The sequence below is a fragment of the Anaerostipes sp. PC18 genome, from assembly GCF_039789045.1.
Classification (GTDB): Bacteria; Bacillota; Clostridia; order Lachnospirales; family Lachnospiraceae; genus Anaerostipes; species Anaerostipes hominis.
In genome coordinates this window covers 1547800-1663142 of record NZ_CP121164.1, presented here as the reverse complement: position 1 = coordinate 1663142, position 115343 = coordinate 1547800, and the positions used below count along the sequence as shown (strand labels likewise).

Sequence of the window (115343 nt, the reverse complement as noted above, 5' to 3'; positions counted from 1 at the left end):
TTGACTTTTTTTGCCGCCGTCACAGCCATCCGAAACAGCGTGTCCAGAACAGGGTCCGGCTTACAGCATTCTCTGGCACGGTTAAGGGCCTCTCTGACCTGGGACACAATCTGGTCTTCCCCAAGGATCTGAGAGTGGAGCCCGCTGGCCAGTTCCATCAGATAAAAGACGGCCTCGGTCCCGGCCCTTCTGACGAACAGTTCTCTCCCCGAATCCTTTAAAAGAGACAGCTGTGAAAAAAGGTAATCCAGAGGGTCAGGTGTCAGATTATAAAACCAAAGTTCTGTCCGGTTGCAGGTCGACAGAACGATACAGGACGCATTTGGGTCCGTTTCCTTCACAGACTTCATGAATCGGGTGGCTCCCGAATCTGTAAATGCAAACGGCTCCCTCTCCTCCACCGATGCCGTATGATAATCTATTCCTATCATCGAAAGTTCCATAACTAGCTCCTTTTTATATCTGAAAGAATTTTAGCACGTTTTACAGAAAAAGCGCAACTAAAAACAAAGCTTATCCGGCATTTCTCTGCCAAACACCCGGATAAGCTCAGAAAAGTATACCCGCAGGGCACACCGTATTTAATACCCTTCGGGTGGACGTGCTTCGCACGATAAGGTATATGGAATGTTATTTATGCTTTGCATTCTTTTTACAGTTTGCCGCAGCCAGACCGCATACCAGAGCCGTGAGCATGACTCCTGCCCAAGCTGCAAATTCCAAAGGCTCCCCAGCTTTAGCCGCATTTTGGGTGACCCGCTTCGATTGCGCTGAACTGCCGGTCTTCGGTTTCGGCATAGTGAGGTCAGAAATCACCTGGTCTGTCAATCCTGTGAGATTATCCACAGAGCTGCCCCCATTGACTTTAAATACAATGGATGCCTCGGCTCCCTGAGCACCTCCGTATTCTGAGCCTCTGGATATGATGGAAAATGCCGCCGTTGATTGTCAGATTGCCGTTCTGAGGATGATAAACTGCGGCTCCGCCGGTATTGAAAGCTTTTACGGTGCCTGATTATGATCTCCATTTCCAATCCTCAGGCCATATCCCATCATGCCGGCGTTTGGATTCAATATAAGCTTCATATTCTCCAGGTGCAGTTTGACTCTTTGTCTTGCAAACATCGGTATGCTTAACTTGTCTGATTCGCTGCTGTCATTGGTGATCGTTCCGTTTTTCTGCTTGACTTCAGTCGTTTCCCCATATTTATTTATCACAAAAGACTGCTCTTTTATGGAGCCAATACTGTATCCGTTCAAGTCCAATGTCATGGATTTATCAATCGAGAATTGTTCATTGGACGAACATGCCATTCGCCTCTTCCATAATATATCCTTTGAGCTTTCTCCATCGGCCTGAAAGATGACACCATTATCATCTACCTGATAAAATAAATTTCTTCTTTCTTGCATCAACACTTGATACAAACTAAGCATTTGAATACAAAATGAGTAAGTCCACAACAGCATAATAGGCTCGTGCATTCTTCATGCGTATTTCAAAACGGTTTTTAATCTCTGTGTCCAAGTCAACCCGTTTTATCACACCGCCAGCCGTCATACAATCGAGCATGAAGTCATACCATGAGCGTTCCTGTGCCCCCTTGTTAGATAACGGGAGCTACATAAAGCTCGCCACAGGCTCGCTCACAGACGAAGTGAACCAGCCACTTGCAAGCATGGCGGAAAAATCCTGAGATTTCCCCGCCACCGTGTCTGGATCACTCCGTCAATGTGAGTTGTGTAGCCGTTACAATCTTATTTCAAGATCTTTTTCGGTTCTCCAATATTTTCTTTTTCTTCAATACGATTAGAATTGCGATTAATAGTCCGCTTATTGCGAACAATGATATATATAACACTATATTTGTTCTGTCACCCGTTTTTGGACTGTCTGGCGTATCAGGTTTATCAGGTGTGGATGGCTTCTCTGATGTCACTTCCTTGTGGTTGATAAACTTGATTCCCACATTACCATTCTCTGGAACTGTTCCTTTGTCAGCAGTAGAAGTAGTCACATAGCCGTCCTGGTTGGCTTCTGTTTCTTCTACTGTATATCCGATACCAGCAGGAAGTCTCACAGCTGTTGCTCTCTGCCCGTGTTTCAATGTGAATGTAGCCACGCCGTCCGCGAAGTCCATATCTCCAAATTTTCCGCTGATTGTCTTATCATCAAGCGTAACCGTGAAATGGAACTCCTTGTCTTTATCGCCGTGTGTTCCCGAAACTTGTTTTGTTACTGTCAAGCCACCTGTTTCTGTTTTTGCATTGACATATTTAATGGTATTAGATGGCTTTTTTTGATCCATCTCGGTCACATTCTCATCCACTATAATAGTTCCGGTAACCTTTCCAGAAGCTTCGTCTTTATTTATCTTTCCACTTCCTGTAGTAACAATCTCTTTGACCCCATAATATGTGTTTTTGGCTTCTGTAATGGTATAGGTTGCCCCTTTTGGTAAATTATAAATCAAAACCTTTTCACCAGCTTTAATTGATAACACGCCTTTACCATCTTGCAAATCAATATCTGATTGTTCAACCCAGTTTGGACTCTCAACATCAGTCGGGCTTTTAAACCATGATAAAGAGTTCAAAGGCGTCCCATCTGCTTTTGTGAAATATACGTTGAAATTGAAATCCTTATCTGTTGATTGCGTATCAACAGATAATTGCTTTTCTAATTCTAACATTCCAGGGTCTGTGGCATTAATAAAACGAACATAATTGTTTTTATCAAATTCATCCCCATAATCAACACCCAATGTTAATTTTTGACCTAATCCATCCTTAATTGTTCCTGTCATAAAGGTTGTTGAATCTTTTGGAGTCAATGGAATAACTGTAACATTACTTGGATTCAAGTTATCAGGGTATCCTGTACTAGATGAATCTACTCTTCCTAATTCTCTTACATTATATCCATAGCCTTTCTCCAAATCCTTATCAGTATCTTTTGGCAAATGAGAAATCAGCACTTTCTCTCCATCCTTTAAAAAAAATTTTGTTCCACTGACAATTGAAGCATTAGAAGTACTAATTTCTTTTCCATTTGCATCATATCTCTTATATGGATATTGATTAACCATAGAATTTCCGTTAGGTGTCGTTAAATCCAACTGAAATGCATATACACCTTTATCTTCTTTTGAATTGCTCTTAACATTTTTCTCAATTTGAATTGCCTGATTAAAAGTAATTGGATTTGTTGCTAACTCTTCAAATGGAACTGTAAATCTCATATAGCATGAAGATCCAGATGCTCCTCTTTCTGTGTAATATACAGATAAACGATATGTTTTCTTATTATCTTTATATGGAATACCTGTGGCAATTGTCTCTCCATCACTATTTTTTATATCTTCTGCTCCATCAATAAATTCCCATAAATCTACGTACATACCTAATGACGAGTGAACTCCACCCATGTCTGCCACTTGTACACTGTTAGTATGATCAACTGTAACTGTCCCATCCTCAGAAACAGTTGTTTCTGACAAGAACACTAATAAATCATCATCTCCATAAAAGAAGTAATTCAACGGTCCACAATATCCAGGTTGTAACACAAAATCAAAATATGTTGTCATACCAAAGTAAGAATTATGATCATTATTTTGATCATCACTTGTTGGAAGGGCTCCAGATACTTTAGCTCCAGAACCATCAATTCCTACAAAATTTCTAAGATCTTTGGAATTTAAATTTCCAAATTTAAGATCGTGTCCATCAGTTCCATATGATGAAGCATAATCCATCGGCCAAAATTCATTTGAATAAAGAGATGATTTATTTTTGGAAATTTTATCCAACTTACTGCTAACTTGTTTCCCTTTATTGTTCTTAACTCCAGATAAAGTATATGTACCTCCAAGACGAGAAAACTGTAAGCTATAGTTTTCTTTGGAATTTTCTGTCCCATATCCACTATATTTTAAATATTCCGTTTTCCCTTGTATTCCATTTGGATTATCTATACCATCTGAATTCAAAGTATCTTTAGCTGTTGAAAAGATTGGAGGTGCATTTACCCCCTCACTCCACTTAATACTTCCATTTTCATTGACGCCTTGACCCAAACTAAATGTTGCCCCTCGAAGACTCGGACCATAGAATGTAGTACCCCATTTACTGGTTCCAGCACGATTTCCTGCATTAGTCATATTTAATGATGCCGCTACACCGTTAGAATCATTCCAAGTATTCTTTCCTAATCCAGTCCCAGCATTATCGTTTCCAAAAGCAAATTTTTGCTCTGCTCCAGCAGGAAGATTATTTCGGTTATTTATACCTTGTTTTGCTGTGTTTGCATAAAATGTTACATTTTTCAATTCATCTTTGCTTTGATAAGAAGTTGGAAGTTTACCATCTACATTAAATTTACTGTTTGAAACTAATTGATCTAAAGTTTGTGCTTCTATTGCCTTATCAACCTTTTTGCTTATATTATCTACCTCTTGACCATCTCTTGCTGAATTAGCTGCAGCTTCTGTAGTATAAATCCATCCATCCGTTATATCATAATCGAAAAAATTCACTGCATCATAATTATAATTTTCTTCTGTAGTTGGTTCAAAAACTAGACGAATGACCGTATCTTCAGTAATTAAAATCGTATAACCGTCTTTTGAATCTCCAATATATTTCACACCATCAGCATTTGTAGTTTTTGTGGAATTAAATGCTGGATTGTCCTTATAGTTAGTGAAAGTAAACTTAGAAGGATCATGATGGATTCCATCATCCATTACAGGTGCATCTAAGACATAAAAATCCTCTTTATTAGTACTATCTTTATCCTTACCTTCTTTCAAAAGCCAAACCTGTTCTAATGTATAATTCTTATTATAATGATTTTCACTTTTATCATTATAAAGCTTATTCATGAATCGCATTTGTGATTTTTCAAAGAAATATGTTTCCTCATCAGCAAACAATTTTCGTAATTCATTTTCTGTTTTTACTGTTCCATCATCATTTAAGTTTAGTTGCGAATGTGGACTTTGTTCATATAATTCATCCACGCCATGGTTCTCTCCATAACTATTTTGTTTCTTAAAATTACGTGGTAAATTATTTTCCCGTGAAGCATCTGTTCGCCATACAATCATCGTATCTGTCTTAGATGCTTGCGCATTTACTAAATCCATTCCTGTCTTATCTCCAGAATTTGGAATATCTAAAACCATCGCTGGGTAATTTAAATAATGTTGAATAGTATATTTTGGATTATATTCACTATCTGTTATATTCCCATTCGTATTTCCTTCTGCTTTAATTTGCAAAGACATACAATTTAATATTAAAATTACTACAAAAACCACACACACAAATTTTGACATTATGTAACGAAAATTCTTCTTGACACTCTCTTTATACATATTTCTTCCCTCTTTTCACTCATTTTTCTACAGAACGCAAAAAAGACACAGATCACCATATAATTAGTGTATCTGTGCTTTTGGTATGTCTATATAGGTTGTACGCAAAAAAAACAGACTTTACCTGTCTGTCTGTCTGTCTGTCTGTCTGTCTGTCTGTCTGTCTGTCTGTCTGTCTGTCTGTCTGTCTGTCATAGTATACCAGTTTCTAAGCATGTCTGTCAACCCCTTTTTATACAAAATTAAAAAGTATTTTTCTTTTCCTAATACAAGTTAATTTTACACTATTTTTAAGCACCTGTCTATAATATTTCAGCATTCATCAAACATAGCAATAGAAGTCGTTATACAATGTTCTTTCATTTGTTGTACTATTGTCGTAAATCCTTCAATATTTCCTCTTGCTCATTCATTTAAATGCAGTATTTATAAGGCTTTTCTTTGTTCCCGTAGTGTTTTTCAGTTCAAAGAAGTCACGGAGTCTCTTTCCTGAGAGGTAAAAAAGGAAAATGCAGCAAAGCAGAATGATTTTTCTGTTTTGCTGCATTATACCATATTCGGCTGAATCAGGCCTTTTCTCTCAATTTTCTTTTATTCTTGGTCACCGCTTTTCAGCGCACGCATAGAGTTGAGGATTGCAATCACCGATACTCCCACATCCGCAAAGACTGCTTCCCACATATTTGCCATTCCGGCTGCGCCTAGAGCCAATACAAGAGCCTTTACACCTAAGGCAAACACAATATTCTGTTTCACTATCCGCAGTGTTTTTCTTGAAATATGAACGATGGAGGCAATCTTTCTGACATCGTCGTCCATCAATACCACATCGGCAGCTTCTATGGCCGCATCAGATCCCATGCTTCCCATGGCAATCCCAATATCTGCTCTTGTAAGCACCGGTGCATCATTAATACCGTCTCCGGCAAAAGCAAGCTTTTCTTTCTCTCTCTGATTTTTCAGAAGCTTTTCCACCTGGGATACTTTGTCGCCCGGCAGGAGTTCTGCGTATACTTCATCAATTCCTAATTGTACGGCAACAGATTCAGCTGCCTCTTTCCTGTCTCCGGTGAGCATAACACATTTTTTAACGCCTACCTGCTTCATGCTTTTGATTGCCTCTTTTGCCCCGTCTTTTACCGTATCAGAAATGACGATAGCGCCTGCAAACACACCCTCAGAGGCCACGTAGACGACAGTCCCGGTACTGTTGCAGGAAACATAGTCAATGTGCTGCTGTCTCATTAACTTGCCGTTTCCGATCAGAACTTCTTTCCCATCGATCAGGACACGGATTCCGTGTCCTGCGATTTCTTCAGCCTCGGACACACGGTTCATATCCGCTGTTTTTCCATATGCTTCTTTAATAGAACCGGCAATCGGGTGATTCGAATACCCTTCACCCAATGCCGCAAGCTCAAGAAGTTCCTCTTCTCTGCGTCCCTGCGGCAGGATCTCAGTCACTTTAAATTCACCTTTTGTCAGAGTTCCAGTCTTGTCAAATACTATGGTTGTCATCTCAGATACAGCTTCCAGATAATTGCTTCCCTTGACCAGTACACCGATCCTTGAGGCAGCACCAATCCCTCCGAAAAATCCCATAGGCACTGAAATTACCAGCGCACATGGACAGGAGATTACAAGGAAAATGCAGGCTCTCTGAACCCATTCACCCCAGCCTCCTCCTAAGATCAGCGGAGGGAATACCGCAAGAATCACGGCACCGATTGTTACCACAGGAGTATAATATTTTGCAAATTTAGTAATGAAATTCTCTACATTTGCCTTCTTGCTGCCTGCATTTTCCACCAGTTCCAGAATCCTTGCAACAGTGGAGTCTTCAAATTCTTTCGTCACTTCTACTTTCAGCGTACCGCTTCCGTTGACGCATCCGCTGATCACTTCATCACCTGCAGCTGCCTTTCTCGGAACGGACTCGCCGGTCAGTGCGGCTGTATCGACCAAGGATTCCCCCTCGATTACCACGCCGTCCAAAGGAATTCTTTCCCCCGGTTTTACAACAATGAAACTTCCTATTTCAACTTCATCAGGATCAACCTGTGTGAGCGCTCCATCAACCTCGATATTCGCATATTCGGGGCAGATATCCATCAGCTCTGAGATAGACTGGCGGGATTTTCCCACCGCATAACTCTGGAACAGTTCCCCCACCTGATAAAACAGCATAACGGCCACAGCTTCGGAATACTCTTTCACTCCAAAGGCTCCGAACGTAGCGATCATCATGAGGAAATTTTCATCAAATATCTGTCCATTTCTGATATTTCTGGCTGCTTTGTAAATAATGTCATAGCCGATCACCAGATACGGGATCAGATAAATCACGAACAAAGTCCATGAACCTTCCAAACTTTGGAGGTTGCCCGTATGTTCCGCGATCATCAGCCCTGCAAGTAGGAAAAATGCTGCAATGATCCGGATCAGCATCTTTTTATGTTTTTTTGTCATAAACATAGTCTCCTTATATTGAAAAACAAAACCCGGAGTGCGGGATAGGCTCCGTTCCATCCGGGTTTTATCAACTAGATGAGTATCCTGCAGTCAGGCTCAACCTTGGCACAGGTACTGACAACCTTCTGCATGATTTCATCAAACTTTTCATCTTCTGCGCTGATCGTCATTTTCTGAGTCATAAAACTTACACTGGCGTCATTTACTCCCGGTATTTTTTTGATTGCCTCTTCCATCTTTGCCGCACAGTGTGCACAGTCTAAATCCTGTAACTTAAATTTTTTCTTCATGATATCCTCCCATTTTAATTATGATTATTCTTCAATATGATCTCTTCCCTGAGCGATGATCGTTCTTACGTGACCGTCTGCCAGTGAATAAAAAACTGATTTTCCTTCTCTTCTCGATTTTACCAGCCTTGCCTGCTTCAGTATCTTCAGCTGATGTGAAATTGCAGACTGAGTCATATCAAGAGCCTCCGCCAGGTCACACACACATACTTCCGCTTCAAACAGAACAAACAAAATCCTGATCCTTGTAAAATCTCCAAACACCTTAAAAAGGTCTGCCAGATCCTGCAGTTCACTTTCCTCGGGCATCTTTTCATTTACTGCTTTCAGAAGGTCATCATGGACCTGATAGGTATCACAGCAGTCTATATCATGTACTGTCAACTTCTCACCCTCCTTTTATTATTATATTCATTCATATGAACAATCATTCATATGTTATGTGTTTATCATATATCTCTTTTACCAGAATGTCAATCATAAATTATAAAATATTACCTTCTTATTCGGCACCAAAAGATGGAATTTTCACCTGATCCTTTGAATATTTATGAAACAAGGTTTATAATAAAAAAATTAAAGCATGAAAGGAGGATAAAATATGAAAATCTATACAGAGGTACAGTTTCAGAGTCACAATGTGCTCGTCGCAGATGTGGAAAAGACAGTGAAGGAGGACATTAAATCAAAAGGTGTGAAATTAAATTCCCTGTCATCATTGGAAATCTATTATCAGCCGGAAAATTTGTCTGTATTTTATGTGGCCAAAGCAAAAGACGGCACTTCTATCTCTAATAACGAACCGCTGAGCATTGAATAACTCAGATATTATAGCTACATAATCATGTTTTAAACCGGGACTGCTGTGCGGAAAAAGTACAGCAGTTCTTTTTGTTTCAAAAAAAGAGCCAGTCCTTGAAGTATCTGGCTCATAGTCTAAATCATCATATGACAATACTGATTGATGTACAGAAAGAATCTTCCTGCAGTTTTTATTCTTCCGGCTCATTAAATACTTTTCGAAGATACTCTTCTTTCTCCTTGGGCAGTTTACCTCCATTTAGAGTTTTTATCAGTGCTACTTTAGAACCCCCGTACCAAAAATCAATCATTTTCTGTACCTGTTCTCTTTTGTATTTTTTTTCGTCGACCAAAGGTTTGAGATAAGAAAATCTTCCTCTTCTCTCAATTTTAACGAATCCTTTTCCTTCGATGCTTGTTAAAAACGTACGGACCGTTGATCTTTTTGCATCCCAGTCAAACATTTCTTTCAGTTTATCCTGAAGATCCTGGATGGAAATCTCCTGATTCTCGGCCCACACACATTTCATAATCAGTTTTTCCCGGTTTGTCAAATCTCTGTCTATCATCGGCGCCTCTCCTTATTATTCATTTAATCAATTAACTTTATTTTGTAAATTATATCATATTATTTCCTGGTTTTCAAGTTTTAAATGCAGATACTTCAAAAAAAATGCCAAAAAAAGAGAAAACACAGTTTTTTTCTGCGTTTTTCTTTTTTTGGCATTTGACCAGTTTTTTGCTTATTCCTCAAAAGTTCTGATTGTCCATGTGATTTCACCTCGGTAATTAATCAAAAAAAAGACTTATGAAAACACAATCAGCACTCCGTAGAATTAATCTTTGACTTCATTATTTAGAAGGAATTTTCTTTTTTTATTTCCAGTATATTCATTCCCTTTTTGTCGATTGTGCATATTATATGATTGTAACTATAATCAATAACTGAAAGGAAGTAATTATGAGCCAAAATATAAATAGCAAACCTTGTACCCCAAAACAGCATAACCATGAAGTGTTAGGCAGCACCAAAATTGCAGGATGCTGTGATTACGCGCATAATCACAGATTTGCTACGGTATCAAGCAATGCCATTCCATGCGATGGAAGCCATGTTCATGAAATCAAATTTACCACGGATTCCTGTGATGGACATCATCACGAATTCTGCGGAACATCCGGTCCGGCCATTGATGTAGGCTGCGGCCGCCATGTGCATTTTGTTGCAGGATGCACCTCTACTGACGCAGGGCACAAACATGAATTTGTCGTTGCCACTCTAATAGAAGACCCTGTTTGTGAATAACTTTTTCCCCGGCGTAACAGCCGGGGATTCTTAAGATCTTTTTCTCTTTTCATCAAAAATTAATGTATCATATATTTCTTGTGCTGTATTGCAGTTTAAAATCATTTTCAGCCGATTTTGTTCCTTTCCCACAGCCACGATTTCTTTTATCAGATCCAGATACTCCTTCTCGCCTGTGCATGCAAAACAAAAGATAAGATTCACCTTAGCTTTATCCTTTTGAAATGATATTCCGTCCTTACAGACCAGCAGACTTAATCCATCCTTTATAACACCGGAATCTTTTCCTGCATGAGCCAATGCAACCCCCCGGCTTACCACAATATAGTCTCCGTACTCTTCTACCTTTTGTATTGCTTCTTCCGCATACCTTTGTTCTATATACCCAAATTGCTCAAGCGGTTCAGCCGAACGTTTGATTGCCTCCTTCCAATGACAGGAAGCCGTTTTGATGGCAATGAAGTCTTTTTTCAAAAGTTCTGCCATAGCATTTTCTTTTTTTAGAGGTTTTTTCATCTCCATAAGGATTGCTTCAATCTTATCGTAAGTTTCCGCTGATAATTTATCATCATCCATTAAATCCTGAAGATCCCCCAGTAATTTTTTCTTTTTCTTTTCTATTGGCAGATTAATTTGTTTCTGGCTTTGAAACACTTCCTTTTGGATCAGATTCAAATCTCTCATAGTCAAAAAAGGATTGACTGTAATTACCTTATACTCGTCTGCTTCAATATGTACCGTCGATAAGATAAAATCAATCTTCCTCTCCATCTGTTCCAGCTCACCGATGACTTCACCTGCCGCAAGCACTCCTACAATTTCAAAATCAAAATAGTTCTTGATTTGTGCTTCCAGATATTTTCCGGTAGCCATACTTCCCGGACATACGATCACAATGGAAAGTTTCGGGATATAATATCTCCGGTTTCGGATGACAGCAACACAAATATGAATAACGATTGATTTTTTCATGTTGCTGCTCAGCTTATAAGATAAAAAGGATTCTAAAATATAAGAATATTTCTCTACTAATGTCTCCAGCAGTTCATAGTTCATAGGCAGGTCATAATTTTTAGGAATTTCAACTTCATAGTTTCCCCAATCCTTCATGCTTTTAATATGCATCAAAAGTGAATCAATCAGCTTGTCATCATTGGTCAATTCTAAACGCAGCTCCTGATCAATTTTTGATACAAAGAACATGATGACCTTATAAAGCTCAACTTCGTCTACTGTCTTTACAAACGAGTATAAATTATTTTTCTCAATATAGTCTCTGAAGCAGTCGATCATTTTTTCTGTAACCGGAACGTCTAACATATATCCTGCATAGAGCATCATATGATCAATATTTGTTAATTTCATCCTTTCTGTAACCACTTTGTCTGCTTCGTCATGATCCCGTTCCCGAAAGTTAAAGGCTGTAAATAAATATAAGACAATATCATAAAAGATGTCTTCAATAAAAACCAGATTGTTTATTTTCATATAATCCTGCATATAGGAAAATAATTCAGAGAACGTATATTTAATTTTCATTTTCTTAAGCATCATTCTCTGAAAAAATCCATCATTTTTAATGTTGACCGCAATTTTTTTGTATAGTGAGACAAGCAGCTCCAAAGATGCCTCATAGCTGCATGATAATTTAATTCCTTTTCCACTGTCCAGGATGAGTTCTGCATCGCTGTTTCTTAAAATCTGTTTCATTGCGTCAACATCGCTCATAATTGTTATACGGCTTACAAAAAGTTCCTCTGCAAACCGGTGCATCGTTGTATAATGGGGATTTGCGATTAATTCAAGCATAATATAAATCTGCCGCTCTTCCGGTGACAGCTTATACATGTACATATCCATCTGATATAAATGCTCTTCAATTTTTTCTCTGTCGAACAGTCCTCCGATCTTCAGATTTCCGTCCTCTGTTATGAAAATTTCTCCCATTGAGATTGTCTTAAGAAAATCATTGATCTCATTGATATCATTCTTCAATGTTCTCCTGGAGATATCATACCGGGACATAAACTGCTTTGCCGATACATCGTCTTCTTTGGACTTCAAAATTCCCTGCATAATCTCAGTGCTTCGTCGTTTCATCACATATCACTTTCCTAATTTAAAAGAAAAGAAAGAGACATTATAGATCATGTCTTTCTATAATGTCATTTTCCTTTTTAAGTTTATCCTAATTTTGTCTCCAGAAATTTCGTAATATCTTCCAGCTTCATGGTGCTGCATTTTTCCAGGCTGCCTTCATCCAGTACAAACTGCATTAATTTCTGGAGAAACTCTAAATGATCATCTGCTCCTTTGATTGCCAGATTAAACACTAATCTCGTATCAATATACTCTTCGCTGTCATCCATCCGGTAAAACCGGACCGGTTTATCTAATCTCAAAAAGCAGATACAGTTTTCCTTAATCCCCTCCGCCTTACTGTGCGGGATAGCCACCGGTATGCCGGCCGGCAGACCTGTCGGATACTCTTTCTCTCTTTCAATGCAGGAATCTGTAAATGATCTGCTGACACTTCCATTCTCCATCATACATTTTCCACAAAGCCATATCGCTTCTTCCCAGTCTTTTGCACTTCCTTCTGTCGCCAAGTATATATTTTTTGAACTCACTGCGGTCACTCCTTTGTTTTTTCCGTCTCTACATTCCAAATAATTTACTGATAAAGCAGATGATCACAGTACCCAGGTTATAGCCAAATGAACCGTCTGCTACAAGCCCCTGTATCTTCAGTCCTGTCACAGAGAGCATCTTTGTGCACTCCGGCACAAACATATTGACAAAGAATGTGATCAAAAACATAGATGTAATTGAACATATCAGACTTCTGAGCAGATTTCCTTTGCTGGCCAGCACACACATAACTGTTGTGTAGCATACGATTCCCAGTAAGCCAATAGGGAAGTACACCATGTTCGGAATAATAAATGCAAATAAAATCGTAATCGGAATACAGATAGCGGTACATGTAATGCATGCCGGATCACCCAGCCCTAAAGCCACATCCATGCCGATAAATAATTCTGCATCTTCACCCATATGCTTTTTCATATATGCACTCGCCGCATTTCCGATCGGTGTAAGTCCCTCCATCATAATTGATACCATTCTTGGGATCAAGATCAGAACGCTCGCAATCCCCATACCGATTCCAAAGACTGTTGTCGGCGCCTGTCTTGTAAGCAGTCCCAAAAAGATGCCTACGATCAATCCTACAAAAGCAGGATCACCGAAGAACCCTAATTTTTCTTCCAGCTTCTTCATATCAATATCAATATCTTTGATCCCGGGTATATGGTCGACCAGCTTATTAACAGCCCATGACAGCGGATACATAAATGTAGTAAAGGACAGCGTCGAACAGGTAGTTCCGTCAAGTCCAAAAAAATCCTGCCAATGATGTGCGATTGCCTGGCCTGCATATAGTGCAGCTATGGAAAGGCCCACCGTGATGGCAAGTCCCAGGAGTGCATTTCCCCATAATGCGTATGCCAATGCTCCGGGGATCAGGAAATGAATATAATTCCATATATCTACATTCAGCACTTTGGTCAGTCCGGCTCTAAGCAGAATAAAGTTTGCGATTACAATGAGCGGCACTGCGATCGGTGCAAACGGCACTGTCCACGACGCACCTCCCACCGCTGCAAATCCAATATCCGCAGCAGTAAAACCGCTTCCCATTTTTTGATAATATTCCGTGATTGGCTGAATTGTTGTCGTCAGCAGCCCTACTGTTAAACTTAATCCCTGAAACCCGATTCCTACCATTAATCCGGCTTTTAACGATGCCCCAAATTTCATTCGGAACACAAGTCCTAAAATACAGATCATGATCGGCAGCAATGCCACAGCGCCCATATTTAACAGAGCCTGCACCGCTTTTAATAAAATGTCCATACCTTCTTCCTCCTATCTCTTCTAAAATATGATCATCAGTTTTCATTCTGCAGTCTGTGACATGTATCTATGATTTCGTCTCTGATCTTATCCTCATTGATCCCTGAGATCAGCCCAAACACTTTGATAAGCGGTTTATCTAATTTCTGCCGGTAGTTTGTTGTCACCATGACAATATCTACATCTGCCTGTTTAGCCGGAATTTCTGTCATCGTACTTTTAATGATCTTTGCGGGAATCCCTGCATCCCTGCAGATTTTCTTTACAGCTTCCTGTGCTACGGTGGAAGTTGCCACTCCGCTTCCGCATGCTACTAATATTTTTAATTCTTTTGCCATAACATTCGTCTCCTATTCTTCTTCGTTTGGAAGCAATACAACTTTGATCGCTTCTCCTGTTTTTGTTAACTCAATACCTTTTTGTATCTCACTTAAAGGCAGTACATGCGTTATAAATTTTTCCGTAGGAAATGCATCAGAGATTGCCAGCTCATAGGATTTCTGTACCTGCATGCTGTTAGCTCCGTAATGTCCGTAAATCCACAGACTGTTATAGTGGATATAGTTTGAATCGATCTCTGTCACCGCACCTTTGGCCACTCCGCCGAAAAATACGATGATCCCTCCTTTTTTTGCCATAAAAACTGCCTGAGACTGGGCAGCCGTTGACGGATTTGCTGAAATCACTTTTTCCGCTCCTCTGCCGCCGGTCAATCTTTTCACAGCTTCAACCGGATCTTCTTTTGTACTGTTTACTGTATAGTCTACACCGAACTGTTTTGCCGTTTCTAAACGTTTATCATTAATCTCCACCATGATTACCTTTCCGGCCCCGCGGATCTTTGCTAATTGTGAATGAAAACAGCCGATTGGACCGGCCCCAATGATCACCACCGTGTCTCCAAGTGTGACATTTATATTCTCCTGGCATGCATAGACAGATGATAATGGTTCTCCCAGCGATGCGCTCTTATAGTCAACACCGTCCGGGATTGGATATACGGCATCCGCATTAAGCTGCTCCGGCGGCACCGGCAGATAATCTGCAAATCCTCCCTGACGGTTCGCGTAATCTCCTGCATTTTCACAATTTTCGCTGTGGCCGCTCCTGCACGCTTCACATTTCAGACAATGTTCCACAGGATAAACATAGAGACGGTCTCCCACTGCATATGTATCAGCCTCCGGCGAAACTTCTGCGACTTCACCGACAACCTCGTGTCCATAAATGTGAGGATAATCTCCTTTTCTTGAATCTGTTGTTAAATTTCTAATATCTGAACCACACAGCCCAATAGCTTTTACCTTTAATAAAAGCCCGCCTGCCGGACACTCCGGCCTTTGAACCTCCTCTACTCTGATATCATTTGGTCCGTACATCACTGCTGCTTTCATCCTTACATCTCCCTTCTGTTTTTTAATCTGTTTCTTCTGCTCCCGGGATGATGTTCAAATAGGGATTCTAATTTATCATCCGGAATATCTGTGATGGTTCCGACTTCGCCTGCAATTTTCGCAATTTTTAATACTTCTTCTGCAGCCTCAATTATTTTTACAGCGTCTTCCAGCGTATTGCCTACCGCTACACATCCATGATTTCCCAACAGGACCAGATCATGTTCTTTCATTGCCTCGTCAATCCCGTCTGCAATATGTACAGTGCCCGCCTCTCCATACGGCAGACAGGGAATTTCTTCAAACACCAGAGAAAATGTGGTGGAACACTTTAACCTGATGGTTTTGTTGCAGTACGCATATGCTGTTAAGTAAGGAGCATGGATATGTGCAACTGCGCTGCAGTCAGGTCTGGCTTTTAATGCGGCCTCATGGAGCAGATATTCACTGGAGCGGCTGACGCTTCCTCCGATCTGTTCTCCGTCCTTTACAACTGCCACCATATCTTCATCAAGGAAGGCTTTTCTTGTCCCTGAAGGTGTAATATATAATTCTCCGGTTTCACGGTCCAGAATTGAAATATTTCCTTCAAGTGTATTGACCAGCCCTTTGGAATCTAATAATTTTGCATATAAAACTATCTCTTTTTTTATACTGTTCACCTTGTTCACCATTTTAATCTCCTTATGAAATGGATCTCTTTTTACGTTTACGGTAACTGTTGTCCTGCAGGTATGAATTTAGTATATCGTTCACACTTTACCCCAGCAAGACAAAAGCCTTACCTCACGGATGACAGTATTTTTTACTATCTGGTAAAAAACAGGGCCGTGGTTTTGTTCAAAATCTAACCAGCTTTGCAAGTCTGTGTGTATCCTGGCGGAGCGCTTTTTATTTCATAGGGAAGGTCGTAGAACATTCCTATGAAATAAAAAAAGAGCCGCAATCACTGCGGCCCCCACTTAAACTTACTTTATTATCTGATCATAGAAATCATAAAACTTCAGTATCCTCAAGTATGTAACACGGTCCCTGATATACGGCGCAATTCTGGCCGTTTTTTCTTTCATAGACGGATCAAAGCCCAACTCTTCAAGACTTTTAACTCCGCCGACTTTTCGGAGCATATCCTCAATCTCCTCTGCTTCTGGGATCTCTTCGATGATTTTAATGATCTCTTTCGTCTTTTCACTCAATAGATCGGGATGTATACTGTCCAAAAGGTTCGGATCATTAGTTTTTTTGATGCTCTCACACAGTTCTCTGTCTCTAAATGTTACCTCGATCAGACCAGTCTCTACATCTACATGATCTTTGATACAAAATTCACCTTTTTTCAAATATGATGCTGCCTTATGATAAATACCGCCGGCCAGAATAAGCCCGACTCCGACTTTTTCTCCATGATACGCGCTAATTTCCTCATTGATCACTGCCATTTCCCAGAAATGAGCCATATGATGTTCTGCGCCGGAGGCCGGACGGGAATTTCCTGTCATCTGCATAGCCAATCCTGACAGCAGCAGTCCGTACATTAGTTCTTCATATGCTGCAATTTCGCCGTTTTTCAGCCCTTCCAATGAATTCTTTAAATTATCAAGTGCTTCATACTCCATGCTGCAAATCCTGTCACAGATGTATTCCCCATTCAAAAGATGTGTAATCTTCCAGTCTGCCAGCGCCGTATATTTTCCAAGCAGATCTCCTGCGCCAGAGGCTGTCAGACGCATCGGTGCCTGAGCGATCACTTGGCTGTCAGCAATCACAAGGATCGGAGAAACAGCGATCATGCTTTTTTTAAATCCATACCAGGACATGGCGGCTACGGTAGAGACATATCCGTCTACGCTGGCTGCCGTGGGCACGGAGATAAATGGTATCTTTTTTTCATAGGCGTGATACCTTGTCAGATCGTGAATCGTTCCGGAGCCGACTGCGACCAGACAGTCGGTCTCCTTCATCTGTTCCAATGCTTCCCGTACCTTATTGACACCGACTTCATTTGCATGGAGATTTTCAGATTCCAATTTGATGATCTGAATTCCTTTGATAAGTGCCTCAACCTCTTTTCCTGCCGCCTCATATGTATTCTCGTCACAGACCATTGCAAAACTATGATACCCTATATAAGGATCTTTCTGAAGTATCTCCGGTATCCTCTGCAGTGCACCTTCCTCCAGGATGATCTCATTTACGGTCAGCTTATGATTCCTTCCGCAGCTGCATTTTCCAGAAAATTTTGTCATATCTATATTCATAGTATTCCGCTCCTCTCTTAAAAAAGATATCTTGTTCTGCCTTTATGATATCTTTTCAAAGATACTACTTCAAGACCAGTTTGCTTCCGTCCATCCTGCATAAACTTTACCAGGCAGGAAAGATACGAACAATGACAGTCTCAGCTATCTTTCATTATGAAGCAGCTTGTGTTCCTTTCCTTTCAGAATACCGTCATAAACAGTTGCCACGATCGGATTCTGGCTGGAAAGCTTGATCTGGGCCAATTTATCAATCTTATAAAGCCCTTCTACTCTGGCTTTCTTTGTCCTCGGTCCGATCGGCACAGGCTGGCCGCCGCCGGTAATGCAGCCTCTCTTGCAAGCCATGACTTCCACAAAGTCGTAGTATATTTCTCCCGCCTCTATTTTATCCAGTACCTCGGAGGCACATTTGAGGCCGTTTACCACTGCGATCTTTACGTCCCTGTCTCCCAGCTTGACGGAAGCTTCCTTAATCCCGTCCACGCCCCGGACACCGGTAAAGCTGATGGCCTCCAGATCTTCTGCCCGGTCGCTGTTCATCAGGCGGCGCAGGACGGCCTCTGTCACTCCTCCGGTCACGCCGAAGATTGCTCCGGCTCCGGAGGAGATTCCAAACGGCATATCCAAAGCCTCCGGCTCTACCTGAGAAAGGTCAATCCCTGACTCCTGAATCATGCGGGATGCCTCGGTCGTTGTCAGAACATAATCTACATTTTGTTCCCCTTCATTGAAATGTTCCGGCCTCGTGATCTCTGCTTTTTTTGCGGTACACGGCATGATGGATACGACCACTGTTTTCCTTGAGTCGCCTGCCTCATCCATTCGTGCCTCTTCTTTGATCAGCGCTCCGAACATTTCCTGAGGAGAACGGCACGTTGAAATTTTTTTCCTGAACTGTGGATACCTGTTCTCACAGAACTTCACCCATGCTGGACAGCAGGAGGTGAATAACGGAAGGTTATCTCCGGATTCAAGCCGTTCTACCAGTTCCTTGGATTCTTCCATGACCGTTAAGTCTGCGCCGAAGTTTGTATCATAGACTTCATCGAATCCGATCCTTCTAAGGGCGGCCACAAGACGCCCCAGTACATTTTCTCCTTTCGGGATTCCGAACTTGTCTCCCACGGCTACGCGCACGGCAGGAGCAATCTGGACAACGACCCGTATTTTCGGATCAGACAGCGCCTCCCAAACTCTTTCAATGTCCTGCTTGATCGTAATGGCTCCGGTAGGACAGACTGCACGGCACTGTCCGCATCCCACACAGTCCGTTTGTGCCAGGTCTTTGTTAAAAGCCGTTGTCACCTGCATTTTTGATCCGCGGAATGCGAAGTCCAGGATTCCCATGCCCTGAATTTCATCGCAGGTCCTCACGCAGTCTCCGCATAGGATACATTTGTTAGGGTCCCGGATGATACATTCGGAAGACAGATCCTTCGGTAGCTGCTTTTTATTGTTCTCAAAGCGCACCTCCTTGATTCCCAGCCGTCTGGATAATTTCTGCAGGACACAGACACCGTTTTTCGTACAGGTAGTACAGTCTCTGCAGTGGGAGGCCAGCAAAAGTTCAATAATCATTTTTCTGTGATGCTTAAGCCTCGGTGTATTTGTATAGATCACCATTTTGTCTCTTGGTGTCTCAGAGCAGGATGCAAAGATCCTACCCCGGTCATCTTCCACCACACACATCCGGCATGCGCCGTATGTGGAAAGTTCGGAATGATAGCAGAATGTAGGAAGATCGATCCCGGATTTGCGGATGACAGACAAAACATTTTTTTCATCTGTGAACTCTACTCTTCTGTTATTGATTGTCATATAACTCATGTTCTTCTCCTCCTACCCTTCAATATGGATCGCACCAAACGCACAGGCACTCTCACATGCACCGCACTTAATGCATTTATTATTGTCAATTACATACGGTTCTTTGATCCGTCCGCTGATGGCGTCTGCCGGACAGTTCCTTGCACACTTGGAACATCCTTTGCAGCGTTCCGGGCTGATGATAAATCTTCTCAGGGCACTGCAGTTATGAGAAGCACACTTCTTGTCGACCACATGTTCCACATACTCATCGCGGAACAGCTTAAGGGTACTCATGACAGGGAGGGCAGCACTTTTTCCCAATCCGCAGAGTGCCGTCTCTGTGATCGTCGTGGCTAGCTCCTCCAGAAGGTCCAGATCTTCAGGCTTTCCTTTTCCCTCCACGATCCGCTCAAGAATCTCCAGCATCCGCTTGGTTCCTTCTCTGCACGGGACACATTTTCCGCAGCTTTCATTCTGGGTAAAATTCATGAAGAACCGTGCCACTTCCACCATACAGGTGCTGTCATCCATAACAACAAGGCCTCCGGACCCGATCATGGCACCCATCTTTTTCAGGGAGTCAAAGTCCAGATTCACATCCAGGTGCGGTGTGATGAGGCATCCGCCGGACGGTCCTCCGATCTGTACCGCCTTGAATTCTCCGTCTCCCTTGATTCCTCCTCCGATATCATAGATCACTTCCCGGAGCGTCGTTCCCATAGGCACCTCGATCAGGCCTGTGTGATTGACACTGCCTGTCAGGGCAAACGCCTTGGTTCCGGGGCTTTTCTCAGGGCCGATCCCTTTAAACCACTGGGCGCCTTCTGTGATGATCATCGGAACATTAGCGAACGTCTCTACATTGTTCAGCACCGTCGGTTTTCCAAACAGGCCCTGTTCTACGGTTCTCGGCGGTTTTACCCGGGGCATCCCCCGGCTGCCCTCGATGGATGCCGTCAGTGCGCTTCCCTCTCCGCACACGAAAGCGCCTGCTCCTTTATTGATATGTAAATGGAAAGAAAAATCAGTTCCCAGAATATGTTCTCCCAGAAGTCCGCATTCTTCCGCCTGTTCTATTGCCCGTTTCAGACGGCTGATTGCCAGGGGGTATTCCGCCCGCACATAAATATATCCTTCCCGGGCGCCTACCGCATAGGCGGCGATCATGATTCCTTCGATCATCTTGTGGGGATCTCCCTCCATGATGCTTCGGTCCATAAATGCACCCGGGTCCCCCTCGTCTCCGTTACATACGACATAGCGGATTTTCTCTTTCTGTCCGGCTACCTGGGACCACTTATACCCTGTTGGGAAACCTCCGCCTCCCCGGCCTCTCAGATTCGACTCTGATATTTCGCTGACCACCTCTTCCGGCTTCATGTCAAACAGTGCTTTTTCCAGAGCCTCGTATCCGCCGATGGATAAATACTCCTCTATATGTTCTGCGTCAATATGCCCGCAGTTTTTTAATACGTTTCTCGTCTGTTTTTTATAAAAGGGAATCTCTTCCTGCCTCTGATATTCAATTCCATCCCTCTTGAATAACAGATGCCTGATCGGTTCTCCCTTTTCAATCGTCCTGTGAAAAATCTCCTCACAGTCTTCAAGCTTCACCTTTGTATATAGGATTCCCTGAGGCTCGATCCTCATCAGAGGCCCCATCTCGCAGAAGCCATGGCATCCGCTTTTTTTCACTCCGATCTCACCGTCTCCGTGTGCAATCTCCGGTCCGAAATGGACTTCTACGTCAGGATGTTCCCCCACTAACTCACACATCCTGTCATAGATGGCGCCTGACCCGCCGGAAAGACAGCCTGTACCTGCACAGATCAGGACCCGGCATTTGCTTTTGTTCATCTGCTCCCTGGAAGTTTGACGGATCTGTTCAAGAACTTCTCTGTTTTCAATTTTTTTCATCATTTAAGCTCCTCTCAGTTCACGGATCAGTTCAGCAGCAGCATCCGGGGTCATCGCCGGATAGACTTTGTCATTGACGGTGAGGACTGGTGCAAGCCCGCAGGCACCAAGACAGGAAACGGTCTCCAGCGTGAACATCATATCATCAGTGGTCGCTTTCTCCTCTGAGAGCCCCAACTCACTGTAAAGACGTTCCAAAATGGAGACTGATTTGCGGACATGACAGGCTGTCCCGTTGCAGACTTTAATGATATATTTTCCTTTTGGTTCAAAAGAAAAGTTTTCATAAAAGGTCGCAACACTGTACGCCTTGGCTTCGTCAATGGACAGCTTTGATGCCACATAACTTAAAAGCTCCGGCGGAAGATAGCGATATTCTGCCTGAATATCCTGGATGATCGGGATCAAAGCAGCCTGCGTAAGCCCGTGAGATGCTATGATCTCATCTGTTTTGTCATAGTAGGCCTGGTTTAACATGAAATACCTCCTTCACATTGTGCATTTTGGTTAAAATTTTATCAATCACCGTTAATTATATGTCAATTTTGACTGATTATCAATAAAATAAGTATAAAACTTTTCACCAAACCGCAGAAAGTCCCACAGTGATAAAAGACAGCAGTCTTTTTCACTGTGGGACTTTCTTTCATTATTTTTTACATCGCCAGTTTAAATATTTCTACAATATCTTCTGTACTTAAGCGGCGCACCCAGCCGATGCTTCCGTCCTCATGGACAACGCGTACACGTTTCGCCATGCGCTCCATCACTTCTTCATCTAAATCCTCAACTCCGGGAACATCCCTTAATTTTGTCGGAACACCGAGGCTTAAGAAGAACATTTGTCCATGTTGTCTTTATACACATATTTCATCCATGCAGGAGTGATCACCGCAAGTCCTGCTCCGTGAGTTACGCTCTGATATTCGCCGGATAATTCATGCTCGATGAAATGGGATGCCCAGTCTCCGGTTCTTCCCATACCGGTCAGACCATTGTGCGAAAGAGTCGATGCCACCATGATGCTGGCTCTTGCCTCATAGTTCTCAGGATCTTTCATGAGAATCCGTCCGCAGTCCATACATGTGTGGAAAATAGCCTCACATAAATAGTCCGTCAGTATGTCATTTTCCTTTTCAGGAGTAAAATATCTCTCAAATGAGTGAGACATGATGTCAATGATGCCGCATGCCGTCTGAAATGGAGGCAGGGTCATCATAAGTTCCGGATTTTCAATGGCAAATCTGGCACGGTTGATGTCATTGTCACAGAACCGTTTTAAATTTTCGTCTGCTTTTGTGATAACACAACTGTTAGACGCCTCACTTCCTGTTGCGGCAATAGTAAGAATGACACCTAAAGGAGTACTCTTCGTTGGCACATCGTGAGGTACCCCGGATTCTTGTCAAAGCACGCTCTATATGAACATAAAGGCTTTCTTTTAATTCTTTGTCCCGGATCAGCTGAAGTCCCATGCGGTCTTCCACATATTCAATGAATGTATGGATTTTGGAATCCAGAATACTGTTTTTAACTGTATAGACTCTCGATGCATCCCCTTCTCTCCTCAGCCATTGATAGAGAGTGGCTTCATCTGCATGATTCAGAAGAATATTGATCATCAGCGCATTCTTTGCGATTTCACCAACCGTCACATAACCCTTGCTGTTCAGAATCACTTCTATTATTTCTTTAATCCGATTCGACATCTGCATAGTTCTTACCTCAAAAACATTTTAACACATACTATTCAAAGATCACATCTATATCATGATCAAAACAAAAAGTATCAAATTCTTCCGGCAGGGGACGGTCGGTGATCAATACGTCGATCTCCGCCAGATCAAATACTTTTATATAATATTTACAATTTATTTTTGTATGGTCTGCTAATAAAATGGTTTTTTTTGCCTGCTGATGATATACCCTGGTGATCTCCGCATCCTCTAAATATAAGTTTGTCAGCCCCTGTGAAACATCCAGGCCGCCCATCGACATAAAGCAGATGTCTGCATAGCGGGATCTCACATAATTACAGGCATCTGCACCGTAGACTGCATCATTGAAAATATCATATCTTCCGCATACAACCTCTACATTTATGTTTGATGATTTTGCCAATTCCTTTGCTGTGGCAAAGCCATGTGTCATGACATTCAGCTTTTTATCCCGCTTGATATATTGAGCCAGATAAAAACAGGAACTGCTGGCATCCATAAAAACAGAGTCCCCGTTTTGTACAAACTGTGACGCAAGCCTCGCGATATATTTTTTCTCCTGTATATTTTCATCGTGGCGGAATGCCTGTGGGTATTGTGTCTGCTGCCTGCTTACATAAGAGGCGCCGCCCCGGTTTCGCTTCAGCAGCCCCTTCTTATCCAGCAACGTCAAGTCTCTGCGGATCGTCGGCTCACTGACATACAAAAGTTTTGTCAGTTCTTTGACTGAAATATAATTTCGCTCTTTTACTAACTGGATAATTTTCCTTTCACGGTCTTCAAAACTCATAAGATTCCTCCTTATTACTGTCAATTATACAAAAAATCATGATTGTATTCAATCACAGAATGGGCGATTTTAGTTTCAAAACTCAATATTTCGATCAAATATTGATAATTTCCGAAAATAATATAGAATAACATCATAACTTTGAAAAAATGAACAGAAAGGAATCTGATACATGAAAATCGACGGCATTATTTTTGATATTGACGGAACACTGTGGGACGTGAGAGATGAGATTGCTTTGGCACTCACCAGAGAGGTCCACAATCAGGGCCATCCCGAAATAAACTTTACACCTGAGAATCTGACTCCCGTATTCGGAACTCCTCCAAATGAAGTGGCCGATCTGTTTATGCCCCACCTGCCGCCACAAGAGCGGTACAAACTCATGGAGGACTGCGGAAACCGTCAGATACAGCTTATTGAATCCTTACACACCGACCGGACTTATCCCGGAGTAAAAGCTACGATTAAAAAACTTGCACAGCAGTATCCTCTGTTTATTGTGAGCAACTGCCCCAGCGGTTATGTCCGTGCGTTTATGAGAAGAAACAAGCTGTCCCCCTGGATCACGGACTATGAAGAACAGGGTCACACCGGATTGCCGAAAGATAAGAACATAAAGCTTGTCATGGAGCGCAGCCGGCTGAAATCTCCTGTATATATAGGGGATACAAAAGGAGATGCCGAAAGCGCAAAAAAAGCCGGAACAGCTTTTGTATGGGCATCCTATGGTTTTGGTCATGTGGATAACCCCGAATATTCTATTGACGATTTCACAGAATTGCATAGATTACTGGATATATGAAATTTCTTAATTTTTTAAAATTAGGGGTTGCAAACAATTTTTAATGAACTTATGCTTATTAATAAGGATATCCTTTATCACATAAACCAATGGATGAAAGGAGAAATTATGACAACCCAGCAAGACATGAAAGAACTTGAAGCGATCATCAGCAAATACTATGGCAATACAGCAGGCATCGTCGTACTAAAGGACGGTGAAATCCAGTATGAGCAGTACTTTAACGGCTGTACCGCCGAAAGCTGCGTTCATATATATTCTGTTACAAAGAGCATTGTCTCTATTTTAATCGGAATCGCTATGGACAAAGGTTTTATCACAGACATTGACCAGAAGGTTTTGGATTTTTTCCCTGACTACGTCCCAAAACAGAGAGAAAAAACCATACAGAATATAACACTGAAACATTTGCTGACTATGACAGCACCGTACAAATACAAATTTGCCCCCTACATCAAATACTTCACCAGCGATGACATGGTAAAGTTTACGCTTGATTTACTGGGAGGCAGAGGGAAACCAGGCCAATTCAGATATGCTCCCCTGATAGGACCGGATCTTTTGACAGGTATTTTAAAACAAGCTGCCGGCCAGTCTGTATTTGATTTTGCCCGGGAAAATTTATTCATACCGCTTAAAATTACCGCAGAACGCAGCATCGTATTTCATTCCAAGGAAGAACAGCTGGCATTTAACAAAGCCACGGATATCAGCGGCTGGGTCTCTGACCCGTCCGGTACAAACACAGGAGGCTGGGGCCTTACCCTCTCGGCTGCGGATATGGCAAAACTGGGTCAGTTATATCTAAATGGCGGACTGTGGAACGGGAAACCTATTGTTTCAACAGAATGGATCAGCGAGAGCACGAAAGAGCACAGCCGCTGGATTAAGGAGAACCTTGCTTACGGGTATTTATGGTGGCTCCACGAAGATGGCTTTGCGGCAATGGGAGACGGTGGAAATGTAATCTACGTCAACAGAAAGAAAAACCTGACCGTAGCCATCGCTTCCCTATTTAAACCCAGAGCGAAGGATCGAATAGACTTTATTCAGAACTATATAGAACCGAAATTTCAGTAAAACTTATTTCTAAACATTCAAAAACAGCCTACCCATGGAATTTTTGTTGAATTTCCATGAGCAGGCTTCCCGTCATAAATTATTCCCGATACCCTGAGATCAGATCCGCAAATCTCTTGGCCGTCAGATGCGGCCTTGTGATAGCACTTCCGACAACCACTGCATGTGCCCCCAGATACAGGCATTTCACTGCTTCTTCCGGAGTATTGATATGCCCTTCCATCATCATATACACATCGTCGCCAAGATCCCGGCACATTTTTGCGAATGCCCTCATATCCTGGGTTTCAAAATGTTTTGTAGCCTCTGTATATCCAAACAGGGTAGGTGCCACGATATCCACACCCAATTCGGCCGCCCTTTTCGCCTCTTCATAATTAGAGACATCGGCAAAAATCATAGCCTCAGGTATTTCCCTTTTTACATCCGCTACAAGTTCCCATGCACGGCGGCCTTCTTTTGTGATCCGGTCCGTACAGTCCATGGCAATGATCTCTGCCCCGGCTTCCCAGACCTGCTTTGCGGCCTCCAGTGTCGGTGTGATAAAAACTTCTTCGTCTCCTCTTCTGATCTTATACAAACCGATCAGCGGCAGATCCACTGCCTTTTTAATAGCCCGGATCTGCTCCGGAGAATTGGCCCGGATTCCGACTGCCCCGGCCCATTGTGCGGCCTCTGCCATCTTGACTACCATATCGTCTGTATAAATCGGATCTTCAGGCACTACCTGGCAGGATACGATCAGACCTTTCATAGAATCCAGTATTTTTCTTTTTTCTGCATCTGTTGTATTCATGATTCCATCTCCTTTTATGTCTATATTGCCTTGTACGTTTTTTACTATCTTTTATCATAACATAAAATATGCAATCTGACACCTGATCTATCCAGTGCGGCAGAATTCTTTCGTGGCCTTCATCTTTTCTTCTGGCTTTTTCCTTTTCATCAGTCAAATCCACGTATCCTTTCTGCCACCGGCGTCTTTCCCCGAATGATCCGATATGCAGCCAGAGGAATCCCAATGCATACTGCCGCGGATGACGAAACGGCGGCCAAAACCGGAACAACCGGGATTTGAAATGGAATGTTCATGTAATTCATCGTCTGATAGTACTGATAAGTAATAAAAAGGCCAGCCGTTGCCGTCAATGACAGAGAAGCTGCCGCAAACAGCAGCCCCTCCCTGACCAGAAGCTTTTTCACCTGTTTTTCGGTCATTCCCACACTTTCCATGACAGCCAGAGATACCTGCCGGTTCTGGATATTTCCAAACACCGTATTAATATAATTCATCAGTCCGATCAGTGCAAGGAGAAGGGCAATTCCCACACCGACTCCGGTCATATTTCCCTGGGCCTTTTGAATATCTTTCATGCTGTCGATCTTGGATTCATAAGACACATCTTTGGCAAAGGTACTTTGACTCAGGTTTTTTCTGATCCTGTCTTCTGTTTCATCGTCATATTCCTTTGTATACCGGATATTCAGTTTTGAAATATACGGATTCATGACGTACTTCTTCATAAATGATTCACTGACGATGACTGCCGGTCCCTTTCCCGAAGTTCTGCCGTAATAACTGTCATCGGTCATGCCGGCAATTCTCGGCTGGAACTTTTTGTTTTTATTTTCTGACAGATAGAATTTTACCCTTGCTTTTTTATCAATCTCACCGGAAAGCTCCATGCCCGGCCCATAAATGATGCAGATCTTTCCGCTTTCAAAAAGTTTCTGATCTACCGGGTGTATGAGACTCTTATTTAAGTACTCAAATTCCTTTTTATCAATCCCCTGCATGACAGAATAATATTTCTCCGGGTGCTTTTTATAATCGTTGATATCGTCTTTATAAGGCGTATACATCCACCTTTCATAAAACTCTCTCATCCACACATCTGAAAATTCCGGCTCCCATGGGACGATGATCTTTGCGCAGAGCAGCGGGTGTACTTCCCGGATATCTTTGCTCTTTTTCAATTCTTTTACCAAAGAAGGTTTAAGAATTGGTTTCCATTTTTCATCTTCCTCTTTCATCAGAGAATCATTGCTGACTACTAAATCCGTATCCATATAGTTTGACATGATCGTTCTGGCTCCGTGACTTTGAATGATCGTGATCAGACACAAAAACATAGACAGACTGGCAGCAAGGGAGAGCACTGAAATTCCTGTTTTTTTCTTATCCTTAAAAAACTGATCTGCAGCTATTCTCCATAAAAGACTGCCGTTTCTGGTTTTATGCGCCTTCTTTTTTGCAGATGTAAGACGATAATTCAGCGCTTCCACAGGTGTAACGGAAGCTGCCGTCTTTATTGGCTTTCTGCTTCCGAAATAGACGGTCAGTCCCGCAATAGAAATAGTAATAAAAAAGACTGCCGGATGAAATGTGACAGGGATTGCGCTTTCCCTGATGCCGAGAGTTCGCACAATCTTCGGGATCACCAGAAAGGATGTAAAAAAACCGAACAGGATTCCTCCGCCCACCCCGGCTGTTCCTATAAGCATCATCTGTGTTTTCATAAATCGGCGGATCTGCCTTGAGGACATTCCCACGGTCTGCATCAGCCCATAGTAACGGATATTCCCCGAAACGGACAGATACAAAATATTATAGATCAGCAGATAGGCACTCAGGCAGGTGACCAGGACCAGACCTGCCATTCCCGCAAAGATACCTGCGGACTTCTCTGTTTCTCCTGTAAATTGAAAATTCTGCCGCTTATTCAGACGAATACTCTCCTGAAACTTCGTCCTCTGATCTTCTGTCAGTATTTTATTTTTAAATTTTACATGCAGCACACCCATATTATTCAGCTGATATCCGGTCTTTTTATAAAATGCTTCTGATACATAGAACAGCTGCTGCTCGCCGTATCCTTCCCATATTCCGGAAATAAGAAAGTTTTTCGTGTGAGTACCGTTCTGGTCTGTATAAGTCAGATCAAAGGTATCTCCAACATCCAGATTTTCTTTCCCGCAGTCCTTCAGGGCTGCTTTCGTGACCATCAGTTCATTTTCCTTTTTCGGATAATAGCCTCTTACCCGCTTTCTGGCAGGCTTCATCATGACACCCCAATAAGTCTCATCACACCAGATCATTCCAGTATGTAGTGTATCATCTGCGTCTGTTTTCACTGCGGCTCCTGCATATCCTCCTGCTCCTGCCACTCTGACGTCCTGATTACCTTTGCACCGGTTAAGCTGCTGCTCTGAATAGCCGCCCTGTAGCACTGCATCAAAATCTGCACCGTGTAAATGAATATTCTGCAACTGCTGCATTTTAAAATAAGTGCTTCCGACCGTAAACACACTGAACAGCATAAAAGAAGACAGCATGACGGCGATGATCATCACGGCAAACTTAGGCTTGTTTCCTTTCAGCGAAGACATGGCCATCTTTGTAATAATCTTCCGGTTATTATTCTCCAACATACGCATCACTTCCTCTCACGATCCGTCCGTCCTCGATGTGAACGATCCGGTCAGAAAGCTGTGCAATATCCTGATCATGGGTAATCAGCACAACGGTCTGTTTAAATCGGCCCGCTACTGCCTTTAAAAGCCCCAGCACATCATGGCTGGAAGCAGTATCCAGATTCCCCGTGGGTTCATCAGCCAGAATAATCGAAGGTTTTGATGCAATAGCTCTGGCAATGGCCGCCCTCTGCTGCTGTCCTCCGGACAAGGTGCTGGGCAGCGCCTCTTTTTTCTCCTGCAGTTTCAGAAGATTCAGGATCTCGTCAATGAATTCTCTGTCCACACAATCTCCATCCAGTTCAATAGGCAGGGTCACATTTTCATACAGGTTTAAATCCGGGACAAGATTATAATTCTGAAATATGAATCCGATTTTTCTTCTGCGGAAAACCGCAAGCTGTTCTCTGTTCATTTCCGCAAGATTCTTTCCGTCTACATACGTCTCACCTTCCGTAGGCACATCCAGCCCTCCGATCATATGAAGGAGTGTACTCTTCCCGCTTCCCGATTTACCGATGATAGAAACAAATTCCTGGTCTTTCACCCTGAAGTCTACCCCGTCCAGTGCTTTCACAACGTTCGTCCCCAGCTGATAATATTTTTTTAATGCCCGTGTCTCTACTATGTATGATTCCATAGATTTATCTCCTTTCTTTTAATACTGCAATCATAACTCATAAAAATCACAAACCTTTCACAGGCATAAAATTTCACAGTACTGTGACTTTCCTTCTGTCACCCGTTGGGCAGGTAAATCTGAAAATCAGATCCTTTTCTAATCTCAGAACAGACCTGGATATAGCCGTCCTGCAGTGCTATGATCTTTCTCGCCAGATAAAGTCCCACACCGATCCCCTCCTGATCATATACTTCCGGTTCCCGGTAAAACCTTGTGAAGATCTCTGCCTGACGCTCCAGGGCGATCCCTTTTCCTGAATCTCTGATACTGATCTTCGTAAATATCTCCTGGACAGACACCAAGATCCCGACACTTCCTCCCCTGCCGGTATACTTTACCGCATTGTCAAGAAGGTTAAAAACAGCCTCCTCAGTCCACTTTGTATCATGATTTACCACTATATCCTCATCGCAGTCCACAGACAGGCGTATCTGCTTTTTCTCGGCTTTCGGCACGATTGCCGCTACCGCTCTGAGAAGGGTCCCGCACAAGGGTAATTTCATACAGCAGACTTCTATAACTCCTGTTTCCAGACGGGACATTTTCACCATGCTCTGCAGAAGAAAATCCAGCTTTTCGGTCTGAATCCTTACCTTTTGAAGAAATTCCCCTGCCTCTGCCGTGCCCAGTCCTTCATCCAGTAAAACCTCCTCATAGAGCTTGATATTTGCAATAGGGGTTTTCGTCTGATGGGAAATATCTGAGATCAGGCTTTTGATTTTTTTCTTCTCTTCCAGATTTTCCGCGCTTTCCCGCTTCCAGATGCGCTCCAGCTTCTGAAGCTTTTCGTATACTTTATCCCACAAAGTATCTCCTTCTTCATTTAATCTTTCCAGTTCCCTGCCGCAGGTCATATCGTTCAGACATCGGAGCAGGCGGTCGGTAAATGAGGAAATATCCCGTTTTAACTTCCACATTTTTATTCCCATAGAAACCGATACGAAAAAAAGGCAGCATGCCGCTGCTGTCATGATTCCAGCCATTGATATCCCATCCCATAAATATTAGAAATATATTGATGCTCTCCGTCCTCGATCTTTTTTCTCAGACGATTTACATTCACTGCCAGAGTATGCTTATCCACGAAGCATCCTCCATTGTCCCAAATGCGCTCAAGTAATACAGCATAGGTCAGAAGCTGTCCTTTGTTCAGGACAAACTGGCGAAGCAGCCGGAATTCCGTAGGGGTAACTGTACATTCTTTTCCGCCTGCCTCTACCTTTGCCCTCTCAAAATCAATCTTTAAAAATCCATCGTCAAAGAAATTCTGTCTGCCGGCCTTTTCTCTTTTTAAAACCACGCGGATTTTTTCTTTTAAGATCTTGATAGAAAACGGCTTCGTAATGTAATCCTCCGCCCCGGAACCATAGCCCTCCAGGGCATCCTCCTCCAGATCTCTCGCTGTCAGGAACAAAACCGGGACTTCACTCTGTCCTTTCATCCATCTGCAAAGAGAAAATCCCTCTCCGTCCGGCAGATTGACATCCAATAAAATCAGTCCCATTTTTTCTTTTCGATATACGGCTTTTGCCTCACGAACCGAATACGCTGAATATATGTCATACCCCTCTTTTTTCAGCGTATAGCAGATCGTCCGGTTCAGTTCCCGGTCGTCTTCCACGATCAATATCTTCTGCATTTTGCACCTTCTTCCCGTATTTTCATCTGTGTTCAGCTTCTATTTTATCATACAATTAAGCCAAAAGGCCTTCAATCCGGTGATTATCACGATATTGTGATCTTAAAAAAATAACAAAGGAACTGCTGTACATAACCGATTTCTCCGTCATGCCACAGCAGTCCCCTACTTTGATTTTACTGAATTTATTCTTTATTATAGAAATAACAGCTTTTACTTCAGCGTTTTTAATGCCTCTGCTACAAAGGCGTGATCTTCACTTTGAGCCATTCCGGATACGGTCACGGTTCCGATCATGCCTGTCCCGGAAACGAAGACCGGAATGCTTCCCCCTGCCTGAGCGTAATCGCCTTTTTCCAGACCATACCGATTCCACAGGTCATCCTGTTTGAGGTCCATAGACAGTTTCATCTCGTAAGAACTTTTTTCAAAATCATAAACCGTGTTTTCTTTTCTGCGGACCCAGTCTTCGTTGTTCTTGGACGTGCCCTCCAGTGCCGCATAAAAAATCTGCTTTCTGTTCTTTGTAATGGATATTACAATAGGTTTGTTCTCTCTCAAAGCTTTCTGGTACATCTCAATACCCAGTGCACAGGCTTCTTCGTTTGTGAACGATTTCAGGACAAGCTCTTTCTGCTCCTCGTTAATCTGATCAATTAATGTTTTAATATCTTCCATAACTTCCTCCCTATTGGTCTGCCGGGAACACGATTCCCATCTGTTTTCTCGCTTCATCCATGACCTTCAACTCCAATATAGAGTATTGATTATGTATCTCAGCACTTTCTTTTGCTTCTGCCAGCCGAATGAATTCTTCTATCTCATAATACATGTTGTTGGTCTTTTTGTCTATTTTGATCTCTTCTCTTTCTCCGCTGCGGTACACAATCTCGATTGTTGTCGTATCCGGAATTTCCTTTATGATCATGGAGGCCTCTTCCCCCTGGATCTGGCTTGGAAGTGCGGAATTTGTAATCTTAGAGTACATAAGCTCCGCCTGCATTTCATCATACATGGCCACAATCGTACCGGAGGCGTCAACTCCATTGGAAAGTTTCAGGCAGTGAGCCGAGATCTCATTGGGGAGTCCGAACAGTTTCACCATCGGATGCACACAGTAGACGCCGATATCCATCAAAGCACCGTTGGAAAGCTCAGGCTTGAAGGCATTCTCTATGATCCCCTTTTTAAAATTGTCATACCTCCTGGAATACTGACAGTACTGGAATGTTGCTCTGCGGATTTTTCCGAGCTTTGGCAGGTTTTCCCGAATCGCCGCAAAGCCGGGATCAAATACGGAACGCATGCCCTCCATAACGATGACCTGATGTTCTTTTGCAGCCTTGATCATATGCTCTAATTCGCCGGAATTGGAAGCAATGGTCTTTTCACACAGGACATGCTTGCCGGCTTTCAGCATCTTTATACTCTGTCCTGCATGGAGTGCATTAGGAGATGCCACATAAACTGCATCAATGTTTTCTGCAGCCGCCAGAGCATCAAGAGAATCATAGCAATCTTCGATCCCATATTTTCCTGCATACTCTTTTGCCTTTTCCATGCTCCTTGAGTACACTGCCTGGACCTTAAAGCCCTCACATTGGCTCCCCGCATCCATGAAATTGTCTGTTATAAAATTTGTTCCGATTACTGCAAATCTGACCATATGATCTCATCCTTCCGTGTGGCTATTATTTTATATTGTTTACTATTATTTTATTGTGTTGAATCTTTTTTGTCAACCTGCCGCCTTTTGTTTTCACTTTGAATAGAACAACTATAGGCAGAAAGGCTTATCTGGAAGCATCTCACAAAGGTTTCTGAAAATATCATGGATTTTTTTGCAGCCTGAATACCGTTATATCCCATGTTATCAATCCGGTTAATTTAAGGAGCTGCGTAGGATGCTCCGCTCTTTGCTGCAAGGAACGCCTGCATCGGTGTATAAACTGCGGTTGCTGTCAGTTTAATTCCCTCTTTCTTTAATTCCTGCATTGCGAGTTCTTTGAGTACATCATAAGGACTTCTTTTGCTTTTAGCCAGAATGGATGGATTCGTAGTCACGCCATCCATCGGATAATATTCGTAAATTTTTGTTCGATATTCGCATCATCAATCATTAATTTCATGGTAATTCTTCCTTTCAATTACAGTGTCTGCTCTGTTCTTTCAATAATATCATCCTGTGTCTTTTTAGAAAGTACATTAAAGAATGCACTGTATCCGGCCACACGGACAATCAGATCTTTATGGTCTTCCGGATGTTCTTGCGCATCAAGCAAAGTTTCTTTTGACACAATATTATACTGTACATGATATCCGTGCAGTCTGTTGAAAAATGTGCGGATAAGCATTTCCAGCTTCTGCTTGTTTTCCTCAGTAGAAAGCATTTGAGGCGTCATCTTTTGATTTAATAAAACACCTCCGGTAATCTTTTCAGTAGGAAGTTTAGAGACAGTCTTAAACACTGCTGTAGGACCATTCTTATCCGCATTATGTGCAGGGCTGCAGCCTTCGGCCAAAGGTTCAAATGCATTTCTTCCATCCGGTGTTGCTTTGGTTCCCATACCCTGGCCCACATTGGCACTGATGGAAGACGTACCGCCATAACGAATTCCCCCGATCGGCCCTCGCTGGTAACGGGTATTTGGATATTTCTTGATTTCATCTAAATAAGAATCATATGCTTCAATGACCAGCTGATCTACATAGTCATTATCATTGCCGTACTTCGGTACATCATTGACCAGCATCTCCTGGATCTTCTGATTCTCCGGAGACTGAAAATCATCAAGGATTGCATTCCAAAGCTGTTCTTTTGTGATCTTCTTTTCTTCGTAAACAAGCTGCTTAATGGCAGCCAGAGAATCTGCCATATTGGCAATTCCAACCTGAAGACCGGAAATAAAATCATAAACAGCTCCGCCTTCTTTGATGGTCTTTCCTCTTCCGATACAGTCATCTGTAAGCGCAGAGCAAAGAATATCCGGGACATCTCTTTCTGAAGCTTTATCAATGACATTCTCTACGATAACACTATAACGTGTCATTTCTCTCACCGTTTTGTCCCATGCTGCCAGCAGATCCTCGTAGGAGTCCATATCCTTAAAATAGCCATAGCCTTTTGTAAATCTCTTTCCACTTGTCAGATCCACGCCATTGTTCATAGCGCAAAGCAAAACTCTCGGGAAATTAATATAAGACATTCCAGTACAGCGGTATCCCCACTTGCCGGGAACTGCGGTCTCTACACATCCAATGGCGCTGTAGTTATAAGCGTCCTCTTCTTTGACACCCCAGTTGATAAAAGAAGGTATAATAATCTCGTCATTGTTAAGTGCCGGCATTCCGAATCCCAGTTTCATAACTTCGATGCATTCGTCAAAGAACTGCTCGTTGATATTTTGATGATATCGTACCGTCAAATTGGGCTGGGTAAGCCTTGTCTGTGCAACAGACTTAAGTACTGCAAAACTTAATTCATTCACTGCATCTTTCTTATCCGGTGTCTGTCCGCCGATCGTAACATTCTGATACATAGGGGAACCGGCTGAACTTAAGGTATGCGCCTGGGATCTTATTTTGTTGATGGTCAGTGTCTTGATCCACAGGCAGGTAAGGAGTTCTTCCGCCTCTTCCTCTGCCATCGTTCCGTCCTGAATATCTTTCCTATAATACGGATACATATACTGGTCAAACCTTCCGTAACTTAAGGAATGTCCGTTTGACTCGATCTGCAGGATCAGCTGGATAAACCAGACAGACTGTACGGCCTCTTTGAAAGAGGATGCCGGCTCATATGGAACTCTGGAACAAATTCTGCACATCTCTTCCAACTCAGCTTTTCTCTTCGGATCCTTCTCTTTATCAGCTAATTCTTTTGCCAGCCTGCTGTAACGCAGTGCAAAATGATGAACCGCCTCAATCACAATCAAGACAGACTTGTAAAATTCATTTTTATCAACACTCTCCGGATCAGTGAAGTCAAGAGCATCTTTGAGAGCCTTTGTTCTTTCTTCATATCCTTTCAATCCCTCAGACAGAAGTCTGCCATAATTAACTGCCAGATGGGCATCTCCTGCATTTAGTTTTCCTTCCATACCGAAAACACCGGTCTCCATAAAAACACTGACTTCATCAGGAAGAAGCGCCTCACCTCTTGCACGGAGATTATTATTCTCCCAGAATGGAGCAATCTCACGGAGCTGTTGTTTTGTCTCCTCTGTTATATAGAAAACATCTCCATCTCTCTTTTCAAAGAGATCCAATTCGTTCAGGACGAATTCCATCGTATATTCCGGAAAAATCGGAGCATTTGTATTCTTGGTCGCCTGATTGCCGGCAATCAGAGATTTGTCTTCAATGTAAATCGTCATACCTTCCAAAATCTTCTTCAACATAAGTGCTCTTACCATAACACGCGGCTGATTCTGATTCTCTTTATAAGCCTGAGTCGCCAGTAATGCCCTCTCAGCATCAATGTAAGGTTTTTCATCCAAGACTTCTTCACGGAAAGTTCTCATTCTGTCTGTTAATGATCCAAAATGCGCTTTGTTTTCCATAAGCTTCTCCTTTTAATTTCACTCGTAATTATTATTTGTTTTATTTGTAATTTAACTCTAACTCTTTTCCGGCAAAAAGTCAAGATGATTTTAGTATAAAATCCTTTTACATTTCATTTGAAATTTTTCATTTTCAATTTGAAACAAATATGATATGATCTTATCAGTAAAGGAGATTATCATGAAAAAAGCAGATTATACAAAAACCGGTGTTATCTTTAATATTCAAAAGTTCAGCGTCAATGACGGCCCCGGCATCCGTACGGTTGTGTTTTTTAAAGGATGTCCCATGCGCTGCCGCTGGTGCTCTAACCCTGAAAGCCAGCTGGCTAAAATGCAGGTATTATGGGATCAAAAAAAATGCGCCAGATGTCATCACTGTATGGATATATGCCCTGCTCAGGCAATTTCTTTGAAGCATGATCATATCCATATAAATGCAGCCAAGTGTACCGGATGCAGGCAGTGTGTACTTGAGTGTCCGGGGAAAGCTTTAGAATTGGAAGGAGATATAAAAACCGTACAGGATGTCATGGATGTGGTCATGCAGGATAAAGTTTTTTATGAAGAAAGCAGCGGCGGTATTACACTGTCCGGAGGTGAATTTCTTTCTCAGCCCGACTTTGCCGAAGAATTGCTGCTTGCTTCTAAAGAAAAGGGACTGCATACCTGCTGCGAGACAACAGGATTTGCTGATCCGGAGATCTTTAACCGTGTTATAGAAAATCTTGATTATATACTGTTCGATATGAAACACTGGAATTCCGCAAAACATATAGAGGGTACCGGTGTTGGCAACGATCTTCCTGTTTCCAATATGAAGCGCGCCATTAAAATGGAAAAAGAAGTGCTGCCCAGAATACCTGTCATCCCAGGATTTAATAATTCCCCGGAAGATGCCGCCGGATTAGCAAACGCCTTGCAGGAAGCAGGGGCCAAAAAATGTCAGCTCCTTCCTTTCCACCAATTTGGCGAAAACAAATACAGCTTATTGGATCAGACATATGATTACCAGAATGTACCGTCTATTCACAGGGAAGATTTACAGGATTATCTTCAGATATTTATTAATTGCGGCATTGATGCGTTTTTTTAAACATAAATTTCTTTCATTCGTAACTCTACTCTATTGAAATATAATTTTTTGTGGTATACTAAAAAGCAATATAAAATATCATACCTTATCGTGCGAAGCACGTCCACCCGAAGGGTATAAAACACGGGATGCCCTTTGGGTATACCTTATCGTGCGAAGCACGTCCACCCGAAGGGTATGAAACACGGGATGCCCTTTGGGTATAAATTTTCAGTATACGATACGAACGGAGTCATCATATGAAAAACAGAACAAATAAGATATTGGAACTGCTTACCCAGAAGAACAAAATCGAAGTATCACTTCTTTCCGAAAAACTTGGTGTTTCACAGGTTACTGTCAGAAAAGACTTAGATGAACTGGAACGCAAAGGAATCATAAAACGTGAACACGGATTTGCGCTCTTATGCAGCACAGATGATATTAATGGGAGAATCGCCTATCATTATGAGGCGAAACGGAAAATCGCAAAAAAGGCTGCTGAACTTGTCTGCGATGGCGATACGGTTATGATCGAAAGCGGAAGCTGCTGTGCTCTTTTAGCTGATGAACTGGCTTCGTCCAAAAGAGATCTGACAATTATTACTAACAGTGCTTTTATCGCAGAGCATATCCGTGGGAAATCAAATTTTCAGATTATTCTTCTGGGCGGCACCTATCAGCAGGATTCCCAAGTCATGGTAGGTCCGATGATCCGTCCCTGCGTAGAAAACTTTCTTGTAGATCTGTTTTTTATCGGAACAGACGGATATGCCCCCAATGTGGGCTTTACAAATCGGGATCAGATGCGTGCACAAGCTGTGCGGGATATGGCCGCACAGGCAGGAGAAGTTATCGTGTTAACAGAAAGTGATAAGTTTTCCAAACACGGAATCGTTCCCCTAAATCTAAAGGAACAGGTCAAAACAGTTATTACCGATGATCAAATTTCTGAAGCTTCCAAGTCAGAACTGGAAAGCAAAGGAATCAAAGTCAGGATCTCATGAGTTTTTTATCACTATTTCCGTCACGCTTTGAAATGCGTTCCTCCAATAGTGATAAAAAACTATCGTTGTATCATTTCTTTGGTTATAGAGATACATAGTAGTAAAAACCCAAATAAACAGAATGAAAAATATCCTTGTCTTTTGATATTTTCCATTCTGTTTTTCTTACTTATTAAATTTATTCATCATCTTTTCTTGAACGGCTGTAGATCATCTTCTTCGTCACAATGAAGATCACCAAAGCAGCAAGCACGATAACACCGCCTACAAGGAACACATTTGCATATGTGGAGGCAGCGCCGGCCTCAACCCCTGTAATACTTCCGCCTGACATAGCGCCTTTTGACATGAGCTGTCCGAAAACCGCCACACCGACAGACCCTGTGATCGCCTGGACAAGATCGTTGATCCCCAGCACACGTCCTGACTCTTCCGGTGATACCGTAAGTGTCGCGGTATCTACGATCGGTGAGTAGAAGAAAGATGTTCCGAAATAATAGATACACGGTGCTGCCGCCAGAGCTGCAACCTTACCGTATGGAATCGCAAATGCAATGGCGATCAGACCGAGTCCCATAGCAGAGAGAGCCATGATGATTCCCGCGGAACGTCCGATCTTTTTGATGACCGGTCCGCACACGAATCCAAGCACTGCTGCAAGGAGGATGGACCAGACGAGCAGGTTGGAAACCTGAGCAGAATCAATGCCGAATACTTCAAGTCCGATGGCATTCACACCGGCATTCAGTGTATAGCTGAAAAAGTAACCTACGAAGATGACAACCATCGTCGCCACAAATGCCGGATTTTTCAAAAAGGCAGGAGTGATGATCGGGTCTTCGGCTTTATTGATGTACACAATGAACGCTACCAGAGTCACAACTGTTGCGGCAGTCCAGAGCATATTCATATCTGTAAAGAACATTGTGACGGCCCCTGCGAAAGCTCCGATCAGAGTAAAGCCCCAGCCGTCGATCTTAGCGCCTTTTGCGTGTTCATCCGGAAGGTTCTTTGAAAGTGCCGGAAGAAATACTATGGAGATCATCGGAATCGCAAACATCCATCTCCAGTCTATTTTTGTCACATATCCGGCCGCAACTACACCAAGGGCCGCTGAGAATCTGAATACCGCTACAAAAATACCATAGTAGACGACGCGTTCTTTCTGAGAAATATATTTGGACACAAGGACTAAGAACACAGAGCCTGCCACCTGTCCTCCTATGGACTGTAGCATACGCGCGGCTACAACCGCCCAGATACTCACAGGTCCTAATAAAAATCCAATGGCAGAGCCGGCGGCAAACACAATCGTCCCTAAAAGTGTCATTTTTTTCAGAGACACAAAGTCACCCAGAGATCCATAGATTACACAGACGATACCGAGTGCGATTCCCGGAAGAGATGTAATGAGAGATGCCAGTTCCGGTGTTCCCAGCTGCTGTCCGATATTTACAAAGATCATTCCGAATGCCTGCTGTTCAAGAATGCCGAAAATAAAGATGATCAGCACCAGCGGAATCGCTCGTTTTGCCATTCGGTTCATTTTTTCAAATTCCGGGGTTCCTTCTGCCGGTACCGGAATACCTGTTGTTTTCAAATTCGTATTAGACATTTTTCATACCATACCTTTCAACTGTCTTTTTCATATTGTTTCTTAACATTTGATATTTGCAGCCCGCTCCACATAGCGTCTGCGGAAACACTCCACATCGACGTCAACGCACACAGCCGCATTTTTTGTCTCACTCAATGTACCGTCATAGTCCACGACAGTAGCGCCGATCGTAAGTGGACTGGAGATCTCTACATCAACAAACGCTTCTTTTGTCTCAAAAAGCTCCGGCTCCATGAGATACATGGCTGCGGAAGGATCGTACATCTTGACTCCCTCTTCCACATGTCCGCCGTCATAGGAACGAAACAGAGAGCTGATCATGGTTCCTGCCTCCCCGCTCTTTTCAAGCTCCTCGAGATCTTCCGCGGTCAGCCTTGCTTTTCTTCCGATATCCAGGCCTACCATTGTGATCGGAATCCCGGAGCGGAATACGATCTTTGCCGCCTCCGGATCAATGGTCACATTAAACTCTCCATAGATTCCAATGTTTCCTCTCTCGGTGGAACCTCCCATCATAATAATTTCCTCAATTTTTTCTTTCACTTCCGGAAATGTCTGAATCAGCAGCGCAATGTTTGTCAGCGGCCCAAGAGTAAGGATTGTCACCTTCTCCCCGGCTTCTTTCAGTATGCGGTATTCACTCAGAACTGCATTCTCTTCTAATAAAAGTTCTTTCTTAGGTTCAGGGAATTCAAATCCGCCCATTCCTGATTGTCCATGGGCATTCGTTGCAAAACGGTTATCCCTCAAAAGCGGAGCCGCCGCACCTTTTGCCACTGGAACATCTTTTTTAAGGAATGTAAGAAGTTTTAAAGCATTATTTGTCGTATGCTCGATGCCGACATTTCCTGATACACTGGCGATGAGTCTTACATCCACAGACGGCTCGGACAGCATGACAGCAATCGCTGCCGCATCATCAATCCCGGGGTCTGTGTCAATGATTACTATTCTCGGTTTCATGGTTTCCTCCTAATATGTTTATTCTTCCGCAAACCTCTCTGCCTCATCCCTTTTTGGGATCGACGGAGCCGCACCTTTTACAGCCACTGCCATTGCAGACGCTTTTGCGGCCATATCAAGTGATTCTTTCACTGATTTCCCCTGTAATATGCAGGACATGAAATAACCCGTAAATGTATCTCCTGCCGCTGTGGTATCTACTGCCTTCACTTTATAGGCTTTCTGCACTGCCGTCCCCTCGGTTCCGGCATACACAGAGCCTTTCTCTCCCAGTGTCAGAATGATCTCCGCGTGCGGGAATTGTTTTCTCAGCCGCTTCAATAATATTTCTTTGCCGGCATCCCGTGCAGCCCGGACAAGGACCCTCGCCTCTACTTCATTCAGTATAAAACAGTCGATATGGTCCAAGTTTATCTCGAATATTTTTTCATTCATCGGAGATGGGTTCAGGACGATCTGCATTCCTCTTTCTCTCGCTTTTTCTACAATATATGGAATCTCACTGATCTCATTTTGGAGGACCAGACAGTCGCCTTCATCAAAATTTTTCAGTACCTGATCCGCCGTCTCTCTTGTCACCGCCTGATTTGCACCGCCGTACAATATGATGCAGTTATCTCCATTTTTGTCCTTCTGAATGACCGCATTTCCTGTCCGGACATCCTCGCTTACCTTTAAATATCTGGTATCAACACCGGCGTCGCAGAGGAGTTCTCCCAAGAATTTTCCGTCCGTGCCGATCACTCCGGCATGGTAAACGTCTCCTCCGGCTCTTGAAAGAGCAATGGACTGATTCAGTCCTTTTCCTCCAGGAAAAACTTCCAGTGATTCTGAAGAAAGAGTCTCTCCCTTCTCTGCAAAATGGTTCACACTATATACATAATCAATATTCAAAGAACCAAAATTAAGTATTTTCATAATTCCCTCACTCACTCGTTGTTCTTCGGGATTTCAATGCCGTCTCATAAATTTTTCGGCAGTCATCCCGGTTCAGTCTTTTTATGCCTCCAATGCTGTCATCTTCCCCGTGGAAAGCAATCCGGTCAAGCATCTGTTCCACCCCGTCTGTCGGAACCTGAAACTCCTCAAACGACACCGGCATTCCCATTGTGCGGAAAAATTCTTCTGTTTTTAAGATTCCTTCGTATGCGGCCTCCAGCGTATTCTTCCTATTCCATTTCACACCGAATACTTCCCCGGCGTAGCGGGCAAACCGTTCCGGTGCTTCTCTATATACATATCTCATCCAGGAACCCATGATAATAGAAAGTGTGGCTCCATGGGGAGTGTCATACAGAGCACTCAGTTCATTTCCGATCTCGTGGACTGCCCAATCCTGTACCCGTCCGACCCCCACCGTATCATTATGTGCGATCGTACTGATCCACATGATCTCTGCCCGGTAAGAGTAATTGTCCGGCTCCGCAAGAACCTTCGGTCCAATCTCGGCCAATGTTTTGAGAATTCCTTCTGCCATTCTGTCAATCACTCCGACCTCTCCATCCGGCGTAAAATATCTCTCGCACACGTGGGAGAACATATCCGTCACCCCGCATGCAGTCAGAAATTTCGGGAGTGAATAAGTTAGCTCCGGATTCATAAATGCAATGGCCGGACGAATGACCGGATGACTTGCCAGAAGTTTCATGCCAAGCTCCGTATTGTTGATGACACTTACTTCGCTGGATTCACTTCCCGCCGCTGGATAGGTGAGGATCACACCTGTCGGAAGAGATTTCCCGGGAACTTCGGCTCCCGTAAAAAAATCCCACACATCTGTGTCCGCCACGGCTCCAAGCCCGATTGCTTTCGCAGAATCGATGACACTGCCTCCGCCGACGGCAAGGATCATATCCACCTTCTCTTTCCTGGCGAGATGAATACCTTCTCTTACAAGAGACAGTCTGGGATTCGGCACCACACCGCCCAGTTCCAGGATTCGAATCCCGTGAAGCCGCAGCTGTTCTTTGACACTGCCGAGGAGTCCGCTGTCACTTAATCTTTTCCTGCTGCCGTAATGAATCAGGACTTTTCTGATCCCCATCTGTTTTAATTCTTTTCCTATCCGGTTATGTGCATCTCTTCCAAATACAAACCGGGTTCCAATCCCTATGCTGAAATCCTGAAGCATGGTTAAACTCCTTTCCTCAAAATGTTTAGAATCTCAGAAACATTGTGTGCACAGTGTTCGGGAGTGTATGCACAAAGTTTTTTTGTATCTCCGTCTCCATATGTGACTCCGATACAATGAATTTTATTTTCATGTGCAGCCTTTATATCACTCCAAGTATCCCCGACATAGACGTATTGACTTTTCTTCATGCCTGAACACTTCATCACATATGAAATCATCTCACTTTTAGACTTCTCCCTTCCCGGAAAGGAATTCGGGGAAATCCAGCCGTCAAACAGCTTTTCCCAGTTCTTTTTTAACAGGATCCGTTCCAATGCTTCTTTGGGTTTCATGGTAACAATATAATGTAGAATTCCTTTTTCTCTGGTCTTCAGAAGAAGTTCTCTGATACCGGGATAGAATTCTGTATGTTGATATCCATTAAACATACGGTAGTGCACCCGCACCAGGGATTCAAACTCTTCATATTTTTCGCTTTCCGGAGGAGGGACGATCTGATCAAAAACCTCCTTTACAGATTTCCCCAGATTGCTGTCTTCACTGCTAAAAGTCTCCGGCAGCTCCCCTCCGCATTTTTTAGCAGCATATTGCAGAGAATTCCACACATCTTTGCCCGTATAAGCTAAGGTGCCGTCAAAGTCCCACAAGATCGTTTTGTACATCATCACTTATAATTCTTAAGCGTCTTATACAGCAGATCCATGAAGCCCGGAAAATCCAGTTCCAGGGCTGCTTCCGCATTCGGCGCTTCTCCTCTGAAATCCATCTGAGGTTCTCTGCACAGATCTACAGCCGGTTCCACACCTCTTAGATGCCGGTAATCACATACAGTCATTCCTCTCGTCAGTTCGCCCTTTAGCTCGATATCAATATGCATGTCCGCCGCCTTGATAAGAGACGGATCGATCAGCCATGCCACTGCACAGGCATCGTGCATATTGGCCCCTGAAAGAGATGCGCTCTTTATTGTGGTATCAATAAAAAATTCTGTCAGATCTGCCGCAAAGTGTGCCGCCTTCGTTCCTATCTCCCGGAACTTTTTCACATGTTCGGCGGTCAGGCAGCATTGTCTGGTCAGATTGATTCCGGACATTTTCACATGCATTCCTGAGTTAAACACCCGGTATGCCGATTCCGGATCTACATAGATGTTGAATTCTGCTGCCGGAGTCCAGTTTCCATAGGTCACAGAGCCTCCCATAATGCTCAGTTCTTTGACCCGTTCAACGATCTTTGGTTCCCGGTTGATGGCTGCCGCAATATTTGTCAGAGGACCTGTGGCAATCAGTGTCACATCATCTGTGTTCATCACTGTCTCCACAATAAAATCAACTGCATGCTTATCCTGCGCTTTTACGGACGGCTCCGGAAGCACAGGGCCGTCAAGTCCTGTCTCACCGTGAAACTGCGGCGCGGTCACCAGGGGTACGGTTGTAGGGCAGGAATGTCCCGCGAAGACAGGGATATCTGTTCTCTCCAGTACTTCCAGCACCTTCAGTGCATTTTTTGTCACGTTTTCCAAGGTGCAGTTTCCGCCGATCGTAGTGATGCCAAGCACATCTAAATTCTGCACTGCAAGCATCATGGCAAAGGCATCGTCATGTCCCGGGTCACAATCTAAAATCACTTTTTTCATATTTTTTCTCCTTTATCCTTTGATCTATACTCATCCAGAAATCGCTGCAGCTGTTCTTGATCCGGGGAAGTTCTCGCACCCTTCTTTGCTACGGCATAACCGGATACTGCATTCCCTGTGATCAGGCATTCCTTCAGGGATTTCCCCTCCAGCACCGCACTGATAAATCCGGCATTGTAGACATCACCTGCACCGACCGTATCCTCTACCTTTACCGGAAAAGCAGGCGCCGCCGTCTTTTCTTTCTCAGTAAATCCGTAGGAGCCTTCTGCGCCGTTCCTCACGATCACGGTCCGGCTCCTGTTTACAAACGACTCAGCATTGGCTCTCCAGTCCATCTCTCTGCCAAGATAGGCAAATTCATCGGTGCCGGAGCCAAGCAGATAGTCTGTATATTTAATGATCTGCCGCACTGCTTTTTCGTATTCCGGATCAAGGATGCCGTTGTCCACCCTCAGATTTAAGTCAAAAGAAGTAGGAACCCCTGCCTCATGCGCTTTCTTAAAAATCCGGATTACTGTATCGCGGGCAGAGGTATCATATGCCAGCGACATTCCTGAGGAGTGGACCCAGTTCGCCTTTTGAACCTTTTCAAATGACACTTTATCCGCATCCAGCGTCTTAAATGCCTGATCCACTCTCGGCCATCCCCACAGATACCGCTCTCCGTTTTCATCGATGAACGCAAACACTCCGACCGTATTTAATTCCGGCTCAATGATCAGGCCGGAGATATCCACGCCCTCTTTTGAGAGATCATTCTTTACATACCTTCCATACTGGTCTTCCCCGACGGAACCGACAAAACCTGTTTCGACTCCAAGTCTTGCCAAAGCCACTGCCGTGTTGGCGGAAGTCCCTCCTCCCTGAATAGATGGCTCCGGGTATTCAACCAAAGTCCTCTCTTTATTGAGGAACTTAGGATAAGGTACGATAATGTCGACGGTGGCATCGCCGACCACCATCACCTCAGGCATTCTGTGCAGCCTCGATAAACGCTTTCACTTTAGCCGGATCTTTGCAGCGTTCGGTATCCGCACGCTCGTCATCATAGTTTGTCATAGTAAAGGAGTCCACTCCATATGGGTGTGTAATGTGGATGGCTTCCGCTACATTGTCTGCATCCAGACCGCCTGCGATGATACATGGTACATCCGTGCTTTCGATGATCGCTTTGTCAATCTCACGGTCGTGGGTGAGGCCTGTTGCACCGATATCTCCCGCAGACGGCGCCTTCGTGTCAATCAGGAAGAAATCTGACACCGGTTCATAGTCTCTGATATACTGCATGACTTTCTGTTCCTCAAGCGGTACTCCCGCCAGAACCGGGATCGCCTGCATGATCTTAAGGCCAGGGAATCTGTCTTTGAGTTCCTGTACCTGAGCCGGTGTGATGCCCTCAATATCTCCTGATAAGTGCATAACGTCCGGTAATGCTTCTTTAAGATCTTCTGTGATCTCATCGATATCTTCTGATACCGTCAGACCAATCCTCACCGCTTCCGGCTGCACCCCTTCAAAAATTTCTCTTGCGCGCTCACAGGAAAGCTGCCCCGGAGTCCTTTTGATCTTTCCATAGGATACTCCCAGGTGGTGTCCTCCCATTTCAACAACCATCCTTGCATCCTTCACTGTCCTGATCCCATAAATCTGAATAATCACGTCTGCCATTTCTTTATACCTTCCTTTCGTCTTCCAATGCTTCCATAAATGCTTCTGTAGTAAAAACAGTTTTTTTCAACCCTGCCCCCTGTGCCACTTTCGTGACCGGAGGAGGAGCAACAAAACTTTTCTTTAATATCTCCGTCTGGGCAAACACCTCTTCGGCCCTGCCGTCCAGTATCACCTCCCCTCCGCACATGACGATGATCCGCCTAAAACTGCTGACTACAAATTTCATATCATGAGAAATGGTAATGCATAACTTCCCTCTCTCTTTCAATGCCTTGATAATGCTGAGCAGTCTTTGATTTCCCTGCACATCCTGCCCGCAGGTAGGCTCATCGAAAATCAGCACATCCGGATCCATCATCAGCACCGCGCCTATGGTACAAAATTTTTTCTCTGACGGCGTCAGGTCAAACGGATGCATATCCAGTTTTTCCGACATTCCCACAAGCTCAGCGACCCATTCGTTTCTTCTTTTGATCTCTTTCTCCGGCATTTTGATCTGCCTGGGACCGAATTCAAATTCTTTTCTGACAGATTCCAGAAACAGCTGATCATCCGGGTTTTGAAATACATAGCCGACTTTCTTTGACCACTGTGCAGTGGACCGTGTCTCAATGTTCTCTCCATCGATCAGAACTTCCCCGGACGTGGGTCTTAAGATTCCGTTAAAATGTTTTACAGCCGTGGTCTTTCCCGCTCCGTTCTGTCCGATGATGGCTACTGGCTCCGTCCCGCCGATGACCAGATTTATCCCCTTTAATACTTCACCTCCGGACGGATAAGAATAGTGAAGATTTTTTAATTCAATTTGCATCTGTCAAGCACCTCCCTCACCATTTCGATGGCCGGCCCCTCAGCAATCTCAATGTCCCGGTCTGTATACTGTTTTTCTTTTAAGGCCCTTGTTATTTCCACATAATCCGGTATGCCGACTCCATGCTGCATGATTTCCGGATCTCCAAATATTTTTTTCGGTTCATCCAGCGCCGCAGCTCTCCCTTTTTCAAGGACGAGGATCTTGTCCGCGCACCGTGCCACTCGTTCCATATCGTGATCCGCCATGATGACAGTGACACCTTTTTTATTCAGTTCTTTCACAATATCAAAGATTTCTTCGCTCCCCGCCGGGTCAAGCTGTGTCGTACATTCGTCTAAAACGAGAATCTCCGGTTCCATGATAAAAGCAGAGCCGAACGCCACTCTCTGCACCTGTCCCCCGGATAATTCCAGAGGATTCTTGTCAAGGATATGGTCGATCCGCATGAGTTTTGACACAAACTCTACTTTTTCCATCATCATTCTTCTGGATACTCCCCGGTTTCCAAGTCCATATGCAAGTTCCTCAGCGACAGTTCCTGCAGTATAGGACAGCTGGTTAAACGGATTCTGAAATACGAACCCAATCTTTTGGGACAGCTCTGCAATGGTGCTTTCTCCCGCCGATATCCCATCCACGATCACCCGGCCCGACATTTTCCCCGTAAAGTAATGGGGAATGAGTCCCGCCAGAGCGCTGCACAGGGTGGATTTCCCTGATCCGTTGGCACCGATAACACAGAAGAAATTTCCTTCTTCCACCTGAAAGCTGATGTTTTTCAGAGCCTTTTGTTTTGTCTGCCTGTATTTAAAAGAAAAATCTTTGACTTCTAATATGATTCTGCCCATTTGCACTCCTCTTTTTTATATAAAATCAAGTTTTGTCAAAACGGCGGCCGACACAGCCGCAATAAAAAATGCGGTTAAGAAAATATTCACCGCTCTGTCTGTCCGGGTTTTGCAGACTTCAACATAAGCCGTGGGCTTTACCCCTGCAATTCCAAATCCTCTTGTCTCCAGCGTCATGCCTCTTTCCTGGGCATCCGTAAGGGATGACATGATGACCGGTCCAAGCAGCGGAATATAGGCTTTTATCCGGGCTGTGATTCCCCCTCCGGTCTCCACCCCTCTGGCTTCCTGTGCTTCACGGATCACAGACATTCTTCTCTGCATCTGCGGGACAACATTTAAACTTGCCAGCACCAGATATCCTGCTTTGGGCGGCATCCCGCTTTCCGTCAGCGCAGCTACCAGTTTCCCCGGATATGTTGTTTTGTTCATAATATAGAAGGTTCCCAGAAAAACCAGAAGTGTACTGATAATCTTCAGCGCATAGCGGACTCCTTCCAGTCCCACTTTTGCAAATCCAAGATCCGCGATAAATGTAACATTGCCCGGGTGATAACAGCCCTGAATAAACAGCAGCATAGCTGTGACTGGTATTCCGAATCCAAACATAATTTTTGCAAAATCCTTTAAGATCCCTGCCAGCCATGCCGCCCCAAACAGCCCTGCGATAACTGCCAGTCCGAGCCGCGGGCCGGGAGAGATCAGAGTTCCGAGTCCAAGGGAAAATATTGCGAAGATTTTGGTCATCGGGTTCAGTCGTTCTATTACCGTATTTTTCGGTATAAATGTATTTGATATCGTTGCCATCCCTGCCTCCTGTACGTAAATGTCTTCCTCTTATTTAATCGCCGTCTTCCTCATCATCCGTATCAGCCGCATACTGGCTTAAAAATCTCTTAGGAATCTTCTGAATGATGACAAAAGCTATGAGAAATGTAATTCCCTTATCGATCAGATTTTCAATCATAGACGTGGATAATACAGAGGCCGCAATGTTTTTCGTAGCCGCAATCAATGTTGCCGTCAGCACAGAAGTTCCTGTCACACCTGCCGACCCGCCGTATACAAAGATCGTGATCACCGAGGCAGAAACCGTATTGACAAACGTACACGCAAGCCATGTGAGAACCGCTCCCCAGACTTTTTTAAAAAACCCCGCTTTCACCATACATCCCGTCACAACAGCGCACATTATACTTACAATGGAATAAGGCAGATATACGGGATTCGCCGCCATAGCCAGAAATACATTTGTCAACAGCCCGCACAGCGCGGCGACCCACACGCCGGACAGACAGGCAACGACAACAGTTCCGATCATGTCCAAAAACAGCGGCAGCTTCAACGCGGAGCACAGCGTACCGCCGATCAGGTTAATGCCCACCGCGATCGGAATCAGCACCAAAGACTTGGTCGAAAATTGAGACTTGATCCTTTCTGTAAACGTGACTTTTTTCTCACTCATAATGTATCCTCCTTTTTTCATATATGGCGATGTCTGTTTCAGCTGATTTCTTTCGTCTGATGTCCTAGGAAACTATTTTCCGAAATCATTTTCTTTATTTAAAATTAACACTGCTCTCACAGTTTGTCAACATTTTTATCACTTAATGTTACTTTTTCTGTTTTTTCCGCCAGAACCCTTGTTTATTTTGCACACCCCGACATATTGACAGATATTCTTTCTTTGTCTATTATGGAATGTAGTATAATGTTGGAGGAATTTTATGAACATAAAGGAAATCGCACAGCTGGCAGGCGTCTCTGCCTCAACCGTTTCAAAAATTGTCAACCAAAAAGATGAAAGCATCAGCAGCGAAACAAGGGAACGGGTTTTAAAGATCGTTAGAGAGTATAATTACACTCCTTACGCAGCTGCCACTGCTTCCCCGGCAAAGACATGGATTTTGGGCATCCTGCTCCGGTCTTCTGTTTCTTTGGACTCCACGCTGGACGGAATCATTCAGACCGCCCAGGCAAACGGATACAGCACCCTCGTATATAACAGTTACTCCGACATGGAACAGGAACTTAAAAATATCACTTCCCTCTGCAAAAATAACGTAGACGGAATTATCTGGGAGCCCGTAGAAAAAGAAAGTCTCTCCTATTCAACTCATTTTCAGAATATGAAGATTCCACTCATGACCATCGGTCCCAACGGTGGAGATCACTCCCATATGATCCCATATGAAGAAGCCGCTTACCGGATCACCCAGGAATTGATTGATCGGAAGCACCGCAAAATTGCCTGTATCTTAAAAGAAGGCCGCCGTACATCCGCTTTCTTAAACGGGTATAAAAAGTGTCTGTTCGACAATCACATGAAAATCGACAAAGACCTGATCTTTTACGATCTGGACGAAACCCTGATTCACAAGGTGAACACCCACAGCATCAGCGGAATCATATCATCTCATTACCGGAAGGCGCTGGAATTTTACCAGCTCATGAATACATTAAGCTTCAGAGTCCCGGAAGACATTTCGCTCATATCTCTAAAGAATGATACGATGGAAAACCTGGCCTTTCCCAATATTTCCGAGATTTCTACCTACACGATGCTGAATGCTGATTTTGGATCTTACCTGTGCGGCAAACTGATCACCGAGATCGAAAAGCGCACGGATAAGCCTCAGTCCTTTGTCCAGGATTTTCATCTGGACAACCAGACCACCGTCAGTGTTCCGTTCAACCTGAATGTTCCCAAGATCACCGTTGTGGGCAGTATCAATATCGACACCTACCTGAATGTGCCGCAGCTTCCCCACAGCGGAAAAACCGTGAGCACTTCCACGTCCTTCATTTATCCGGGAGGAAAAGGCATAAACCAGTCCATCGGCGCGGCGAAGCTTGGACACCGGGTAACACTGATTGGAAATGTGGGGTCCGATATTGATTCAGCCTCTGTCTATAAAACTCTCAAAGAGTACGGCGTAGAGTCCTTCGGTGTGAAACGCTGCAACCAGGAGAAAACCGGAAAGGCATTCATTTTTGTAGAATCCAGCGGTCATTCCATGATTTCTATCCTCTCCGGTGCAAACAGCATTCTGTCTCCCGAAGATATAAAGAAGCGAAAACGTTTCTTTAAAAATACCGGATACTGCCTCATCCAGTCGGAAATCCCTCTGGACACGGTTGCCGAAGCGTGCCGCACCGCACATGAATCCGGCGCCAGGACCATCCTGAAGCCTTCCGTATGCGGAGCGATCCCTCCGGAAGTGCTTTCCATGGTAGATATCCTTGTGCCAAATGAAGAAGAACTGAACGAACTGTGTCCGGGTCCTTCCACTCTGCAGGAAAAAACCGCATCCCTGCTGGAATGCGGTATTGAGACGGTCATTGTGACACTGGGAGAAAACGGCTGCTATGTCCGGTCTGCCGGTCTGGAAAAACATTTCCCGGCTGTCCCGTTTCCTTCCGTGGACAATACCGGTGCCAGCGACGCTTTTATCAGCGCATTGGCCTCCTATCTTCTTTATGGATGTTCGATGGAGGAAGCGGTCCGGATCGCCTGCTACGCCGCAGGTTTTTGTATCTCACGGGAGGGCGTCGTTCCTTCTCTCATAGATAAACGCAGCCTTGAGACATATATTAAGCAAAAGGAAGATTCTTTGCTTTAAACAACTGATATAACAGGAGGAATTTATGGATTACAAGACATATTTACGAAATTATCCGGATGACGAAGGACGCTTCGGCCCTTACGGCGGCGCCTATCTTTCGGATGAGTTAAAACCCGCCTTTGAAGAAATCTCAGAGGCTTATCAGACAATCTGCCACTCATCCCAGTTTATCAATGAACTCCGGAGAATCCGCAGAGAATTCCAGGGAAGGCCCACACCGGTCTATCACTGTGAACGGCTCTCAAACATGTACGGAAACTGCCAGATCTATCTGAAACGGGAAGATTTAAATCATACCGGCGCCCACAAGCTGAATCACTGCATGGGAGAAGGCCTCCTGGCAAAATTCATGGGAAAGAAACGTCTGATCGCCGAGACCGGAGCCGGGCAGCACGGCGTGGCTCTGGCAACGGCGGCGGCATTTTTCGGACTGGAATGTGAGATACATATGGGAGAAGTGGATATTGCAAAGCAGGCTCCCAATGTGACCCGCATGAAAATCCTCGGTGCAAACGTCGTTCCGGTCACACACGGATTAAAGACCTTAAAAGAAGCTGTTGATTCTGCATTTGACTCTTACGCAAAAAACTATAAAGATTCTATTTACTGTATCGGATCTGCCCTGGGTCCTCACCCATTCCCGCTGATGGTCCGTGACTTTCAGTCTGTTGTGGGATATGAGGCAAAAGAACAATTCATAGAAATGACAGGACTGCTGCCGGATGTAGTCTGCGCCTGCGTCGGAGGAGGAAGCAACTCCATCGGCATGTTCATTCCCTTTGTCGATGAGCCGGTAGACATCGTGGGCGTGGAGCCGCTGGGCCGAGGCTCAAACCCAGGCGATCACGCCGCTTCTATGACTTATGGAGAAAAAGGAGTCATGCACGGATTTGAAAGCATCATGCTGAAAGACGGAGCCGGGGAGCCCGCTCCAGTCTACTCTATCGCCAGCGGACTTGACTATCCCTCTGTCGGACCAGAGCACGCATTCCTGAATGATTTAGGGCGGGTTTCCTATGAAACGGCAGACGATGAAGCTGCCATGAAAGCATTTTTTGAACTGTCCCGCTATGAAGGGATCATCCCGGCCATCGAGAGTTCCCATGCGGTAGCCTATGCTACAAAGAAAGCTCAGGAAATGAAGAAAGGCTCCATTCTCGTTTGTCTGAGCGGCCGGGGAGACAAGGATATCGACTATGTCGTAGAAAACTATGGATATGGAGAAAAGTATTTATAATTTTTCCCGCTCATCCATAATCTATTTACTACAATCATAAACCAGGAAACCGCCCGCTCCTGTTGCTTTCTTGTATTATATCGTCAGCTTCCTGGATTTTTTGGACTTAGCATAGGTAATCTTTGTTTTTTGGGAACAACATAAAATGTCTTAGTAACACTTCCGGTATTGGTGTTGTTGCTGTAAGTTATTGTATAATCTTCTTTTTCTTTTGCTTCCGGAAAAGTCAACTGATTCCCCTGCTTTCTGCAGGGACAGAACTCTTAACTTTACCCCTTAAACTTCTATTACTTTGCCTGCATCCCCGCCAGTTTATCCATTTTTTTCCTGACAAAATGATTGAATATTGAAATCGTTCGTCCGACTCCGATCACCGCCGCCACCGTTCCGATGCCAATACCGATGATTTTCCCCCCAAAAACCATGCCTGCCATGGCTGTAATGGAGATGTTTAATATGTCAAAACAGTTCTTCACAAGTCCGGTTTCTTTCCCAACGCAGTCCGCGATTGCCTGTACAATTCCATCTCCAGGATTCGGGATCACCCGCATGTTCAAAGACATGGCCGCTCCGATTCCAGTCAAAATCACCGCAATGACCAGGAACATAAGCCTTCCCAAAAAACTTCCGGCAAAGCTGTCCGGACCAAGCGAGGAAAGATCAGGTATCCACGCTGAAAAAACATTTAAAAATCTTGTAAATATCAGACTCAGCGGAAACTGCAGCAAGTCCATAAGGAGCAGCAGCTTTAAATCGACCTTATTTTCATGGGTAAGAACGGTGCCTTCCCTCTTAATGCTCCGTTTATGTCTGATGGTATGGAGAAGCATTTCAGCAGCCACGAAGATCCCATAGAGAGCCAGTGTCATATTTCCGAAATTGAGATTCCATATAGCTGAAATACTGTATGAAACTGATATGATCGGCGATACTCCCAGGCCTGTTTTCGTATTCAGGGTAATCCCCAGAGCCAGTATAAAAAGTCCTGCCGCATAAAAAATCCCCCTGAACAAATATGATTTCTTCATAGATCTTATATCAGTCCTATTGATTCCAGCGCCGTCGTGATGCCTTCTTCTCTTACGGTACCCGTCAGCATATCAGCCGCTTTTCCTGCTGCCTTGCTGTGCCGTCCCATCACAATACCGGTTCCCACAGCCTCAAGCATCTCTATGTCATTATCGGAATCACCGAAGGCATAACAGTCCTTTTTGCCGATTCCATATCGGTCCATGAGATTTATAATGGCATTTCCCTTGGTGATCCCTCTTGACATAATATCTAAAATATTCATATCTTCAAAAGGTTTCACACACTGCAGCTCCCCTTCGAATTCCGTCTGTATTTCATCCATCAGCTCTTCCCTGTTGTAATTTATCACAATTTTCGTAATATTCTCTCCTTTTCTCGTCTCCCACGGTGCGAACCAGCGTTCCGGAAATCCAAGAAACTCCCGGAAATCATGGTAAAACGGCTGGTTATAGTGCATATAATATGAAACATCCTGTGTCTCCATATGCAGAGCCGTATCTTCTGAAAAATATCCGGAAATGACCTTCTGCATTGCCTCTTCAGAAATGTGAATATCACTGACAACCTGTCCGCCGACTTCCGTATAGGACCCGTTGCAGGTAATGGCTCCCTCAAATTTATCGATATCCGCTTCCAGAAAACGTTTGCTGCGCCCTGAACACAGCATTGTCAGATATCCGTTTTCCTTTAGTCTTCGAAGAGATTCTATTGTCTTTTTGGTTGCTTTTCTAATATTATCTGTATCGTCCACAGTCGTTCCGTCATAATCAAAGAAAACGATCCCTTTGTACTTTTTCATAACTCCTCTTTTCTAAGCCAAATATTATGTATCACTCTTTTATTGTACTTATTTCAAAAATAAATTCAATACAAACCTGGCTCTCCCACAGTACTGCACTGTGATATTATGAGAGATTTTTTGGAAGCTCTGCAGATCCTTGCGATCACAAGCAGTCCGGTTATGCTTGCATCCCTCCCTCATGTTCCGCATGAAATGCTGAAAGAACTTTCCGAGGCTGCATCCAAACCCGATGAGAAAAAATCCCTGGTGCATACGGTCAGCATCGGACTGCGGTCTGTAATCAGAAACTGTCCCCTTGCAGCTATCCGGGAGATTTACAGGAAACTCATCCTCCTGTCATTGAAAGGCAGCATCCTCCGCCTGGAAGAGACAGGTACCGAACCGGTTTCCGGATGGACCGGAATTTCTGCTTCTATTCGAGAAAGCTGTTCCTGCTTTATATGCACTTCCCGAAATGTACCATAGTTCTCTTTTTTAATAAAAATTATTTCTATGCTATTCTGCAATTATTCAATTTTTATATTAATATATTTAATGATTATATTAATATTATTAATTTTAATATTGACATTTATAAGTTATAATATTATATTAATAGAAAACAGAAAGGAAATGAATGCATGAAAAAGATTATCAGCCGCTGTCCCGTGTGCAGGAATGACCTGGCCGTCACAAGGCTCAAATGTAACTCCTGCAATACCATCATTGAAAATAATTTCAGACTCAGCAAATTTGATTATCTTTCAGACGAAGATCTGTACTTTACAGAGACCTTTATCCGCTGCAGGGGAAATATCAAAGAGGTTGAGAAGGCGCTCGGCATATCCTATCCCACGGTCCGGTCCAAACTGGACACAGTGATCAAAGAACTCGGTTATGAATCAGCTCCCGATGAACAGTCGGTTCAAAAAGAAGAATATCTCCCCTGACTCGGATTATGTCTATATGTGCGAAAACAGCACGATTTATGGGACAAAATTCCATAGAAAGCCTGAGAGCAAAGGGAAGATTTTAGTCAATGACATTTCCTCCTGCTTCTTATCCGAGCCTATGAATGTCTCTGATTATGATATGCTGTTCGGCGGTATTCAGAAAAATTTAGGTCCTGCCGGTTTGGTAATTGCCATCATCAGAAAGGATTTGATTTCCGAAACGGTTTTGCCCGGCACACCTACTATGCTGCGATACAAAACGCATGCGGATAAAGGCTCTATGTATAACACACCGCCGACCTATAACATTTACATTGTCGGCAAGGTGATTAAATGGATTCAGTCTCTTGGCGGCTCGGAAGCATTTGAAAAAAGCAAAGGACAGTATGAATAATAGAGGGCTTTTCGCGTAAATAATATTTCGGTGTTTTACGGAATATTCAAAAACTTTCCGAAATGTATTGTCAAACATTTGTTCTTGAGGAGGTCATTTATGTTCAGAGAAATGCGAAGAAAGAAACAAGCCTTGCCTGCGGAGGAAGTGTCAGCGATCCTTCGTCGGGGAACTTCCGGGGTATTGGCTCTGTCTGGGGACGATGATTACCCCTATGCTGTACCCATCAGTTATGTGTTCGATGGCGCAAAACTATACTTTCACTGTGCCAAAGGCGGCCACAAACTGGACGCTATACAGCGCAGTTCTAAGGCATCCTTCTGCGTCATCGACCAAGACCAGATCGTACCGGAAAAATACACTACCTATTTCAGAAGCGTCATTGCCTTTGGAGAGATCCGCATCATTGAGGATGAGAAAGAGAAGCTGACGGCAATTGAGAAGCTGGCGAAAAAATATTCGCCGGATGGAGATGCCGTCGGCCGCCAGAAGGAAATCGACCGGGAGTGGAAAACGCTGTGTATGCTTGAAATGTGCATCGACCACATGACAGGAAAAGAAGCTATTGAGCTGGTGAAAAACCGGCAGGGAAATAACTGAATCAAACAAAGATAAAATCAACCCGCCGGGGTTTCTTTTATTGTGTAGTAGGCCAGCGTTACACAAAACGCTGGCCTAATTTTTAAAGTAAGTACGCCGATTTTTCAGCGTCCTTTGATAAAGTATTCTGTTGTTACATTCCCATTATCGGCTTGTTCGGCTCCTGTTCGAGACTGTCTGCCAAATCAAAAGCCGGAACAAGGATCAGATTGTATCTCGCCTTTATATAGTGCTTGTAAAAGGCTCTTTGCAGATCCGACAGATATGGTGTGGAATCTATGAATTCACTAATTACTTCCATATCAATCCGGTGAACAATCCGTTTGACTGCCTCACTGCAGCTTTCATATTCCGCACTCATTAGGAAGTCACGGTAGTTAATTTTTCTGTCGTTCTGCTTTATGGCAGAGGTCGGATACAGATAAATTCTCGGATGCAGCGCGTCCTCGTTTGACAGCACTTCATTCATGATCTTCTCATCCGCCTGCGGCAAAAGACAGCTTCCACAACCGTAAATAGGTGCTATGCTTGATTCTCCCGTTTTTTCATCAAACAGGAATCCCCAATTTCCGTTATGACGGTCGAAGTTTCCAAGTAAGGCATCTACAACAAATACATCCCAAAAGTGCCATTCCAACACCTCCGGCGAAATGTACTGCTGCTTTCCAATCGTATCAAGTATATCTTCAAGCTCTGTTCCCGTACCATTTGAATCTGATTCCAGAATCGTATTCTTAATGGAACAGAAATCAAAAAATCTATTTCCGTCTGCTGTAAAGTCCTTACAGGCGCAGACAATCTTCTCCCTGCCGCCAACCTTAAATGTGCCAAGCATGGTTTCGTGTGCTCTTACACCGATCAGATTTTTCTCAGCCATCCGTCATCATTTCCTTAAAGATATTTTGCTCTCAGATAATCGGCATGCTCCTTTGTAATCACGCCGTCGTTAATCTCAGCAATATTGATACTGCCATAGAGTTCTCCCCACAGGCAGTCGAGCAGCGGAGATTTGTTTTTCAACCCGTCCTTGTATGCGTCCAGATCATGTTGCAGATATCCGGGCAGCCCGTATTCATAAGAGCGTTCCTTTCATATCTCCAACTATTTTCCATTAACCATTTCTGTACAGCGGTCTTTTCCTGATTTTCAATATCCACAATGTCCACAGCAAGTCGCAGCTGATGTTCGCTGGTACTGGGAACTGCAACAACTTTCCCGACCTCGGTTCTGGCATTCTCTTCAGAATAGCCCTGGGCAATCAATCCGTTGAGTTGGTTGTTAAGCAACCTCTGTGCTCATCCACGGAAAGTCCGTTTTGCAGCTGCGTTAAAGTTATCTCATAGCCTTCTGGCAGGGGATTCCAAGGATTGACTAAAAGCAAGTTCCAATCAGATGGAGCATCCAGGCTATCACTGATTGATCGATTGAATGTTGCCACAATTATTGCAAGAAGGCTGGCCATAAGAAGGACTGCTATACCAAAAACAGCCCGTGCGTTCCTTCTGTGCCTTCTTCGATGTCTTATACGGGGAACACAACTTGTCCCGACTCGCATAAAAAATCACTTCTTTACTTTTGAAGATCACTTTGCAAGGTTGGTAAGTGTATCACCTGTAATACGATATACTGTCCAATCAGACATGGGTTCTGCTCCTAAAGAAAGGTAAAAATCAATGCTTGATCTATTCCAGTCAAGGCACCACCATTCTAATCGGCCGCAACCCCGTTCAACAGCAATGGCCGCCAGTCTTTTCAGAATTGCTTTTCCATATCCTTTTCCTCTGCATTCTGGCTTTACATACAAATCTTCAAGGTAAATTCCGGCTCTACCCAAGAAAGTAGAGAAATTGTGAAAGAAAAGAGCAAAGCCAACTTCTTTTCCGTTTACTACAGCGAAAATCACTTCTGCCTTTTGTTTGTCAAAAATCCATTCCTCCAATGTTTCTTCATCAGCAACGACTTCGTTAAGCATTTTTTCATAATCAGCAAGTTCTTTGATAAATTGCAAAATCAATGCTGTGTCTTCTCGTTTAGCATATCTAAAATCTAAGTCTTCAGTATACACAGCGAATCACTCCTCTCTGTATTTCCAGTTCAGCATTTTTACCAGATACGAAACGGTATGACAGCTTTCATAATGATGGCAAAAACTGCCCCTGCTCCTATCATACCTGCTGTTTCCTTAGTAGATCTGCGTAAAGCAATCACGCCAATCACCAGCATTAAAAGCTCAAGCCCCGAACTGATATCTACATAAAACATTCCATAGCTGAATGCACAGTTCAGCAATATCCCTGTAACCCCGGAGGACAGGAGTAAAGCAATCCACCCTGTACCTTTTGCATACCAACACAAAATGCGAGAAAAAGGGATAACACTGTAAATGTAATCCAGACAATGGCATAGCTTTTCGGAAAAAATCCTGCTATAAAATTGCTGTACCAATAGTAGCTTGATACCATTCCCGCAAAAAGGCAAAAACATTGATACCGGCTCTAATAGGCGTTGTGCTATAAACGGCAATGCACACAGCAATAACAATCCATGGTGCAAATTCCCCAAGAAAATTATGCAGATCCACTGCAAACTCCTTCATTGCTTGCTCCTATGTTTGATGCCTTTAGAAATGACACTGTTCGTTTATATGTTTCTGTAATCTAAATACTCCAAAAATCTTTTTACTGCAAGAGAAGCGTTTTTTCTATCTCTCATTGCAATCCCCAATTTTCTAAAGGATGGCACATCAAGCTCTTTTGTAATGATACGATACGCCGTTCTTCTCAAAATGAGCTCCGGCAAAATGCTGATACCAAGCCCTTTTTCTACCATCGACATTACGGCGTAATCATCAACCGTTATGAAATGAATGTTGGGGGAAATTCCACAGCGGTCAAAGATTTCCGATATTTCTGCCTTTTCTCCTTTTTCAAGTAACATAAAAGGATATTCCGCCAATGCAGAAACAGGAAATTTATCAAGACTTCCCATCGGATGATTTCCGGGAAGAACCACAAGCAGTTTGTCTTGCTCCAAGAACTCTGTTTCCAAATCGGAGTGTGTTGGAACTCTTGTAAAGCCAATATCCACTCTACCCTCATTAACCCACTCCTCAATATCGGCATAGTGACCGATCAGCAACTCATAGTTGATATTCGGGTACTTCTTTTGAAACTCAGCTATGATATTCGGCAGCCAATGAGTTGCAATGCTCGAAATTGTTCCAATGCGAATAAGACCCGATTGGAGTCCATTTAGGTCATCTACCTCCATTTGCAGCTTCATATATTCCTCGCAAACATTTCTTGCGTATGGGAGCAGTTTTGTTCCATCGGAGGTAAGCTTTACACCGGTTCGGTTACGCTCCAGTAAGGACACCTTCCATTCTTTTTCCAAATCACCAATCATTCGGCTGATACCCGATTGAGAATAGTTCAGTATTTCTGCCGCCCTCGTAAAACTCCCACACTCTACTGTTTTTATAAATGCCATATATTTTAGGATTCTCATATCCATCATGCCACCTCCTGTTATGCGTTTTTGTAATTTTAAGCATGAAAAACATTCGTTTTTCAGATGTATATTATTATGATATACTCTATAGGTACTAAAATCAAGATAAAGAGGTTCAGCCTATGTTTTATGTTAGCGATATTCAAACAGACAAACCTTCAAAAATGGAAACACCGCTTCAAGAAAAAGTGTATACTACGCTTTTGAAGTTAAACATTCCATTTGAGCGAGTGGATACAGACGAAGCAATTACTATGGAAGATTGCGTTGCGATAGAAGAAAAGTTGGATATGAAAATGGTAAAAACTTTATTTCTATGTAACAGGCAACAGACATCATTTTATCTGTTTGTTACTTGTGGGGATAAGCCATTTCGCTCCAAAGAGTTTAGTGCGGCTCTTGGAGTTTCACGCCTCTCTTTTACTCCTGCTGAAAAAATGGACGAAATGCTCGGCACAAAAATCGGCGCGGCAACAGTATTTAGTGCCTTGCTTGATAACGCAAAAGATGTGCAGTTTGTCTTTGACAAAGAAGTTCTGAAAGAAGAATATTACGGATGCAGTGATGGTACAACTACGGGTTATATGAAAATTAAGACAGAAGATGTTTTGCATAAATTTATGCCTTTCACAAAACATACCGTACTGTTTGTAGAGGTGTGAATAATGGGACTGTATCAAAACCGTATCGTAGTCAAGGTTGGTACATCTACCTTGACAAATGATGTCGGGAAAAGCGACTTACGAGCAATGGACAACCTTGCCCGTGTTCTATCCGATATACAAAATATGGGTTATGAGGTTATACTCGTTTCATCAGGAGCGATTGCCGTTGGGTGCAACAAGCTCGGTATGAGAACCAAGCTACAAGCCGCCGAATTGGCAACAGCGCAAGGTATTGATACTATCATTACAAACGGAAAAAACACCGAAGCAATTTATAATATTGTAAAAGGTTTTGGCGCCGGAACATTATTCAAAGGAAAACAGAGATGATGAAAAAAGCATTTTTTAAGTATATATTTGCTTTGCTGCTTTTCGGCTCAAACGGAATTGTGGCGAGCAATATTCATTTATCAAGCTATGAAATCGTGTTTTGGAGAACACTTATCGGCAGCTTACTTTTGATTGGGATTTTCTTTGTTACAAGACAAAAGATTACCTTTGCGAAAGAAAAAAATGATACTCTGTTTATCGTTTTTTCGGGTATAACAATGGGAACAAGTTGGATGTTTCTTTATGAAGCATACAACCAAATCGGTGTAAGTTTGGCTTCACTTTCCTATTATTGCGGTCCAGTCATCGTAATGGGATTGTCTCCCATACTGTTCAAGGAGAAGCTGACCGCATATAAAATTGCCGGATTTATTGCTGTACTTATTGGAATTTTCTTGGTAAACAGAACAGTGTCGGGAGAGAATCTCAATGCCTTTGGAATATTCTGTGGAATTATGTCTGCTATTATGTATTCCTTTATAGTAATACTCAACAAGAAATCTAAAAAGGTGCAAGGTCTTGAAAACGCAACCATTCAGCTTTTAATGAGTTTTCTAACAGTCGCAATCTCCGGATATTTGGAACCGCTTTCGGCAATAATTCTTGCAACACTCATACTCGGAGAAACAATGCGGCCATTACAAATGATCGGGGCAGTTTTGATTATCGGCGGGGCAGTTTTCGGGGAATATTATAATTCCCATTTATAATTTTATTTATCACAAATATCATTAGATTCATTTTATCGGATGCCGGATAACCGTTTTCATCTTTTCCGGAGCCTCTTTTTCGGGTCTGATAAATAGCAGCCGCCCGTCTGCCATATCATTTGCATACCCATTCTCACCAAGGAACGCATCCAGTACAGCCACTGTTTCCGGCTCAGTATCATAGGACCCTATGTGCATAATCTGAACACACAAGCCTTTGTCAATCGTCAAACACTCAGCGATGGAGCAGTCTATCCCTTGGCAAATAAGAATCAACTAAGCATTTGAATGGCAGAAACGGCCTGCTACATTTGAATGGAATCCTATCAGAGGGAAAGATTACTACTATACCCGCATTGTCCGGGACTTGACGCGAAAAATAGGGACAGGCATCTATCCGGCAGGAACTTATTTACCCTATGAAGCACAGCTGGCAAAACAATATGGTGTGTCTGCCTATACGGTCGCTGCCTATACGGCGCCGCAATTTAGTGAGGATGATTTAGAGCAACTGGCTGTTCATATCATGAAGCCAGGGATCGCTCTCACGAATTTATTTCAAATGATATTAAAACACCTGTCACTGGAACCATTACACGTTATCTGGTATGAATGCAGCCAAATCACAGAATGGGGGTTTTATTTCGCTTTTTATCCCCAAGGAGGTGATGTAATTGTACAGCTCAATGACATCACAAGGAGGGCATATCATTGTCTGCGTGCAGGGAAAAGCACAGAGTTTGCCGAGAATCTGGCCGACTGTTACCGCCTGATTTTAACTTCAGTTCAGGCGCATATGGTTGAGAAACACCATTTTACCGAGGCTTTATCTGTACAGGTCCCTGACAGAGATTCCTTAAAATAAGATGCAATCAGTTGGAATGTGGAAAATAAACACATTCCAACTATTTTTCTGACGGTGTTTGCCGTTCTGATTGTCAGTTTGCCGCTGAGCGGAATAAGTCTTAATCATTTCGATGTTTGCTCAACCAATTCATAGCACATATCGTGAGTATCGAACTCCCAAGGGACAATATATCTTCATTAAACACAACGCCTTGATTATGCATGGGTTTACCATACGCTTCATTTTCCTGGTTGATACCGGCGCCTAATAATAAATAGGCAATGGGCACCTGATAGCTAAAGGAAGCAAAGTCTTCGCTGCCCATACCTCCCTGAGGCAATATCCTGACTTGCTGAGGGGCAATGAATTGCTTAATGTAATCGCAAAACTCATAGATCATCTCATCGTTGTTTATCAGAGGCGGCGCACTGGATAATTCCGTTACAACTGCCCTTCCTCTGAAGGATTGGGCACACAGATTTGAAATTTCTTGAATTCTTTCAAAAATTCTATCCCCTGTTTCTTTATTTTTGTAACGGATTGTTCCCTCTAAAACGACTTTTTCAGGAATAATATTGGGAGTTTGCCCACCGGCAAATTTACCAATCGTTAATACACAAGGGTCTTGCGCCGCCACTTCTCTCGCTGCAATTTCCTGTAACGACAGGTAAATATGTGCCGCAATATTAATTGGATCAACCCCATTTTCAGGCATCGCTCCGTGACAGCCCACGCCGCTTACTTCAATGCGAAACAAAGTGCAGCCAGCCATGAAATGGCCAAGACCACACAGCACCATATTGCTCGGCGTACCAGAGTTTACATGAAGCGCCATGGCTGCATCTACCTTTGGATTTTCCAAAACCCCTCCCTGAATCACAGCCTTCGCCCCGGTAAAACCTTCTTCATCCTCCTGAAATAATAATTTTACTTTTCCCTGAAGCCGGTTTTGATACTTTTTAAGCAATTTTGCAGCACCTAACAGCATGGCGGTATGCATATCATGACCACAGCCATGCATAGCTCCGTTTACACTTTTAAAGTCTAAATCAGTTTCTTCCTTAATGGCTAAGCCGTCCATATCTGCTCTAAGCAGCATAGTTTTACCGGGGAGTTCACCGCTGATTGTTGCCACAATTGAGCTATTGGCAATGTCCTGGGGTTCATATCCATACGCAATTAGCTTCTCTTTCACAAATGCTTTGGTATATTGCAGCTGTATCCCAACCTCAGCATTTTGATGTATTTCTCTTCTGATTTTTACCAACTCTGGCTGTAATAATTTTGCTTGCTGATAGATTTCATTCATAGCAATTCCTTTCCATTATATTATTCTAACCCAGCTCTTCTCTATATTAAAAGCCTTACATGCCATTTATCTTCCTGACGGTGTTTGCCGTTCGGATTGTCAGTTTGCCGCTGATATTCGCACTTGCCGTCTCCCTCCACCAGTTTGTCTTTTGATAATCCTTCCGGCTGAAAGACCAGAATACCGCTTCCTTATAATTCTGAATCTTTTCCAAACCCTCCCTGGGTTCTCCGATCTCGTCCCACACTTCAGCAAATGTAGTCGGAGGCATAATAAAAATCAGATTATCATAGATTTCCTTATTTTCATCACCCCACCAGTCAGGCGCGTGTTGCAAAATATCTTCGAGCTCCTCTTTTGATATGACGAAAACCGGAATATCCAGACCAAACCACTTTTTTATCGTTGTTTCAATCCGGTCTGTAAGGCTCACTATATTCTCTTCATCACTTGAAAAAATCACATTGCCACTGTTCAGATAGGTCTTAACCGCTCCGAACCCAAGCTCCTCAAAAGCTTTCTTCAGTTCAGCCATCGGAACTTTATTTTTTCCACTTATATTGACTCCACGCAAAAGCGCAATATATCTCGTTGCTTCCTAACTGCTGAAGTTTTTCTTGTATATTGTCCGTTCCCTTTATGCCTATCATGGGAATAGATATGTTTTCTCGCAAAAGCTGGTGAAAAATTTTTTCTATAAATAGTCCCATACCATTGATTTCTGCATCATTGTCCGATGTTGTTTCGACACCACAATTTGGAGAACGATTTGCCCCAATAATACCGATAACTTCAAATCCATATTTTTTATATTCCATGATATGTTGCACTACATAATCAGCCAGGCAACAAAAACAACCTTTTTACTTCTACCATCATTGAACATAGTATATACTCTCACAAATTTTAATTATTAACCCGAAAGTCAGTGTATGATTTGTTCCAATCACCTTTACCAATTTCCATTGTGGAACTGTACCGTCATCGCCCTAATACTCATCCATTGAAATAATCTTATCTTTCCTAGTCATTGGTATTTTCTATTGCTTTCAAATTTTTTGCCCTCTCTTGCGCTGTATTACCTAATTTTTCATAGGCACAGATGCCGTCTTTCCAATTTTTCAGATTGCGAAGTCTTGCTCCGTGATCACCATGCTCTGGATCATCAAACAGGTCTCTGAGCTTTTGGCAGGGCATATCTGAGCATTCCCCACAATGTTCAAGCCCCTTTTCAATACAGCATATCGCTTTATCGCACTTACCCCAAAACATAATTCCTCTATTGGCTTTGCAGCCCTTACACCCGATTTTATCTTTCCATTCACACACGCCGCAATATGTACCACAAAAGGCTATCATTTTTTTATTTATCATCGAGAACTTCCCTTTCCTATTTATCTATTAGCATTTCCAAAGCATCTTCTATTGTGACACATTTCGCATATCTTTTAGAACATTTATATACTCATAATAATCAACATCTCTGCACTCCTGTCAAACTGATTCGTCATTTCTTACTTCTCGATTGAAATAAACGGAGGAAAGGTATCAGAGCTATCGTTACGCCGCATAGTTTTTGAGTCCACATCAAAACACTTGCCGTTGTATTCATAGTGTAGCTTATTAGCTTTAACATAAAAACAATGTTCTGATTGAAATGCAACGGGCTTAAAATGCCCTTCTTGTATCGGCTGATCCCGATACAAGACTTGATCTTCCGATAACTTCAGCACATCATTTTCAAGACGCACATCATAAATTCCACTTACGATAGCCTCTGCTGCCACATTTTTCCCTGAAGCTGAAATGAAACGAAAACAGCCAGTCAAACTATTCGTGCTTTTTCGCTCCGCCAGTTCAAATCGGAACAGGGATACACCACTGAAATCTTTTCGCAATTTTTCCCGTTCTCCATCCTTTCCCATGAGCCATATCTTCTCATTAGATACAATAAACATATCCAACTGAAATCCACTCTGAGAATATTTTAGATTAGAGAAAGATATTGAATCAAAGTAAACGCCCTGTAACACACCATTTTCAAGTTCGTAAACTAATTCCTTTGTAGACAGCGTTTTGCCATCCACATTCGCTTCAATGAAGTTGATGATTTCTTTCATTAGCACCCGACCATCCTTTCAATTTGAAATACACCTTTTCCACCAAGAACGCATAAAAGCAACTTAAAATTTTCAAGCTTCACAACTTCTGATTTTCTTTCCCGCTCAGCTATACAGCAGCTTTACTAAATCCACGCCAACCTCTATGATATGCCCATCCCTTTCGTTTTTTTGTTTTGGTCAATTTATAGACGAACTGAAAGTTATCGCATTACACAAAGTGTTTTCGTACCATCGCCGAGTAATTGTCATATTGCTGAAAACCATACCGTTCATAAAATGGAATCGTTTTCGGGTCAGACGGCATGACCTTTACATACAAAAGACTTTCAAAGCAGCTCATAATCTGTTTCATCAATTCATCTTCAATATGTAGCCCTTGATATGCAGGGTCTACCAAAAGTTAATGTAAAAAAGCAACCGTTTCCCCATCATCCAATGCACGAACAAGTATTGCGTTCCTCCCATTCGGATTTCCTTATTTCATTTTTTCTTAACACTCACCTGATTATTACCCTTTATATCAACTTTAGCAGTTCTGTATGTATATATCCGTTTGTAGCTGCTACGCTGCTGCCCTTTTTCGGGTCAAGCGGTTTCCCCGTAAAATCAGTCATTTGACCGCCAGCTTCCTGAATCAACAGCATACCGGCAGCATAGTCCCAGGGATTCAGGTAAATCTCGAAATATCCCCCTTGTCTGCCACAGGCGGTATATGCCAGTTCCAGAGCGGCAGAACCAATCCTGCGGACATCCTGGCACTGACCGAACACCCTGCGGAACCGGGCAAAGTTTTCATCGGCCAGCTCTCTTTTTGCTGTTCCCAATCCAATCATCGTGTCGGATAGTTTTTCTGCGTTTGATACATGTATGGGCTGTCCATTTAAGAAGCTGCCCTTGCCTTTAACCGCTGAAAACACTTCTTCATGGAAGGGATCATACACGATCCCCATAACAATTTCCCCCTGGCGGCAAAGGGCTAAAGATACAGCACTGTGCTGATAATCGTGCATAAGGTTTGTAGTCCCGTCAACCGGGTCTAAAATCCAAAAGCTATCCGCATCTATCTCCTGCAATCCGGTTTCTTCTCCAAGAAACTGAATATCCGGTGCAAGGGCAAACAGTTCCTTCTTTAAGAAATTTTGCACGGCAATATCTACCTGCGTTACATAGTCTGCAAGACCCTTTTCTTTCACATGAGCAGCCATTTCACGGTTCTTTATGAGCCCCGCTCAGAAAACCGATAACTCCAATTTCCCATTCAAATTCTTCAGCATACCATTTTTTCATTTTGCATCCCCGTTTTAGTACATATTGAAAAACAGTTCTCTAAATTCTTTCTCCGAAAGTCTTAACTCTGTTTCGTTATAATAAGGAGCACCATCTCTGATTCCGAATTCAAGAGCAGTAGGTCCGTCTAAGTAGTAAGCTTTATATGCGTAGTCAATCGCTTCTGCCTGTCGAACATAATCTACTAAAGCCTTTGCTGCATTTCTGGATTTTTCGTCCGACATACCGCCAACTGCAAGACCTGAGCCTGCACAGTAAATATCTAAGTAAACTTCTTCCGCTTCTTCCGATGTCGCCAGAATACAGTATGAAAAAAGATTCTCCATATTTTCCGTTTCATAAATTGGTTGACCAAATAGCGCTTTGATTTTACCGCATATGAGCGGAAATTGATTTCCATAATTTGAAAAGTCTTCAATAAAATTATATAGTTTACTGCTATCTGTTAATTTTTTCATGCTTTTCACTGATTGAAATGTGTATGGCATTTTATCCTCCTCTGCTTTAGAGCATATTTGAAAATTTTATGTTTTTCTCTAGTTATTCAGAAATTTTGTTAAATCCTCAATAGAAGCATCCATCTTCACAGAGAGTTCTTCCATAGACATTCCGGCATTCAGAAAACGCTTGACCACCATTTTCATATCCCCACCAACCCCTATGAGATGCTCGTCCAGATCTCTGTTGTGTTACTCACCGACAAACCTGAATTAATTTATACAACAATTTCCGATTTATCGTTCAAACTTCATAGGTATATATCTCATACCATCGGATAATTGCTCCGTGTCTATGTCGGTAAAGCCCAATTTACGATAAACAGGAACGGCATATGGCGAAGAATTTACCGTGATAATTTCACTGGAGCTATTTTCTAAAAGATATTCCCAAAGTTTCCTCCCAATTCCTTGTTTATGATACTGCGCTTTGACAAAAAAACAGCATATATGCTTTCTATTTTCGTTTGTAGCTATAACACCCTTTAGCTCTTTATTATCATAAGCACCCCAAAATTCCAATGTTTTAATTATTTCTTTATTGTCAATAAAACTTTTAAATGATTGGATTCCTACATCAGAATAATCAGGAGCTTCAAATTGCATAAATGTTGTCCAAATCAGATTAATAACATCAGAAATCCGAGTATCATCTATTCTTTCAATTCGTATTTGTCTTATTATACAGTATTTCAGTTCAGAAGTATAGCAGTGCATATATACTTCAAAGGAACTTTGCCTACAGTCCAAAGCATGCGTAAAAGAATACTATAATTGATTCAGTTTTTAAACTTTAACATATGTGTTCGTCATTTCTGTATCTGAGTATAATCTATACCTCTCTACCTTTTATGGCAGAGCTAGCACAAAAAAGACTTATCTGCTTTTATACAAATAAGTCTTTTCTACATTTAAGGTCTATTTATCACTTTAAAGAGCTGCTAGCTTTTCTAAAATCTCAGACTATCAAACCATACTTTTATTTCATTTTCACTCACATTTACATCAAATCTCTTACCATCCTTTAGTATCGCACCCGGACAGGAGGACTCCAATTCAGCGTTGGTATTGCCCATCCCGCTGCTTCCAGATGTTGCCACTGGAATAATAATCTTGTCATTCCAATCATACTGTTCCAAAAACGTATTAATAATTGTAGGAGCAACGTACCACCAGATGGGAAAAGCAAGAATCAGAATTTTGATATTTTCTATATCCTCCAGTTTATTAGCAACCTTCGGTCTGAATGACTTATCATTCATCTCCACACTGCTCCGGCTATTTTTATTCATCCAATCAAGATCCGCAGAGGTATATGGTATTTCCGGACAAATTTCATGCAAATCCCCACCTACTACGTTCGCAATTTTCTTTGCCAGTTTTGCAGTTGTTCGTGTTGCTGAAAAATATGCTACTAATATTTCACTCATAATTCTAACCTCCTGTTTCATATAATAAATTAACGATTTTTCGCTCACATCTCGGCAGTTCTCACACTGTCTCATCTATACAAACGCTATACACATTTTTTTCTATCATCTGTGTATGCTGTAATAAATACTTATATAATTATAACACAATACACACGATACACCATCATAAACAATACTGCATTTTAGGATATCCAAGAAAAATGAAATCATAGTTTCCAATTTCCGCACTTTGATCAGCGATTGCGGGCCGATAGCTCTGATCGCTCATCTCCACAGAACTGCGGGACTTTTTGTCCGTCCAGTTCAAATCATCTTTTGTATACGGAACTTCCGGCTTAATTTCGTAAATATCTGCATGTGCCGCTTCTGCCAGCGCCTGGGCGGCCTTTTTTGTTGTACCTGTTGCCGAAAAATAGGCAACTAATATTTTTTTATTCATTGTATCCCTTCTTTCTGGTCATTACCTGATAAAATTTGTCCGTTTGAATGCTTCCTTCTCAGGCAATCCATATGCTTCCCTTCCGAGAGCAATGCTTTTCATAAGGAAAGCCATATTTTTCGCCAGAGTTCTCATCGTCTGCAGTCCTTCTTCATCCTGGCCGGCCTCACCGGGCTCTCTGCCGTGTATGCTGTTCCAGTATTGGCTGGATGCAACTGGCATCCCTGTAATCGTAAAATATTTGTTCAGCTGGTCAAACGTGGCGGATAAGCCTCCGCGTCTTGCTGCCACAGCACATGCACCGACCTTCATGGTCTTATCAAATTGTGTGCTGTAAAACAGCCGATCAAGAAAGGCACTCAGTGTAGCATTTGCCGAAGCATAATAGACCGGACTGGCTACCACCAGACCATCACATTCTTCGAATTTCGGTGCTGTCTCATTGACGATATCATTAAATACACATTTCCCTTTTTCCACACAGGAATTACAGGCCACACATCCTCTGATATCCTTGCTTCCTACTTGGACTATCTCAGTTTTAATGCTTTCTTCCAAAAATATCTTTTCCATTTCATGCAGTGCCACATATGTATTCCCCCTTGAGTGAGGACTCCCATTGATCATTAATACCTTCATAATGAAACCTCCTTTTATTATAGGATACTCCCTAGAGTCAACTCCATGTCAAGAATTTTTTGCCCCATAAATTACCACACTCATTTTATCGAACACATGTTTCCTTACCGTATCAGCTGTGCTATACTCAAGTCAGAAAGGAGTGTCGTATTTATGGAGAAATCAATCTATGCATGTATTGATCTGAAAAGCTTTTATGCTTCAGTGGAAGCTGCCGAACGGAAACTCGACCCATTTAAAGAAAACCTCGTGGTCGCCGATCCGTCCAGAGGCCGGGGTGCCATATGCCTCGCCGTCACGCCGGCCCTGAAATCTCTTGGAATCAAAAACCGCTGCCGTCTTTTTGAAATTCCGGAAACTGTGACATATATCACTGCAAAGCCGCGGATGAAGCTCTATATGGAATATTCCGCCCGGATCTACTCCATTTATTTAAAATATGTCAGCAAAGAAGATATTCATGTTTATTCCATTGACGAATGCTTCCTGGATTTCACGCCTTATCTGCATACGTATGGAAAAACTCCGAAAGAAATGGCGGTCATGCTGACGGATGCAGTCCGCAGAGAAACCGGAATCTGTGCCACGGCAGGCATCGGCACAAACCTGTTTCTGGCAAAGGTCGCTCTGGATATCACCGCAAAGCATTCTCCGGATCATATCGGTTATCTGGATGAAAAAGAATTTAAGAGGACCATCTGGCATCACCGCCCAATCACAGATATATGGAATATCGGAAAAGGCATCGCCGCCAGGCTCAGCCGTTATGGCATTTACGATCTTTACGGGACAGCACATATGGATGAAAAGCTTCTCTATAAAGAATTCGGTGTCAATGCAGAGTTTCTGATCGACCATGCCCACGGGAGGGAGCCGTGTACCATAAAAGAAATTCATGATTATGAGTCTAAAAGCCACTCTGTTTCCCAAAGCCAGATCCTCTTTGAAGATTATTCTTATGACAATGCTCTTCTAGTCCTCAAAGAGATGACAGATGCACTGGCTCTGGAACTCAGGAGCCGTCATCTGACAACCGATTCCATTTCCATGTCCGTCGCATACTCCAAAAGAGAACTCTCTCCGTCCGGCGGCACCAGGAAACTTTCGGAGCGGACCGATTCCTATCGGGAACTCTCCCATGAATTTGAACGTTTCTTTCACCAGACTGTGCAGAGGGGCATTCCCATCCGCAAAATCTCTGTCGGTGCAAATCATGTGGAGGAGACTTCCTTCCGGCAGCTTCATCTGTTTTCGGATATGGAAAAAGCTGAAAAGGAACAGCATCTGCAGGATGCCGTCCTTTCCATTAAGCATCGGTTCGGAAAAAATGCCGTGGTGCGGGGAATGAGCCTGTATGAAAAAGCAACTGGCAGAAAACGCAATACTTTAATCGGAGGCCACAATGAAAGCTGACCGGGCAAGACAATTTCTTCCGTTTGCCGCTTTAAGAGGTTTTGATGAAATGCTCCGCGAGATAGAAAAGCAGTCAGTTCCAAAAAAAGAATTGACGGAAGAGGAATTAAGACTTTTAAATCAAAAAATAAAATCGATTGGCAAAGGATCGAATATATGCATTGTTCATTACGAAAAAAGTGCATATGCAGAGACAAAAGGAAAAGTATCTTTTATTGATCCGGTATTCCGCAGAATCTTCGTCGGAGAAAAAAGTATTTCTTTTGACGATATCCAGAGTATATCCGATTAATAGCTGCAAAAGCATATTATTTCTCCTTTTTGCTGAATTTGACTGCTCCAAAAATCAGCCAGCCAATGCCAATCAGGGTAATGCCGAGCAGCTCAGCCTGTGTCAATCCCTGTGCTTTTCCTTTACATTTTATGTAATTTCCGATTTTTTGTATATCCATAACTGCCTCCTTGATACTGTTTATTGTGCCTTAGATTTTTATGAAATACTATCTACCTGTGGTAGAATTCCGGCAGATAAAAGAGAAAAAGAATGTGAAGTCCTTTAAACCTTACACATTCTTCTTCATGGCCGATATTATTTTGCCTTTATCAGATTCCTTCAAAGATATCCAAGATTTCCTGCTTTGATTTCGCATGGGCTATCTTATCCACATTGGCAAGGTCGGAACATGTGACTGCGATCTTGCCGAGCATTTCAATATGTTCGTCATTTTTCCCTGCAATCCCTATGATCACATAAGCAGTCTGTCCGTCATAGTCCACTCCGTCCGGAACTTGCAGCAGTGAGATTCCGGAAGACTTGATCCTCTCCTCTGACTTGCAGATACCGTGCGGAATTCCGACATGATTTCCAATATAAGTGCAAGCTGCCTCCTCACGTTTCAGCATATCTTCCAGGTATTCCGGCTGAACATAACCATTTTCAATCAGTACGCCGCCTGCTGCCCTGATTGCATCTTCTTTTGAATCCAGTTTTACATTGAGACGAATATTATTTTCATTAAATACTTTATTGTCTGCCATTTTATTTCCTCCAATTTTAAATTTAGTTGTTGCTTATATATAGATTATATAAACTCTGTTTCCAAAAATCCATTTGTTCCAGTGCTGTATTTATCAAAAATAAATTTGACAAAGTTATCACTGTCACGACAGGCCATGTTCCAAAAAGCAGCCTTCGTCATGAGAATATATTACGCCTACCGACTGTAAGTACGCATATATAATCGTTGTCCCCACAAACTTCATGCCTCTTTTCCTGAGGTCCTCGGATACGGCATCCGACAGTTCGGAGCAGGCCATTCCTTTTTCAAAGATTACTTTTCCATCCGTCCAGTGCCAGATATAGTTTGAAAAAGAGCCGTATTCTCTCTGTATCTCCCGGAATATCTCTGCATTGTTTACCGCCGCTCTGATTTTCAGCTTATTGCGGATAATCCCCGGATTCTGCTGAAGTTTCAGCAGCTTGTCTTCCGTATAAGCACATACTTTTTCTAAATCAAAATCGTCAAAAGCCTCACGGAATGCCTCCCGTTTGTTCAGCACACATTCCCATGACAGCCCCGCCTGAAAGGATTCCAGGACCAGCATCTCAAATAATCTGTGATCATCATATACCGGGACCCCCCATTCCTCATCATGATAACGGATATAAAGCTCATTCTTTGGATTTGCCCATGTACATCTCTGTTTCTTATCCGGCCATTCCATAAAATCTTCTCCTTTAAAGAGCAGTTCCCTTTTGGGGAACAAACAACTGTGACATATCTGCCCCTTCATGCTCAAGCAGTTTTATTTTGGCGGCAATGCCCCCTGCATATCCCGTCAGGCTTCCATTAGACCCAACTACCCGGTGGCAGGGAATGATAATAGAAATGGGATTATGACCGACCGCCCCTCCGACTGCCTGGGCAGACATTCGTGCTCTGCCCGTCTTTGCAGCCATCTTCCCGGCAATTTCGCCGTAGCTCATCACTTTTCCATAGGGAATCTCACGCAGAATTTCCCACACGCCCTGCCTGAATTCCCCGCCTTTCGGACATAAAGGAAGCTCAGAAATGGAAGGCTTTTCCCCAGCAAAATACCGGTCCAGCCAGTCTTCTACTGTTTTAAACACGAAAAGATCATCTTTTTTCTCCATATCTCCTGAGAGCGTTCCTCCAAAATATTTCTGTCCTTCCATCCAAAGACCCACAATATTATCGCCGTCTGAGGCAATGGTCAGCATCCCTAAAGGTGACTGATACTCTATAAAAAAATACATGTTTTCCTCCGATACAGAACTTTTTATCGCTCAGGCTTGTATATTCCGTAATTTCCTCTCCCGGTGCTCTTCACTTTATATAGAGCAGTGTCTGCATTTTGGTAAAGTTCCTGAAAAATCTCCCCGTCACAGGGATAAAATACCACTCCCATGCTGAAGGATACCTCCCCTTTATCCGCATATTTGCGACGCAGCAGATAACAGAGCATATTGTTTCTCGGAATCACATCATCCTCGGACCCAATGTTTCTCAATAAGACCATAAATTCGTCTCCGCCCATTCGGCCGCACAGATCGCTTTCTCTCAAAAAAACCTTAAATAATCCATGGAGCCTCTCGTCTGGCCTCTGTAATAATGAATCAGCAGCGAATCACGGTCAAAAAAGTCAGAGAACCGCTCAGCATCTGCACAGATAGTCAGGCGGAATATCTCCGGCTTCTTCATCAAAGAGATCTTTCGTCATGTTATATTCATAAAATCTGATGGTTTTTCCTTCCCATGATTTCCCCATACTTTCATTTTTCTGCCGATAAAAATAGGACTGTATCTGTTATGTACGATTCAAACTCAGTGAATCCAGCAGATTCAAAAAATAATTGAAGTTCTCTTTGGCTGTACACCCTCACATCACCTTTTTTTGAAAAGGGAAATACCAGCGTGTTGGCAAGACACCGCACCAGAGGAGAAAAAAACGGTTCAGCAATAAAAACTTTACCATTTACCTTTAATACCCGCAAACATTCATCGGCAAAGGTCTGGGGATTTTCAAAATGATGGAACGCGCAGGATACCGTAATAACATCCATACTCTCATTTTCAAAACCGAGAGGCGCACAGGGGCCAACCGTAAATGTACAGGCCGGGTATCTTTCTCTGGCAGACGCAATCATATTTTCAGCAATATCTACACCAAAGGCATTAACTCTCGCCTTTTTTGAGAGTTCTCCAAGCAGATATCCATTGCCGCAAGCGACGTCCAGAACATTGTCTCCATCTCTGAGCACCGCCTTTTTTATAATCTCTTGTTTATGAGATCTTGTCAACCATTGCTTGATTAAATAATTCTGATTTTTCTGTCTGCCAATCAGAAAGTTTTCAATCACGCAAACTCAGCGATCACTATCTCATTTCCATCAATATCACTTAAACGGACCTCGTAAGTTCCATTTCTGTATAGAGCTCAATAAGTTCCTTTGCCTGCTCAGAAAATATGTTTGTGCAGTAGTATCCTGTTAGCATCTTCTCACCTCATCATATTTATCAGTTTCAAATATACGTTACTGTTTTCAGCAGTGAATACATCCTCATATCGATGACTTTACCATTTTTCACGGCGTTATTTCTCAATGTTCCCTCATATTGAAAACCGGCTTTTTCGAGTACCCGGCATGATGCGGCATTGTATGCAAACGGCTCAGCATAGATTCGAATAATATCACTCTTGTCAAAGACATATGTACAAATTTGTTTTACAGCTTCGGTCATTATTCCTTTGCCCCAGTATTCTTCTGCTATACAATAGCCCAACTCACCAGTCTGTCTGTGTATGTTCTCTTGACGGAACACTCCAATACTGCCGATCACTTTGTTGCCTGCTGTGACAGCAAAAGCAAAAGTTTTATCTTCGTCTGCAGAAAGCACCTCCGTTATATATGCTGTTCCATCCTTCTCAGTGTAAGGGTAAGGCAGCCCATCCCGAAGATTATTTTGTATTTTTGTATTAGACAGAGCCGCCGCTAAATCTCTTGCGTCCGATAACTCCCACTTTCTTATTTTACACATCATTTTTTATCTGCCTCCTTGATAATTAACAGTGTAATAATTAAGACAGTTATTTATACGATTTTCACCTTTTACTCTACTTTAAATTCAAAGTATTGAATCTGTCAAGACAAAATCAACAGTAAGTTTCAAGTGTGGAGTCTATTTTTAAGAACAAAGTGGGCAAACCCGCTTCAACGCCCCAACCCCTCACTCTTTGAGGGGCTTGACAACTTTGCGTGCCTGATGCAATTTGCCGCAGGCAAATAATTTCCTTACGCATCTGTGCACAACCCGCGGAGCGTTTTTATTTCATAGGGAAGGTCGTAGAACTTTCCTATGAAATAAATAAAAGGGATCGTTGCAAAAATAACGATCCCTTTATCCAGTCTACACTGATAATGGTAACTCAATCACTCTCGGATTAGTTTCCCAATGTAGTAGCCAACTTTCTTATTTCTCAACAACTGGTGGTATACATTGATGATACGGTTCTCGCGGTGTTGCTACAGAACGTGCGCCCGCCGGGCGCACAACGAAAGAAAGCCCGAACCGTAAAGTTTTCGAGCTTTCTTTATATAATTACTTCAATGTCGGCCAGTATTCCTTATTAGCTTCCATCAAATCGTCTAATATCTCTTTTGCCACTTTCATGCTTGGAACAGTCTTATTCAGGGTAAAGGCTTCCAGTACTTTCTGATAGGAACCCTCGATACAGCCCTCTACTAAGAGTTTTTCACAGTTTAACTGCTGCATCATCATTCCTTGCTGGAATAGCGGGATATTATCCTGTGCGATGACTTCCGGGCCTTTCTTACCGATGTAGGCAGGTACTTCTACCATAGCATCGTAAGGCATGTTGGGGATAGCTCCCTTGTTTTCGGTGATGACCAGAAAACGCGCTTTGGTGTCGTTTTTCAATGCGATAGCCAAATCGGCAATCCAATCACCATGACTGCCTGCATAGAATACTGTTTCGTCAATCTCGCCGGAAGCCAGATATTTGTCGATACCGTCGAACAGATTCTTTTCACGAGTCTCCATAACCTCGTTGGCACGGGTATGATTAGGATCGGAATGTTCCACAAACTCTTTCTGCTGCAGATAGTAGTTTAAGTAAGTGTTAGGCAGAGTGTCCGGGAAATTCTTCATGATTTCGTACACACCCTTCCATACATAGTACCAGCTGCCTTTGGCGTGGCGATTTGTTTTATTGTCGTTGCTCTTACCAGCTAAAGCTGCCTTATCTTTTAAATACGCAGACGGCAGCAGGATTTCCTGCTCCATGATATAGTCTCTGATCTTAGGCATCATATCCTCGCCCTTGTATTCGATGCCCGTAAACCAGCCAAAGTGATTCAGTCCATAATAGTCATAAACAATGTTATGTTTATCTTTAATGTTCAGAGCGGCAGCAACCATATCAATGATAGCAATAGGCATGTCGCAGATATTAATAATGCGAGCATCAGGACGAAGCTTACGGCAGGCTTCCGATACGACGGAAGCCGGATTGGAGTAGTTCAAAATCCAGTAGGTTGGTTTTGCATATTTTTCGGCATCATCAATTACCTGAATCATAGGGAAGATTGTACGCATACCATAAGCCAAGCCGCCGCAGCCGCAGGTCTCCTGACCCACACAGCCGTGACGAAGAGGGATTTTTTCATCCAACTCACGCATTGCATATTTTCCTACGCGCATCTGTGCAAAAATGAAATCAGCATCTTTATAAGCTTCTTCTGCGTCATAGGTGATTGTCAGTTTAATACCGCATTTTAAATCCTCATCCAGAATCCAACGAACCAAAATGCCAACCTTATCCTGACGTTTTTTATCTAAATCAAACAGACGGATCTCATCTACCTCCAGCTCATTCTTGCGAAGAGCGATGGATTTTACAATACCCGGTGTAAAGGTACTGCCGCCGCCAACAATTGTAATGATCATATGCTTTTCCTCCTTAAAAATATTAATTTACATTTTTTCTAATGCGTCCTCTACCTGACCGCGAACAGCCGCTACCTGCATGCCCAGAATAATCTGGAGATCCTTTCCACTGCGCTTGATACCGCTGTTCTTTACTTTATTAATCAGGGTTTCATTAATCAGGGATTCATCCTTTACAACCACTCTTAAACGGGTGAAGCAGTTTTCCAGTGAATCAATATTGCTTTTGCCTCCCAGACCATTGATCAGGCTGACGACATCATCCGCTGCGTTGGAAGCGCCAACAGACGGTGCTGCTTTTTCTGCAATATTTTCCACCTCGCGGCCAGGAGTTCTTAAATTCAGTTTCTTAATTAAGAAAGTGAACAGGAAATAGTAAATTACGCTGACTGCGATACCCATAACCAATAACATAGGCCAGTTAGTCTTTTCCACGCCCAGTACCAGATTGGAAATTATAATGTTGACAATACCGCCGCTGGTAGAAGCCGGGATACTCAATACTTTTAACAATACCAGATTGATACCGCTGATTACAGAATGAATCAGGAATAAAACCGGCGCTGCAAAGACGAATAAATAGTCAATAGGTTCGGTAATTGCAGACAATACTGCTGTCAGCATCAAAGGCAGAATGAGCGCCCTGGTCTTTTCTTTATTTTTTTTAAATGCAGTAGTAATAAATGCCAGGGCGATGCCAATATAAGGGAACAGGTTGTTAAAGGTGTAGCTGTTAAAATAGGTAGAGTCTGAGAAAGCCCCAGGCATATTCATCTCTGCTACACGGATAGGATATGCACCTGCTATGATGGTATTGCCCTGTGCCAATGTGCCGCCCACATCAGTAAACTGGAAAGGTGCATATACCAGATGGTGCAGACCGGTAGGAACTAACAGCTTATTTAACAGACCGTATACAAACAGGCCTACATTGCCGCTGCTTACGATCATGCCGGATACTGCACTGATTGCAGACTGCACTAACGGCCATACGAAGGTCATGAGAAAGCCCACGCCGATAGCAGCAGGAATCATCAATAAGAACGGGAAGCGCACGCCGGAGAACATGGAGAAGTATCCTTTGAACTGCTTACCACCAAACTTATTGAACAGATATCCGGTGAGGCAGCCCATCAAAATACCGCCAAATACACCGGTGTCCAGTACCTGAATGCCCATTACCTCAGCCTGACCTGTACCGTACAGACCAAGCGTACCCGGCTCTGCAATCTTGCCAAAAAAATTTAAAGTAATGTTGTTAGCATTTAAAAATATGAAGAAGCCCATCAGGCCGATTAAAGAAGCATGACCTTTGTCTTTCTTTGCCATAGCGCCTGCAATGCCGACACAGAAAATAATGCTTAAGTTATTGATCAGATACATCAATGTGCTATAAATCAAGTTACCAATTAACCGGAAAGGCGCTGCCTGTAAAAAAGTCAGCTTTTCCGTAATCGTTGTGTTGGTCAATAAAATACCAAGAATCAGAATCGTACCAGCTACCCCCAGATACATCATAGGCTGTACAATTGACTTTGAAAATACTTCCAAAGAACTTTTGATTTTTTCTTTCATTCTTGAACTCCTTCATTTGAAATCAATGTAATAATGTGATAAATCAGATATCTTTTTTCTGAATCCGTCACTTTTTTATGATAGCTCTTTTGTATATAATCTCCTATCCTCTCCACACACTGAAAGGCTTCTGGATATTCCTGCTGCGCCAGCTGAAATACAGATACATCTTCCAGTTGTTTGCCATCCTTGTCCAGCACCCTTCTGGCAAAAAACTGCAGATGCCGCATAAATCGTTCGTATAATAGGGAATCATGATTGAGTACCACTCCATAATGATTCTGCACGATCCTTATAATTTCGCTGATTAGCTGGAGACTTACAATCAGTTGGTCTGCCCGCTGGTTTAAGTTGGCATTTACGATATGTAACGTAATAAACCCCATTTCATCTTCGGAAATATGAATACCCATATGCTTATCAATGATTTTTGCTGCTTCTTTAGAAAGAGCGAATTCTTTTTTATAAAACTGCTTGATCTCCATAAGCAGGGGATTCTGGAACACCACTTTATTCTTTTCCCGCTCTAAGGACATGCTGATGTGGTCTGTCAGTGTGATATAAATATTGTCATCCAGATTTAAATCCGATTTTTCCCGAAGCATGGCTACGATTTCTTCTGCAATAGACAGATAAATGATTGGGATTTCCTGCACCAACTTAGCCAGCCGGTTTCCGATGCTTTTTTCAGCCAGAGTAAAAACTTTTTCAATCCGGTCTTCTTCAAGGAACTCACCGGCTTTTTTGCCAAAGGCCAGACCTTTTCCTATGACGATCATTTCCTCGCTTTTTTGATCTTCCACCATTACTACGTTGTTATTGTAAATTCTTTTAATCCTCATAAGAATTCCTTTCCATCAGCCAAGCCACAAAAGTTTTTCCTGTGGCATAACCTGTCCGATGTCCCTTTTATACAAAATACCAAGTTCGCTGCTATCCGGCAGTAGCACCATGGTAGTAGCCTCGTAACCGCTGCTTTTAATTTTGTCCATATCAAAGGTGATCAGAAACTGACCCTTTTCCACCCGGTCACCCTGCTGCACCAGCGCTTCAAAACCGTCTCCGCCCATTTCCACTGTGTCAATGCCGATATGCAGAATTACATTGATACCGTTATCTCCTGCAATGGCTATGGCGTGATTGGTGGGAAAAAGCGCTTCTACCATGCCGCTCATAGGGGCGTAAAGCTTGCCCTCTGCCGGGATAATGGCCAATCCGTCACCCATGGATTTCTTCGCAAAAGCTTCGTCATTCACCGTTTCTAACGGGATGACTTCACCCATTAAAGGGCTGCCAAGTTCTTTTGACGGCTTTACCAATTCCGTGAGTGTACTTTCCGATTTCCCCATGATACGTGATAAAATACCCATAATATAACCTCCCTTCTGGAATTTCCTGCTTGTTCTGATTGCTGGCAGTGCTTGATTCATTTTTTGCGCAGCAAAAAAACAGGCTTAACCAAAATCATTAAATAACAATAAACGTTATTGAAAGATTTTGGTTAAGCCTGCTTACACAGTAACATTCCGCTTTTCTTTACAAGTATATGATATCAAAACACAAATTTTTTGTCAATGTTATTTTAAAAAAATGTTTGTATAAAATGAGCTTTGATATGACAATAAAATTAGAGTGGACACCATGCCGATAGGCCCTTCGGAAATAAATATTTTCTAAGACAAAAGGGACCCTTGTTTTCACAATGTCCCTTTCTGTCCAGTCTACACTTTCCTTCCTACTTAAACATCAAGCAATCTTTTCATTGATAAGTTAGGTAATAAATCCTACCCAATCTCTGACCCATGTATTACCCAAAATAACGCGATATTTTATGATAATCTATGATAGTCTGCATTACTTGTAAAAAGTTCGGAAATCTCAGTAAACCCGTTATTCTACACTGATAATGGCAGTCTAATTACAAACGGATTAGTTTCCCATCTGCTTTGCCACTTCCTCAGCAAAGTTCTCTTCTTTCTTTTCGATTCCTTCGCCTGTCTCAAAACGGATGAATCCTTTAATGGCAATCTTCGCAGAATTAGCTTTTGCTACTTCTTCTACATATTTTCCAACAGCCTGTTTTCCGTCTTCAGCCTTTACATAAGTCTGATCTAACAGACAAACTTCTTTTAATTCTTTGTTCAGACGTCCGATGATCATCTTCTCGATGATGTTGTCCGGCTTGTCCGGATTTTCATTCTTAGCCTGAGCTTTTAAGATTTCTGTTTCATGATCGATGTAATCTTTAGAAACTTCATCTCTGCTTGTATATTTCGGCATAATAGCAGCTACCTGCATAGCTACGTTTTTACCCATCTCTTTGATCTCGTCGTTGACAACATCTGTCTCAACTTCTACTAATACGCCGATCTTTCCGCCTGCATGAATATAAGAAGCAACAAATCCGGCTGCTGATTCCATCTGTGCAAATCTACGGATATTTAAGTTCTCACCGATGATTGCAATTTTTCCGTCTAATACTTCTTTTACAGTTTTTCCTGCTTCTGCTTTAGATTCTTCTGCAAGGAAAGCTTCGATATCTGCCGCACCTGTTGTGAGAGCCTGATCTGCAACCTCTGCAACATAAGTCTGGAACTGCTCGTTCTTAGCAACGAAGTCAGTCTCAGAGTTTACTTCCACAATAGCAGCTTTCTTTCCGTCATCAGAGAGTTTAGTAGCAACTAATCCTTCTGCCGCAATACGTCCGGCTTTCTTTTCAGCCTTTGCAAGTCCCTGCTCTCTTAAGTGCTCAACTGCTGCTTCCATATTTCCATCGGTAGCGTTTAATGCCTTTTTACAGTCCATCATTCCGGCACCGGTTTTTTCTCTTAATTCTTTTACCATTCCTGCTGTAATAGCCATGATTTTTCCTCCAAATAAATCTTATTCTTCTGCAGCTTCCTCTTCTGCTTCCACATCAGCAGCATCCATTCCCTGGTTTGCTTCTACAACAGCATCAGCCATTGCGGATGTGATCAATTTAACTGCACGGATTGCATCATCGTTTCCTGGGATGATGTATTCTAAATCTTCAGGATCACTGTTTGTATCTGCAATACCTACCAGAGGAATTCCCAATGTGTGTGCTTCCTGAACACAGATATTTTCTTTTTTAGGATCTACGATGAAGATCATATCCGGAATTTCTTTCATCTCCTCGATTCCGCCTAAGTTCTTCTGTAATTTATCCATTTCTTTTCTAAGTTCTAATACTTCTTTCTTTGGAAGAACTTCAAATGTTCCGTCTTCTTCCATCTTTTTGATCTTCTTTAAACGGTCGATACGGCTTCTGATTGTCTTGAAGTTTGTGAGCATTCCACCTAACCATCTCTGGTTTACATAGAACATTCCGCAGCGCTCTGCTTCTGTCTTTATAGAATCCTGAGCCTGTTTCTTTGTTCCCACAAATAAGATCTTTCCGCCTTCTGCAACACATTCTTTTACTGCGTTGTATGCATCGTCTACCATGCCTACGGATTTCTGAAGGTCGATGATGTGGATTCCGTTACGCTCTGTGTATATATACGGAGCCATTTTAGGATTCCATCTTCTTGTCTGATGTCCGAAGTGAACACCTGCTTCTAATAACTGTTTCATTGAAATAACGCTCATAAAAAATCTCCTTTGGTTATGCTTCCACCATTGTCATTATCCCGGCAAACCTCTCGGCACCTACCGAAATTCCAACGGCGTGTTTATTTTTACCTTTGACAGTATAGCACATCTGTTTTACACAATGCAAGAAAAATTTCGCACTTCCGGCTTAGATACGCCCGGCCCGGTTTAATTCGCCAAAAATCAGGTCATTTACAACCTTGATATAAGTTCCTTTCATGCCGGAAGACCGGGACTCGATGACTCCCGCACTCTCCAGCTTTCTCAGTGCATTGACGATGACTGAACGGGTGATGCCGAAACGGTCGGCAATCTTGCTGGCAACCAAAATACCCTCGCTCCCGTTCAGCTCATCAAAAATATGATGAACCGCTTCCAGTTCCGTAAAGGAGAGAGTTCTGAAGGCAGATTCGATGATATTCTGCTTTCTGCGTTCACTCTCTATCTCTTCACTGACAGAACGCATCATTTCCAATCCAACGACTGTTGTTCCGTATTCAACCAATATAATATCATCAATCGTATAGTCATCTTCCATCCGGTACATAAACAGCGTGCCAAATCTCTCTCCTGCGATATCGATCGGGGAGATAATACCGCAGTAGCGGTGAATGTCTCTTTCAAAACCGAGTGTCTGGAGATTTACATTCTCCTTCGTGGATAATATCGTCAACAGACGCTCATTTAAATCCGTGTCAATATAATCCCCAATTTTGCCGCTGATCATCTCTTCGATAGGATCTATGTTCTCTGAATTTTGAATTCCTAAGATCTTTCCCTTTCTACTGATAACGATCACATTGGAATCCATAACCTCCATCAGAACCTGACAGATGTCATTGAAAACGACTTTTTGTGAATTGTTGTTATGCAGTAATTTATTTATCTTCCTGGTTTTATCTAATAATTGTACACTCATAGCTACTCCTTATTTTCCGTAACTTCTTCCTCTTTCGGCAGATCACATACATATCCGCAGTGTTCGTCTGAACAAACCAGTTTCTTTCCTTTTTCCACCATATACTTTCCGCAGCGCTCACACTTGACGGTAGAAGGCTTCTGCCATGACATAAATTCGCATTCCGGGTTATCCTCACATCCGTAGTATTTCCGACCCTTCTTGGTTTTCTTTAAGACGACTTCCTTTCCGCACAGCGGACATGGAACTCCGATCTTTTCAAAGTGAGGTTTTGTGTTTCGGCAGTCAGGGAATCCCGGACAGGCCAGAAACTTCCCATACGGCCCATATTTCACGACCATATTGCGTCCGCACTGGTCACAGACCACATCGGTCACTTCGTCCTCAATGGTTACCTGCTCCAGTTCTTTTTCTGCGGCCTCCACGGCTTCTTTAAGATCCGGATAGAAGTTTTCCACCACGGATTTCCAGTGGACCTTGCCTTCCTCCACCATATCCAAAAGCGCCTCCATCGTAGCGGTGAAATGCACATCCACGATAGACGGAAATGCCTTTTTCATCATGGTATTGACCGCTTCTCCCAGCTCCGTCATATACAGATTCTTCTTTTCCTTGACCACATACCTTCTGGCAATGATCGTAGATATGGTAGGAGCATACGTACTCGGCCGTCCAATACCCTGTTCTTCCAGGGTGCGGACAAGCGTTGCTTCCGTGTAGTGGGCCGGCGGCTGTGTAAAATGCTGTTTGTGGTCAAACTCTTTTAACTTCAGCTCCGTGGAAGTATCGATACTTTTCAGTATGACATTTCCTTTTGATTTCTCATTGTCGATGTTGTACACAGTCAAAAATCCGTCAAAAACGATCTTGGATGCGGAAGCATTGAAACGGTATCCGTTGGCGTCGATCTTTACGGATGTAGTCTCATACTTGGCTGCACTCATGCGGCTCGCCATAAACCGGTTCCAGATCAGCTGATAAAGCCTGAACTGGTCTCTGGAAAGCTGTTCTTTCAAGCTCGCCGGGGTGTTCTCGATGTAAGTGGGACGAATGGCTTCATGGGCGTCCTGTACATTTTTGTCGTCCTTTTTTGAAACTTGTCCGTTTCCGACAAAATCACTTCCGTAGGTTTCAGAGATGAACTCTCTGGCATTCTTATCTGCCTCTTCCGAAATCCTTGTGGAGTCTGTACGCAGGTAAGTGATCAATCCCACGGTGCCTTTTCCTTTGATGTCTACACCCTCATACAGCTGCTGAGCAATCCTCATGGTTTTTGCTGTCGGAAAATTCAGTTTGCTGGATGCATCCTGCTGCATCGTACTGGTCGTAAACGGAAGCGGGGCTTTCTTGATACGCTCCCCTGTCTTTACGCTGTCAACATGAAATTCGGCGCCTTCAAGTTCCGCAAGGATCTTGTTCAGCTGTTCTTCATTCTTGATCTCGATCTTCCCGTCTTTGTCTCCGGCAAACTTGGCCTCCAGGGGCTTTTTGCTCCCTTTCACATTCAGAAAAGCATCCAGTGACCAGTATTCTTCCGGTATGAAAGCGCTGATCTCTTCTTCCCGGTCACAGATCAGGCGGAGCGCCACAGACTGTACCCGGCCTGCGCTCAATCCCCTCTTGATCTTTGCCCATAAAAGAGGACTGATCTTATACCCGACAATCCGGTCTAAAACACGTCTTGCCTGCTGGGCATCCACCAGGTCCATGTCGATCTCTCTCGCATGCTTTAATGATTCCTTGACTGCATTCTTGGTGATCTCATTAAATGTGATACGGCTGCATTTTTTATTCTCAAGTTTCAACGCATAATAAAGATGCCATGAAATTGCTTCCCCTTCCCGGTCAGGGTCAGTCGCGAGATAAACTTTGTCGGCCTTTTTCACTTCTTTCCTCAATGCCGCCAATACTTCTCCCTTGCCCCGGATCGTAATATATTTTGGTTCAAAATTATGTTCCAGGTCGATTCCCATCGTACTCTTGGGGAGATCCCTCACATGACCGTTGGATGCAATGACCGTATAATTTTTCCCTAAAAATTTATTGATCGTCTTTGCTTTCGCTGGTGATTCTACAATTACTAAGTATTTTGGCATTTTTGCACCTCTTAATTATATTTTTATTATGTAATAATTTTTCAGTATTTCTTCTGCCAACCCCTGCCTCTGTAGATAGTATAAGGATGTCACAGCCTCTGTGACCGGCAGTTTTGCCTCCGAAGCTATCTGTTCCAGGCATTTAGGTTCCAAACTCAAAACATCATACACCATTTTTTCACCTCTAGCAAGTGAATTTTTATCAAATTGACAGACATTATGTGAAAATACTCTGAATTTTGGAAATTCATTTAAGATATCTTCGGGGCCGGAAACCAGCTTGGCGCCTTGCTGGATCAGGCGATGGCAGCCCCTTGATACATCACTCGTCACATTGCCCGGGAGTGCAAAAATTTCTTTGTTTTGTTCCAATCCGCAGTCCGCTGTGATCAGAGATCCACTTTTCTCTCTGGCCTCCACTACGAAAATTCCGTCGGAAAGGCCACTGATGATCCTGTTCCTCTGCGGAAAAAGAAAAGAAAGCGGCTCTACGCCGGGACCATACTCAGAATAGATCACACCCTGTTTCTCTACATCGGCGAACAGTTTTTTATGTGCTTTCGGATAAATCCGGTCAATCCCGCATCCCAGAACACCTGCCGTCGGTGCGCCTACATCCAGGGCTCCTCTGTGAGAAGCTCCGTCGATTCCCCTTGCCATGCCGCTGACGATCAAAACACCCCTCCTGGACAGCTCTTTTGCAAAATATCCTGCCATCTCTCTTCCATATAAAGTACAGGATCTGGCCCCTACTATTGCAATGACCAGCCTTGATTCCTGCGGCCTGCCTTTTCGGAAGATGCCAAACGGATAATCATAGATCTGTTTGAGCCGCTGTGGATAATCGGGTTCTTTCCATATAATATAGTCTGTTTTCTGCTTTTTTAGCTCCTCGTACTTCTTACAGATATAAGATTCATCTCTTGTCTCAAGAAAAAGCCGGTACTGTCTCTTGTTAAGAAATGGCTTTGCAGTCTCCGCATTAAGCTTCCTGAGTTCCTCCGGATGAATAATGGCAGAAAGGATCTCACCCTGCGTCTTTCGATTCATCTCAAGAAGCGACGTAAACCAGAACCACGAAATCTTTTCATTCATATCCCGCAGCCTCCGATAAAAACTCCATGTTGCGCAGAGACAGTGCCTCTATAAGATGTCCCTCCCCGATCTCGCTTTTCTGTTCCATTCCGGCAATCGTTTTTGCTGTCCTCACAATCTTATGAATACCCCGCATAGAAATATGATGTTTCTTTTGTTCTTCTTTTAAAATTCTTCGGCTTTCTTTGGACAACGGACAGATTTTTTCTAAGTCCTCTGCCTGTATCTGACCGTAATAAGAATACGGAGTATCCGAGAGTTCTCTCTGTTCCTCTCTGATATTTTCCAAAACCCTGCTGCGGATGGCAGCCGAATTTTCAGTCTCGGCGTCCATTTTCTTTGCCTCCTGTCCAACTGTGAGAATCAGATCAAAACGGTCCAGTATGGGCCCTGAAAGTCTGTGATAATAGGACCGCTTTTCACCCGCACTGCACCGGCATGCCTCCGGAGTAAAGCTGTTGCCGCATGGACATGGGTTCATGGCCGCTGCAAGTAAAAAGTCCGCAGGCATGGTATAGTCTCTCCCAAGCCTGTTTAAAATAATCTGCTTATCTTCCAGCGGCTGTCTCAGGGCTTCAATGCATTTGGCGTCAAACTGTGCCAGTTCATCCAGGAACAGGACACCTTTGTGGGCAAGTGTGATCTCTCCAACTTTTGGAACCGCTCCCCCACCGATCAGCGCTCCCCTGGATATGGAAGAATGAGGTTTTCGGAAAGGCGGACAAAAATCTTCTGCCTCCCGGTGGACACCGGCCGCCTGATACAGAGCCTGCACCTCCAGATATTCTTCCTCGGATAAACTGTTCATGATAGAAGAAATCCGTTCAAGCGCCATAGTCTTGCCACAACCTGGAGCTCCGATCAGAAGAATGTTATGCCTCCCGGTTACGGCGATTTCCAGAGCTCTTTTTAAGAAAGCCTGTCCTTTTATTTCTGAAAAATCATGACACTGGCTGTCAAGGATCATCCTTTTTTCCTTAAAATGATATGGAAGCACACACCCGCTTCTGAAATAGTCCACGGCATCGGAAAGATGTTTTACCGGAACCAGTTCCACATCTCTGATATGTACAAGGGATTCCATATCATCATAGGGAACCATAAATCGCCGGATGCCCTGCTTTCTCCCTTCCATGATGATGGGCAGGCACTGTCTGATCCCATGGACACTGCCGTCCAATCCCAGCTCTCCCAGGAGACAGATGGGCGGTTCTTTGTTAATTGGAATATAATTGAGACCGGCCATAACGGCCGCTGCGATGGGAAGATCAAATGCGGTTCCTGTCTTTCTGATGTCGGCAGGAGATAAATTGACGGTAATTTTCATAGGAGGGAGCGGACAGCCCAGAGCCCGCAGTGCGGATTCCACCCTGTGCCTGGATTCTTTTGCTTCATTAGAAAGGCGGCCTACCATAGTAAAGTATGGGAGACCGCTTCTTAGTTCCGCTTCGACCTGAATGATACAGCCTGCGGCGCCTGAAACAATGCCGCTTAACATCGAACAAAACATAAAGCCTCCTTCTTCTCCGGAAGCCTTTCAGCTAACAATATACTGTATCTTATCATATTTTCTATTTTTTTACAACTATTTCAGCAATTTTTTCAGTTCACTCATGAAGGTGTTCACATCTTTGAACTCTCTGTATATAGCGGCAAACCTTACATATGCCACCTCATTCAGTTCCTTCAGCTTGTCCATGACGATTTCTCCGATCAGGGAACTCTCCACCTCGCGCTGTCCGAGATTATAGATCTTTGTCTCGATCTCATCTACAATCTGATCTATCTGTCCCATGGATATAGGCAGCTTGTGGCAGGACTGTACGATACCCGCCTTGATCTTGGAGCGGTCATACATCTGTCTGGTCTTGTCCTTCTTGATCACAGACAGCGGTTCTGTCTCGATCTTTTCATAGGTCGTGAAACGCTTGCTGCAGTCGTCACACTGTCGTCTTCTCCGTATAGAGTTATTGTCTTCCGAATGTCTGGAATCAATGACTCTGGAATTTTCACTTCCGCAATAAGGGCACCTCATTTTTCTACCTCCCGGGCTATGCTTTTCTTTGTACTCTTTTGAGAGGCAGAACACGTCTGCCTCAAGACTTTCCATTCGTTAAAGGAAGTATATCATTTTTTCCAGATCACTTCAAACATTCTTTTTCATTAATATCCACCAATACAGTGTCACAGCCGATTCGAATGATCTTCTTATATGGAATATAATAAAACTCTCCTTTTGTAAAACATAGGATCTTTGTCGCTTTTGGAACGATCAGACATAAAATCTGACCTGACGCCAGGTCAAACTCCAGGTCGATTACACATCCCAGTTTATCTCCGGTCCGGCAGTTGATAACATCCTTTTCCCTCAACTCTAAAAACTTCATGAAACGCCACCCCAGAAAAATAGTTATAATAGTGTATGCCCCAGGAAATAAAATGTGTCAAAAAGGCTGTATCCTCCAGTCAGATACAGCCTAATGATCTTTATATAATTCACTTTATTATACAGTAATGATTTTTTTCGGACACTTCTTGGCACAGAGTCCGCAGTTGACACATTTCTCATAGTCTATATGAGCAATGTTATTTTCTACGGTAATCGCTCCAAGCTTACATTCTTTCGCACAGAGCCCGCAGCCGATACATCCGGCTTTGCACACGGACATGACGTCTTTTCCCTTGTCTTTAGAATTACACTGCACTAAATGCTTCTTGTCGTAAGGAACCAGTTCAATAAGTCCCTTCGGACAGATATCGGTACATTTTCCGCAGCCGATGCACGCTTCTTTGTCAACATACGCAATACCGTTGACGATGGAGATTGCATTCTCAGGGCACACCTGGGCGCAGCTTCCGAATCCCATACATCCGAAAGAGCATGCTTTGGGCCCCTCTCCGGGTACGTTTATGGCTTCCACACAGCTCATCTGTCCTGTATATTCGTATTTATTTGATGCTTTCTCACAGGTCCCCGCACACTTTACGAATGCCACCTGTTTTACGAAGTCACCGGCTTCCACACCCATGATGGCACCGATTTTTTCTGCCGCCGCAGGCCCGCCTACCGGACAGGCATTGACCGCAGCTTCTCCGTTCGCGATCGCTTTTGCAAGCCCGTCGCATCCGGCATATCCGCAGCCTCCGCAGTTATTTCCGGGAAGTTCTGCGCGGACTGCTACTTCTTTTTCATTGACCGGAACCTTAAACTTCTCAGAAGCGATTCCCAAAAGAATAGCAATGACCAAACCAATGCCTCCGACCACGACGGCCGCGAGGATAATTGCTGTAATATCCATTTTTGCTACCTCCCTATATGATTCCTGAGAATCCAAAGAAAGCGATAGCCATCAGCCCTGCCGTGACAAGAGTGATCGGCATTCCTTTGAAAGATTCCGGGATGTTGTTGTATTCTAATTTCTCGCGGATACCAGCCAGGATCACGATGGCGATGGTAAATCCGACAGCCACTCCAAATCCGTTGACTACACTGGTAATAAAGTTGTAATCATACTGAACGTTATTCAATGCAACACCGAGCACCGCACAGTTGGTAGTGATCAGCGGAAGATATACGCCTAAAGACTCATAAAGAGCCGGCATAGATTTCTTTAAAAACATTTCCACGAACTGAACCAATGCCGCAATGACAAGGATAAATGCGATCGTCTGAAGATATTCCAGATGAAACGGTACGAGTATGCCCGCATAAACGAAATAGGTAACCGCTGAGGCGATTGTGATGACGAAAATAACCGCAGCGCCCATTCCGCCGGCAGTTTCTACCTTCTTGGATACACCAAGGAAAGGACAAAGGCCTAGGAACTGGCTCAATACTACGTTATTAACTAATGCCGCACCGATTGCGACTAATAATAAATTTGACATTGTTCATCCCCCCTATTTGTCATCCACACTGTTATCGAAAAACCGGCTTCCACAGGCACCGTTTCCGCAGCTTGCACAGTCGCCGCAGCCGGAAGCCTGAGGCTCTCCTGCTTTTTTCGGTTTCTTGTTTCTTACCTTATTCTGAACTGCAACAAGGCAGGCCAGGACAAAGAATGCTCCGGGGGCCAGGATAAAGATCGTGATCGGCTCATAAGCAGCCGGCATGATCTTTGTGCCAAAGATCGTACCTGCACCGAGGAGTTCACGGAAAGCTCCGATCACAGTCAGTGCAATGGTAAATCCCAGTCCCATTCCGACACCGTCGAAGAAAGAGAGAACTGCCCCGTTCTTAGATGCAAAGGATTCTGCGCGTCCCAGGATGATACAGTTTACTACGATCAGAGGAATGTATATTCCAAGGCTTGCATTCAGTGACGGCACATATCCCTGCAAAAGGAACTGTACTACCGTTACCAGAGATGCAATGATAACAATATAGCCCGGAATACGGACCCTGTCAGGAATAATATTTCGCATGAGTCCAATGATCAGATTGGAAAACATTAACACGGCCGTAGTGGAAAGTCCCATTCCTGCCCCGTTGATGGCGGATGTGGTTACCGCGAGGGTAGGACACATACCGAGCATTAAGACGAAAGTAGGATTTTCTTTGACAATACCGTTGATTAAACGTTCTATCGGATTACTTTTCATCTCAATTACCTCCTTTCAATGTATCCATTAAAGCAACACAGCTGTTGACCCCGCTTGTTACCGCACGGCTGGTGATCGTGGCACCGCTGATGGCATCGACCTTTGCGTCGTCGTTCTTGCCGGAACCGTCTTTTACGACTTCAAACTGCTTCGCTTTTTTATCTTTGAAGTTACTCTTAAATTCATCTTCTTTTGCCTTCATACCAAGACCTGCGGTCTCACTGATCGTCAAAGTCTCATATCCGTTGACCGTACCGTCATTCTTGACACCGACGGAGAGGGTGATATCTCCGCCGTACCCGTCAGGGTTTGTCACGGAGAATACATATCCAAGACCTTTTCCGTCCTTATCTACTGCTTTGGCAATCTCACTGACCGTATTCTGGCCCAAATTCTTTGCCTTCAAAACTTTGTTTATCTCTTTTTTATTAAGCTTCACTGCCTCAAATCGATCTGCGTCTTTGAACACAGCCTTGTATGCTTCCTGTTTTGTCTTTTCTTCCTGCTTTGCAATCGGATCTTTGGTCACGTTGTAAACGAATCCAAGGATCAGTCCGGCAGCCAGAGTGATGATAAATAATTTAATACAGTCGTTTACTAAACTTTTATTCATTGTCTTTGCCTCCTTTTGCCTTCACAATTCCAAACGGAGTAGGAACCGTAATCTTTTCAATCAGAGGAACAACCAGGTTCGCAATGATAATAGAGTAAGAAACCCCCTCTGCCATCGGTCCGAACAGGCGGAAAATACCGGTCAGCAGTCCGCAGAGGACACCGAAGATGATCTTTCCTTTGGAAGTGATCGGCGAAGTTACATAGTCCGTTGCCATGAAGATCGCACCGAGCATCAAACCGCCGGCAAAAATCTCAGATGCCATATAAGTAAGATCGAAGCCATGTCCTCCAAAAAGCAGTACGAAGACAGCCACCGTCGCCACATAGATGCATGGGATCAGCGGTGAGATGACTTTCTTTAATACCAGGTAGGCACCTCCCAAGAGGAGCAGGACGGCGGATGTCTCTCCGATCGTTCCCGGGATAAATCCTGTAAAGACATTTCCGAGGTCTACACTCTTTCCTGCCTTCAGCAGGGCAAGAGGAGTCGCAGTGGTGACACCGTCATATGTAAATGTAGTCATTCTTGCCGCAAAAGAGATCATCAGAAAACAGCGGGCTCCCAATGCCGGGTTCATAAAATTCTGCCCCAGGCCGCCGAAAACTTGTTTTACGACAATAATGGCAAAAAGGCCGCCGAGCACCGGCATCCAGAAAGGAACACCTGCCGGCAGGTTCAGCGCAAGCAGGAGTCCGGTCACAGCCGCGCTCAGATCGCTGACGGATACTTTTTGTTTCATTAGCTTCTGATATATATACTCAGCAGCCACACAGGTGACAATGGAGACCGCAATGGTCACAGCCGCAGATGCACCGAAGATATAGATACCAAAAACTGTGGCCGGGAGTAATGCAAGGATTACGTCCAGCATAATGCTTTGTGTTGAGCTTTTGTCCCTTACGTGCGGGTTTGCTGAAACACGATATAATGTTTCGTTCATATGTACCTCTCCTTTACTTCTTTCTACGATTTGCCAAGACCTGTTTGCGTCCTGTCTTCATTGACTGTGCCAGGTTTCTCTTCGCCGGACAGATAAAAGAACAGCATCCGCATTCCACACACTCATCTCCGTGGAGTGCCTCAAATGCTTCAAAGTTATTGTTATCTGCCAGTACGGACAGTCTCGCCGGCATTAACTTCTGAGGACAGACGCTGACACAGCGCCCGCAGTTGATACAGTTGCTCGGCTCTACGGCAGACACAGGGTCCTTTGTAAATGCAAGCAGAGAAGAAAATGTTTTGACAGCCGGAACGTCGGTAGTAAACATGGCCATTCCCATCATCGGACCTCCGGAGATCACCTTTTCAGGCTGTCCCTTAAATCCACCGGCCGCTTCGATCAGTTCGTTGACGTTGGTTCCCGTGCGGACTAAAAGGTTTTTAGGGCTCTCAACCGCATCTCCGGTCACCGTTACCACACGGCGGAACAAAGGTCTTCCCTCTTTTACCGCTTCCTTGACAGCAACAATCGTTGCCACGTTGTCCACAATACATCCTGCATCTGCCGGAAGCATACTGGAATTGATGGCTCTTCCCGTAGTCGCATAGATCAGGGAACGCTCCGCTCCCTGCGGATATTTTGTCTTTAACTCTGCAACCGAAATTCTTGCATCTCCTTTGACACAATCGCTGACTTTGGCAATGGCATCTTTTTTATTGTCTTCCACTGCGATGATTCCTTTTGCCTTCGGGAACAAGTCAAGAACAATGTTAAGACCTTCCACGAGGACTTCCGGAGTCTCCATCATGATCCTGTAATCTCCGGTTATGTAAGGCTCACACTCCGCACCATTGACAATGATGTACTCGATGGCATCCGGATCTTTCGGAGCCAGCTTCACATGAGTCGGGAAACCTGCCCCTCCGAGCCCGACGATCCCTGCGTCTTTGATCGCAGCGAGAACCTCGTCTCTGGTCATATCCTGATACGGCTTTGCTTTAAACTCCGCTTCTTTAAATTCTCCGTCGTTTTCTATTACAATTGCATTTACTTTTGCCCCGGCGGGAGTCACTCTCGGCTCGATTGCTTTCACCGTACCCGAAACAGAGCTGTAAATATTGGCAGACACAAAACCGCCTGCCTCTGCAATCTTCTGTCCCGCCAGTACCTGATCACCTTTTTGTACGATCGGTTTCGCAGGTGCCCCGATATGCTGGCCGACAGGTAAAACAACATCTCCTTTAGGCAGATATTCGGTGATCGGAGAATTTTTTGCGTATTCTTTCCCGTCATCCGGATGAACTCCGCCGCTAAATGTAAACAATGCCATTTTTAAGCCTTCCTTTCTCTTTTCTTTAATTTCCATATCTTTAATGATAAATTGTTTAGCATGCAAAATCAACTTTCGACATTTTTTTCACAAATGAAATCCCACAAAATAACACACATCTCACTAAAATCTTTTCATTCTTTTACTTTTTTCATCTTTTTGCACAGAAAAAGAAACAATAATGCTTTCTATATGTGAATTAATTATCAATCTAAAAGGAGTCCCCGATCCTGAGAACTCCCTCTTTGAAGTTTTATCTAATGCCTGATCTGTCCATTGCCATAAATAATAAATTTGGTAGTCGTCAGCGCATCGAGTCCCATCGGTCCCCTTGCATGGATCTTTTGGGTGCTGATTCCGATCTCGGCTCCAAAGCCGAACTCGAATCCATCGGTAAATCTCGTGGAAGCATTTACATAGACTGCAGCCGCATCGATCTTCTCCAGAAACTCCTGGGCATGGGAATAAGAATCTGTGACAATCGCCTCGGAATGTTTGGTATTGTAGCGGTTGATATGTTTTACCGCCTCATCAAAACTGTCCACGACCTTTACCGAGATAACGGCATCCAGATATTCGGTTCCCCAGTCTTCTTCCGTCGCCCGGATAACCTGGTCACTGACTGCCATGACTCTCTCGTCTCCTCTGACCTGCACTCCCTTTTTCAGCAATGCCTCTACGACAGCCGGAAGATGGGTCTGTACAACATCTTTATGTATGACCAGAGACTCGCATGTATTGCAGGTTCCAAGCCTCTGAGTTTTTGCATTGACCACGATATCGACAGCCATTTGGGGATCTGCATACTCATCGATATAAGTATGGCAGTTTCCGGTTCCTGTCTCGATCACGGGAACCGTGCTGTTTTTCACGACACTCCGGATCAATCCGGCTCCGCCTCTTGGAATGAGGACATCAATATATTCATTCATCTGCATCATCTTTGTGGCAGTTTTCCGGCTGGTATCTTCCAGGAGCTGAATGCCGAATACCGGCATCTTTTTCTTGGCTAATGATTCCTGGAGAACTTTAGTAATCGCAAGATTAGAATGTATGGCGTCGCTTCCGCCGCGGAGCAGGCAGGCGTTTCCTGTCTTAAAGCAAAGAGCAAACGCATCCGCAGTGACATTGGGACGGGATTCATAGATAATCCCCACAACGCCCAAAGGCACGACCTTCTTTCCGATCAGCAGTCCGCTTTTATTGGGCTTCATCTCGGTGACTGCCCCGATGGGATCTTCCAAGTCCGCCACCTGTCTGAGTCCTTCTGCCATGCCTTCGATCCTGTCAACCGTCAGAGTCAGACGGTCCACCAGTGCCTCCGACATCCCGCGCTCCATGGCTGCTTTCACGTCTTTTACATTCTCCGAAAGAATGTAATTCTGGTTTGTCACAAGCTGGTCTGCCGCTTCCCTGAGCAGCTCGTTTTTGTCATTCATAGGCGCCTGCGCCAGAACGACCGACGCTTCTTTTGCCTGTCTTCCTAATTGTTCTAACATAACAACCTCCCTTCTATCTTTATCTCAGTGCTTTCCCTTTGGCTTCAGCGGAGTCACACTTCCGTCCTCATTCTTTATGCTGATATGATTCAGCTGTCCGCGCAGATTTGCCCGGACAGACTGGATATATTCTTCTCTCAGCTTTTTCTGCTCCTTCTTTTCCTTCTCTGAAAGCCCGATGGACTTTTCCAGATGATATAATTCATTGATTCTTCTGATCTTGTCTTCGTTCATACTATTCCTTTCCAGTCAAAATTATGAGTTTAAATACGGACATTCCGTAAGATATTTCCGAAAATTAAAATGTTCTCTTTTATGGGCTAAGAAAAGCGTTCCGATCTCCCTGCCCCCGATAATTCTGTTCAGGTCATTTAAATCTCTGCTGTTTGCTATGACCATATCGGCCCCGCAGTCTGTCACAATATTTGCAGCTGCGATCTTTGTGGCCATGCCCCCGGTTCCCACCTTGGTCACAGCTCCTTTTGCCATGTTTTCGATCTCTTCGGTAATCACGGGTACTTCTGATATAAGTCTTGCTCTTTTATTTTTATGCGGGTCGTCCGTATATAATCCGTCTATATCCGTGAGAAGAATCAAAAGATCTCCTTCTACTACCGCAGTGACCACGGCAGATAAAGTGTCATTGTCTCCGAACTCAATTTCTTCTGTGGAGACGGTGTCATTTTCATTTACGATAGGAATGATGCCCAGACTCAGCAGCTGGTTAAATGTATTTCTTGCATTGAACCTGCGCATATCGTTCAACATCGTCTCTTTTGTGATGAGGATCTGGGCAGAGCCCTGATTGTATTCAGCAAATAGCTTTTGATAGATCATCATCAACTGTCCCTGTCCCACGGCAGAGCAGGCCTGCTTCATCGGAAGAGATCCCGGGCGTTCCTTTAGTCCCAGTGCTTTATAGCCGACCCCGATCGCTCCGGACGATACTAATATCACATCTTTTCCGCTGTTGTGAATATCTGTCAGGACACGGACCAGCTTTTCAAGCCGGAATAAATTTAGCTGTCCTGTCTTCGGATGTATCAGGGAAGAAGTCCCTACCTTAACTACGATCCGCTTCTTATCCTTTAGTTTTTCTCTGTTTTCCATAATGCTGAAGTCCTGTCCTATTCCCGCTGAGCCTCGGTCAGCGCAGTTTATGATTATTGTAGCCTCTTTCTAAAAAAAAATCAACGTATTATCACCGAAAAATCGACACGAAAAATTGATTTAGTTAAAAACCCAGAAGAATCTGACTATATCAGAATTCTTCTGGGTTTTTAACTAAACATCAAGAAGGATTACATCTTCACTTTCCAGTGATGCTTTCACGTCAATGACTCTTTGATTACTGCTTCCCCGGAATCTTAAATTTAAATCCTTTTTTTCTTCCACAAAAGGGCCGTCCACTAAAACATCCAGATATTGAAGCACCTCCGGATCAAACTCCATGATTTCTTCAAACAGATAAGAAGAATACATCCAGATATTTTTTTCCGGACAACGCTCTTTGAGTTTCATCAGCAATTCCCTGACCGGACGCCGGTTTGCAGGCTCCATAGGCTCTCCTCCAAGAATCGTTGCCCCGGCTATATGCTCTCCTGCTGTCAGTGTTAAAAATTCTTCTTCCGTTTCTTTATTCCATTTAAGGCCGCCCTCAAAATCCCATGTTTCCGGGTTAAAACAACCCTTACACTTCCTCGTGCACCCCTGTACAAACAGAGAGGTCCTGATGCCGACTCCATTGGAAATATCGATCTTCCTGATCTGTGCGTACCGCATTTAGTTCACCTCTTGCACCTGGTTATCCAGATGGACAAACCGTTCTCCGATCTCCTGGGTACGTCCCTTGTTCCAGAAATTATCTCCCAGATATCCGCAGGTCCTGCGGCATACGTTTAAAGTCTTGTGGCTTCTGTTGCCGCAGTTCGGACAGTACCACTCATAGTTCTCATCAAGAAGGATTTCCCCGTCAAATCCGCATTCCTGACAGTAGTCTGACTTTGTATTGATCTCGGCATACTGAATCGTATCGTACATATAGTCAATCAGAGCAGACAGCGCTTCGGGATTCTGATTCAGGTTCGTTACCTCCACGTAACTGATCGCCCCGCCTGAAGAAATGCTCTGGAACTTTGCTTCAAATCCAAGTTTTTCAAAGGCATCGATCGGTTCAGTCACGTTTACATGGTAAGAATTTGTAATATAATCTTTATCCGTGATTCCTTCCACAACACCAAACCGTTTCTTTAAGCTTCTTGCAAACGTATAAGTCGTAGACTCTGCCGGAGTTCCGTACACGCTAAATCCAAGTCCGGACTCTGCCTTCCACCGGTCACATGCTCCCCGGAGACGCTCCATGATCCTGACAGCCAGTTCATCGCCTTCCTCCGTCGTATGACTTTTTCCGAGGAGGGAAAGAACACACTCGTACAAACCGATGTATCCAAGGGAAAGTGTAGAGTAGCCGCCTTCCAAAAGCTTATCGATCGTTTCGCCCGGCTTCAGCCTTGCGATGGCTCCGAACTGCCAGTGGATCGGACTCACATCTGACAAGGTACCTTTCAGGCTCTCATGCCGCAGCATCAGCGCTTCCCGGCACAGGCTCAGGCGTTCGTCGAGGATATTCCAGAATTTCTCCATATCCTGCTCCGCAGACAATCCCACATCGGCCAGGTTAATAGTCACGACTCCCTGATTAAATCTGCCGTACCATTTATAATTGCCTTCTTCATCTTTCCATGGGGCCAGAAAGCTTCGGCATCCCATACACGGGAACACTTCCCCTTTGTAATTCTTCTTCATGATCTTTGCCGAAATAAAGTCGGGCATCATGCGTTTTGCCACACATTTGACCGCCAGATCCGTCAGATAGCGGTACCTGCTGTCTTTCGGTACGTTGTTTTTATCCAAGACATACAAAAGTTTTGGAAATGCCGGTGTCACATAGGCTCCCACCGGATTTTTCATTCCCTCATACCGCTGCCTTAACATTTCTTCGATCAGCATCGCCGTCTCTTTTTCATATTCCGGTTCTTCACTGATGTACATGAAGACAGACAAAAACGGAGCCTGTCCATTGGTAGTTGAAAAGGTATTGATCTGATACTGTATCGTCTGGATGCCGGAAACGATCTCATCGTGAAGACGGTCTTCTGCGATCAGTTCTACTTCCCGTTCCGTATACTCTTTTCCGATCATCTCCCCTTCCTTTTTCACCTTTTCTTTATGTTTATCTAAGCTCACTCTTACAAAGGGTGCCAAATGGGAAAGCGAAATCGTCTGGCCTCCATACTGACCGTTTGCCACCTGCTGTACAATCTGGGTCGCAACCGTACAAGCAGTCTGGAGGGACTTCGGAGTTTCAATCAGTTTACCGTTTATCACCGTTCCGTTTTTAAACATATCCTTTAAATCCACCAAGTCACAGTTATGCATCTGCTGGATATAGTAGTCCATATCGTGAAAATGAATGATGCCGTCATCATGTGCCTGGACAATTTTAGGCGGAAGCATCATCCTCCTGCAGTAATCCCTCGAAAATTCCCCTGCGATCAGATCCCTCTGTGTTGCCAGGATATTCGGATCTTTATTAGAGTTTTCATCCAAAGCTTCCTGGTTTTCTCCGGTCACGATGCCGAATACCTCATTGTCAATGGTATTCGTCTCTCTCTGGAACTCTCTGACCTTACGGTATCCTTCATAGGCCTTCGCCGTCAAAATCTGGTCTTTTTGAATGAGCTTTTCAAATACCTGGTCTTCGATCCGGTAAATGCTGATATCCTCGTCTCCCTGATGTTCCTCATGGATCTCAAAGGAAATATCCTTTGCACATTTTTCATCTACAACCCCGCTTCCGTACCTCATAGCTTTTAAGATGGCAAGTTCGATTTTAGACGGATCAAAATCTACTTTACTGCCATTTCTCTTAATCACTTTCATTTATCTTCACCCTTTCAATTATTCTGTCCTCTATTATAAACCAATATATATTGTGTGTCCAGATGTTAAACATCACAATATGTTGTATTTTTTATCCATATTTTCGATTAATTGTTCGGCCGTTTTGATGCCGTCCATAGCCGCAGACGTGATTCCTCCGGCATATCCTGCGCCTTCCCCGCATGGATAGATCCCGGGAATACTGCTCTGAAATGACTCATCCCTTTCCATCCGGAGAGGAGATGAGGTTCTCGCCTCAATTCCGCTCAGGACTGTATCACCATCAGAAAATCCTTTGATTTTTTTCTCAAAGGCATCCATTCCCTCGATGATTGCCTCTGAAATCTCATCCGGCAGACATTCCCTTATATTTGCGAATGCTGTTTTCCCTTTTGTATTGGGAAGGACTCTTCCGAATTTATCACTCTTTTTATCTTCCTTAAAATCTGAAAACGTCTGAACGGGTATCGCTCCGTTTCCGGCCCGGTAAGCTTTCTCCTCCCACTTTCTCTGGAATTCGATGCCAGCCAGCGGATGTTCCGATCCAAAATCTTCCGGCGTTACACTGGCAATGATCGCGCTGTTTGAATTTCTCGCCATACGGTCGTGATTGCTCATGCCGTTGACTGTCAGCCTTCCTTTTTCTGAAGACGCATTCACTACAAATCCTCCGGGGCACATACAGAAAGAATAGACACTCCTGCCGCCTGAAGCCCTGTAAGTAAGTTTATAGGAAGCCGTGGGCAGTTTTTTGTCCCCCGCCCCTTTTCCATACTGGGATTCGTCAATCTTCTGCCTCAGATGCTCCACCCTTACCCCGATAGCAAAAGATTTCGGCATCATATACAGCTTATTTTCGTACAGCATTTCAAAGGTATCTCTGGCACTGTGTCCTACCGCCAGTACTGCGGTATCGCAGGGAAGTGTCTCTGTTTCATTGATCACAAGCGCAGTCATTCTGCCTTCTTTTATTACTAAATCTGTTACCTTGTTTTCAAACCGAATCGTTCCTCCTGCTTCCTGTATGGCATTTCTCATATTTGCCACAACCTTACAGAGCAGGTCTGTCCCGATATGCGGCTTTCCGTCATATAAGATTTCTTCCGGTGCCCCGTATTTAACAAAGGTCTCCAGCACAAACCGGTTCCGCCCGTATTTGTCCTTCACTGCCGTATTGAGTTTTCCATCAGAAAAGGTTCCGGCCCCTCCTTCTCCGAACTGTACGTTTGACTCAGGGTTGAGATTTCCGCTTTCCCAGAAAGCCTCTACGTCCTTCATTCTCTCTTCCACGGGTTTCCCTCGCTCCAGAAGAATCGGTTTTAACCCGGCTTTTGCCAGAACCAGGGCGGCAAAAAGGCCGGCCGGACCCATGCCGATCACCACAGGGCGGACCGGTATTTCCTTTCTGCACCTGGGTAACCGGTATTCTTTTCTTTCGGCCTTCGCTATCCTGGGATTTTTGTTTCTTTTGAGAAACACGGATTCTCTCTCTATTTCTGCATCGATTGTATATACATAGCTGATCTGGTCTTTTTTTCTGGCATCCAAAGACCGCTTAAAGATCTGATAGCTTTTTAACGGTGCGTGATGTACCGCTTTCTTTATTTTCTGTTCCAGCTGGACCTTCGTATGTTCCGCCGGAAGTTTTATCTGACTGATTCTGATCATTGATTCCCCGCCTCTATCTGATTTCCCGAAATATATCCTGATGTAAAAGCCCACTGAAGATTATATCCGCCACAGGTGCCGTCTACATCCAGCAATTCCCCGGCAAAGTACAGCCCCCGATGGATCTTGGATTCCAGTGTACCCTCGATGACTTCCCTGACAGAGACGCCGCCTGCCGTCACCTGTGCCATATCGAACCCTTTATACCCCGAAACCGGGACCGGAAACTTCTGTATCATGGAGCGGATCTGCCTCAGTTCTTTCTGTGTAAGGTCTGCTGCACTCCTCTCCGGCCGGATCTTTATACGGCTCAGTACCGTAAATGCCAGTTTTTTATTCAGGAAGCCCTGGAGAAATTCTTCCGCTGTCTTGTAATATCCGACTTTTCTGAAATAGTCCATTAATTCCTTCAATGTAATCTGCTCCGGCATGAGGTTTAAGATCACCTCCACCTTTTTCTTCTTCCTCAGAGCATCGATGGCATACCGACTGATTTGAAATACCGGAATTCCGGATATTCCGTATTTGGCAAACTGGACCTCTCCTTTTTGTTCTGCGGTCTTTTGGCCGTTCACATAAACCGAAAGAGCGCAGACACTGCGGACGCCGGCCAGATGTTTAAAGAACTTTTCCCCTGATTCCAGAGCCGCCAGAGCCGGAAAAATATCCGTAACAGTATGTCCCATAGCTTTTGCCAGAGCATATCCGCTGCCGTTGCTCCCCAGTTTTTCCTGGGCCGTTCCCCCGGCTGCCAGGATGATATTCCTGCCCTGATACTTATCTGTGCCGCACGTTACATGAAATGTATCCTTTTTCTTCTGAATCCTTTTGACTTCCGTCCCTGTCTTCATATGTACGCCGAGCTGTCTCATTGTTCCTGTCAGTGTATCAACGACTGTGGAAGCCTGCATGGACGCAGGATAATAATATCCTCCCAAGTTGGTGGTCAGCATCCCCATGGACTGAAAAAAATCCAGGGTCTCTGCCGCCCCGAACACCTCCAGCATAGAATATGGGAATCCCGGTTTTTCTCCCCGGTAACAGTCCTGGTCCAAGTAACTGTTTGTCAGGTTACACCGTCCGTTGCCTGTGGCAAGGATCTTTTTCCCCGGCTTGTCCATCCGTTCCAGCACAAGGACGGAGCATCCTCTGCGCGCCGCTGTGATAGCCGCCGTCATGCCGGATGCCCCGCCTCCTACGATGATTACATCATATTTCATCTATATCCTCCAAAACACTGGTTCCGTCTAATTTTGACTCTACACCAAAATAGTCTAACACAGTGCTCCCGATATCTGCAAATGTTTTTCTTGTTTTTAAATTGACACCTTTTGTCTGCCCATATTGATACATGAGAAACGGCGTATATTCCCTGGAATGATCCGTGGAAGGAGTCGACGGATCACATCCGTGGTCTGCCGTGATCATCAGTACATCCCCCTCCTTCATCAGCCCCAGAAGCTTTGGCAGCTGTTTATCAAAATAGCTGAGAGCTTTGGCATATCCGTCCACATCGTTTCGGTGCCCGTACAGCATGTCAAAGTCTACGAGATTCACGAAGCATAATCCTTCAAACCTCTTCTTCATCCATTCTTTCGTCTGCTCAATGCCATCCTCATTGTTTTTCGTAAACGAAAACTCAGTCAGCCCTTTTCCGGCAAAAATATCATGGATCTTTCCAATACCGATCACATCAAATCCCTTTTCTTTCAGCTGATCCAACATAGTCACTTTTGGCGGTTCTATAGAGAAATCATGCCGGTTGGATGTCCTGGTATAATGGCCGCTCTCCCCTGTAAACGGACGCGCAATGACCCTGCCCACGCCGTGTTTTCCAGTCAGTATCTTTCTTGCAGTCTTACAGTACCTGTATAATTCTTCCGGCGGCACCACATCTTCATGAGCCGCAATCTGGAATACACTGTCCGCCGATGTATAGACAATAAGCGCTCCGGTCTTCACGTGCTCATCTCCGTAATCCCTTATAACCTCCGTACCGGAATACGGCCGGTTGCAAAGGATCTTTCTACCTGTTTCCTGTTCAAAAAGCGCAGTGACTTCTTCCGGAAATCCTTCCGGATACACCGGCAGCGGTTTTTCAGATATGATCCCCGCGATCTCCCAATGTCCGATGGTAGTATCTTTTCCCTTCGACTGTTCTGTCATGCGTCCGTAGCTGCCAATCGGCGCAGTTATCTGCCTGTCACCGTCAATCTCTGCGCCGTCAACAGCAAATAACCCCAGTTTCTCCAGATTCGGCAGGTCAAAGTACAGGCTTTTGGACACTGCCAGCAGCGTGTTGCTTGCCTCATCCCCGAAATCTTTGGCATCCGGCGCTTCCCCGATGCCGAAGCTGTCCAGCACGATCAAAAAAACTCTCTTCATTCCGGTCACCTCAATCTATCTTGTTCAGAATTTTATCTTCTCTTTAGATTATAGTGCTAACTGCTGTAAGACTCAAGGAAATGATACACTTCTTCCACGGAATGAAATTTCTTTTTCTCTTTCAGCATCTGGTGGACTTCATCCGGCAGATCATTTTTTGTTAAATCTGTATATTCAAAAATTTCTTTTGTCTGATTGTTCAAGATCACCAGACTGCCGTCGCGCAGGGCGAGCCCGTAGGTTGTCTTTTTCTTTTTAGAAGTCTCTGCCTGCTCTTTTGTCGTCTGTTCTTTGATGATTGTGGACTGCACCTGATGGACCAGCTTGTCCTGGCTGGTATCCTTCTGATAAAACGCCACATAACACATATACCCGCAGAGGGTTGTGATCACGACCATATATATTAATAAAAAACGGTTGATTTTGTTCATACGAAACACTCCTTTTCCATAAGCGTTCCCAAAATCAGCCGTTCTATTCAAAAAAAATCAAATTTAGCAATTTACATGATTCAGCAGCAAAATATCCTGTTCTTTTGCCGTATCACATCGGCAGGAAATTACTTTCTGAATATCCAGATACACAAAACCGTCTTCAAAACCATCGGTATTAATCTTTTGGACTTTGACAAAATTCTTGCTGAAATCCAGGACGGATCCGAGGATGGAATATCTTCTGTCTTCATCCATATAAAAACTCACGAGCAGTCTCTGTTCCTTGGCATATCTCAAAAGTGCCTCCATACAGGACTGATGATCCTTCTTTATAATCCACCCGTGACTTCTTTTCTTGTGGAGATACAGCGTTCCAATCCGCCTCTCCTTGCTGCCGTCTGTCTGTGCCCTGAAGAAATGATCCGGTCGTTCCAGAATAAAACCGTCGTATTCTCCTCTTTCTGAAATCTTCGCCGCTAGAAGTTCTTGTTCCGTTATGTAAAGGATGTAACCTTCTAAGATCTTTTCTCTGCCTCCGACAAAGTGATATAAGCTGACCAGTTTCTTTTCCTGCTGCATCTGTTCTAATATTTGATTCATGCCCTATCCTCCCTTTTTCTTATATTATAGCAGAAACAGGAAATTTGATATAGATACTTTTCTTTGTTTGCAATAAGAATTGCTTACTTACACTATGTTAGTTTCCCCAGAACATACTCTCAAATTCAAATTATCTTTCCCCAAGTTTCTCAGAACATGCTTAAAACATCCTACATTATTCGGTGATACCTCCAATAAGTTAGCCCTTATAGCAAAGTAGTATTACGGCTTCGCTACGCCGGTATTTTGCCCAACGCAAACAGTGAAGTTTTTGCTTAATCTTTTTGTGATTATATTACTCAATATATTCATTCCTTAGAACTGTAATATATATAATAGTAAATTTCCTGTTTTATAATCCCAAAGAAGTTCCCATAACAGTTCCTTCTCCTTGACACACTCTGATATATCCGGTTTGTTTTCAACGTATTTTCAAGAGCTTTCGTTTAATACGCCTAACCTAGATCGAAATGAAAGCTCATTTCGTAATAGCAATCTAATGTAATCTTAATGACCTGATGCAAACCGAACATGATATTTATAGTCTATAGCCTCTTTGAGATACTATAGCTTAAGATCTCTGAGTTTTACAAATCCATAAAGGGATCCACGTACTTACAGTATAATCTGGTGGAATACTAAATTTCTTTGCGATGTCTACAGCTCCTCCCTCCCCATTAAAATGTACATAAACCACTTTTTTCTTGCTTGTTAATCTAGTTTTCTGGAAAGATGATCGTGACCGATTCAAAATGAGACAAAAGAACATGTAAGTTCTTGTAGGATAAGTTTTCGCTTCGTATTTGTATAAATAATATCCATTCAGAATATATTTAGGTTTCAACTATCAATGACATCCATAATATTTTCTATCTTCTTTGTATTTTATGTTCAAATATAAATCAATGTTTTTTTATATATTTTCTCATTATGTTTTGAGGGTCTTTAACAGTAAATAAAGTTAAATAAAGTCTATAGTTACTTTGTGTTTTACTCCCAAATTTATTAGAAAATATATAATATTCATTTCATTCAGTATATTTAGAGATCTGTTCCATATAAAACAGTATCTCCTCAATTAAATCAGCTTTTAATAACTCTTCTGATTATTTTTCATTTAATTTACCAATTATCCCTGCAGCATATAATAATTTCTGAAGATTTTTTTTTGCTCTATATAATCTATTACTTACAGCCTTGTAAGAAATATCCAGCAAACTAGCAATTTCTTTATCAGAATGCTCATAAATATACTTTAACTCAAGTACCGTTTTGTCTGTATTATTCAAAAGTTTCATTAAATTTATAAATTCTAAATAATCCTCAGTTGTAATAATACGCTCCAGTGGAAGTTCTATAATTTTTTCTCTATTACATAAATATTGGAGCAATTCATCATCAACCACATTTAGTTTGTTTCTTTTTCTAATGATATCAATAGTTTTTCCTTTAGCAATTCTTGAGATTAAATTTTTTGTCCTAGTAGAGTATACATCAGTAAACATTTGAATATTCTGAGCAATTCGAAGAAATGTATCTTGAGTTGCATCTTCTGCCAAATATTGATCATTTAATCTCGAATTTGCTATGTAAAAAATCAAATTTTTATACTTGTGGTATATTTGTTCAAACTTTTGTTTGTCTGAATCTTTTTCTAATAGTGAGTAAAAAGTTAGCATATTTCTTGTATGATATTTACAGAACTAAATACATACTTCTCCTTTTTTTATTTTTTGTTTATAACATATTCGTATGCTGTGAACTTTAAAATTATTTTCTGACATCCAACTGGTTAAAGTAGTGTAGTATCACGGTTGTCTCTGAATAATTTATTAGTTAGATGTACCATATAACATCTCTTCCTATATCACTTATTTCAATCACTCCTATGGAGTTAGAAAGGAAATTTTTATAATTTATTCAGTCTCAACTCTTTTACCTCAATCTTATTTTTAGACGACGAAATTATGATTCAACCGTTTAAATCCTCAAATAACTATAGAAACATTCTTATTTTGATCTTGATTCTCAATTCTTTCTCTTCTAGCTGCATCATTATAGATCTTGAATCAATAGTGAGCCCTAGCATGCGCTTTAATTTATTTCTTATTAAACAAAATTAAAAATTTCCACGAAAAAATAACATCCAGAAAACAAAATAGTCACTTATATATCATTTCTAAGTCTCTAATGATAAATCCCTTCGGTTTCTAACCTGATGTGACACCTCCCTTCTTCACCTTAACAACTAGAAAAGTTCCTTTGATATTCACCAAAAAACGTATTCAGTCTAAGATCTAGCTATTCTCCTATATGGATAAAACTTTCATTTTATTATATTTCTCGTTTCATGATATTTTTCATAAGATCTGTTATGCCCCCATCTATGACATTTTATATCATTATCTCCAAAATTAGTCCGAATTCGTTTTATTTTTCCATTACGACCATTCCACACAGACCTTTTACATAAATGTTATAAAAGAGTTGTGAGGGAACTTTTTTTAATGATCATTTTTCTGATGAGAAACAATCTTCATTTTTTCTAGCTTAAGCATAACTTCTTATAGTAGGTTTCCATATATTTTACCTTTAAATGAAAAAAATTACAATACTTATAATTTTTCGAGGAATTTTTCGATTTCTTACGGATATATATTGTAAGCTTACAAAATATAGGCATGTCAAGAAAGGAATCTTGAATTTTCGACCCTTAAGATTTTGGATAGCAATCATAATATTTTGTATTTATTATTACTTCTAAAAAACAATTGTAGATGTAACTCAAAAAAGTAATTAATTATTTTAATACAGGTATTATTAGCAATGGAAAATACTATTTTTAAATAATAAAGGTTAATAATTCTGTTAAATCTATTTCGATCACTTTTACTTTATACAAAAGAACTGATTATAATTTTTAAAATTTATAACTTGGTCTAAAGATTCCAATAATAATTTTCTATCGTTCTAGAAACACATCAAATACTAGAAGGGAGGATCTATAAGATAATTATTAAAAGTACAGGAAAATCTAATTTATCAATGAAATTTTTTATAAGAAAAAGAATTATCGACAACTAATTTAAAATACTAAAGGAGAAACATATGAGAATAAAAAAATTAGTAATTTGTATTATTATGAGTTGTTGTACAATGTTAACTTTTTTAACTCCAGCCATTGCTGCAACCGGTACATATAGTAAAACTGTTGATGGTGTAAAAATAAAACTCAAATATACTAGTTACAAAAGCGGTGGACGGAAATTAGTAAAGAATGCTGTATATAAGGGTGCAACAGGAACCTCTATCAAATATTATGAAACCTCTCATAAAATCAGCAGAATCGACTCAGGTAGAACTTATGGTGTAAAAACAAAAGGCGATGCTTATACTGTAAATCATTGGTATTTAGGCAATAAAACTCGTTATTGTGAATTTGGCTATCGCTAACAATTCTTAAAAATTCAAAGTTTATAAATGGCCTGGATATTCTTTATTTAGGCCATTTATCCTTAACAATAAACTAGTCATACTGAAAGGAAAAATCATGAAAAAGCTTTTGATAGCAGGCATCTTATCTTTATTTTTAGCTTTTATTTTTTTCAATAATAAATATGATGATTCACTAGTCATAGGAGTTGATTCTGACTATTATCCAATGTGTTATAAAAAAAACGGTAAATTAACTGGTTTTGAGATTGAATTCATTACTGCAACTTTCAAAAATTCAAAAATTAAATATAAAATAAAAGATATTAATTGGCAGGAAAAATATGATTTATTAGAAAATAATAAGATTGACTTAATCTGGAGTGGTTTGGTAAAAACTAATGAGAGAAAAGCTTTTACTAATTTCACCAAAACATATTTATTAAACAAACAAGTAATTGTTACGCATAATGCTTCAACCATAGTAAATTTTTCAGATTTGTCCAATCAGAAAATAGGTGTATATATAAAGTCTAGTGCAGCTGATAAGTTTTTAAATTCGAATTTAAAAACAAAAACAAAGACTATAATAATTTATAAAGAATTATCTAAAGCCTGTCAGCAGTTGAACAGTAAGAAAATAGATGCTCTAGTGATAGATAGTGTATATATCAATCATGAGATTAAAAAACATAATTATAAATTTCATATATTGAAAGAAACCTTAGGTGAAGAAAAAATGTCTATAGGATTAAGAAAAGATTATAAAAACTTTTCAAAAATAAATAATATAATTTCGAAATCAATAAAATCTAACAAATTCTCGAAATTAAAACGCAAATGGTTTGATATCAATTGAATTAAACAATAATCTACTATTTTTCTGAGACTATGAAAAAAAGTCTGTAAATAAGATTCTTCTATGATAATGAAGGGCGAAAGTCTTGAAAAACAGGCTTTTCGCCCTTACTTTATATATAACAGTTACAAAAAAACATGTCAACAGCAGGCGGTAAATCCGCCCGTTTTAGGCCGTCTTTGAATTACTCTGGAAGTCGTCCCTCGTACATGATGCTTAACTCCCCATATACTTGTGCCCAGTTGCGCATCGTTACCGTCCATTTCTTTGTAGCCTCAAATGTCGCTAAATACAGCGCTTTCAACAGCGCCGTATCACTTGGGAATACGCTTCTCTGGCGGTTCAGCTTCCGATAGGTGGAATTCAGTGATTCTATGACATTGGTTGTGTATATCACCTTCCTGACGGTTGCTGAAAACTTGAAGATGGGAGAAACAGCATCCCAGTTGTCCTTCCAGCGTTTCATCGAATTCGGATATTTGGGTGTCCATTTCTCTGTCACACGTTCAAGGGCTGCAAGGGCCTTCTTTTCATCCGATGCCTGGTAGATCGTCTTTAAATCTGCTGCAAACGCCTTCCTGTCTTTATCTGGAACATATTTTAAGGTATTCCTCACCTGGTGGACAATGCATCTCTGATATTCTGTTTTGGGGAATGCAGCAGCAATGGCCTCCTTTATGCCTGTAAGACCATCCGCACAGATGATAAGGATGTCCTTTACGCCCCGGTTTTTCAGCTCATTCAAAACAGACAGCCAGTATTTTGAGCTTTCATTCTCTCCAACATGAATCGTAAGTACCTCTTTCTTCCCTTCCGCATTGATCCCAAGAATGACATAGGCGGCAAGTTTACGGATCATTCCATTGTCACGGACAGAATAGTGGATGGCATCAATATATAGGATTGGATAGACCTCATCCAGCGGCCGGTTTTGCCAGTCTTCGATCTGGGGCAGGATCTTGTCTGTGACATCAGAGATAAATCCTTCCGAGGTTTCAAAGCCATAGATCTCCTCCATGGTTTCTGATATCTGCCGGGTCGTCATCCCTTTTGCATACATGGAAATGATCTTTTGGTCAATATCAGAAATATCTTTCTGCCGTTTTTTCACCACTTGTGGTTCGAAAGTAGATTTCCGATCTTGTGGCACAGGGATCTGCATAGAACCATAACTGCTATTTACCTGTTTTGGTTTGTATCCATTCCGGTAATTCTCATTGTCGGAGCGTTCTGATTTTGCATATCCCAGATGATCATCCAGTTCCGCTTCCATCATTTCCTTGATGGTTCCGCCAAGGAGATCTTTCAGGGCATCTTGAATATCTTCCGCTGTTTGGATATGGTATTCCTCCAGGAGCTGATGGATGATGTTGCGTTTCCCTTCCGTCATTTGTACTTTGTGTACTGGTTTCTTTTCTCTTGCCATAATAAAAGGCCCTCCTATGATTTTTATTTTATCATAGAAGAACCTTCTAAGTTCTATTTTACAGAAAAAGTTTCACACACTCATTTTTCTTAATGATTTAATAAAAAATCGTAAGTCCCTAAAAATTTCTGTACTTTTGAACTTTTATACAACAATGAAGTAAAAATTGAATAAAAGCTGATAAGAGAAATCATTCGTTCTTTCACAGGTTTTATCTTTTTTACTTATTCTCCAAATATGCAAGCACAACAAAAAAATTATTACATTTCTATCCAATTTTCATTCTTCTATTTAACAGTTTCCACGAATTATTATATATTTCCTTAACTTTCGCATAGTAGATTCTAAGAAATGTATATAAGCCTGATATTTTATCAACTTTCTTTATTTCGTTCTCTAATTGCTTTTTATAGTTTGCTGGATAATCTTAGTCTTTGTACAGCGCATTGTTCATACCCTACGCTACGCAATACAGCTGAACCTCTACTGGTTATCTTCGATTCGTTTCTAGGGATTGACACGCTTCATATCTCTAAGTATCAATTCCTGTATAAGCAATCAGCTTATCTTTCCGATTTTCCTCATTCCTACACACAAACAATCCTTTTCCCAGTCATTGTATAATTCGACAAATAGATTAGCTCGTACAAAGACAGGATATGTAACGTCGTATAATGTTAATACTATTGGACAAGTAGTTTTCATTCCGATACACATCACCTGATATTTGAAAATTTTTCATTGTGGACCAGTGCTCAATTCCGTAATTAACAACGATTCTTACATTAATCTTATCCGTTTACGCTTTTGAAATCTTTACTGCAATATAACTTCATAAAGTTTAAATTATCAATTTCTTTCACTTGTAAATATGTAAAAACTGAAATATGATAAAGACCGATCGCTTCCATGAGAATTTATATATCGTCATCAAATCTTAGAAGCATAGCTGCCAACTCACTCATATTCTTTTCTAAATGAACAATACCAAATAGCATGCGAACAATCTATATATAGTTTAATACATAAAAATAGTGCTTTTTCCTTATGCTACATCAATTCCTACGCTAATCATCATAACCTCCTGATATATTTTTATAATTATGGCAATTGTATTGCCGCCCACACTCATTAAGATTGAGTCTCGTTCGCTACACGAAACTCCTTTGGAGTTATCAACCAGCCTAAGCGAACATTAATCAAAAAGGGAGGGTTGACAGTGTTATTCACAAGTGGAGCAAATACAAAAAAAATCATACCAACCGTTGCCCCTATTTAATAAAGATAAGGGCAGCTTTTAGAGTGAATGACACTCTAACAATTACACTTTTATGGCACGGCACTAAAAGCAACTCAAAGTAGATGAGCAATAAGAAACCTAAAAATAATAGTAATGCTGACTATAGACATGTCAGTTTAGTTATCGTGGAAAATGTAGATAAAATAGAGTTTAAAAACCTGCTAAAAAAGCCATGACTTTGTTAACAGGTCTTAGTAGTTAATTTTAAAAACAGTAGATAAATTATTTAATGATATCTAAATCGTCAACAATAATTCAGATTTAATTATATCTGAATCGTAACCTACTCCGATATTTATTAAAGAAATATTATTAGAGTATCTTAAACTTTTGAGCCAATTTGAAGATGACATGTCCTTTCGGCATTTGTTTCAACTCTTCTTCTGAAAAAGTTTGAAATTTAATTACAAATATAAAGTAAATAATCATACCAACAGGCACCGCAACAGCCAAGCAAGCCGCATAACCTATGCTAGATCCAGATATAAACTGTTCAAAAACCCAGGAAATGATAAATATTACAATTCCCATGATCCCAGCACTGAAAACAGGTTTTAATACAGATTTTTTTACATCCTGTCTATACCCTGTAAATTTAGTGAGCGCCCGGGCGTTCAGCATGCTCATGACGACTGAAAAAGCCACCGTTGCCAAAACGATTGCATAAACATTGGCATTTGTGGTCTGAATTAAAAGTACCAAAACTGCAACATTGGCTACAACTGAAATTGCTGAATGTTTTACTGGAACTCTCATCTTCCCAAGACCCTGCAGGATACCGTTTGTCATAGTAGACAGACAGTAAAATACAATAGAAACAGCACCGACTTGCAGCATCCTCGGACTCAATCCCTCAACTGCATATTTGGGTCCGAACAACAGTCCAATCACAGGTTTTGCTAAAACTGCAATTCCAACTGCGCATGGAATAGCAATCAATAATATAAACCGGACGGCTGTATCAATATTTCTTTTGATCGCATCCTGTTCATTGACCGCATAAGACCCTGCAATATCAGGTACAATGGCATTGGATAAAGAAGATGCGATCGCGATGGGAACATTGATCAATACATTATACTGACTTGAAAACAGGCCGTAAAAAGCAGATACTGTTGTCTCCGGCAATCCTTTATTCGTCAGCAGATGTCCAAATAAAGTAGAATCTATACTGGCACTGCAGTTATATATAAATGTACTGAAAATTACCGGGGTGATCGTAAAGATCAGAATCTTTACAATTCGTTTGTAGGATTCGGTCTTTTTTGTTTTATCGTGCTTTATCTGTAACTTTACTTTTGGTCGATAACTTAAATAAACAATAAAGCAGAATAAAAGTCCGATCAAAACACCTGCTCCAGTACCTATGGCACTTCCTGCTGCTCCGTGTTCAGCCAATTTAAATGCTGCTGCTTTTGTAGCATGTCCTACATAAGGCGCAACTAATACATATGCCATGACAACGCTGACCACAGCATTAAGCAGTTGTTCGATGATCTGTGATACGGAGGTAGGCACCATAGTATTGTGCCCTTGGAAATATCCCCGCAGTACACCTAAAATTCCGGAAAAGAATATTGTTGGCGACATAGTCCTTAGTGCAAAGACAGACCCCTCATTCGGAACAAGAAAAGGGGCCCCAACATATGTGAAGATGAACCCTGCACCGCCAACTACTGTCGCGTATATTAAAGCTCCATGAAACACTCTCTGTGCATTTTTATACTGTTTCATTGCAAGCCTTGATGCAATCGCTTTGGATACTGCCAGTGGAATGCTAAACGATGCTATCAGTAAAACCATACTATAGATCGTATATGCAAATCCATAGTATCCCATTCCCTGCTCGCCAATAACAGAAAATAATGGTCTTCTATACAGTAATCCAATAATTCGGCAAAGCATCTGAGCCGCAATCAATATGGTTCCTTGTACTAAAAAACTGCTCTTTTGTTTTTTCCCCATAGTTACCTCTAATCTCTCGTGTAGTGGACCAGCTGCAAGATCTCTTCCTGTTTCTCTTCCATCACCGCACGTTCTTCATCTTCCATGTGGTCATATCCAAACAGATGAAGCATACTGTGGGCGATCAAAAAGGCATATTCTCTCTCCAGGCTGTGTCCGTAAGCCTCGGCCTGTTCCTTTGCCTTGTCCATGGAAATCACAATATCACCCAGCATCAGCTCCCCTGAATCCGGGTGAAACGCTGCCGGATCTTCTTCCAGTCCGTCGAAACATCCCGGCTTTTCGTACTCGACCATCGGAAAGGAAAGAACGTCCGTGGGACGGTCAATGCCCCTTTGTTCCAGATTGATCCGATGGATCTCATTATTTCCCACGAGCATGAGATTCACTTCGCACTCAAAAGGGCATGTTACATAATCCACAGCAGCCTCAATAACTTGTCCGGCAATCATTTCACAGTCTATGCCTGCTGTTCCTTCATACTCATTCTCTAAAAAAACACTCATAACTTTACCTGTCTTTCGTTCGTTTCCGGGGAGTTTTCTCTTTTTTCTTTCGGTTTTTGCTTTCTTCATATTTATCATATGCCGTGACGATCTGCTGTACCAGAGGGTGCCGCACGACGTCCTTGTTTGTCAGCTTACATATTCCGATATCCGGAATTTTCCCAAGTACTCTTACTGCTTCTTCCAGGCCTGAAATACTGTCAAACGGGAGATCTTTCTGGGTCAGATCACCGGTAATGATCGCCTTTGATCCAAAACCGATCCTGGTTAAAAACATCTTCATCTGGGCGGGTGTCGTATTCTGTGCCTCATCCAGGACGATGTAGGAATTATCCAGTGTCCTTCCCCTCATATAAGCCAGAGGAGCTACCTCAATCAGACCCTTTTCCATGTTCTTCATAAAGGCATCTGCCCCCATGATCTCATAGAGAGCGTCATAGAGCGGCCTTAAATACGGATCTACCTTGCTCTGCAGATCCCCCGGAAGAAAACCAAGCTTCTCACCGGCTTCTATGGCCGGCCTGGTGAGGATGATGCGGTTCACTTCATCATTCTTAAATGCAGTGATGGCCATGGCCATGGCCAGATAAGTCTTTCCGGTCCCTGCCGGTCCGATTCCAAACGTGATCATCTTCTCTGAGATCTGTTCCAGATAT

The 115343-nt window shown here is 42.8% G+C and carries 123 protein-coding genes and 3 pseudogenes (2 of these 126 only partly in view); 20 read left to right on the top strand and 106 right to left on the bottom strand.

The window, feature by feature from the left end; genetic code table 11:
* The 7 genes from hemA to P8F77_RS08960 all read right to left on the bottom strand — a co-directional run.
* Positions 1–443, bottom strand: the beginning of a protein-coding gene (gene hemA, locus P8F77_RS08990; RefSeq protein ID WP_270432939.1) for a glutamyl-tRNA reductase. 787 nt of this gene lie to the left of the window's left edge; the window shows 443 of its 1230 coding nt (coding positions 1–443); the start codon lies at positions 441–443; its stop codon lies off the left edge, out of view.
* Positions 444–630: 187 nt separating this feature from the next.
* The gene (locus tag P8F77_RS08985) at positions 631–846 is read right to left on the bottom strand and encodes a hypothetical protein (protein WP_148460390.1); all 216 of its coding nucleotides are present in this window, start codon (positions 844–846) and stop codon (positions 631–633) included.
* Positions 847–1002: 156 nt separating this feature from the next.
* Complete coding sequence (locus P8F77_RS08980; RefSeq protein WP_347256430.1) at positions 1003–1413, bottom strand: hypothetical protein; 411 nt, start codon at positions 1411–1413, stop codon at positions 1003–1005.
* Between the two features lie 350 nt (positions 1414–1763).
* The gene (locus tag P8F77_RS08975; RefSeq protein WP_270432930.1) at positions 1764–5381 is read right to left on the bottom strand and encodes a DUF5979 domain-containing protein; all 3618 of its coding nucleotides are present in this window, start codon (positions 5379–5381) and stop codon (positions 1764–1766) included.
* Between the two features lie 591 nt (positions 5382–5972).
* Entirely contained in the window at positions 5973–7850 is a 1878-nt protein-coding gene (locus tag P8F77_RS08970) for a heavy metal translocating P-type ATPase (RefSeq protein WP_270432500.1), read from the bottom strand.
* A gap of 74 nt (positions 7851–7924) precedes the next feature.
* Positions 7925–8143, bottom strand: coding sequence for a cation transporter (locus P8F77_RS08965; RefSeq protein ID WP_006567070.1), 219 nt, complete (start codon positions 8141–8143; stop codon positions 7925–7927).
* Between the two features lie 24 nt (positions 8144–8167).
* Positions 8168–8527, bottom strand: a complete 360-nt coding sequence (locus P8F77_RS08960) for a metalloregulator ArsR/SmtB family transcription factor (RefSeq protein ID WP_024727653.1) — start codon at positions 8525–8527, stop codon at positions 8168–8170.
* Between the two features lie 217 nt (positions 8528–8744).
* On the opposite strand from P8F77_RS08960, the gene P8F77_RS08955 reads away from it, so the two are divergent.
* A complete protein-coding gene (locus tag P8F77_RS08955; RefSeq protein WP_287518393.1) occupies positions 8745–8963 on the top strand; it encodes a DUF6465 family protein in 219 nt (72 codons plus the stop codon).
* A 172-nt stretch (positions 8964–9135) separates the two neighbouring features.
* Here P8F77_RS08955 and P8F77_RS08950 read toward each other — a convergent pair whose 3' ends face one another.
* Positions 9136–9513, bottom strand: a complete 378-nt coding sequence (locus P8F77_RS08950; protein ID WP_024727655.1) for a BlaI/MecI/CopY family transcriptional regulator — start codon at positions 9511–9513, stop codon at positions 9136–9138.
* 392 nt (positions 9514–9905) lie between these two features.
* On the opposite strand from P8F77_RS08950, the gene P8F77_RS08945 reads away from it, so the two are divergent.
* Positions 9906–10250: a YmaF family protein gene (locus tag P8F77_RS08945; protein WP_051405214.1), complete on the top strand. Its 345-nt coding sequence runs from the start codon at positions 9906–9908 to the stop codon at positions 10248–10250.
* A 30-nt stretch (positions 10251–10280) separates the two neighbouring features.
* On the opposite strand, the gene P8F77_RS08940 is transcribed toward P8F77_RS08945, so the two are convergent.
* The 14 genes from P8F77_RS08940 to P8F77_RS08875 all read right to left on the bottom strand — a co-directional run bounded on the left by P8F77_RS08940 (position 10281) and on the right by P8F77_RS08875 (position 24057).
* A complete protein-coding gene (locus tag P8F77_RS08940; protein WP_024727656.1) occupies positions 10281–12350 on the bottom strand; it encodes a PTS sugar transporter subunit IIA in 2070 nt (689 codons plus the stop codon).
* 83 nt (positions 12351–12433) lie between these two features.
* Positions 12434–12880, bottom strand: coding sequence for a PTS sugar transporter subunit IIA (locus P8F77_RS08935; protein ID WP_270432510.1), 447 nt, complete (start codon positions 12878–12880; stop codon positions 12434–12436).
* Positions 12881–12908: 28 nt separating this feature from the next.
* A complete protein-coding gene (locus tag P8F77_RS08930; RefSeq protein ID WP_024727658.1) occupies positions 12909–14168 on the bottom strand; it encodes a PTS transporter subunit IIC in 1260 nt (419 codons plus the stop codon).
* Positions 14169–14203: 35 nt separating this feature from the next.
* The gene (locus tag P8F77_RS08925) at positions 14204–14506 is read right to left on the bottom strand and encodes a PTS sugar transporter subunit IIB (RefSeq protein WP_024727659.1); all 303 of its coding nucleotides are present in this window, start codon (positions 14504–14506) and stop codon (positions 14204–14206) included.
* Between the two features lie 12 nt (positions 14507–14518).
* Complete coding sequence (locus tag P8F77_RS08920; protein WP_024727660.1) at positions 14519–15562, bottom strand: alcohol dehydrogenase catalytic domain-containing protein; 1044 nt, start codon at positions 15560–15562, stop codon at positions 14519–14521.
* Between the two features lie 2 nt (positions 15563–15564).
* A complete protein-coding gene (locus P8F77_RS08915; protein ID WP_024727661.1) occupies positions 15565–16236 on the bottom strand; it encodes a class II aldolase/adducin family protein in 672 nt (223 codons plus the stop codon).
* A 294-nt stretch (positions 16237–16530) separates the two neighbouring features.
* Positions 16531–17820, bottom strand: coding sequence for a sn-glycerol-1-phosphate dehydrogenase (locus P8F77_RS08910; protein WP_024727662.1), 1290 nt, complete (start codon positions 17818–17820; stop codon positions 16531–16533).
* Between the two features lie 144 nt (positions 17821–17964).
* Positions 17965–19650, bottom strand: coding sequence for a [FeFe] hydrogenase, group A (locus tag P8F77_RS08905; protein ID WP_287518403.1), 1686 nt, complete (start codon positions 19648–19650; stop codon positions 17965–17967).
* Positions 19651–19662: 12 nt separating this feature from the next.
* Positions 19663–21552 carry an NADH-quinone oxidoreductase subunit NuoF gene (gene nuoF / locus P8F77_RS08900; protein ID WP_287518405.1) on the bottom strand — a complete coding sequence of 630 codons (1890 nt, stop codon included), beginning with the start codon at positions 21550–21552 and terminating at the stop codon, positions 19663–19665.
* On the bottom strand, positions 21553–22026 hold the full coding sequence (locus tag P8F77_RS08895) for an NAD(P)H-dependent oxidoreductase subunit E (RefSeq protein ID WP_009289728.1): 474 nt from the start codon (positions 22024–22026) through the stop codon (positions 21553–21555).
* Positions 22027–22205: 179 nt separating this feature from the next.
* Positions 22206–22391: a hypothetical protein gene (locus P8F77_RS08890; RefSeq protein WP_287518411.1), complete on the bottom strand. Its 186-nt coding sequence runs from the start codon at positions 22389–22391 to the stop codon at positions 22206–22208.
* Positions 22379–22930 carry an iron-containing alcohol dehydrogenase gene (locus P8F77_RS08885; RefSeq protein ID WP_287518413.1) on the bottom strand — a complete coding sequence of 184 codons (552 nt, stop codon included), beginning with the start codon at positions 22928–22930 and terminating at the stop codon, positions 22379–22381. Before P8F77_RS08885 ends, P8F77_RS08890 begins: the two co-directional genes overlap by 13 nt.
* A complete protein-coding gene (locus P8F77_RS08880; protein ID WP_287518416.1) occupies positions 22872–23264 on the bottom strand; it encodes a hypothetical protein in 393 nt (130 codons plus the stop codon). The genes P8F77_RS08885 and P8F77_RS08880 overlap by 59 nt, the downstream gene beginning before the upstream one ends.
* Positions 23265–23295: 31 nt before the next feature.
* Positions 23296–24057 carry a DeoR/GlpR family DNA-binding transcription regulator gene (locus P8F77_RS08875; RefSeq protein ID WP_287518418.1) on the bottom strand — a complete coding sequence of 254 codons (762 nt, stop codon included), beginning with the start codon at positions 24055–24057 and terminating at the stop codon, positions 23296–23298.
* A gap of 172 nt (positions 24058–24229) precedes the next feature.
* Between P8F77_RS08875 and P8F77_RS08870 the strand changes: the two genes are divergently transcribed.
* Complete coding sequence (locus P8F77_RS08870) at positions 24230–24862, top strand: HAD family hydrolase (RefSeq protein ID WP_287518421.1); 633 nt, start codon at positions 24230–24232, stop codon at positions 24860–24862.
* Between the two features lie 108 nt (positions 24863–24970).
* Positions 24971–25942, top strand: coding sequence for a serine hydrolase (locus P8F77_RS08865; RefSeq protein ID WP_287518424.1), 972 nt, complete (start codon positions 24971–24973; stop codon positions 25940–25942).
* A 79-nt stretch (positions 25943–26021) separates the two neighbouring features.
* On the opposite strand, the gene P8F77_RS08860 is transcribed toward P8F77_RS08865, so the two are convergent.
* The 9 genes from P8F77_RS08860 to P8F77_RS08820 all read right to left on the bottom strand — a co-directional run bounded on the left by P8F77_RS08860 (position 26022) and on the right by P8F77_RS08820 (position 36299).
* On the bottom strand, positions 26022–26738 hold the full coding sequence (locus tag P8F77_RS08860) for an N-acetylmannosamine-6-phosphate 2-epimerase (protein ID WP_287518426.1): 717 nt from the start codon (positions 26736–26738) through the stop codon (positions 26022–26024).
* Positions 26739–26887: 149 nt separating this feature from the next.
* The gene (locus P8F77_RS08855) at positions 26888–29374 is read right to left on the bottom strand and encodes an ABC transporter permease (protein ID WP_287518429.1); all 2487 of its coding nucleotides are present in this window, start codon (positions 29372–29374) and stop codon (positions 26888–26890) included.
* Entirely contained in the window at positions 29361–30056 is a 696-nt protein-coding gene (locus P8F77_RS08850) for an ABC transporter ATP-binding protein (protein ID WP_024727673.1), read from the bottom strand. The genes P8F77_RS08855 and P8F77_RS08850 overlap by 14 nt, the downstream gene beginning before the upstream one ends.
* A gap of 98 nt (positions 30057–30154) precedes the next feature.
* Positions 30155–31081: a HAMP domain-containing sensor histidine kinase gene (locus P8F77_RS08845; protein WP_024727674.1), complete on the bottom strand. Its 927-nt coding sequence runs from the start codon at positions 31079–31081 to the stop codon at positions 30155–30157.
* On the bottom strand, positions 31066–31737 hold the full coding sequence (locus tag P8F77_RS08840) for a response regulator transcription factor (protein WP_287518433.1): 672 nt from the start codon (positions 31735–31737) through the stop codon (positions 31066–31068). Before P8F77_RS08840 ends, P8F77_RS08845 begins: the two co-directional genes overlap by 16 nt.
* Before the next feature lie 213 nt (positions 31738–31950).
* The gene (locus tag P8F77_RS08835) at positions 31951–32415 is read right to left on the bottom strand and encodes a heme-degrading domain-containing protein (protein ID WP_270432541.1); all 465 of its coding nucleotides are present in this window, start codon (positions 32413–32415) and stop codon (positions 31951–31953) included.
* Between the two features lie 10 nt (positions 32416–32425).
* Entirely contained in the window at positions 32426–33403 is a 978-nt protein-coding gene (locus P8F77_RS08830) for a Gfo/Idh/MocA family oxidoreductase (protein ID WP_024727677.1), read from the bottom strand.
* Between the two features lie 221 nt (positions 33404–33624).
* Positions 33625–33810, bottom strand: coding sequence for a transaldolase family protein (locus P8F77_RS08825; protein ID WP_330625623.1), 186 nt, complete (start codon positions 33808–33810; stop codon positions 33625–33627).
* Positions 33811–33884: 74 nt separating this feature from the next.
* A complete protein-coding gene (locus P8F77_RS08820; RefSeq protein WP_024727678.1) occupies positions 33885–36299 on the bottom strand; it encodes a glycyl radical protein in 2415 nt (804 codons plus the stop codon).
* A 181-nt stretch (positions 36300–36480) separates the two neighbouring features.
* On the opposite strand from P8F77_RS08820, the gene P8F77_RS08815 reads away from it, so the two are divergent.
* Positions 36481–37395, top strand: coding sequence for a glycyl-radical enzyme activating protein (locus tag P8F77_RS08815; protein ID WP_287518441.1), 915 nt, complete (start codon positions 36481–36483; stop codon positions 37393–37395).
* Positions 37396–37634: 239 nt separating this feature from the next.
* Positions 37635–38381 carry a DeoR/GlpR family DNA-binding transcription regulator gene (locus tag P8F77_RS08810; protein ID WP_287518443.1) on the top strand — a complete coding sequence of 249 codons (747 nt, stop codon included), beginning with the start codon at positions 37635–37637 and terminating at the stop codon, positions 38379–38381.
* A gap of 178 nt (positions 38382–38559) precedes the next feature.
* Here the strand turns inward: P8F77_RS08810 and P8F77_RS08805 are convergent, their stop codons facing one another.
* From P8F77_RS08805 to P8F77_RS08750, 12 genes are read right to left on the bottom strand one after another with little or no spacing between them, the layout of a single operon-like run.
* Positions 38560–39996 (bottom strand): MFS transporter, encoded by a 1437-nt coding sequence (locus tag P8F77_RS08805; RefSeq protein ID WP_287518445.1) that lies wholly within the window; start codon positions 39994–39996, stop codon positions 38560–38562.
* A gap of 42 nt (positions 39997–40038) precedes the next feature.
* Positions 40039–40962: a ribonucleoside hydrolase RihC gene (gene rihC / locus P8F77_RS08800; protein WP_024727682.1), complete on the bottom strand. Its 924-nt coding sequence runs from the start codon at positions 40960–40962 to the stop codon at positions 40039–40041.
* An 18-nt stretch (positions 40963–40980) separates the two neighbouring features.
* Positions 40981–41880: a ribokinase gene (locus P8F77_RS08795; RefSeq protein WP_287518447.1), complete on the bottom strand. Its 900-nt coding sequence runs from the start codon at positions 41878–41880 to the stop codon at positions 40981–40983.
* A gap of 7 nt (positions 41881–41887) precedes the next feature.
* Entirely contained in the window at positions 41888–43093 is a 1206-nt protein-coding gene (locus P8F77_RS08790; protein WP_287518448.1) for an iron-containing alcohol dehydrogenase, read from the bottom strand.
* A 2-nt stretch (positions 43094–43095) separates the two neighbouring features.
* Positions 43096–43761 carry an HAD family hydrolase gene (locus tag P8F77_RS08785; RefSeq protein WP_095142882.1) on the bottom strand — a complete coding sequence of 222 codons (666 nt, stop codon included), beginning with the start codon at positions 43759–43761 and terminating at the stop codon, positions 43096–43098.
* Positions 43761–44732: a nucleoside hydrolase gene (locus P8F77_RS08780; RefSeq protein ID WP_287518449.1), complete on the bottom strand. Its 972-nt coding sequence runs from the start codon at positions 44730–44732 to the stop codon at positions 43761–43763. Before P8F77_RS08780 ends, P8F77_RS08785 begins: the two co-directional genes overlap by 1 nt.
* A complete protein-coding gene (locus P8F77_RS08775) occupies positions 44729–45709 on the bottom strand; it encodes a sugar kinase (protein WP_270432554.1) in 981 nt (326 codons plus the stop codon). The genes P8F77_RS08780 and P8F77_RS08775 overlap by 4 nt, the downstream gene beginning before the upstream one ends.
* Positions 45702–46403, bottom strand: coding sequence for a phosphoribosylanthranilate isomerase (locus P8F77_RS08770; RefSeq protein ID WP_024727688.1), 702 nt, complete (start codon positions 46401–46403; stop codon positions 45702–45704). The genes P8F77_RS08775 and P8F77_RS08770 overlap by 8 nt, the downstream gene beginning before the upstream one ends.
* Positions 46404–46407: 4 nt before the next feature.
* Entirely contained in the window at positions 46408–47217 is an 810-nt protein-coding gene (locus tag P8F77_RS08765; RefSeq protein WP_148459153.1) for an ATP-binding cassette domain-containing protein, read from the bottom strand.
* Positions 47202–48068 (bottom strand): ABC transporter ATP-binding protein, encoded by an 867-nt coding sequence (locus tag P8F77_RS08760; protein WP_024727690.1) that lies wholly within the window; start codon positions 48066–48068, stop codon positions 47202–47204. Before P8F77_RS08760 ends, P8F77_RS08765 begins: the two co-directional genes overlap by 16 nt.
* A 15-nt stretch (positions 48069–48083) precedes the next feature.
* Positions 48084–48875: an energy-coupling factor transporter transmembrane component T gene (locus P8F77_RS08755; RefSeq protein ID WP_287518450.1), complete on the bottom strand. Its 792-nt coding sequence runs from the start codon at positions 48873–48875 to the stop codon at positions 48084–48086.
* 34 nt (positions 48876–48909) lie between these two features.
* The gene (locus P8F77_RS08750) at positions 48910–49533 is read right to left on the bottom strand and encodes a histidine kinase (protein ID WP_024727692.1); all 624 of its coding nucleotides are present in this window, start codon (positions 49531–49533) and stop codon (positions 48910–48912) included.
* A gap of 262 nt (positions 49534–49795) precedes the next feature.
* On the opposite strand from P8F77_RS08750, the gene P8F77_RS08745 reads away from it, so the two are divergent.
* Together P8F77_RS08745 and trpB are read left to right on the top strand one after the other, a co-directional pair.
* Positions 49796–51691, top strand: a complete 1896-nt coding sequence (locus P8F77_RS08745; protein WP_024727693.1) for a PfkB family carbohydrate kinase — start codon at positions 49796–49798, stop codon at positions 51689–51691.
* 25 nt (positions 51692–51716) lie between these two features.
* Complete coding sequence (gene trpB / locus P8F77_RS08740; protein ID WP_024727694.1) at positions 51717–52931, top strand: tryptophan synthase subunit beta; 1215 nt, start codon at positions 51717–51719, stop codon at positions 52929–52931.
* A 287-nt stretch (positions 52932–53218) separates the two neighbouring features.
* Here trpB and P8F77_RS08735 read toward each other — a convergent pair whose 3' ends face one another.
* Entirely contained in the window at positions 53219–53959 is a 741-nt protein-coding gene (locus P8F77_RS08735) for a DUF6198 family protein (protein WP_287518451.1), read from the bottom strand.
* 5 nt (positions 53960–53964) lie between these two features.
* Positions 53965–54762, bottom strand: a complete 798-nt coding sequence (locus P8F77_RS08730; RefSeq protein ID WP_287518452.1) for an HAD family hydrolase — start codon at positions 54760–54762, stop codon at positions 53965–53967.
* Between the two features lie 108 nt (positions 54763–54870).
* Here P8F77_RS08730 and P8F77_RS08725 point away from each other — a divergent pair, with 108 nt between their 5' ends.
* The 4 genes and pseudogenes from P8F77_RS08725 (at position 54871) to P8F77_RS08710 (ending at position 56691) form a co-directional block, all read left to right on the top strand.
* On the top strand, positions 54871–55230 hold the full coding sequence (locus tag P8F77_RS08725; RefSeq protein WP_287518454.1) for a hypothetical protein: 360 nt from the start codon (positions 54871–54873) through the stop codon (positions 55228–55230).
* A gap of 155 nt (positions 55231–55385) precedes the next feature.
* Positions 55386–55694 (top strand): DUF2089 domain-containing protein, encoded by a 309-nt coding sequence (locus P8F77_RS08720; RefSeq protein ID WP_287518456.1) that lies wholly within the window; start codon positions 55386–55388, stop codon positions 55692–55694.
* Positions 55684–56058, top strand: a pseudogene (locus P8F77_RS08715) (aminotransferase class V-fold PLP-dependent enzyme); the annotation flags it as partial. The gene P8F77_RS08720 and the pseudogene P8F77_RS08715, both read left to right, overlap by 11 nt.
* 132 nt (positions 56059–56190) lie before the next feature.
* The gene (locus P8F77_RS08710) at positions 56191–56691 is read left to right on the top strand and encodes a pyridoxamine 5'-phosphate oxidase family protein (RefSeq protein ID WP_287518458.1); all 501 of its coding nucleotides are present in this window, start codon (positions 56191–56193) and stop codon (positions 56689–56691) included.
* A 133-nt stretch (positions 56692–56824) separates the two neighbouring features.
* Here P8F77_RS08710 and P8F77_RS08705 read toward each other — a convergent pair whose 3' ends face one another.
* From P8F77_RS08705 to P8F77_RS08675, 7 genes are all read right to left on the bottom strand, one after another.
* Entirely contained in the window at positions 56825–57568 is a 744-nt protein-coding gene (locus P8F77_RS08705; protein ID WP_287518460.1) for a CtkA family protein, read from the bottom strand.
* Positions 57569–57582: 14 nt separating this feature from the next.
* Positions 57583–57711 carry a hypothetical protein gene (locus P8F77_RS08700; protein WP_287518462.1) on the bottom strand — a complete coding sequence of 43 codons (129 nt, stop codon included), beginning with the start codon at positions 57709–57711 and terminating at the stop codon, positions 57583–57585.
* A complete protein-coding gene (locus P8F77_RS08695) occupies positions 57708–57977 on the bottom strand; it encodes a D-alanyl-D-alanine carboxypeptidase family protein (protein WP_287518464.1) in 270 nt (89 codons plus the stop codon). The genes P8F77_RS08700 and P8F77_RS08695 overlap by 4 nt, the downstream gene beginning before the upstream one ends.
* Before the next feature lie 296 nt (positions 57978–58273).
* Complete coding sequence (locus P8F77_RS08690; RefSeq protein ID WP_148459162.1) at positions 58274–58756, bottom strand: GNAT family N-acetyltransferase; 483 nt, start codon at positions 58754–58756, stop codon at positions 58274–58276.
* A gap of 38 nt (positions 58757–58794) precedes the next feature.
* The gene (locus P8F77_RS08685) at positions 58795–59046 is read right to left on the bottom strand and encodes a hypothetical protein (RefSeq protein WP_347256429.1); all 252 of its coding nucleotides are present in this window, start codon (positions 59044–59046) and stop codon (positions 58795–58797) included.
* Positions 59047–59116: 70 nt separating this feature from the next.
* Entirely contained in the window at positions 59117–59287 is a 171-nt protein-coding gene (locus tag P8F77_RS08680; protein WP_287518467.1) for a hypothetical protein, read from the bottom strand.
* Between the two features lie 44 nt (positions 59288–59331).
* The gene (locus P8F77_RS08675) at positions 59332–60204 is read right to left on the bottom strand and encodes a LysR family transcriptional regulator (protein WP_287518482.1); all 873 of its coding nucleotides are present in this window, start codon (positions 60202–60204) and stop codon (positions 59332–59334) included.
* Positions 60205–60323: 119 nt separating this feature from the next.
* Here P8F77_RS08675 and P8F77_RS08670 point away from each other — a divergent pair, with 119 nt between their 5' ends.
* From P8F77_RS08670 to P8F77_RS08660, 3 genes are read left to right on the top strand one after another with little or no spacing between them, the layout of a single operon-like run.
* Complete coding sequence (locus P8F77_RS08670; protein ID WP_024727699.1) at positions 60324–60863, top strand: prolyl-tRNA synthetase associated domain-containing protein; 540 nt, start codon at positions 60324–60326, stop codon at positions 60861–60863.
* Between the two features lie 3 nt (positions 60864–60866).
* A complete protein-coding gene (locus P8F77_RS08665; RefSeq protein ID WP_287518469.1) occupies positions 60867–61196 on the top strand; it encodes a hypothetical protein in 330 nt (109 codons plus the stop codon).
* Positions 61193–61906 (top strand): DMT family transporter, encoded by a 714-nt coding sequence (locus tag P8F77_RS08660; protein WP_330625628.1) that lies wholly within the window; start codon positions 61193–61195, stop codon positions 61904–61906. The genes P8F77_RS08665 and P8F77_RS08660 overlap by 4 nt, the downstream gene beginning before the upstream one ends.
* A gap of 27 nt (positions 61907–61933) precedes the next feature.
* Here P8F77_RS08660 and P8F77_RS08655 read toward each other — a convergent pair whose 3' ends face one another.
* Entirely contained in the window at positions 61934–62182 is a 249-nt protein-coding gene (locus P8F77_RS08655) for a GyrI-like domain-containing protein (RefSeq protein ID WP_051405218.1), read from the bottom strand.
* Between the two features lie 91 nt (positions 62183–62273).
* Here P8F77_RS08655 and P8F77_RS08650 point away from each other — a divergent pair, with 91 nt between their 5' ends.
* Positions 62274–62771 (top strand): GntR family transcriptional regulator, encoded by a 498-nt coding sequence (locus P8F77_RS08650; RefSeq protein ID WP_024727702.1) that lies wholly within the window; start codon positions 62274–62276, stop codon positions 62769–62771.
* Between the two features lie 100 nt (positions 62772–62871).
* Here the strand turns inward: P8F77_RS08650 and P8F77_RS08645 are convergent, their stop codons facing one another.
* The 13 genes and pseudogenes from P8F77_RS08645 to P8F77_RS08585 all read right to left on the bottom strand — a co-directional run bounded on the left by P8F77_RS08645 (position 62872) and on the right by P8F77_RS08585 (position 70480).
* Positions 62872–64062, bottom strand: a complete 1191-nt coding sequence (locus tag P8F77_RS08645; RefSeq protein WP_287518471.1) for a M20 family metallopeptidase — start codon at positions 64060–64062, stop codon at positions 62872–62874.
* Between the two features lie 55 nt (positions 64063–64117).
* Entirely contained in the window at positions 64118–64597 is a 480-nt protein-coding gene (locus P8F77_RS08640; protein ID WP_287518473.1) for a DUF1697 domain-containing protein, read from the bottom strand.
* A 7-nt stretch (positions 64598–64604) separates the two neighbouring features.
* Positions 64605–64880: a hypothetical protein gene (locus P8F77_RS08635; protein WP_235824541.1), complete on the bottom strand. Its 276-nt coding sequence runs from the start codon at positions 64878–64880 to the stop codon at positions 64605–64607.
* A 205-nt stretch (positions 64881–65085) separates the two neighbouring features.
* On the bottom strand, positions 65086–65436 hold the full coding sequence (locus P8F77_RS08630; RefSeq protein WP_287518476.1) for a DUF3795 domain-containing protein: 351 nt from the start codon (positions 65434–65436) through the stop codon (positions 65086–65088).
* A gap of 140 nt (positions 65437–65576) precedes the next feature.
* On the bottom strand, positions 65577–66182 hold the full coding sequence (locus P8F77_RS08625; RefSeq protein ID WP_024727707.1) for a hypothetical protein: 606 nt from the start codon (positions 66180–66182) through the stop codon (positions 65577–65579).
* A gap of 211 nt (positions 66183–66393) precedes the next feature.
* Entirely contained in the window at positions 66394–66537 is a 144-nt protein-coding gene (locus P8F77_RS08620) for a hypothetical protein (RefSeq protein WP_235824542.1), read from the bottom strand.
* Between the two features lie 163 nt (positions 66538–66700).
* Complete coding sequence (locus P8F77_RS08615; RefSeq protein ID WP_051405220.1) at positions 66701–67405, bottom strand: inositol monophosphatase family protein; 705 nt, start codon at positions 67403–67405, stop codon at positions 66701–66703.
* Between the two features lie 81 nt (positions 67406–67486).
* Entirely contained in the window at positions 67487–67960 is a 474-nt protein-coding gene (locus tag P8F77_RS08610; protein ID WP_347256428.1) for a hypothetical protein, read from the bottom strand.
* A 48-nt stretch (positions 67961–68008) separates the two neighbouring features.
* Positions 68009–68152: pseudogene (locus tag P8F77_RS08605) on the bottom strand (glyoxalase); the annotation flags it as partial.
* A 54-nt stretch (positions 68153–68206) separates the two neighbouring features.
* Positions 68207–68575: a GNAT family N-acetyltransferase gene (locus tag P8F77_RS08600; RefSeq protein WP_287520451.1), complete on the bottom strand. Its 369-nt coding sequence runs from the start codon at positions 68573–68575 to the stop codon at positions 68207–68209.
* Positions 68576–68919: 344 nt separating this feature from the next.
* The gene (locus tag P8F77_RS08595) at positions 68920–69399 is read right to left on the bottom strand and encodes a flavodoxin (protein WP_024727717.1); all 480 of its coding nucleotides are present in this window, start codon (positions 69397–69399) and stop codon (positions 68920–68922) included.
* A 187-nt stretch (positions 69400–69586) separates the two neighbouring features.
* A pseudogene (locus tag P8F77_RS08590) lies at positions 69587–69841 on the bottom strand (flavodoxin); the annotation flags it as partial.
* 21 nt (positions 69842–69862) lie between these two features.
* Entirely contained in the window at positions 69863–70480 is a 618-nt protein-coding gene (locus tag P8F77_RS08585; protein WP_287520454.1) for a flavodoxin family protein, read from the bottom strand.
* Positions 70481–70633: 153 nt separating this feature from the next.
* Between P8F77_RS08585 and P8F77_RS08580 the strand changes: the two genes are divergently transcribed.
* Together P8F77_RS08580 and P8F77_RS08575 are read left to right on the top strand one after the other, a co-directional pair.
* Positions 70634–71893 carry a DNA repair protein gene (locus P8F77_RS08580; protein WP_287520456.1) on the top strand — a complete coding sequence of 420 codons (1260 nt, stop codon included), beginning with the start codon at positions 70634–70636 and terminating at the stop codon, positions 71891–71893.
* Complete coding sequence (locus tag P8F77_RS08575; RefSeq protein ID WP_024727721.1) at positions 71883–72185, top strand: YolD-like family protein; 303 nt, start codon at positions 71883–71885, stop codon at positions 72183–72185. The genes P8F77_RS08580 and P8F77_RS08575 overlap by 11 nt, the downstream gene beginning before the upstream one ends.
* A 16-nt stretch (positions 72186–72201) precedes the next feature.
* Here P8F77_RS08575 and P8F77_RS08570 read toward each other — a convergent pair whose 3' ends face one another.
* The 36 genes from P8F77_RS08570 to P8F77_RS08395 all read right to left on the bottom strand — a co-directional run bounded on the left by P8F77_RS08570 (position 72202) and on the right by P8F77_RS08395 (position 106878).
* Positions 72202–72345 carry a hypothetical protein gene (locus P8F77_RS08570; protein ID WP_287520458.1) on the bottom strand — a complete coding sequence of 48 codons (144 nt, stop codon included), beginning with the start codon at positions 72343–72345 and terminating at the stop codon, positions 72202–72204.
* A gap of 151 nt (positions 72346–72496) precedes the next feature.
* Entirely contained in the window at positions 72497–72931 is a 435-nt protein-coding gene (locus P8F77_RS08565) for a PTS sugar transporter subunit IIA (RefSeq protein ID WP_024727722.1), read from the bottom strand.
* Positions 72932–73054: 123 nt separating this feature from the next.
* A complete protein-coding gene (locus P8F77_RS08560) occupies positions 73055–73618 on the bottom strand; it encodes a DNA-3-methyladenine glycosylase I (protein ID WP_148459171.1) in 564 nt (187 codons plus the stop codon).
* Between the two features lie 13 nt (positions 73619–73631).
* Positions 73632–74171: a methylated-DNA--[protein]-cysteine S-methyltransferase gene (locus P8F77_RS08555; RefSeq protein WP_287520462.1), complete on the bottom strand. Its 540-nt coding sequence runs from the start codon at positions 74169–74171 to the stop codon at positions 73632–73634.
* A gap of 23 nt (positions 74172–74194) precedes the next feature.
* Complete coding sequence (locus P8F77_RS08550) at positions 74195–74452, bottom strand: diguanylate cyclase (protein WP_287520468.1); 258 nt, start codon at positions 74450–74452, stop codon at positions 74195–74197.
* A gap of 235 nt (positions 74453–74687) precedes the next feature.
* Positions 74688–75275: a class I SAM-dependent methyltransferase gene (locus P8F77_RS08545; RefSeq protein ID WP_024727726.1), complete on the bottom strand. Its 588-nt coding sequence runs from the start codon at positions 75273–75275 to the stop codon at positions 74688–74690.
* A gap of 163 nt (positions 75276–75438) precedes the next feature.
* Positions 75439–75957, bottom strand: a complete 519-nt coding sequence (locus P8F77_RS08540; RefSeq protein ID WP_287520465.1) for a GNAT family protein — start codon at positions 75955–75957, stop codon at positions 75439–75441.
* Positions 75958–76515: 558 nt separating this feature from the next.
* Positions 76516–77883: a 6-phospho-alpha-glucosidase gene (locus P8F77_RS08535; RefSeq protein WP_024727727.1), complete on the bottom strand. Its 1368-nt coding sequence runs from the start codon at positions 77881–77883 to the stop codon at positions 76516–76518.
* A 27-nt stretch (positions 77884–77910) separates the two neighbouring features.
* On the bottom strand, positions 77911–79458 hold the full coding sequence (locus P8F77_RS08530) for a PTS transporter subunit EIIC (RefSeq protein ID WP_024727728.1): 1548 nt from the start codon (positions 79456–79458) through the stop codon (positions 77911–77913).
* Entirely contained in the window at positions 79455–80300 is an 846-nt protein-coding gene (locus tag P8F77_RS08525; RefSeq protein WP_024727729.1) for a PRD domain-containing protein, read from the bottom strand. Before P8F77_RS08525 ends, P8F77_RS08530 begins: the two co-directional genes overlap by 4 nt.
* A 15-nt stretch (positions 80301–80315) precedes the next feature.
* Positions 80316–80828 (bottom strand): PTS glucose transporter subunit IIA, encoded by a 513-nt coding sequence (locus P8F77_RS08520; protein ID WP_287519829.1) that lies wholly within the window; start codon positions 80826–80828, stop codon positions 80316–80318.
* Between the two features lie 559 nt (positions 80829–81387).
* Entirely contained in the window at positions 81388–82320 is a 933-nt protein-coding gene (tsf, locus tag P8F77_RS08515) for a translation elongation factor Ts (protein ID WP_034549442.1), read from the bottom strand.
* Positions 82321–82341: 21 nt separating this feature from the next.
* Complete coding sequence (rpsB, locus tag P8F77_RS08510) at positions 82342–83070, bottom strand: 30S ribosomal protein S2 (RefSeq protein WP_270431008.1); 729 nt, start codon at positions 83068–83070, stop codon at positions 82342–82344.
* Between the two features lie 151 nt (positions 83071–83221).
* Positions 83222–83992 (bottom strand): GTP-sensing pleiotropic transcriptional regulator CodY, encoded by a 771-nt coding sequence (codY, locus tag P8F77_RS08505; protein WP_024727733.1) that lies wholly within the window; start codon positions 83990–83992, stop codon positions 83222–83224.
* A gap of 2 nt (positions 83993–83994) precedes the next feature.
* Positions 83995–86088: a type I DNA topoisomerase gene (topA, locus tag P8F77_RS08500; RefSeq protein ID WP_024727734.1), complete on the bottom strand. Its 2094-nt coding sequence runs from the start codon at positions 86086–86088 to the stop codon at positions 83995–83997.
* 15 nt (positions 86089–86103) lie between these two features.
* Complete coding sequence (gene dprA / locus P8F77_RS08495) at positions 86104–87183, bottom strand: DNA-processing protein DprA (protein ID WP_024727735.1); 1080 nt, start codon at positions 87181–87183, stop codon at positions 86104–86106.
* The gene (locus P8F77_RS08490; protein WP_287519828.1) at positions 87176–88693 is read right to left on the bottom strand and encodes a YifB family Mg chelatase-like AAA ATPase; all 1518 of its coding nucleotides are present in this window, start codon (positions 88691–88693) and stop codon (positions 87176–87178) included. Before P8F77_RS08490 ends, dprA begins: the two co-directional genes overlap by 8 nt.
* A gap of 75 nt (positions 88694–88768) precedes the next feature.
* Entirely contained in the window at positions 88769–89218 is a 450-nt protein-coding gene (gene nrdR / locus P8F77_RS08485; protein ID WP_024727737.1) for a transcriptional regulator NrdR, read from the bottom strand.
* Positions 89219–89324: 106 nt separating this feature from the next.
* Positions 89325–89570, bottom strand: a complete 246-nt coding sequence (locus P8F77_RS08480) for a YlmC/YmxH family sporulation protein (protein WP_024727738.1) — start codon at positions 89568–89570, stop codon at positions 89325–89327.
* Positions 89571–89687: 117 nt separating this feature from the next.
* On the bottom strand, positions 89688–90482 hold the full coding sequence (locus P8F77_RS08475; protein ID WP_270431001.1) for an RnfABCDGE type electron transport complex subunit B: 795 nt from the start codon (positions 90480–90482) through the stop codon (positions 89688–89690).
* A 13-nt stretch (positions 90483–90495) separates the two neighbouring features.
* Positions 90496–91071 carry an electron transport complex subunit RsxA gene (rsxA, locus tag P8F77_RS08470; protein WP_006567153.1) on the bottom strand — a complete coding sequence of 192 codons (576 nt, stop codon included), beginning with the start codon at positions 91069–91071 and terminating at the stop codon, positions 90496–90498.
* 12 nt (positions 91072–91083) lie between these two features.
* Positions 91084–91785 (bottom strand): electron transport complex subunit E, encoded by a 702-nt coding sequence (locus P8F77_RS08465; RefSeq protein ID WP_024727740.1) that lies wholly within the window; start codon positions 91783–91785, stop codon positions 91084–91086.
* Position 91786: 1 nt separating this feature from the next.
* Positions 91787–92398, bottom strand: a complete 612-nt coding sequence (locus P8F77_RS08460) for an RnfABCDGE type electron transport complex subunit G (RefSeq protein WP_024727741.1) — start codon at positions 92396–92398, stop codon at positions 91787–91789.
* Positions 92391–93341 (bottom strand): RnfABCDGE type electron transport complex subunit D, encoded by a 951-nt coding sequence (locus tag P8F77_RS08455; protein WP_148459194.1) that lies wholly within the window; start codon positions 93339–93341, stop codon positions 92391–92393. Before P8F77_RS08455 ends, P8F77_RS08460 begins: the two co-directional genes overlap by 8 nt.
* A 13-nt stretch (positions 93342–93354) precedes the next feature.
* Entirely contained in the window at positions 93355–94671 is a 1317-nt protein-coding gene (gene rsxC, locus P8F77_RS08450) for an electron transport complex subunit RsxC (protein WP_024727743.1), read from the bottom strand.
* A gap of 257 nt (positions 94672–94928) precedes the next feature.
* Entirely contained in the window at positions 94929–96170 is a 1242-nt protein-coding gene (locus P8F77_RS08445) for a glutamate-5-semialdehyde dehydrogenase (protein ID WP_024727744.1), read from the bottom strand.
* Positions 96171–96194: 24 nt separating this feature from the next.
* Positions 96195–96404 (bottom strand): DUF896 domain-containing protein, encoded by a 210-nt coding sequence (locus P8F77_RS08440; RefSeq protein ID WP_024727745.1) that lies wholly within the window; start codon positions 96402–96404, stop codon positions 96195–96197.
* Positions 96405–96425: 21 nt separating this feature from the next.
* A complete protein-coding gene (proB, locus tag P8F77_RS08435; RefSeq protein ID WP_024727746.1) occupies positions 96426–97280 on the bottom strand; it encodes a glutamate 5-kinase in 855 nt (284 codons plus the stop codon).
* A 174-nt stretch (positions 97281–97454) separates the two neighbouring features.
* The gene (gene nrdG / locus P8F77_RS08430) at positions 97455–97952 is read right to left on the bottom strand and encodes an anaerobic ribonucleoside-triphosphate reductase activating protein (protein WP_024727747.1); all 498 of its coding nucleotides are present in this window, start codon (positions 97950–97952) and stop codon (positions 97455–97457) included.
* Positions 97953–100112 (bottom strand): anaerobic ribonucleoside-triphosphate reductase, encoded by a 2160-nt coding sequence (nrdD, locus tag P8F77_RS08425; RefSeq protein ID WP_148459201.1) that lies wholly within the window; start codon positions 100110–100112, stop codon positions 97953–97955.
* Positions 100113–100184: 72 nt separating this feature from the next.
* Positions 100185–101780 (bottom strand): FAD-dependent protein, encoded by a 1596-nt coding sequence (locus P8F77_RS08420; protein ID WP_287519827.1) that lies wholly within the window; start codon positions 101778–101780, stop codon positions 100185–100187.
* Complete coding sequence (locus P8F77_RS08415; protein WP_287519826.1) at positions 101777–103000, bottom strand: NAD(P)/FAD-dependent oxidoreductase; 1224 nt, start codon at positions 102998–103000, stop codon at positions 101777–101779. Before P8F77_RS08415 ends, P8F77_RS08420 begins: the two co-directional genes overlap by 4 nt.
* Entirely contained in the window at positions 102990–104165 is a 1176-nt protein-coding gene (locus P8F77_RS08410) for a phosphopentomutase (RefSeq protein ID WP_024727749.1), read from the bottom strand. Before P8F77_RS08410 ends, P8F77_RS08415 begins: the two co-directional genes overlap by 11 nt.
* Positions 104166–104221: 56 nt before the next feature.
* Positions 104222–104596, bottom strand: a complete 375-nt coding sequence (locus P8F77_RS08405; RefSeq protein WP_024727750.1) for a hypothetical protein — start codon at positions 104594–104596, stop codon at positions 104222–104224.
* Positions 104597–104659: 63 nt separating this feature from the next.
* A complete protein-coding gene (locus P8F77_RS08400) occupies positions 104660–105199 on the bottom strand; it encodes a hypothetical protein (protein WP_287519824.1) in 540 nt (179 codons plus the stop codon).
* Between the two features lie 1106 nt (positions 105200–106305).
* Positions 106306–106878, bottom strand: coding sequence for a sigma-70 family RNA polymerase sigma factor (locus P8F77_RS08395; RefSeq protein ID WP_287519822.1), 573 nt, complete (start codon positions 106876–106878; stop codon positions 106306–106308).
* A 1429-nt stretch (positions 106879–108307) separates the two neighbouring features.
* Here P8F77_RS08395 and P8F77_RS08390 point away from each other — a divergent pair.
* Both P8F77_RS08390 and P8F77_RS08385 read left to right on the top strand, forming a co-directional pair.
* Positions 108308–108652, top strand: a complete 345-nt coding sequence (locus P8F77_RS08390) for a hypothetical protein (protein ID WP_287519820.1) — start codon at positions 108308–108310, stop codon at positions 108650–108652.
* Positions 108653–108749: 97 nt separating this feature from the next.
* Positions 108750–109490: a transporter substrate-binding domain-containing protein gene (locus tag P8F77_RS08385; protein ID WP_287519818.1), complete on the top strand. Its 741-nt coding sequence runs from the start codon at positions 108750–108752 to the stop codon at positions 109488–109490.
* Positions 109491–109674: 184 nt separating this feature from the next.
* Here P8F77_RS08385 and P8F77_RS08380 read toward each other — a convergent pair whose 3' ends face one another.
* The 4 genes from P8F77_RS08380 to P8F77_RS08365 all read right to left on the bottom strand — a co-directional run.
* On the bottom strand, positions 109675–110916 hold the full coding sequence (locus P8F77_RS08380) for an IS256 family transposase (protein WP_302582943.1): 1242 nt from the start codon (positions 110914–110916) through the stop codon (positions 109675–109677).
* 1612 nt (positions 110917–112528) lie between these two features.
* Complete coding sequence (locus P8F77_RS08375; RefSeq protein WP_287518095.1) at positions 112529–114181, bottom strand: polysaccharide biosynthesis protein; 1653 nt, start codon at positions 114179–114181, stop codon at positions 112529–112531.
* Between the two features lie 8 nt (positions 114182–114189).
* Positions 114190–114687: an rRNA maturation RNase YbeY gene (gene ybeY, locus P8F77_RS08370; protein WP_024727759.1), complete on the bottom strand. Its 498-nt coding sequence runs from the start codon at positions 114685–114687 to the stop codon at positions 114190–114192.
* Positions 114688–114691: 4 nt separating this feature from the next.
* Positions 114692–115343, bottom strand: the 3' portion of a protein-coding gene (locus P8F77_RS08365; RefSeq protein WP_148459212.1) for a PhoH family protein. It continues 356 nt past the right edge of the window; 652 of the gene's 1008 nt are visible here — the last part of the coding sequence; its start codon lies beyond the right edge, outside the window — the gene reads right to left on this strand; its stop codon occupies positions 114692–114694.

Bases quoted from the DNA above. Each gene is read 5' to 3' on its own strand.
- P8F77_RS08835 (WP_270432541.1), bottom strand. From the start codon at position 32,415: ATGGAAGATATTAAAACATTAATTGATCAGATTAACGAGGAGCAGAAA.
- rpsB (WP_270431008.1), bottom strand. From the start codon at position 83,070: ATGAGCGTTATTTCAATGAAACAGTTATTAGAAGCAGGTGTTCACTTC.
- P8F77_RS08745 (WP_024727693.1), top strand. From the start codon at position 49,796: ATGAACATAAAGGAAATCGCACAGCTGGCAGGCGTCTCTGCCTCAACC.
- P8F77_RS08930 (WP_024727658.1), bottom strand. From the start codon at position 14,168: ATGGACATTTTATTAAAAGCGGTGCAGGCTCTGTTAAATATGGGCGCT.
- P8F77_RS08750 (WP_024727692.1), bottom strand. From the start codon at position 49,533: ATGAGTGAGAAAAAAGTCACGTTTACAGAAAGGATCAAGTCTCAATTT.
- P8F77_RS08790 (WP_287518448.1), bottom strand. From the start codon at position 43,093: ATGCTTCAGGATTTCAGCATAGGGATTGGAACCCGGTTTGTATTTGGA.
- P8F77_RS08850 (WP_024727673.1), bottom strand. From the start codon at position 30,056: ATGGAATCATACATAGTAGAGACACGGGCATTAAAAAAATATTATCAG.
- P8F77_RS08390 (WP_287519820.1), top strand. From the start codon at position 108,308: ATGAGAATAAAAAAATTAGTAATTTGTATTATTATGAGTTGTTGTACA.
- rsxA (WP_006567153.1), bottom strand. From the start codon at position 91,071: ATGTCAAATTTATTATTAGTCGCAATCGGTGCGGCATTAGTTAATAAC.
- P8F77_RS08640 (WP_287518473.1), bottom strand. From the start codon at position 64,597: ATGGCTGAACTGAAGAAAGCTTTTGAGGAGCTTGGGTTCGGAGCGGTT.
- P8F77_RS08455 (WP_148459194.1), bottom strand. From the start codon at position 93,341: ATGAACGAAACATTATATCGTGTTTCAGCAAACCCGCACGTAAGGGAC.
- P8F77_RS08475 (WP_270431001.1), bottom strand. From the start codon at position 90,482: ATGGATATTACAGCAATTATCCTCGCGGCCGTCGTGGTCGGAGGCATT.
- P8F77_RS08910 (WP_024727662.1), bottom strand. From the start codon at position 17,820: ATGAATATAGATATGACAAAATTTTCTGGAAAATGCAGCTGCGGAAGG.
- P8F77_RS08950 (WP_024727655.1), bottom strand. From the start codon at position 9,513: ATGATAGACAGAGATTTGACAAACCGGGAAAAACTGATTATGAAATGT.
- P8F77_RS08665 (WP_287518469.1), top strand. From the start codon at position 60,867: ATGGGACTGTATCAAAACCGTATCGTAGTCAAGGTTGGTACATCTACC.
- P8F77_RS08490 (WP_287519828.1), bottom strand. From the start codon at position 88,693: ATGTTTTGTTCGATGTTAAGCGGCATTGTTTCAGGCGCCGCAGGCTGT.
- P8F77_RS08760 (WP_024727690.1), bottom strand. From the start codon at position 48,068: ATGGGCAGAATCATATTAGAAGTCAAAGATTTTTCTTTTAAATACAGG.
- P8F77_RS08585 (WP_287520454.1), bottom strand. From the start codon at position 70,480: ATGAAGGTATTAATGATCAATGGGAGTCCTCACTCAAGGGGGAATACA.
- nrdD (WP_148459201.1), bottom strand. From the start codon at position 100,112: ATGAAAGTGATTAAGAGAAATGGCAGTAAAGTAGATTTTGATCCGTCT.
- P8F77_RS08560 (WP_148459171.1), bottom strand. From the start codon at position 73,618: ATGGAATGGCCGGATAAGAAACAGAGATGTACATGGGCAAATCCAAAG.
- P8F77_RS08525 (WP_024727729.1), bottom strand. From the start codon at position 80,300: ATGAGGATTAAAAGAATTTACAATAACAACGTAGTAATGGTGGAAGAT.
- dprA (WP_024727735.1), bottom strand. From the start codon at position 87,183: ATGAATGAAAAGATTTCGTGGTTCTGGTTTACGTCGCTTCTTGAGATG.
- P8F77_RS08770 (WP_024727688.1), bottom strand. From the start codon at position 46,403: ATGGCAGACGTGATTATTCAGATTTATGGGATCAGGACAGTGAAGGAT.
- P8F77_RS08635 (WP_235824541.1), bottom strand. From the start codon at position 64,880: ATGGAATATAAAAAATATGGATTTGAAGTTATCGGTATTATTGGGGCA.
- P8F77_RS08580 (WP_287520456.1), top strand. From the start codon at position 70,634: ATGGAGAAATCAATCTATGCATGTATTGATCTGAAAAGCTTTTATGCT.
- P8F77_RS08620 (WP_235824542.1), bottom strand. From the start codon at position 66,537: ATGAAACAGATTATGAGCTGCTTTGAAAGTCTTTTGTATGTAAAGGTC.
- nuoF (WP_287518405.1), bottom strand. From the start codon at position 21,552: ATGATGAAAAAAATTGAAAACAGAGAAGTTCTTGAACAGATCCGTCAA.
- P8F77_RS08375 (WP_287518095.1), bottom strand. From the start codon at position 114,181: ATGGGGAAAAAACAAAAGAGCAGTTTTTTAGTACAAGGAACCATATTG.
- P8F77_RS08385 (WP_287519818.1), top strand. From the start codon at position 108,750: ATGAAAAAGCTTTTGATAGCAGGCATCTTATCTTTATTTTTAGCTTTT.
- P8F77_RS08720 (WP_287518456.1), top strand. From the start codon at position 55,386: ATGAAAAAGATTATCAGCCGCTGTCCCGTGTGCAGGAATGACCTGGCC.
- P8F77_RS08675 (WP_287518482.1), bottom strand. From the start codon at position 60,204: ATGGATATGAGAATCCTAAAATATATGGCATTTATAAAAACAGTAGAG.
- P8F77_RS08395 (WP_287519822.1), bottom strand. From the start codon at position 106,878: ATGCTAACTTTTTACTCACTATTAGAAAAAGATTCAGACAAACAAAAG.
- P8F77_RS08860 (WP_287518426.1), bottom strand. From the start codon at position 26,738: ATGAATACAACAGATGCAGAAAAAAGAAAAATACTGGATTCTATGAAA.
- trpB (WP_024727694.1), top strand. From the start codon at position 51,717: ATGGATTACAAGACATATTTACGAAATTATCCGGATGACGAAGGACGC.
- P8F77_RS08645 (WP_287518471.1), bottom strand. From the start codon at position 64,062: ATGAATGAAATCTATCAGCAAGCAAAATTATTACAGCCAGAGTTGGTA.
- P8F77_RS08980 (WP_347256430.1), bottom strand. From the start codon at position 1,413: ATGCAAGAAAGAAGAAATTTATTTTATCAGGTAGATGATAATGGTGTC.
- P8F77_RS08845 (WP_024727674.1), bottom strand. From the start codon at position 31,081: ATGGCTGGAATCATGACAGCAGCGGCATGCTGCCTTTTTTTCGTATCG.
- P8F77_RS08865 (WP_287518424.1), top strand. From the start codon at position 24,971: ATGACAACCCAGCAAGACATGAAAGAACTTGAAGCGATCATCAGCAAA.
- P8F77_RS08955 (WP_287518393.1), top strand. From the start codon at position 8,745: ATGAAAATCTATACAGAGGTACAGTTTCAGAGTCACAATGTGCTCGTC.
- P8F77_RS08880 (WP_287518416.1), bottom strand. From the start codon at position 23,264: ATGCAGATGTCGAATCGGATTAAAGAAATAATAGAAGTGATTCTGAAC.
- P8F77_RS08445 (WP_024727744.1), bottom strand. From the start codon at position 96,170: ATGTTAGAACAATTAGGAAGACAGGCAAAAGAAGCGTCGGTCGTTCTG.
- P8F77_RS08810 (WP_287518443.1), top strand. From the start codon at position 37,635: ATGAAAAACAGAACAAATAAGATATTGGAACTGCTTACCCAGAAGAAC.
- P8F77_RS08530 (WP_024727728.1), bottom strand. From the start codon at position 79,458: ATGAAAGAAAAAATCAAAAGTTCTTTGGAAGTATTTTCAAAGTCAATT.
- P8F77_RS08840 (WP_287518433.1), bottom strand. From the start codon at position 31,737: ATGCAGAAGATATTGATCGTGGAAGACGACCGGGAACTGAACCGGACG.
- P8F77_RS08940 (WP_024727656.1), bottom strand. From the start codon at position 12,350: ATGAAACGACGAAGCACTGAGATTATGCAGGGAATTTTGAAGTCCAAA.
- P8F77_RS08400 (WP_287519824.1), bottom strand. From the start codon at position 105,199: ATGAATCAAATATTAGAACAGATGCAGCAGGAAAAGAAACTGGTCAGC.
- P8F77_RS08600 (WP_287520451.1), bottom strand. From the start codon at position 68,575: ATGCAATTTGAAGCTCCTGATTATTCTGATGTAGGAATCCAATCATTT.
- P8F77_RS08925 (WP_024727659.1), bottom strand. From the start codon at position 14,506: ATGGCAAAAGAATTAAAAATATTAGTAGCATGCGGAAGCGGAGTGGCA.
- P8F77_RS08855 (WP_287518429.1), bottom strand. From the start codon at position 29,374: ATGTTGGAGAATAATAACCGGAAGATTATTACAAAGATGGCCATGTCT.
- P8F77_RS08625 (WP_024727707.1), bottom strand. From the start codon at position 66,182: ATGAAAGAAATCATCAACTTCATTGAAGCGAATGTGGATGGCAAAACG.
- P8F77_RS08755 (WP_287518450.1), bottom strand. From the start codon at position 48,875: ATGGCAACGATATCAAATACATTTATACCGAAAAATACGGTAATAGAA.
- P8F77_RS08805 (WP_287518445.1), bottom strand. From the start codon at position 39,996: ATGTCTAATACGAATTTGAAAACAACAGGTATTCCGGTACCGGCAGAA.
- P8F77_RS08730 (WP_287518452.1), bottom strand. From the start codon at position 54,762: ATGAAAAAGTACAAAGGGATCGTTTTCTTTGATTATGACGGAACGACT.
- tsf (WP_034549442.1), bottom strand. From the start codon at position 82,320: ATGGCTATTACAGCAGGAATGGTAAAAGAATTAAGAGAAAAAACCGGT.
- P8F77_RS08680 (WP_287518467.1), bottom strand. From the start codon at position 59,287: ATGAAGGAGTTTGCAGTGGATCTGCATAATTTTCTTGGGGAATTTGCA.
- proB (WP_024727746.1), bottom strand. From the start codon at position 97,280: ATGGAAAACAGAGAAAAACTAAAGGATAAGAAGCGGATCGTAGTTAAG.
- P8F77_RS08595 (WP_024727717.1), bottom strand. From the start codon at position 69,399: ATGAGTGAAATATTAGTAGCATATTTTTCAGCAACACGAACAACTGCA.
- P8F77_RS08465 (WP_024727740.1), bottom strand. From the start codon at position 91,785: ATGAAAAGTAATCCGATAGAACGTTTAATCAACGGTATTGTCAAAGAA.
- P8F77_RS08460 (WP_024727741.1), bottom strand. From the start codon at position 92,398: ATGAATAAAAGTTTAGTAAACGACTGTATTAAATTATTTATCATCACT.
- P8F77_RS08815 (WP_287518441.1), top strand. From the start codon at position 36,481: ATGAAAAAAGCAGATTATACAAAAACCGGTGTTATCTTTAATATTCAA.
- P8F77_RS08920 (WP_024727660.1), bottom strand. From the start codon at position 15,562: ATGAAAGCAGCAGTGATGTACGGACCAAATGATATCAGAGTAGAGGAG.
- nrdR (WP_024727737.1), bottom strand. From the start codon at position 89,218: ATGAGGTGCCCTTATTGCGGAAGTGAAAATTCCAGAGTCATTGATTCC.
- topA (WP_024727734.1), bottom strand. From the start codon at position 86,088: ATGCCAAAATACTTAGTAATTGTAGAATCACCAGCGAAAGCAAAGACG.
- P8F77_RS08540 (WP_287520465.1), bottom strand. From the start codon at position 75,957: ATGATGTGTAAAATAAGAAAGTGGGAGTTATCGGACGCAAGAGATTTA.
- P8F77_RS08870 (WP_287518421.1), top strand. From the start codon at position 24,230: ATGAAAATCGACGGCATTATTTTTGATATTGACGGAACACTGTGGGAC.
- codY (WP_024727733.1), bottom strand. From the start codon at position 83,992: ATGAGTGTACAATTATTAGATAAAACCAGGAAGATAAATAAATTACTG.
- P8F77_RS08890 (WP_287518411.1), bottom strand. From the start codon at position 22,391: ATGTTCTTCTTAAGCCTCGGTGTTCCGACAAAATTAAGGGATGTTCCC.
- P8F77_RS08875 (WP_287518418.1), bottom strand. From the start codon at position 24,057: ATGAGTTTTGAAGACCGTGAAAGGAAAATTATCCAGTTAGTAAAAGAG.
- P8F77_RS08795 (WP_287518447.1), bottom strand. From the start codon at position 41,880: ATGAAAATACTTAATTTTGGTTCTTTGAATATTGATTATGTATATAGT.
- P8F77_RS08915 (WP_024727661.1), bottom strand. From the start codon at position 16,236: ATGGTGAACAAGGTGAACAGTATAAAAAAAGAGATAGTTTTATATGCA.
- P8F77_RS08970 (WP_270432500.1), bottom strand. From the start codon at position 7,850: ATGACAAAAAAACATAAAAAGATGCTGATCCGGATCATTGCAGCATTT.
- P8F77_RS08895 (WP_009289728.1), bottom strand. From the start codon at position 22,026: ATGTTAAACCAGGCCTACTATGACAAAACAGATGAGATCATAGCATCT.
- P8F77_RS08825 (WP_330625623.1), bottom strand. From the start codon at position 33,810: ATGGATGGCGTGACTACGAATCCATCCATTCTGGCTAAAAGCAAAAGA.
- P8F77_RS08705 (WP_287518460.1), bottom strand. From the start codon at position 57,568: ATGGCTGAGAAAAATCTGATCGGTGTAAGAGCACACGAAACCATGCTT.
- P8F77_RS08575 (WP_024727721.1), top strand. From the start codon at position 71,883: ATGAAAGCTGACCGGGCAAGACAATTTCTTCCGTTTGCCGCTTTAAGA.
- P8F77_RS08780 (WP_287518449.1), bottom strand. From the start codon at position 44,732: ATGAAAAAAGTGATTTTAGATTGTGACCCGGGACATGACGATGCCTTT.
- P8F77_RS08765 (WP_148459153.1), bottom strand. From the start codon at position 47,217: ATGCAAATTGAATTAAAAAATCTTCACTATTCTTATCCGTCCGGAGGT.
- ybeY (WP_024727759.1), bottom strand. From the start codon at position 114,687: ATGAGTGTTTTTTTAGAGAATGAGTATGAAGGAACAGCAGGCATAGAC.
- P8F77_RS08610 (WP_347256428.1), bottom strand. From the start codon at position 67,960: ATGCCATACACATTTCAATCAGTGAAAAGCATGAAAAAATTAACAGAT.
- P8F77_RS08410 (WP_024727749.1), bottom strand. From the start codon at position 104,165: ATGAAGAGAGTTTTTTTGATCGTGCTGGACAGCTTCGGCATCGGGGAA.
- P8F77_RS08820 (WP_024727678.1), bottom strand. From the start codon at position 36,299: ATGGAAAACAAAGCGCATTTTGGATCATTAACAGACAGAATGAGAACT.
- P8F77_RS08670 (WP_024727699.1), top strand. From the start codon at position 60,324: ATGTTTTATGTTAGCGATATTCAAACAGACAAACCTTCAAAAATGGAA.
- rihC (WP_024727682.1), bottom strand. From the start codon at position 40,962: ATGAAACCGAGAATAGTAATCATTGACACAGACCCCGGGATTGATGAT.
- rsxC (WP_024727743.1), bottom strand. From the start codon at position 94,671: ATGGCATTGTTTACATTTAGCGGCGGAGTTCATCCGGATGACGGGAAA.
- P8F77_RS08630 (WP_287518476.1), bottom strand. From the start codon at position 65,436: ATGATAAATAAAAAAATGATAGCCTTTTGTGGTACATATTGCGGCGTG.
- P8F77_RS08565 (WP_024727722.1), bottom strand. From the start codon at position 72,931: ATGGCAGACAATAAAGTATTTAATGAAAATAATATTCGTCTCAATGTA.
- P8F77_RS08945 (WP_051405214.1), top strand. From the start codon at position 9,906: ATGAGCCAAAATATAAATAGCAAACCTTGTACCCCAAAACAGCATAAC.
- P8F77_RS08830 (WP_024727677.1), bottom strand. From the start codon at position 33,403: ATGGTCAGATTTGCAGTAATCGGAACAAATTTTATAACAGACAATTTC.
- P8F77_RS08440 (WP_024727745.1), bottom strand. From the start codon at position 96,404: ATGAACGAAGACAAGATCAGAAGAATCAATGAATTATATCATCTGGAA.
- P8F77_RS08535 (WP_024727727.1), bottom strand. From the start codon at position 77,883: ATGATCATTACAATTGTTGGCGGCGGCAGTACCTTTACACCGGGTATT.
- P8F77_RS08480 (WP_024727738.1), bottom strand. From the start codon at position 89,570: ATGAAGTTTTTAGAGTTGAGGGAAAAGGATGTTATCAACTGCCGGACC.
- P8F77_RS08415 (WP_287519826.1), bottom strand. From the start codon at position 103,000: ATGAAATATGATGTAATCATCGTAGGAGGCGGGGCATCCGGCATGACG.
- P8F77_RS08550 (WP_287520468.1), bottom strand. From the start codon at position 74,452: ATGGGCGGAGACGAATTTATGGTCTTATTGAGAAACATTGGGTCCGAG.
- P8F77_RS08775 (WP_270432554.1), bottom strand. From the start codon at position 45,709: ATGCCTGAGGTGATGGTGGTCGGCGATGCCACCGTCGACATTATCGTA.
- P8F77_RS08710 (WP_287518458.1), top strand. From the start codon at position 56,191: ATGTTCAGAGAAATGCGAAGAAAGAAACAAGCCTTGCCTGCGGAGGAA.
- P8F77_RS08555 (WP_287520462.1), bottom strand. From the start codon at position 74,171: ATGTATTTTTTTATAGAGTATCAGTCACCTTTAGGGATGCTGACCATT.
- P8F77_RS08965 (WP_006567070.1), bottom strand. From the start codon at position 8,143: ATGAAGAAAAAATTTAAGTTACAGGATTTAGACTGTGCACACTGTGCG.
- P8F77_RS08975 (WP_270432930.1), bottom strand. From the start codon at position 5,381: ATGTATAAAGAGAGTGTCAAGAAGAATTTTCGTTACATAATGTCAAAA.
- P8F77_RS08380 (WP_302582943.1), bottom strand. From the start codon at position 110,916: ATGGCAAGAGAAAAGAAACCAGTACACAAAGTACAAATGACGGAAGGG.
- P8F77_RS08405 (WP_024727750.1), bottom strand. From the start codon at position 104,596: ATGAACAAAATCAACCGTTTTTTATTAATATATATGGTCGTGATCACA.
- P8F77_RS08725 (WP_287518454.1), top strand. From the start codon at position 54,871: ATGAGAGATTTTTTGGAAGCTCTGCAGATCCTTGCGATCACAAGCAGT.
- nrdG (WP_024727747.1), bottom strand. From the start codon at position 97,952: ATGCGGTACGCACAGATCAGGAAGATCGATATTTCCAATGGAGTCGGC.
- P8F77_RS08420 (WP_287519827.1), bottom strand. From the start codon at position 101,780: ATGATCAGAATCAGTCAGATAAAACTTCCGGCGGAACATACGAAGGTC.
- P8F77_RS08520 (WP_287519829.1), bottom strand. From the start codon at position 80,828: ATGGGTATTTTATCACGTATCATGGGGAAATCGGAAAGTACACTCACG.
- P8F77_RS08785 (WP_095142882.1), bottom strand. From the start codon at position 43,761: ATGATGTACAAAACGATCTTGTGGGACTTTGACGGCACCTTAGCTTAT.
- P8F77_RS08570 (WP_287520458.1), bottom strand. From the start codon at position 72,345: ATGGATATACAAAAAATCGGAAATTACATAAAATGTAAAGGAAAAGCA.
- P8F77_RS08905 (WP_287518403.1), bottom strand. From the start codon at position 19,650: ATGAGTTATATGACAATCAATAACAGAAGAGTAGAGTTCACAGATGAA.
- P8F77_RS08735 (WP_287518451.1), bottom strand. From the start codon at position 53,959: ATGAAGAAATCATATTTGTTCAGGGGGATTTTTTATGCGGCAGGACTT.
- P8F77_RS08660 (WP_330625628.1), top strand. From the start codon at position 61,193: ATGATGAAAAAAGCATTTTTTAAGTATATATTTGCTTTGCTGCTTTTC.